The sequence below is a fragment of the Streptomyces sp. NPDC016309 genome, assembly GCF_043077235.1.
Lineage (GTDB): Bacteria > Actinomycetota > Actinomycetes > Streptomycetales > Streptomycetaceae > Streptomyces.
Map to the genome: position 1 here is coordinate 1 of NZ_JBIBSG010000001.1, position 115,343 is coordinate 115,343.

General features: G+C 72.3%; 96 protein-coding genes and 1 riboswitch (1 of these 97 running past the window's edge). Of the genes, 24 read left to right on the forward strand and 72 right to left on the reverse strand.

Features of this window, described 5'->3' with window-relative positions; genetic code table 11:
* Positions 1–196: carboxyl transferase domain-containing protein (locus ACF068_RS00005; RefSeq protein ID WP_392271838.1), on the reverse strand; the 196-nt coding region annotated here is incomplete at its 3' end.
* 153 nt (positions 197–349) lie between these two features.
* The gene (locus ACF068_RS00010; RefSeq protein ID WP_392271839.1) at positions 350–2,731 is read right to left on the reverse strand and encodes a polysaccharide lyase 8 family protein; all 2,382 of its coding nucleotides are present in this window, start codon (positions 2,729–2,731) and stop codon (positions 350–352) included.
* Between the two features lie 503 nt (positions 2,732–3,234).
* On the opposite strand from ACF068_RS00010, the gene ACF068_RS00015 reads away from it, so the two are divergent.
* A complete protein-coding gene (locus tag ACF068_RS00015; RefSeq protein ID WP_392271840.1) occupies positions 3,235–4,473 on the forward strand; it encodes a glycoside hydrolase family 64 protein in 1,239 nt (412 codons plus the stop codon).
* Between the two features lie 162 nt (positions 4,474–4,635).
* Here ACF068_RS00015 and ACF068_RS00020 read toward each other — a convergent pair whose 3' ends face one another.
* From ACF068_RS00020 to ACF068_RS00040, 5 genes are all read right to left on the reverse strand, one after another.
* Positions 4,636–6,066 (reverse strand): hypothetical protein, encoded by a 1,431-nt coding sequence (locus ACF068_RS00020; protein ID WP_392271841.1) that lies wholly within the window; start codon positions 6,064–6,066, stop codon positions 4,636–4,638.
* A gap of 117 nt (positions 6,067–6,183) precedes the next feature.
* Positions 6,184–7,641 (reverse strand): VWA-like domain-containing protein, encoded by a 1,458-nt coding sequence (locus ACF068_RS00025; protein ID WP_392271842.1) that lies wholly within the window; start codon positions 7,639–7,641, stop codon positions 6,184–6,186.
* Entirely contained in the window at positions 7,638–8,933 is a 1,296-nt protein-coding gene (locus tag ACF068_RS00030; protein WP_392271843.1) for an AAA family ATPase, read from the reverse strand. The genes ACF068_RS00025 and ACF068_RS00030 overlap by 4 nt, the downstream gene beginning before the upstream one ends.
* A 157-nt stretch (positions 8,934–9,090) precedes the next feature.
* On the reverse strand, positions 9,091–10,440 hold the full coding sequence (locus ACF068_RS00035; RefSeq protein ID WP_392271844.1) for a hypothetical protein: 1,350 nt from the start codon (positions 10,438–10,440) through the stop codon (positions 9,091–9,093).
* Positions 10,441–10,547: 107 nt separating this feature from the next.
* A complete protein-coding gene (locus ACF068_RS00040; RefSeq protein WP_392271845.1) occupies positions 10,548–11,057 on the reverse strand; it encodes a hypothetical protein in 510 nt (169 codons plus the stop codon).
* A gap of 189 nt (positions 11,058–11,246) precedes the next feature.
* Between ACF068_RS00040 and ACF068_RS00045 the strand changes: the two genes are divergently transcribed.
* Positions 11,247–11,855 (forward strand): YceI family protein, encoded by a 609-nt coding sequence (locus ACF068_RS00045; RefSeq protein WP_392271846.1) that lies wholly within the window; start codon positions 11,247–11,249, stop codon positions 11,853–11,855.
* 4 nt (positions 11,856–11,859) lie between these two features.
* Here ACF068_RS00045 and ACF068_RS00050 read toward each other — a convergent pair whose 3' ends face one another.
* Complete coding sequence (locus ACF068_RS00050; RefSeq protein ID WP_392271847.1) at positions 11,860–12,621, reverse strand: class I SAM-dependent methyltransferase; 762 nt, start codon at positions 12,619–12,621, stop codon at positions 11,860–11,862.
* A 343-nt stretch (positions 12,622–12,964) separates the two neighbouring features.
* Here ACF068_RS00050 and ACF068_RS00055 point away from each other — a divergent pair, with 343 nt between their 5' ends.
* Together ACF068_RS00055 and ACF068_RS00060 are read left to right on the forward strand one after the other, a co-directional pair.
* Positions 12,965–14,728 carry a D-glucuronyl C5-epimerase family protein gene (locus ACF068_RS00055; protein WP_392271848.1) on the forward strand — a complete coding sequence of 588 codons (1,764 nt, stop codon included), beginning with the start codon at positions 12,965–12,967 and terminating at the stop codon, positions 14,726–14,728.
* 249 nt (positions 14,729–14,977) lie between these two features.
* Entirely contained in the window at positions 14,978–16,693 is a 1,716-nt protein-coding gene (locus tag ACF068_RS00060; protein WP_392271849.1) for a D-glucuronyl C5-epimerase family protein, read from the forward strand.
* Here the strand turns inward: ACF068_RS00060 and ACF068_RS00065 are convergent.
* A complete protein-coding gene (locus ACF068_RS00065; RefSeq protein WP_392271850.1) occupies positions 16,677–17,837 on the reverse strand; it encodes an acyltransferase family protein in 1,161 nt (386 codons plus the stop codon). The genes ACF068_RS00060 and ACF068_RS00065 overlap by 17 nt on opposite strands.
* A 32-nt stretch (positions 17,838–17,869) precedes the next feature.
* On the opposite strand from ACF068_RS00065, the gene ACF068_RS00070 reads away from it, so the two are divergent.
* Positions 17,870–18,622 carry a transglutaminase domain-containing protein gene (locus ACF068_RS00070; protein ID WP_392271851.1) on the forward strand — a complete coding sequence of 251 codons (753 nt, stop codon included), beginning with the start codon at positions 17,870–17,872 and terminating at the stop codon, positions 18,620–18,622.
* Positions 18,623–18,643: 21 nt separating this feature from the next.
* Here ACF068_RS00070 and ACF068_RS00075 read toward each other — a convergent pair whose 3' ends face one another.
* On the reverse strand, positions 18,644–19,981 hold the full coding sequence (locus ACF068_RS00075; protein ID WP_392271852.1) for a hypothetical protein: 1,338 nt from the start codon (positions 19,979–19,981) through the stop codon (positions 18,644–18,646).
* Between the two features lie 84 nt (positions 19,982–20,065).
* On the opposite strand from ACF068_RS00075, the gene ACF068_RS00080 reads away from it, so the two are divergent.
* The 3 genes from ACF068_RS00080 to ACF068_RS00090 are packed head-to-tail and all read left to right on the forward strand — an operon-like array spanning position 20,066 to position 22,553.
* Positions 20,066–20,872 carry an alpha/beta fold hydrolase gene (locus tag ACF068_RS00080; protein WP_392271853.1) on the forward strand — a complete coding sequence of 269 codons (807 nt, stop codon included), beginning with the start codon at positions 20,066–20,068 and terminating at the stop codon, positions 20,870–20,872.
* Entirely contained in the window at positions 20,869–22,155 is a 1,287-nt protein-coding gene (locus ACF068_RS00085) for a PP2C family protein-serine/threonine phosphatase (protein WP_392271854.1), read from the forward strand. Before ACF068_RS00080 ends, ACF068_RS00085 begins: the two co-directional genes overlap by 4 nt.
* The gene (locus ACF068_RS00090) at positions 22,149–22,553 is read left to right on the forward strand and encodes an STAS domain-containing protein (protein WP_392271855.1); all 405 of its coding nucleotides are present in this window, start codon (positions 22,149–22,151) and stop codon (positions 22,551–22,553) included. Before ACF068_RS00085 ends, ACF068_RS00090 begins: the two co-directional genes overlap by 7 nt.
* 102 nt (positions 22,554–22,655) lie before the next feature.
* Here ACF068_RS00090 and cimA read toward each other — a convergent pair whose 3' ends face one another.
* The 6 genes from cimA to ureA all read right to left on the reverse strand — a co-directional run bounded on the left by cimA (position 22,656) and on the right by ureA (position 29,238).
* Positions 22,656–24,290 carry a citramalate synthase gene (cimA, locus tag ACF068_RS00095; RefSeq protein ID WP_392271856.1) on the reverse strand — a complete coding sequence of 545 codons (1,635 nt, stop codon included), beginning with the start codon at positions 24,288–24,290 and terminating at the stop codon, positions 22,656–22,658.
* A 280-nt stretch (positions 24,291–24,570) separates the two neighbouring features.
* Complete coding sequence (locus ACF068_RS00100; RefSeq protein ID WP_392271857.1) at positions 24,571–25,218, reverse strand: TetR/AcrR family transcriptional regulator; 648 nt, start codon at positions 25,216–25,218, stop codon at positions 24,571–24,573.
* Positions 25,215–25,742, reverse strand: a complete 528-nt coding sequence (locus ACF068_RS00105; protein WP_392271858.1) for a hypothetical protein — start codon at positions 25,740–25,742, stop codon at positions 25,215–25,217. Before ACF068_RS00105 ends, ACF068_RS00100 begins: the two co-directional genes overlap by 4 nt.
* A 40-nt stretch (positions 25,743–25,782) precedes the next feature.
* On the reverse strand, positions 25,783–26,802 hold the full coding sequence (locus ACF068_RS00110; RefSeq protein WP_392271859.1) for an agmatine/peptidylarginine deiminase: 1,020 nt from the start codon (positions 26,800–26,802) through the stop codon (positions 25,783–25,785).
* A gap of 13 nt (positions 26,803–26,815) precedes the next feature.
* Positions 26,816–28,537, reverse strand: a complete 1,722-nt coding sequence (locus tag ACF068_RS00115; RefSeq protein WP_392271860.1) for an urease subunit alpha — start codon at positions 28,535–28,537, stop codon at positions 26,816–26,818.
* Positions 28,534–29,238: an urease subunit gamma gene (gene ureA / locus ACF068_RS00120; RefSeq protein ID WP_392271861.1), complete on the reverse strand. Its 705-nt coding sequence runs from the start codon at positions 29,236–29,238 to the stop codon at positions 28,534–28,536. Before ureA ends, ACF068_RS00115 begins: the two co-directional genes overlap by 4 nt.
* Before the next feature lie 131 nt (positions 29,239–29,369).
* On the opposite strand from ureA, the gene ACF068_RS00125 reads away from it, so the two are divergent.
* The gene (locus ACF068_RS00125; protein WP_392271862.1) at positions 29,370–30,800 is read left to right on the forward strand and encodes a cytosine permease; all 1,431 of its coding nucleotides are present in this window, start codon (positions 29,370–29,372) and stop codon (positions 30,798–30,800) included.
* A gap of 68 nt (positions 30,801–30,868) precedes the next feature.
* On the opposite strand, the gene ACF068_RS00130 is transcribed toward ACF068_RS00125, so the two are convergent.
* The 7 genes from ACF068_RS00130 to ACF068_RS00160 all read right to left on the reverse strand — a co-directional run bounded on the left by ACF068_RS00130 (position 30,869) and on the right by ACF068_RS00160 (position 37,468).
* Positions 30,869–31,960 carry a branched-chain amino acid aminotransferase gene (locus ACF068_RS00130; protein WP_392271863.1) on the reverse strand — a complete coding sequence of 364 codons (1,092 nt, stop codon included), beginning with the start codon at positions 31,958–31,960 and terminating at the stop codon, positions 30,869–30,871.
* Between the two features lie 240 nt (positions 31,961–32,200).
* Complete coding sequence (locus ACF068_RS00135) at positions 32,201–33,244, reverse strand: 3-isopropylmalate dehydrogenase (protein WP_392271864.1); 1,044 nt, start codon at positions 33,242–33,244, stop codon at positions 32,201–32,203.
* A 63-nt stretch (positions 33,245–33,307) separates the two neighbouring features.
* Positions 33,308–33,448 carry a hypothetical protein gene (locus ACF068_RS00140; RefSeq protein ID WP_392271865.1) on the reverse strand — a complete coding sequence of 47 codons (141 nt, stop codon included), beginning with the start codon at positions 33,446–33,448 and terminating at the stop codon, positions 33,308–33,310.
* Between the two features lie 235 nt (positions 33,449–33,683).
* Positions 33,684–34,229 carry a GNAT family N-acetyltransferase gene (locus ACF068_RS00145; RefSeq protein ID WP_392271866.1) on the reverse strand — a complete coding sequence of 182 codons (546 nt, stop codon included), beginning with the start codon at positions 34,227–34,229 and terminating at the stop codon, positions 33,684–33,686.
* Positions 34,230–34,368: 139 nt separating this feature from the next.
* A complete protein-coding gene (locus ACF068_RS00150) occupies positions 34,369–34,758 on the reverse strand; it encodes a hypothetical protein (protein WP_392271867.1) in 390 nt (129 codons plus the stop codon).
* A gap of 135 nt (positions 34,759–34,893) precedes the next feature.
* Positions 34,894–36,525 carry an L-glutamate gamma-semialdehyde dehydrogenase gene (gene pruA / locus ACF068_RS00155; protein ID WP_392271868.1) on the reverse strand — a complete coding sequence of 544 codons (1,632 nt, stop codon included), beginning with the start codon at positions 36,523–36,525 and terminating at the stop codon, positions 34,894–34,896.
* Between the two features lie 16 nt (positions 36,526–36,541).
* Positions 36,542–37,468 carry a proline dehydrogenase family protein gene (locus tag ACF068_RS00160; RefSeq protein WP_392271869.1) on the reverse strand — a complete coding sequence of 309 codons (927 nt, stop codon included), beginning with the start codon at positions 37,466–37,468 and terminating at the stop codon, positions 36,542–36,544.
* A gap of 172 nt (positions 37,469–37,640) precedes the next feature.
* On the opposite strand from ACF068_RS00160, the gene ACF068_RS00165 reads away from it, so the two are divergent.
* Positions 37,641–38,999: a PucR family transcriptional regulator gene (locus tag ACF068_RS00165; protein WP_392271870.1), complete on the forward strand. Its 1,359-nt coding sequence runs from the start codon at positions 37,641–37,643 to the stop codon at positions 38,997–38,999.
* Positions 39,000–39,134: 135 nt separating this feature from the next.
* Here ACF068_RS00165 and serA read toward each other — a convergent pair whose 3' ends face one another.
* From serA to ACF068_RS00195, 6 genes are all read right to left on the reverse strand, one after another.
* Positions 39,135–40,736 (reverse strand): phosphoglycerate dehydrogenase, encoded by a 1,602-nt coding sequence (serA, locus tag ACF068_RS00170; RefSeq protein ID WP_392271871.1) that lies wholly within the window; start codon positions 40,734–40,736, stop codon positions 39,135–39,137.
* A 238-nt stretch (positions 40,737–40,974) separates the two neighbouring features.
* Positions 40,975–41,976: a ketol-acid reductoisomerase gene (gene ilvC / locus ACF068_RS00175; protein ID WP_392271872.1), complete on the reverse strand. Its 1,002-nt coding sequence runs from the start codon at positions 41,974–41,976 to the stop codon at positions 40,975–40,977.
* A 74-nt stretch (positions 41,977–42,050) separates the two neighbouring features.
* Complete coding sequence (ilvN, locus tag ACF068_RS00180) at positions 42,051–42,575, reverse strand: acetolactate synthase small subunit (RefSeq protein ID WP_019889675.1); 525 nt, start codon at positions 42,573–42,575, stop codon at positions 42,051–42,053.
* Positions 42,576–42,596: 21 nt separating this feature from the next.
* Positions 42,597–44,456 (reverse strand): acetolactate synthase large subunit, encoded by a 1,860-nt coding sequence (locus tag ACF068_RS00185; RefSeq protein WP_392271873.1) that lies wholly within the window; start codon positions 44,454–44,456, stop codon positions 42,597–42,599.
* A 213-nt stretch (positions 44,457–44,669) separates the two neighbouring features.
* Positions 44,670–47,933: a putative bifunctional diguanylate cyclase/phosphodiesterase gene (locus tag ACF068_RS00190; protein WP_392271874.1), complete on the reverse strand. Its 3,264-nt coding sequence runs from the start codon at positions 47,931–47,933 to the stop codon at positions 44,670–44,672.
* Between the two features lie 327 nt (positions 47,934–48,260).
* Positions 48,261–49,211 carry a 2-hydroxyacid dehydrogenase gene (locus ACF068_RS00195; RefSeq protein ID WP_392271875.1) on the reverse strand — a complete coding sequence of 317 codons (951 nt, stop codon included), beginning with the start codon at positions 49,209–49,211 and terminating at the stop codon, positions 48,261–48,263.
* 47 nt (positions 49,212–49,258) lie between these two features.
* On the opposite strand from ACF068_RS00195, the gene ACF068_RS00200 reads away from it, so the two are divergent.
* From ACF068_RS00200 to ACF068_RS00210, 3 genes are all read left to right on the forward strand, one after another.
* The gene (locus tag ACF068_RS00200) at positions 49,259–50,281 is read left to right on the forward strand and encodes an aldo/keto reductase (protein ID WP_392271876.1); all 1,023 of its coding nucleotides are present in this window, start codon (positions 49,259–49,261) and stop codon (positions 50,279–50,281) included.
* Positions 50,282–50,385: 104 nt separating this feature from the next.
* Complete coding sequence (locus ACF068_RS00205; protein WP_392271877.1) at positions 50,386–51,552, forward strand: PQQ-dependent sugar dehydrogenase; 1,167 nt, start codon at positions 50,386–50,388, stop codon at positions 51,550–51,552.
* Positions 51,553–51,574: 22 nt separating this feature from the next.
* Positions 51,575–51,739, forward strand: coding sequence for a DUF6191 domain-containing protein (locus ACF068_RS00210; protein ID WP_392271878.1), 165 nt, complete (start codon positions 51,575–51,577; stop codon positions 51,737–51,739).
* Between the two features lie 72 nt (positions 51,740–51,811).
* Here ACF068_RS00210 and ACF068_RS00215 read toward each other — a convergent pair whose 3' ends face one another.
* The 14 genes from ACF068_RS00215 to ACF068_RS00280 all read right to left on the reverse strand — a co-directional run bounded on the left by ACF068_RS00215 (position 51,812) and on the right by ACF068_RS00280 (position 70,216).
* Positions 51,812–54,859, reverse strand: coding sequence for an AAA family ATPase (locus ACF068_RS00215; protein ID WP_392271879.1), 3,048 nt, complete (start codon positions 54,857–54,859; stop codon positions 51,812–51,814).
* Positions 54,860–54,928: 69 nt separating this feature from the next.
* A complete protein-coding gene (locus ACF068_RS00220) occupies positions 54,929–55,114 on the reverse strand; it encodes a hypothetical protein (protein ID WP_392271880.1) in 186 nt (61 codons plus the stop codon).
* Between the two features lie 205 nt (positions 55,115–55,319).
* A complete protein-coding gene (locus ACF068_RS00225) occupies positions 55,320–55,982 on the reverse strand; it encodes a hypothetical protein (protein WP_392271881.1) in 663 nt (220 codons plus the stop codon).
* Positions 55,983–56,017: 35 nt separating this feature from the next.
* A complete protein-coding gene (locus ACF068_RS00230; RefSeq protein WP_392271882.1) occupies positions 56,018–56,593 on the reverse strand; it encodes a GNAT family N-acetyltransferase in 576 nt (191 codons plus the stop codon).
* 18 nt (positions 56,594–56,611) lie between these two features.
* Entirely contained in the window at positions 56,612–58,894 is a 2,283-nt protein-coding gene (locus ACF068_RS00235; protein WP_392271883.1) for an MMPL family transporter, read from the reverse strand.
* Between the two features lie 501 nt (positions 58,895–59,395).
* On the reverse strand, positions 59,396–60,907 hold the full coding sequence (gene gatB, locus ACF068_RS00240; protein WP_392271884.1) for an Asp-tRNA(Asn)/Glu-tRNA(Gln) amidotransferase subunit GatB: 1,512 nt from the start codon (positions 60,905–60,907) through the stop codon (positions 59,396–59,398).
* Positions 60,908–60,923: 16 nt separating this feature from the next.
* Complete coding sequence (locus tag ACF068_RS00245; protein WP_392271885.1) at positions 60,924–61,163, reverse strand: hypothetical protein; 240 nt, start codon at positions 61,161–61,163, stop codon at positions 60,924–60,926.
* An 88-nt stretch (positions 61,164–61,251) separates the two neighbouring features.
* Entirely contained in the window at positions 61,252–62,745 is a 1,494-nt protein-coding gene (gatA, locus tag ACF068_RS00250; protein ID WP_392271886.1) for an Asp-tRNA(Asn)/Glu-tRNA(Gln) amidotransferase subunit GatA, read from the reverse strand.
* A gap of 2 nt (positions 62,746–62,747) precedes the next feature.
* Entirely contained in the window at positions 62,748–63,044 is a 297-nt protein-coding gene (gene gatC / locus ACF068_RS00255) for an Asp-tRNA(Asn)/Glu-tRNA(Gln) amidotransferase subunit GatC (RefSeq protein ID WP_016642027.1), read from the reverse strand.
* Positions 63,045–63,416: 372 nt separating this feature from the next.
* On the reverse strand, positions 63,417–65,525 hold the full coding sequence (locus ACF068_RS00260; protein WP_392271887.1) for a putative bifunctional diguanylate cyclase/phosphodiesterase: 2,109 nt from the start codon (positions 65,523–65,525) through the stop codon (positions 63,417–63,419).
* Positions 65,526–65,751: 226 nt separating this feature from the next.
* Positions 65,752–67,935 (reverse strand): NAD-dependent DNA ligase LigA, encoded by a 2,184-nt coding sequence (gene ligA, locus ACF068_RS00265; protein WP_392271888.1) that lies wholly within the window; start codon positions 67,933–67,935, stop codon positions 65,752–65,754.
* Between the two features lie 23 nt (positions 67,936–67,958).
* Positions 67,959–68,963 carry a methionine synthase gene (locus ACF068_RS00270; RefSeq protein WP_392271889.1) on the reverse strand — a complete coding sequence of 335 codons (1,005 nt, stop codon included), beginning with the start codon at positions 68,961–68,963 and terminating at the stop codon, positions 67,959–67,961.
* Positions 68,960–69,649: an SDR family oxidoreductase gene (locus tag ACF068_RS00275; RefSeq protein ID WP_392271890.1), complete on the reverse strand. Its 690-nt coding sequence runs from the start codon at positions 69,647–69,649 to the stop codon at positions 68,960–68,962. The genes ACF068_RS00270 and ACF068_RS00275 overlap by 4 nt, the downstream gene beginning before the upstream one ends.
* A 27-nt stretch (positions 69,650–69,676) precedes the next feature.
* Positions 69,677–70,216, reverse strand: a complete 540-nt coding sequence (locus ACF068_RS00280; RefSeq protein WP_392271891.1) for a TIGR00730 family Rossman fold protein — start codon at positions 70,214–70,216, stop codon at positions 69,677–69,679.
* A gap of 50 nt (positions 70,217–70,266) precedes the next feature.
* Here ACF068_RS00280 and ACF068_RS00285 point away from each other — a divergent pair, with 50 nt between their 5' ends.
* On the forward strand, positions 70,267–70,590 hold the full coding sequence (locus ACF068_RS00285; protein WP_392271892.1) for a DUF427 domain-containing protein: 324 nt from the start codon (positions 70,267–70,269) through the stop codon (positions 70,588–70,590).
* Positions 70,591–70,599: 9 nt separating this feature from the next.
* Here the strand turns inward: ACF068_RS00285 and ACF068_RS00290 are convergent, their stop codons facing one another.
* The 4 genes from ACF068_RS00290 to mnmA all read right to left on the reverse strand — a co-directional run bounded on the left by ACF068_RS00290 (position 70,600) and on the right by mnmA (position 74,573).
* Positions 70,600–71,178 (reverse strand): hypothetical protein, encoded by a 579-nt coding sequence (locus tag ACF068_RS00290; RefSeq protein WP_392272660.1) that lies wholly within the window; start codon positions 71,176–71,178, stop codon positions 70,600–70,602.
* A gap of 5 nt (positions 71,179–71,183) precedes the next feature.
* Positions 71,184–72,965: an alpha/beta hydrolase gene (locus ACF068_RS00295; protein WP_392271893.1), complete on the reverse strand. Its 1,782-nt coding sequence runs from the start codon at positions 72,963–72,965 to the stop codon at positions 71,184–71,186.
* Positions 72,962–73,327: a hypothetical protein gene (locus ACF068_RS00300; protein ID WP_392271894.1), complete on the reverse strand. Its 366-nt coding sequence runs from the start codon at positions 73,325–73,327 to the stop codon at positions 72,962–72,964. Before ACF068_RS00300 ends, ACF068_RS00295 begins: the two co-directional genes overlap by 4 nt.
* A 121-nt stretch (positions 73,328–73,448) precedes the next feature.
* On the reverse strand, positions 73,449–74,573 hold the full coding sequence (gene mnmA / locus ACF068_RS00305) for a tRNA 2-thiouridine(34) synthase MnmA (RefSeq protein ID WP_392271895.1): 1,125 nt from the start codon (positions 74,571–74,573) through the stop codon (positions 73,449–73,451).
* 60 nt (positions 74,574–74,633) lie between these two features.
* On the opposite strand from mnmA, the gene ACF068_RS00310 reads away from it, so the two are divergent.
* Positions 74,634–75,317 (forward strand): N-acetylmuramoyl-L-alanine amidase, encoded by a 684-nt coding sequence (locus ACF068_RS00310; protein ID WP_392271896.1) that lies wholly within the window; start codon positions 74,634–74,636, stop codon positions 75,315–75,317.
* 1 nt (position 75,318) lies between these two features.
* On the opposite strand, the gene ACF068_RS00315 is transcribed toward ACF068_RS00310, so the two are convergent.
* The 3 genes from ACF068_RS00315 to ACF068_RS00325 form a co-directional block, all read right to left on the reverse strand.
* Entirely contained in the window at positions 75,319–76,488 is a 1,170-nt protein-coding gene (locus tag ACF068_RS00315) for a cysteine desulfurase family protein (RefSeq protein ID WP_392271897.1), read from the reverse strand.
* A gap of 95 nt (positions 76,489–76,583) precedes the next feature.
* On the reverse strand, positions 76,584–76,877 hold the full coding sequence (locus ACF068_RS00320) for a DUF4190 domain-containing protein (protein ID WP_392271898.1): 294 nt from the start codon (positions 76,875–76,877) through the stop codon (positions 76,584–76,586).
* A 10-nt stretch (positions 76,878–76,887) separates the two neighbouring features.
* Positions 76,888–77,034 carry a hypothetical protein gene (locus ACF068_RS00325; RefSeq protein WP_392271899.1) on the reverse strand — a complete coding sequence of 49 codons (147 nt, stop codon included), beginning with the start codon at positions 77,032–77,034 and terminating at the stop codon, positions 76,888–76,890.
* A 117-nt stretch (positions 77,035–77,151) separates the two neighbouring features.
* Here ACF068_RS00325 and ACF068_RS00330 point away from each other — a divergent pair, with 117 nt between their 5' ends.
* The gene (locus ACF068_RS00330) at positions 77,152–77,769 is read left to right on the forward strand and encodes a TetR family transcriptional regulator (RefSeq protein WP_392271900.1); all 618 of its coding nucleotides are present in this window, start codon (positions 77,152–77,154) and stop codon (positions 77,767–77,769) included.
* Between the two features lie 93 nt (positions 77,770–77,862).
* Here ACF068_RS00330 and ACF068_RS00335 read toward each other — a convergent pair whose 3' ends face one another.
* The 10 genes from ACF068_RS00335 to ACF068_RS00380 all read right to left on the reverse strand — a co-directional run bounded on the left by ACF068_RS00335 (position 77,863) and on the right by ACF068_RS00380 (position 88,485).
* Positions 77,863–78,681, reverse strand: coding sequence for a thioesterase family protein (locus ACF068_RS00335; RefSeq protein ID WP_392271901.1), 819 nt, complete (start codon positions 78,679–78,681; stop codon positions 77,863–77,865).
* A 26-nt stretch (positions 78,682–78,707) separates the two neighbouring features.
* Positions 78,708–79,388 (reverse strand): trimeric intracellular cation channel family protein, encoded by a 681-nt coding sequence (locus ACF068_RS00340; protein ID WP_392271902.1) that lies wholly within the window; start codon positions 79,386–79,388, stop codon positions 78,708–78,710.
* A 202-nt stretch (positions 79,389–79,590) separates the two neighbouring features.
* On the reverse strand, positions 79,591–80,826 hold the full coding sequence (locus tag ACF068_RS00345; RefSeq protein ID WP_392271903.1) for an ABC transporter ATP-binding protein: 1,236 nt from the start codon (positions 80,824–80,826) through the stop codon (positions 79,591–79,593).
* The gene (locus ACF068_RS00350) at positions 80,823–81,914 is read right to left on the reverse strand and encodes an ABC transporter ATP-binding protein (RefSeq protein ID WP_392271904.1); all 1,092 of its coding nucleotides are present in this window, start codon (positions 81,912–81,914) and stop codon (positions 80,823–80,825) included. The genes ACF068_RS00345 and ACF068_RS00350 overlap by 4 nt, the downstream gene beginning before the upstream one ends.
* Positions 81,911–82,918 (reverse strand): ABC transporter permease, encoded by a 1,008-nt coding sequence (locus ACF068_RS00355; protein WP_392271905.1) that lies wholly within the window; start codon positions 82,916–82,918, stop codon positions 81,911–81,913. The genes ACF068_RS00350 and ACF068_RS00355 overlap by 4 nt, the downstream gene beginning before the upstream one ends.
* Before the next feature lie 81 nt (positions 82,919–82,999).
* A complete protein-coding gene (locus ACF068_RS00360) occupies positions 83,000–84,754 on the reverse strand; it encodes an ABC transporter substrate-binding protein (protein WP_392271906.1) in 1,755 nt (584 codons plus the stop codon).
* An 85-nt stretch (positions 84,755–84,839) separates the two neighbouring features.
* Positions 84,840–85,838 (reverse strand): ABC transporter permease, encoded by a 999-nt coding sequence (locus ACF068_RS00365; protein ID WP_392271907.1) that lies wholly within the window; start codon positions 85,836–85,838, stop codon positions 84,840–84,842.
* 297 nt (positions 85,839–86,135) lie between these two features.
* The gene (locus ACF068_RS00370) at positions 86,136–86,927 is read right to left on the reverse strand and encodes an enhanced serine sensitivity protein SseB C-terminal domain-containing protein (RefSeq protein ID WP_392271908.1); all 792 of its coding nucleotides are present in this window, start codon (positions 86,925–86,927) and stop codon (positions 86,136–86,138) included.
* Positions 86,928–86,968: 41 nt separating this feature from the next.
* Positions 86,969–87,718 (reverse strand): enhanced serine sensitivity protein SseB, encoded by a 750-nt coding sequence (locus ACF068_RS00375; RefSeq protein WP_392271909.1) that lies wholly within the window; start codon positions 87,716–87,718, stop codon positions 86,969–86,971.
* A 104-nt stretch (positions 87,719–87,822) separates the two neighbouring features.
* Positions 87,823–88,485, reverse strand: coding sequence for an AAA family ATPase (locus ACF068_RS00380; RefSeq protein WP_392271910.1), 663 nt, complete (start codon positions 88,483–88,485; stop codon positions 87,823–87,825).
* A gap of 153 nt (positions 88,486–88,638) precedes the next feature.
* Positions 88,639–88,731: riboswitch (glycine riboswitch) on the forward strand.
* Positions 88,732–88,886: 155 nt separating this feature from the next.
* On the opposite strand from ACF068_RS00380, the gene gcvT reads away from it, so the two are divergent.
* The 4 genes from gcvT to ACF068_RS00400 all read left to right on the forward strand — a co-directional run bounded on the left by gcvT (position 88,887) and on the right by ACF068_RS00400 (position 93,241).
* Positions 88,887–90,002 carry a glycine cleavage system aminomethyltransferase GcvT gene (gene gcvT, locus ACF068_RS00385; RefSeq protein ID WP_392271911.1) on the forward strand — a complete coding sequence of 372 codons (1,116 nt, stop codon included), beginning with the start codon at positions 88,887–88,889 and terminating at the stop codon, positions 90,000–90,002.
* Positions 90,003–90,060: 58 nt separating this feature from the next.
* Positions 90,061–90,438, forward strand: a complete 378-nt coding sequence (gene gcvH / locus ACF068_RS00390; protein ID WP_392271912.1) for a glycine cleavage system protein GcvH — start codon at positions 90,061–90,063, stop codon at positions 90,436–90,438.
* 12 nt (positions 90,439–90,450) lie between these two features.
* Entirely contained in the window at positions 90,451–91,710 is a 1,260-nt protein-coding gene (glyA, locus tag ACF068_RS00395) for a serine hydroxymethyltransferase (RefSeq protein WP_392271913.1), read from the forward strand.
* Between the two features lie 160 nt (positions 91,711–91,870).
* Complete coding sequence (locus ACF068_RS00400) at positions 91,871–93,241, forward strand: L-serine ammonia-lyase (protein WP_392271914.1); 1,371 nt, start codon at positions 91,871–91,873, stop codon at positions 93,239–93,241.
* Here ACF068_RS00400 and ACF068_RS00405 read toward each other — a convergent pair.
* The 8 genes from ACF068_RS00405 to ACF068_RS00440 form a co-directional block, all read right to left on the reverse strand.
* Positions 93,228–94,169 carry a CopD family protein gene (locus ACF068_RS00405; protein ID WP_392271915.1) on the reverse strand — a complete coding sequence of 314 codons (942 nt, stop codon included), beginning with the start codon at positions 94,167–94,169 and terminating at the stop codon, positions 93,228–93,230. The two genes, ACF068_RS00400 and ACF068_RS00405, sit on opposite strands and share 14 nt — an antisense overlap.
* On the reverse strand, positions 94,166–94,381 hold the full coding sequence (locus ACF068_RS00410; protein WP_392271916.1) for an EF-hand domain-containing protein: 216 nt from the start codon (positions 94,379–94,381) through the stop codon (positions 94,166–94,168). Before ACF068_RS00410 ends, ACF068_RS00405 begins: the two co-directional genes overlap by 4 nt.
* Positions 94,382–94,476: 95 nt before the next feature.
* Positions 94,477–95,118 carry an ADP-ribosyltransferase gene (locus ACF068_RS00415; protein ID WP_392271917.1) on the reverse strand — a complete coding sequence of 214 codons (642 nt, stop codon included), beginning with the start codon at positions 95,116–95,118 and terminating at the stop codon, positions 94,477–94,479.
* 61 nt (positions 95,119–95,179) lie between these two features.
* Positions 95,180–96,385 (reverse strand): YncE family protein, encoded by a 1,206-nt coding sequence (locus ACF068_RS00420; protein ID WP_392271918.1) that lies wholly within the window; start codon positions 96,383–96,385, stop codon positions 95,180–95,182.
* Between the two features lie 345 nt (positions 96,386–96,730).
* Entirely contained in the window at positions 96,731–97,246 is a 516-nt protein-coding gene (locus ACF068_RS00425) for an ATP-binding protein (RefSeq protein ID WP_392272661.1), read from the reverse strand.
* Between the two features lie 231 nt (positions 97,247–97,477).
* Positions 97,478–98,245, reverse strand: a complete 768-nt coding sequence (locus ACF068_RS00430; protein ID WP_392271919.1) for an enoyl-CoA hydratase/isomerase family protein — start codon at positions 98,243–98,245, stop codon at positions 97,478–97,480.
* 115 nt (positions 98,246–98,360) lie between these two features.
* Entirely contained in the window at positions 98,361–99,620 is a 1,260-nt protein-coding gene (locus tag ACF068_RS00435) for an Ig-like domain-containing protein (protein ID WP_392271920.1), read from the reverse strand.
* 197 nt (positions 99,621–99,817) lie between these two features.
* Positions 99,818–101,050, reverse strand: coding sequence for an Ig-like domain-containing protein (locus ACF068_RS00440; RefSeq protein WP_392271921.1), 1,233 nt, complete (start codon positions 101,048–101,050; stop codon positions 99,818–99,820).
* A 279-nt stretch (positions 101,051–101,329) separates the two neighbouring features.
* Here ACF068_RS00440 and glgX point away from each other — a divergent pair, with 279 nt between their 5' ends.
* From glgX to ACF068_RS00455, 3 genes are all read left to right on the forward strand, one after another.
* Complete coding sequence (gene glgX, locus ACF068_RS00445) at positions 101,330–103,606, forward strand: glycogen debranching protein GlgX (RefSeq protein WP_392271922.1); 2,277 nt, start codon at positions 101,330–101,332, stop codon at positions 103,604–103,606.
* Between the two features lie 96 nt (positions 103,607–103,702).
* Positions 103,703–105,484 (forward strand): ABC transporter ATP-binding protein, encoded by a 1,782-nt coding sequence (locus tag ACF068_RS00450; protein WP_392271923.1) that lies wholly within the window; start codon positions 103,703–103,705, stop codon positions 105,482–105,484.
* Complete coding sequence (locus tag ACF068_RS00455) at positions 105,481–107,412, forward strand: ABC transporter ATP-binding protein (protein ID WP_392271924.1); 1,932 nt, start codon at positions 105,481–105,483, stop codon at positions 107,410–107,412. The genes ACF068_RS00450 and ACF068_RS00455 overlap by 4 nt, the downstream gene beginning before the upstream one ends.
* An 80-nt stretch (positions 107,413–107,492) precedes the next feature.
* Here the strand turns inward: ACF068_RS00455 and ACF068_RS00460 are convergent, their stop codons facing one another.
* The 4 genes from ACF068_RS00460 to ACF068_RS00475 form a co-directional block, all read right to left on the reverse strand.
* A complete protein-coding gene (locus tag ACF068_RS00460) occupies positions 107,493–107,729 on the reverse strand; it encodes a hypothetical protein (RefSeq protein ID WP_392271925.1) in 237 nt (78 codons plus the stop codon).
* A gap of 64 nt (positions 107,730–107,793) precedes the next feature.
* Positions 107,794–112,539 carry a putative T7SS-secreted protein gene (locus tag ACF068_RS00465; RefSeq protein ID WP_392271926.1) on the reverse strand — a complete coding sequence of 1,582 codons (4,746 nt, stop codon included), beginning with the start codon at positions 112,537–112,539 and terminating at the stop codon, positions 107,794–107,796.
* Positions 112,539–113,186 (reverse strand): hypothetical protein, encoded by a 648-nt coding sequence (locus ACF068_RS00470; RefSeq protein ID WP_392271927.1) that lies wholly within the window; start codon positions 113,184–113,186, stop codon positions 112,539–112,541. The genes ACF068_RS00465 and ACF068_RS00470 overlap by 1 nt, the downstream gene beginning before the upstream one ends.
* Positions 113,183–113,686, reverse strand: coding sequence for an SseB family protein (locus tag ACF068_RS00475; RefSeq protein ID WP_392271928.1), 504 nt, complete (start codon positions 113,684–113,686; stop codon positions 113,183–113,185). The genes ACF068_RS00470 and ACF068_RS00475 overlap by 4 nt, the downstream gene beginning before the upstream one ends.
* A 396-nt stretch (positions 113,687–114,082) precedes the next feature.
* Here ACF068_RS00475 and ACF068_RS00480 point away from each other — a divergent pair, with 396 nt between their 5' ends.
* Positions 114,083–115,343, forward strand: the 5' portion of a protein-coding gene (locus ACF068_RS00480; RefSeq protein WP_392271929.1) for a M4 family metallopeptidase. It continues 773 nt past the right edge of the window; only the first 1,261 of its 2,034 coding nucleotides appear in the window; its start codon is at positions 114,083–114,085; the stop codon falls past the right edge of the window.

Consider the following 115,343-nt stretch of genomic DNA (forward strand, 5'->3'; position numbering starts at 1 on the left):
GCTCGACCTCCTGGAACGAGCCCGCGTCCAGCAACAGCTCGATCCGCTCACGAGCGGTCAGCTTGCCCTTGGCGTGCTGCGCCTCCGTCGCCCGGTCACTCGGGCCACGCAGGGCTTCCTCGCGCAGGGCGTGCAGCTCGGCCACACGCCCACGGGCATCGGTCGGCTCGCCCTGGGTTTCGTCCACAACGGTCATGCATCGACCCTACGAAGTCGACCAAGGAAAACCCGCCGTCGACTCTGTACAGTCTCCCGACCCATCTGCTGTGAGCCCTGGACAGAACCGTTCCCCGGTGCAGTCGAACTGCCAGCCGAACAGCCCGCGCGTTGTGGACATTCTACAAACGGATCAGATGATCACCGTGCAGCCGTGTCCGGCGCACGCGGTGCCGGGGGTGATACGCAGCCGGAGCGCGCGGCCCGTCGCGAGCACCTCGACGGAGGGGTCATGGGCGGTGACGCGACGGACCGGGTGGTGCCAGGTGAGGTCCAGGGGGAGTCCGGTGCGCGGCGGCTCGCTCACTCGGACCGTCACCTCGCGGCCCCGCCGGCGGACGAGGACGCTCGCCGGGGCGGTCGCGGTGAGCGGCCCCACCGTACCGGGCTGCCAGAAGTTCGCGGCGGTCAGCCCGAGCGAGGGCACGGTGACGGCCTGGCGGGCGGCGGTGTTGTCGAGGACCTCCAGCCAGTGGGGGTCGTACGCCCGGGCCGCGACGGTCCGCCGCGCGGCGCCCGGCATCAGGAGGTACGCGTACGAGGCGTCCACCGGGTCGGTGCCGTGGTCGAGCCAGAGCGTCCGGTACCGGCGGGTGCGGCGCTCGGTGGTGGACGTGGCGTTGATGTCGCGCCAGGCCCCGGTGCGGTCCTCCTCCAGGGTGCGCAGCCGGTCCGTACCGCCCGGGAAGACCCAGCCCCCGTGCCCCTCCAGGTGCGCCCAGCGCCCGCCCGTCCCGGTGGTGAACGGCTCGTCGCCCGCCTCCCCCAGGTTCCGGTTGTCGACGACCGTCTCGACCGGGACGCCGTCCGCGCAGCGGATCCCGGCGCCGAGGCAGATGACCGTGTCGGCGGCGCAGAACCAGGACTTGCGGGCCTCCAGGGTGGAGCCGAGGCCCTTCAGGTGCTGGCCCACGGCGGCGAACTCGCCGTCCGTCACTCCCCCGACCCACCGCACGGCGGGTTTCGGCTCGCCCCATTCGCCGCCCGCCCGGTCCGGGAGCCGCGTGGTGGACACGGTCGTGCCGGGCAGCCGGTAGGGGTCGACGGTGGGCCAGAACCAGTCGGTGTACTGGGCGTCGCCCCGGGGTCCCGGCCCCCACCAGTAGAGCATCCCGGCGCCCGTGTGCCAGCCCCGCGGGTTCTCGCCGTTGCCGCACTCGTAGTGGGCGATGCGGTCCGACGCCATGGCGATGTTCGCCGCCCAGCCGGGGCGGCGGTGCACGGCCCGGTCCATGGCGGCGAAGAGGGTGTGGCCGACCGGTTCGGGCGCGGCGGGGACGGGCGAGGCGGCGACCGCGTGCAGCCGGGCGAGGTCGGCGACGCCGTACTGGGAGGCGGTGAGGACCGGGCTGACGGTGTCCCGCTCGATCCAGCCCTTCACGCGCGCGTGCCACCGGTCGCGCTCGGCGGGCGGGGCGCCGCCCGCGAGGAGGGCGATGGCGGCGATGATCCCCTGGCCGTGGAAGTGGTCGCCGCGCAGGGTCCCGAGCGGGTCGTTGCGGAGGATGCCCCGGCTGATGGCACGGCCGCTGACGCTGTCCATCATCAGGCCGTTGCGGACGAGGGGCGCGAAGGCCCGCTCGACGCTGTCGAGGACGATCCTCCGGTTGGGGTCGGTGACCTCCCAGGGCGAGCCCGCGAGGAGGGCGAACAGGCGGCCGAGCCCGTCCAGCAGGACCTGTCCGTACGTACCGGAGTAGGCGACCCAGGTGTGCTGGACGAACGACCCGTCGGCGTGGAGCCCGTCGCCCCGGGTGACGTACGGGAAGACCGGCGAGAGGGCGTCGCGGGCGAGCGCGAGCTTGGCCGGTGCCCTGCCGAGGACGCCGCGCAGCGCGACCGACCGGCACAGGTCGACGCGGTTGGCTCCGGTGGAGGTGCCGCTGTAGTCGCCGAGCACCGTGTCGGGGACGAAGTGGTCCACGGCGGCGCAGGCGGCCTGGACGCGTGCCGGGCCGACGGCGTCGTGGAGGGTGGCGACGATGTCCATGAGGAGGCGGGGGCTGCCGATCTGCCATTCCCACCAGTTGCCGTAGCGGATGGTTCCGGGGTGGTAGATCCGCTCGGAGAGGTGGTCGAGGCCGCGCAGCACGTCGGCGAGGAGGCCGGGGTCGCCGGTGTGGCCGGTGCCCGGCTGGGCGTACGCCTGGGTCATGGTCCACAGGCGGTGGTAGCTCTGGGTGATCCCGGAGGGCGGGTCGAAGGAGTACCCGGGCCACAGGGAGGTGGCGGTGGGGGCCATGGTGGCGCGGTACCGGGCGGCGAGGTCGCCGGTCCCGGCGAGGCGGGAGGCGTACGGTTCGGCGGCCGGGTCGTAGCCGGTGCCGAGCTGGAGGGCGGCCCAGCGGAGCCGCAGCGTGTCGAAGTCGTCCGCGGCCGGCGAGGCGTGGGCGGGCACGGCGGTTCCCAGGGCTGCGGTGGAGGCCGCGGCGATCGCCAGGGCCGCGGTGGAGGTGGAGGCGAGGAAGGCGCGGCGGGACCGGTGGGGCGGGGGCGGGGTGGGCGGGGTGGGCACGGGGGCCTCCTGGAGGCTCGGCGACGGAACCTTGCGGTGAGCACGACCCGGACGGCCGGATGACCGGCCGCCCGCCCGCCTGGACGCCCGGGCGGCCGCTCCGGCGTCCTGGGGGCCGCGCCGCCGCCCGGGTGGGCCGCACCGCCCGGCGGCCCGCGCCGCCGCCCGGTGGACCGCCCCCAGCGTGCCCGGCGCCGCCCGCGACCGCGGTACCGACCCGGTCGCCGTCACCTGTACGGAGGCGTCCGGGGCCGCGGGCGGGGAAGCGGCTCGATGTCACCCCACCTGACGTACCGGTCGGCCGGCGATGTCGTCAACGGCACGGGCCGAGCACGGCGATTCCGGTCCAACAACACCGCCGCGGTTGTCCAAGTGGCCCTGCACACCGTCACGTTCTGAAGGAACACACAAACTGAGAGCGCTCTCACTCCTATGTCTTGACGTCACTTTCGGGCAGCGCCAGAGTGAGCGGCACCCCACCCCCCACTCCCCAGGAGTGCACCATGGCGTCACACGCCTCCCCCCGCACGCTCTCCCGGCGCGCCCTCCTCACCGGTGCGGCGGCCGCCGCCACGGCCACCGCCCTCGGGCCGCGCGGCGCGACGACCGCCTCCGCCGCACCCGCGACCTGCGAACTCGCCCTGGAGAACCGGTCTCTGCCCGGCACCGTCCGCGCCTACGTCACCGGACACGAGCAGGGCACCGGGCGCTGGGTGCTGCTGCGCCCGGGCGGCGGCGTCTACCGCCCGGACTCCCCCGGCGCCCCGATGACCCCCCTGCCCGTCGACTGCGCGATACCGCTGCGCCCGGCGGGCGCCGGCCCGGTCGTCCTGACGCTTCCCCAGATGTACGGCGCCCGGGTCTACTTCGTCCGGGACAACACGCTCGACTTCTTCCTCAACCCCGGCCCCGCCCTGGTCGAACCCGCCTTCGCCACCTCCGCCGATCCCAACTACGGCCGGATCTGGTCGTTCGCCGAATTCACCTTCAACCCGCAGCAGTTGTACGCCAACATCAGCTACGTCGACCTGGTGACCGCCCTGCCCATCGGCCTCACGCTCACCGGCGACGCCACCCACACCGTCGCCCCGCTGCCGGCCGGCGCCCTCCAGCGGATCGCGGACGGGCTCGTCGCCCAGGCCGCGCGGGACGGCCAGCCGTGGGACAAGCTGGTCGTCCGCGCCCCGAACGGTTCGGTGCTGCGGGTGATCTCCCCGCAGAACCTCATGGCGCCGTACTTCGACCGCCCCGACCGGATGCCCTTCCGTACGGCGTTCACCGGCTACATCGACCGTGTCTGGCAGAAGTACCGCACCACCGACCTGCGCATCGACCTCCAGGGCGGGCGCGGGGTCCGGGTGGGCCGGGTCGACGGCGACGTCCTCACCTTCACCGGCGGCCACAGCTTCACCCGCCCCACCTCCAAGGACGTCTTCACCTGCAACCACGGGCCCTTCGCCAACAACCCCCACGACTCCGACGACCGCAAGGCGCTGCTCGCCCGCCTCGCCGCCGGCTTCAACCGGACGACCCTCCTCACCCACCCCGACCAGCCGAACGGCCCGGCGCCCTCCGACTACTACCGCGACCCGTCCACCAACCACTTCTCCCGGGTGGTCCACGCCAACACGCCGATCGGGTACGCCTTCCCGTACGACGACGTCCGTCCGGACGGCCGGCCGGACGTCTCCGGCGCCGCCCACGACGGCAACCCGCGCCGGTTCACCCTGACGGTGGGCTGACGCCCTCCCCCGCACGGCCGGAGGAGGCATGGCGGCGCGTGCGGTCCACAACGGCCGGAGGGGCCCGCATCCCGGGCGGGCCTCTCCGGCTTCTCCATGTCGCGGGCGGTACGGGGGCGGTGGGGGTGGGAGTGGCCGCGGTGGTACGGGTGCTTCGGGTGCTCAGCCCTGGGAGGGGAACACGAAGAAGCCCTTCTCGGTGCTGAGGTAGCCGTACCCGGTCTTCTCCGTGAACAGCGGGACGTTCTCCTCCGGCAGGCTCTTCGCCAGCACCTTCTTGGTGCGGCCGTCCACCGCCAGGAATTCGGTCTCGCTGAAGCCGTCCTCCTTGGTGCTGCCGTACAGCACCCCGGTCGGGGAGAAGCGCAGCGGCTGCATCGCCTTCTCGCCCCCCTTCTGCGCCCACACCTCCTTGCCGTCGGCGGGCTGCCAGACGGCGGTTCCGCTCTTCGTGTGGGCGGCGGCGAGGGCGTGGTCGGGGGTGAAGACGGAGGAGCCCTCGGTGTTGACGGTGTCGTTCGGGCTGTCCTCGTAGGAGTACGTCGAGGACCCGCCGATCTGCTTGCCGCTCGCCACGTCGTACGTCGCGGTCACCCACGTGTCCGGCGAGAGGGCGCCCGCGCCCCAGGCGGTGAGGACCTTGCCGTCGCGCACGTCGAGGACCCGGAGGGCGCCGCTGGTGCGCTTGCCGTCCTTCACCTCAACACCGGCCGGCGGGGTGACGTCCGCCGAACTCCACACCTTCTTGCCGGTGGCGAGCTCCGTCATGACGAGCTGCTCGGGCTCGCTCTCGTAGGTGGACGCGTTCTCCACGTGGAAGGCGTACGTCCCGGTGATCAGGGGGGCGTGGGCCTGGCCGCCGTCGATCTCGCCGCTGCGCGGGTCGTAGCCGCAGCTCGCCAGCAGCCCCGTGCAGGTGACCGTGCGGGTCGCCCCGCCCTCGACGGGTGTGAGCTTCAGGCTCTCGTCCTGGTCCTCCTCCTGCTCGATGATGTGGCCCTCGCCGACGTGGAACGTGTCGCCCTCCCGCTGCGCCTTGCCGAGCTCGGTGCCGTCGCTCCCGTAGACCGTGACCGTGGTGGTGGTCTTCTCGGCGCTCAGGCCGTCCGACTCCTTGGTGGCGCCCGCGAACACCGCGACCGCCGGGACCCCGCCGTGCCAGGTGGTGGCGGCCACCCGGTCGGTCGTCACCTTGAGGGACGTGCGCACCGCGCCGGTCCTCACGTCCCGGAACTCCAGGGTGGCCGGCTCCGGATCGTTGCTGAAGTGCAGGGTGCCGACCGAGCCGTCGACCGGCTCCGTGTTGTACCCCTCGCCCGTGGCGTACGCGCCCTGGGCGTCCTTGACGAACAGCAGCGTCTCGCCGAGGTCGATGGCGTGGGCGGCCGGCAGGCTCCACGCGGGCCGGGCGGCGAGCCCGGGTATCGCGGGACCGGCGTAGACCGGACCCTTGGGTGCCGCGCCGCCGTCCCCGGGCTTGGCCACGGTCCGCCCGTCGCCGTCGCCGGCGCCGGCGCCGTCGCCGGAGGAGCAGCCCGTGACGAGCCCGAGCGACAGGACGAGACCGGCGGCCATCACTGTGTACTTGTTCATGTCCCCGTTGGTTTCCGCTGGTGTTCTTGAAATGCTCACGGCAGCATAGGGCCCCGCGCTCACGGCCGTTGACGGGTCCCCGGCGCTCTTCACGGTCCCGCCACACGCCCCGGGGCCTCAGCCGATGGTGACCACCCGCGCCCAGGACGGCGGGGTGTCCGGCACGTACGCGGGGTTCGTCTCGTCCACCGCGCCCGCCGGACGGGGGAAGAGCCCGACGACGGTACGGCACGGCGGCGGCGCCGAGGGCCAGGGCGTCTGGCCGTCCGTCAGGGCGACGACGACGTCCGGGCGCGGACGGGAGCGGAGGGCCCGGGCGAACCCGGAGCGCAGGTCCGTGCCCCCGCCGCCGACCAGCTCGATGTTCTCGGCGCGGCAGAGGGGGACGGCCACCCCGGCCGCCGCGTCGCAGGAGATCACCGAGACCAGGTCGCGCCGGCCGCCCACCGCCCGCGAGATCGCCGCCACCTCCAGCAGCGCGCTGCCCAGCTCGGCGTCGCTCACCGACCCGGACGTGTCGATCACGACGCAGACCCGGGGCGGTGTACGGCGCAGGCTCGGCAGCAGCACCCCAGGCACGCTCGCCGAGCGGCGGGACGGCCGCCGGTAGCTGTGGTCCTCGCCCACCCCCGGCGCGCCGGCCGCCGAGCGGACCGCCGCGCCGAGCAACCGCCGCCACGGCTGGGGCGGGTGGAACGCCTCGTCCGCCCACCGGCGCCACCCCTCGGGCGCCTCGCCCGGCCGGCCCCTGATGCCCTCCGCGACCCGGAAGCGGACCGCGTCCCGCTGCTGCCGGGTCAGCCCGTGCGCCCCATCGGCGCCCAGCTCCCAGGGCCGGGCCCCGCCGTCCGCTCCGCTGCCGCAGTCCAGCCAGGCCAGCTCCGGGGCGAGCCCCGACATCGACGAGCGGCGCAGGTACTCCTCCATCAACAGGCCGTCGGGCAGTCCGAGCAGCGAGGGGCGCACGACCCCGGTCGGCACGGGCAGGCCGTCCCCGTAGATGTCGTCGTTGATCTCGAAGTCGGCGGCGATGTTCCGCCGCAGCCGCTCGCCCGGTCCGTACTCCTCGTGCTCGCGGGCGTACCGCTCGCCCCGCCCGTGGTGGTCCCGCAGCAGGTGGGAGACCTCGTGCACCCAGACGCCCGCCAGCTCCTCCAGCGGCATCCGGCCCACGAAGGCGGGTGAGACGTAGCAGCGCCAGTACGGGTCGACCGCCATCGTCCCCACCGACCGGTCCTCGACGACGTGCAGCGCGAAGAGCGCGGCCGCCAGGTAGGGGCGGACCTTCACCGCGTGCAGCCGGGCGGCCAGCAGCTTCTCGGTGTCGAGTGACGGTACGGGGTGGTCGTGGGGACGGACGCGGGGGTGGTCGCCGGGGTGGCCAGGGGTGGTGGGGGTGGTGGGGGTGGCAGGTCCGCGGGCGGGGACGGGGGCGGTCGTGGGGATGGCGGGGGTGGTGCTGCCGGGCGGCGGGCCGGGGATCGTGGGCCGCACCGGGCGCGGCGGCGGGGGCGGGGGCATGGGGCGGGGCAGCGGGCGGGGGCCCGGGCGCGGGTGCCGCGCGGGCGCCGTCATCGGCGTGCTCCCGCCGTACGCCCGGCGCCGGCGCCGGCCGGCGCGGTGGCCCGGCCCACCGACCGGTCCGCGCGCTCGGCCAGGCCGACCACCCCGGCGAGCCGCTCCACCGCCTCCGGCACCTCCCAGTCGTCGCGCCGCAGCCCGGCGAGCGCCGTCGCCGGGGCGACCAGCAGGTCGGGGGCGCCGGTTTCCAGCGCCCGTACCAGCACCGCCCAGCCCGCCTCCCAGCGCTCGCGCTCCAGCCGCGCCCCGACGGCGGCCACGACCGCCTCCAGCGCGGCCTGCCGCAGGTCCCCGCGCTCGGGCAGTTCGGCGGCGGCCGGGTCGGCCAGCAGCGACTCCGGGTCCGGCAGGTCCATCCGGTCCAGATGGGCGAGCAGTTCGAGCCCGGGCCCGTCCCCCACGGCGCCCCTCACCAGCAGGGCCAGCACCTCCCGGGAGACGGAGGCAGCCGTGCCGAAGGCCAGCAGGGTCAGCGCGGCCTCCCAGCTCCGGGGCGAGGGCCAGGCACCGCCGCGCCGCGTCTCGCTGCTCGGGAGCCGGTGGATCAGCGTGGGCCGGGCCTTCAGGAAGCCGCAGACCGCCCGGCGGGCGAGGGCGACCGCCTCCGGGAGCCGTTCCGGGTCGAGCCGGGGCAGCTCCGCCCGGGGCCAGACACCGCCGAGCCCGCGCACCACCACCTCCCGGTCGTGCACCCAGTACAGGTGCACGAACCGGTTGGCCAGCGGCGGGCTCAGCTCCCACCCGTCCGCCGCCGACGCGCGCGGATTGGCCGCCGCCACGATCCGTACGCCCGGGGGAAGCCGGAGCGCGCCGACCCTCCGCTCCAGGACGACCCGGAGCAGCGCGGCCTGGACGGCCGGGGTGGCGGTGGACAGTTCGTCCAGGAACAGCAGGCCCCGCCCGGCCCGCACGAGTTCGACGGCCCACTGCGGTGGTGCCATGGGCACGCCCTGGACGGCCGGGTCGTCGCCCACGATGGGCAGTCCGGAGAAGTCGGACGGCTCGTGGACGCTGGCGATGACGGTCGTCAGGGGCAGGTCGAGGGAGGTGGCGAGCTGGGTGAGGGCCGCGGTCTTGCCGATCCCCGGCTCGCCCCAGAGGAGGACGGGCAGGTCGGCCGCGACGGCCACGGTGAGCGCTTCGAGCTGCTCGTCGGGGCGCGGCTCGGTGGTGGTCGTGCGGAGGAGGGTCAGGAGGTCGTCGGCGAGGGAGAGTTGGGCGGAGGACGTCATGTGGGCATCACCTGGTGTGTGAGAGGGAGCGGGACGGCTCGTCCCGGAGGTCATGGGGCCGTGCGGCGCGGGACGCGGCCGGCCGGCCGCGGATCGTGGGGCGTGCGGGCACCCGCCCCGGCCGTCAGGCGTCCGCGGACACCGTCAGGCGGTCAGGGCGGATCGTCAGGCGGTCAGGCGGTCAGGACGGACCGCCGGCCAGGACGGACCGTCAGTCGGTCAGGGCGGTACGGGGCCGGGACCGGGTGCCGCGCTTGCGGCGTACGGCGGGGGGTGTACGGCGGTCGAGCCGGAGCCGGTGGCCCTGTGGCGCGGCGGCCGGTCCCGAGCGGAAGAGCCCGTGCTCGACGCGGCGGAGGGCAGCCGACTCCAGTTCGTCCCTCAGCGGGCCGTCACGCAGGACGGCGCGGGGGCCGAGCAGCCCCTCGACGACGGCCAGCGCCCCGCCGACGTCCCCGTGCCGGAGCCGTTCGCGGACGGCGGGCAGCGCCTCGGGGTCGCGGTGCACCGCGTCGATGGCCCGCAGGCAGGGCAGCGGCGGTCCGCCGAGCGCCACCAGCAGGTCCTCCCGCCGCAACTGGTCCGGGGCGTGGTCGACCGCGGTCAGGACGCCGTCGCGCAGGGCGATCCGGTGGACCTCGCCCCGGCACTCCACCCGGTGCGGGTCATCGTGCTCGGGAACGGGGCCGCCCGCCGGTGCCGGTCCGGACCTCCCCAGCGCGGTGGCGACCAGGGGGTGCAGCCGCCCGGGCGTGACCAGCCCGGCCCGTAGCAGCTCCAGGTCCGGCAGGACGCGGGCCGCCGCCTCCGGCAGTACGGGGAGCGCCGCCACCACCTGCGGGGGCAGCGCCCCGGGCAGCGGCCGGAACGTCGGGGCGTGGGTCTCGTCGGGGGCGACGAGGTGGAACACGGCCCGGCTCCGCGCGCCGAGCCGCACGGTGAAGGCCCCGCGCGGGCGCCCCTCCGCCCGGAGCAGCAACTCGGCCTCGGTGGCCCAGCGCGTCACCGCCCAGGGGCCGTCGGCAGGATCGCCGCACCGCCGGGCCAGCTCGCCGCTGCGCGTGGCGTCCCAGAGGTGCCGGTGGAGGTCCAGCCGGAAGCGCCGGTCGGGACGCGGATGGGGGTGCGGGATGCACGGGGCTGTGCCGTCCCAGAGGGCCAGGGACATCCGTTGCCCCGCCTCCGCGCGGGCGGGCGGTGTCCGCACCACCAGGTGCGCCGTGCCGCCGGCCCGCGCGGGGTAGCGGGCCAGCGGGACGGTGAGGCCGGGCCGGAGCCGCCCGTCGGGGGCGATCCGGGGCATGTGCCAGCGCAGCAGGTCCGGGGCCAGCCGGCGCAGGTCGGCACGGAGACGGGTGACGAGGTCGGTGCCGTGGCGGTCGCGCACGGCGCGCAGATCGAGGTCGACGTCGATCCGGGCGGCGGCGCAGGCCCCCGCCCAGTCGCCGGCCGCACGTCGGGCGGTCGCGGTCTCGATCATGGACGGTGGCACGGCGTACTCGCGTACGCGCTGCCACATCAGCAGGTGGGGAGGAAGTCCGTTCGCGGTGTGATGTGCCATCAGCACTCACCCTGAGCGAACGAAGCCCCCAATCCGTACGAGGAGGTAGTCATCGCGGGCATCATAACCACGCCGGTGATGACCTGTCAGTGCCGTTTCGGCGGCGGTCAGCAGCCGCCGCAGTTGTAGTACGTCACGTCCCAGTGGTTGCCCTCGTCGGCGTAGACGTTGCCGGAGCCGGACTTCCACTGGGGGGCGCCATCGCCCCGGAGGCCGATGTAGGTGAAGGTGTTCTTGATGTAGCCGCCGATGCACGTGTACTTGCTGTAGTCGAGCTTGTAGCCGTTCCAGTGCGAGTACGTGCCGCCGGCGTGGCCGGTCTCGGTGCCGCCGGTGATGTTGAGCGCGCAGCCGCTGGCGCTCCGGAGGGTCTGGGCGCCCTGGGCGGTGGCGAGGTTGAGCTGCTCGAAGGACGTACAGGTGGGGTTGTTGCGGTCCGAGCAGCCGCCCGAGGACGACCAGGTGATCCCGGACGAGCGGAACATCGAGGTCGCGGTGGCGTGGCTGATCTTGGTGACGGCGTGGGCGTCGGTCGCGCCGCTGACGACGCCGAAGCCCGGGGCGAAGAGCGCTCCCAGGAGCAGGACCAGGGCGGTCAGGACGGGGCGGAGCTTCATCGTTTCCTCCTGCGGATACCGGGGCTGACGGTGCGCGTGCAGGTGGAGCAGACAGATGGTGCCGGAGCGGGCCGGGCGTACGCCAGGGGTCCGGCGAGGACGACCCGAGAGAGTGGTTGAAAGTTGAACGGAATGGGTCTACAGTCGAACTTGTTGAAGGTTAAACCAACCACGAAGGAGAACGTCATCATGGGTCTCTTCAGCCGCACCAGCACCGCCACCCTCCCCACCGCCTCCGCCGCCGTGGACCCGGCCCTGGCCGCCCTGACCGGTACGTACACCATCGACCCCTCGCACAGCGGCATCGGCTTCACCGCCCGCCACGCCATGGTCACCAACGTGCGCGGCGCCTTCACCGAGTACGAGGGCACCCTGGACCTGGACGGCTCGGACCCCGCGGCCTCCAGCGCCTCCATCGACGTCACGATCGCCTCCATCGACACCGGCAGCGCCGACCGCGACGGCCACCTGCGCAGCGCCGACTTCTTCGACGCCGAGCGGTTCCCGCTGATGACGTTCCGCTCCACGAGCGCCGAGGCGCTGGGCGGCACGGACTACCGCATCACCGGCGACCTGACGATCAAGGGCGTCACCAAGCCGATCACCATCGACCTGGAGTTCAACGGCGCCGCCAAGGACCCCTTCGGCAACGAGCGCGTCGGCTTCGAGGGCAAGGCGGAGCTGCTGCGTTCCGAGTGGGGCCTGACCTGGAACGCCGCGCTGGAGACCGGTGGCGTCCTGGTCAGCGACAAGATCAAGCTGACGTTCGAGATCTCCGCGATCAAGACCGCCGAGTGACGGCTCACCGCGGCTTACGGGCCTCGATGAGGGTCCGGCACGAATGAGCGACGAAGGGACCTTCGGCCTCCATGAGGTCGTGCAGGTCCCTCAGTCGTTCCCGGTACTCCCCCACGGTGAACCCCGGCACGGTCCAGATCACCTTCCGCAGGAAGTGGACGACCGCGCCGATGTCGAAGAACTCCATCCGCAGCCGCTCCATGCGGACGTCCACGACCTCCAGCCCCGCCGCGCGCGCCTCCGCCGTCTCCTCGTCCGGGTGCCGCAGCCTGCGTACCTCGGCGGAGAGCGGCCCCAGGAAGAACTCGATCAGCTCGAAGACCGTCTCCGGCCCGACGTGCTGCGCGAAGTACGTCCCGCCCGGCCGCAGCACCCGGGCGATCTCGCCCCACCACACCGTGGCCGGATGACGGCTGGTGACCAGGTCGAACGCCCCGTCCGCGAACGGCAGCGGCGGCTCGTCCGGATCCGCGACCACGACCACCCCGCGCGGGTGCAGCAGCCCGGTGGCCTTGGCGACGTTCGGCGGCCACGACTCGGTCGCCACCATGACCGGCGGGTACGTCCCCGCACCCGCCAGCACCTCGCCGCAGCCCGTCTGGACGTCCAGACCGGCCGACGCCCGGGCCAGCCGCTCCCCCATCAGGCGCTGGTACCCCCACGAGGGACGCTCCTCCGTCGCCCGGCCCTCCAGCCAGAAGAAGTCCCACCCGGAGACGTCGACCGCCTCGGCCTCGGCGATGAGCTCTTCGAACGTTCGTGACATACCGTCACTCTACGAAGCCTCGACACGACCTCGCCAAGGCTCCGCTCCCCCGCCCCCGATGCGGGCGCTGGCTACAAATCGCTCAAGTGCGCGACGTGCGCCCCTAGGCTGTCGGGGCTGATGACCGCCACCGTCCATGGAGAGCAGCCGGACGGCATGCAAGAGGGGTGCCCTTCCCGTGAGACCGAGTTCGTCACGCGCGAGCGTGCACCACGCCGGCGCCCGGTCGTTCGGCGCCACCGAGGTCCTCAGCTCCTCCAACTGACAGTCGAGGCAGGGCCCGCCCATCGGCGGGCCCTGCCTCGTCGTGTACCCACTCCGAAGAAGCGAGGGCGACATCGTCATGTCCGAGTACCGCTCCATGGACCGCCGAGGTCTCATACGTCTGGCCGCCAAGGGGGCCATAGCGGGTGCGGCCGTCGCCGCCGGGGGGACGTTCGTCGGGAGCGCGGCGACCGCGGTCGCCGCGCCGCTCCCCGGACCTGATCCGCTGCGCGGCATGCCGCGTTCCCTGGCGCTGAGCGTGCCGCGCCGGGTGAACGGTGACGCCCCGCTCCCGCCGCTGCCCGACCAGATGGACGGGGCCCGGATCTCGCGGCCGAGCCGCCGTATCCCGTACGCACAGGGCAAGCCCTCGGCTCGGGTGGCGGGCGAGGACGTACCCACCACGCTGCCGTTCGTGTTCAACCGGGCGGGGTACCGGATCGTCACGGACCTCCCGGAGGCCCTGCGGCCGTGGCGTGACCGGCCGAAGCGTTGGGAGGACATCACTCCCGACACCGAGAAGCAGTTCCTCGACGCCGAGGGTGTCGTGCAGGTGCGCGAGGGGTTCGGCCGGCCCGGATACGACCAGCCCGTGACGCAGATCCAGTTCGCGCTCGGCTGCCTCACCAGCTACCGCACCGAGACCGACGCCGACCGCAAGGCGCTGTTCCTCACCCGGGCGAAGGCCCAGGCCAAGCGGCTGATCGACCGGCGGGTCGAGGCCCGCGGGGCGTGGTACTTCCCGTACCCGTTCGACTACACGCACGAGACCCACACCGGCGTCAGTTACCAGGCACCCTGGTACTCGGGCATGGCGCAGGGCGAGGCCATCAGCCTGTTCATCCAGCTCTCACAGTTCGACACCGGCACCGTCACCGAGGAGGAGCGGGGCCTGTACCGGCAGGCGGCCGACGCCGCCTTCGCGTCACTGCTGCGCGGGGACGACGGGTACCCGTGGGCGGTGCACAAGGACCCCTCCGGGTACCTGTGGATCCAGGAGTACCCCGGCGCACAGCCCGGGACGGGTGACTTCACGTACAACGGCATGGTCTTCGCCATGTTCGGCCTGTGGGACTACTACGCGGCCACCGGCAACGACCTGGCCTTGGCGCTGTACGACGGCTCGGCGACCACCATCGCGCGGTACTTCCCGCTGCTGCGCAACGTGCGCTGGCACTCCTACTACTGCCAGACGCACCGGATACCGGCGCCGACGTACCACCAGCACCACATCAACCTGTTCCGTCAGCTGCACTGGCAGACCGGCAGCCCCGATTTCGCCCACCACACCGACGTGCTCACCGACGACTTCCCCTCGCCCTTCCTGCGTGAGGGGTCCACGGTCGCCTTCGCGGCCGGCACCCACACCCTGTACCGGCTGGACACGAAGGCGGACGGGGGCTGGGACAAAGCGAAAGAAGACGCACAGCTGGAGGTGAAGAAGGTCACCTTCGACCGGGCGACGCAGGCGGCCGCGTCCATGCGGCGCCGCATCCAGGGGCGTGGCATCTACTACCGCATCAGCGCCGGCGCCTACACCGGATGGTGGGTCGGCGAGGTGTGGCCGACCTCGTTCCTCCGGGGCGAGTACCTGGCGACCGCGTACCGGCCGCAGCGCACGCTCACCTTCCCCGGCGGTGGCCAGGACGTCGATGTCTACCGCTTCACGGAGGACGGCACGGCGGCGAGCATCAAGACGGTTTCCTTCGCGACCCCGTCCAACGCCCCGGCCGACCGCCGCGCCATCGTCAACGGACGCCCGATGTACCGGATCGCCGCGGGCGCTCTGACCGGTTACTGGGTGGCCGCAACGAGCGTCACCGCCGATGGAACCGGCTCCTGACACACCCGGGGACGGCCCGGACGGGCCGTCAGATCGGCTTTCGGCCAGCTTGTTTGTGTGAGGCCGAACCGACTATGGGATCTTTCCACCTTTCACATACGATCCACATTCACCATCGTTCATGCCCTTGGGGGGTACTCAGTCATGTCAGGGAAGAGGCGCGCCGCCGTCGGCCGCAGACGGTTCATACGTCTGGCCGGTGGTACGGCCGCCGGTGTGGCCGCCGTGGGGGGCGGTACCTTCACCGCGATGGCCACGGGGGTCTTCGACAACCCGACGCCGGACCCGTTCGCCAACATGCCCCGCTCGCTCGCACTGAGCCTGCCCGGCGGAAGCGGCGGCGCCTACGAGATACCGCTGCCGCCGCTGCCGGACCCCCTCGACGACGGCACCGCCTCCATACCGAGCTCGCCGCGCCGCATCCCGTACGCGGACGGCAAGCCGGACCCCCGGGCGGTCGAGAAGGACATACCGACCACCCTGCCGTTCGAGTTCAAGAGGAACGGCTACACGATCGTCAAGGACCTCCCGGAGTCCCTGCGCCCGTGGCGCAACCGTCCGACGGCCTGGGCGAACGTGACTCCGCCCGCGTCGTCGGTGTACCACCTGAACTCCCAGGGTGTGTACATGTACTACAAGCCCGCTCCCGGCAGCACCAAGCCGGGCGGAGTGGGCTACGACCACCCGGTGGGCCAGATCCAGTTCGGTCTCGGCTGCATAGCCAGCTACCGCACCGAGCAGGACCCCACCCGCAAGGCCCTGTTCCTCAAGCGCGCCAAGGACCAGGCGAACCGCCTGATCACCAAGCGCGTCGAGACGCGCGGGGCCTGGTACTTCCCCTATCCGTGGGACTACACCCACGCCGAGCACAGCGGGGTCGCCTACAAGGCCCCCTGGTATTCCGGCATGGCTCAGGGCGAGGCGATCAGCCTCTTCGCCCAGCTCGCGCAGCTCGACGGCGTCACCGAGCAGGAGCGCACGCTCTACACGACGGCCGCGGGCGGAGCCTTCGCCTCGCTGCTGCGGGCCGACAACGCCTACCCGTGGGTCGTGAACAAGGACCGGGCCGGCTACCTGTGGATCCAGGAGTACCCGTTCAAGACGCCGGGCACGGGTGACTACACCTACAACGGCATGATCTTCGCGATGTTCGGCCTGTGGGACTACTTCCAGCTCACCGGCAACGAGCTGGCGGCCCAGCTCTACGACGGCGCCTGCTCGACCATCGCCCGGTACTTCCCGCTGCTGCGCAACGAGAAGAAGTTCTCGTACTACTGCCAGACGCACCGCATCCCGGCCCCCACGTACCACCACCACCACATCACGCTGTGGATGCAGCTCCACTGGCACACCAACAGCGTGGTCTTCGCCAACCAGCTCGACCAGCTGACGGACGACGTCCCGCCGTCCGGCGTGAAGCCCGGCTCGTCGATCGCCATCGGCAAGGGCACGCACACCCTCTACCGGGTGGACACGAAGGTCGTGACGCTCGCCAACGGCACCAAGGAAGACACCGGCGAGTACTACGAGAACGAGAAGGCCGGCACCGGGTTCGACAAGATCCTCGGCACCAAGAAGGTCACGTTCGCCAAGGCCACCCAGGCCCCGGTGGACAAGCGTCGCCGCATCATCGGCGCGGGCATCTGGTACCGGATCAGCGCCGGTGCGTACAAGGGCATGTGGATCGGCGAGTCCTGGCCCAACGTCTTCCTGCGCGGGGAGCACCAGCCCTTCACCTACCGCGTCCAGCGCACGCTGACGATCCCGGCGGGCCGTGAGGTCACCGCCTATGACTTCGGGACCAACGCGGCGGGGACCACCCGGACGCTCAAGTCGGCGGAGCAGCAGAGCTTCACGTTCGACCGCCGCGCGATCGTCAACGGCCGGGCGATGTGCCGTATCGCGGCCGGCGAACTGACCGGCCACTGGCTGCCGGCCAACCAGGTCGTCACCGACGGCCGCTGATCCGGGGCCGTGCGGCGGGGCCGGGTGTGGGGGATCCCGCACCCGGCCCCAGTGCGCGCAGCCGCCGTTCCAGAGGGTGTTCCACCCAGTGGTAGGCGCAGGCCGACGCCGTGAGGCTGACGGCCAGGACGAGCGACCAGACCGCTGCCGTGGCGGTCGGGCCGTCGGGCTTCCCGGCGTACCCCAGCCAGAGGCGGATGGCGATCTCGTGGATCAGGTACCAGGCGTACGACCAGTGGCCGAGCCGTAGCGACCAGGTGCCGCCGAGGCCGGTGCGGCGGCCGTCGAGGTCGGCGCGGGCGGCGGCGGCGACCAGGAGGGCGAAGAGCGGGGTGGCCAGCAACTGGGAGGCGGAGTACGGGCTGTACCAGAGGGCATCCGGCACGGCGGCCGACCAGGGCACCAGCGCCAGGTGCCAGCCGAGCACCAGTGCCACCGCCGGCCACAGCCCGACCGGGGGCCGCCACCCGCGGGCCACCGCGAGCCCGGTCACCACGCCCAGAAGGAACTGGAAGGTCCGGGTCGGGGGCAGGTAGTCCAGCGCCCAGGTGCGGGTGGCGGCGTCGGCGATCAGCGCGCCGGCCGGCCACAGCAGGACCGCGCCCGCGCACGCCGCGGCAGCGGTCCGGCGACGGCCGCGCCCGGAGCGCACGGCGGGGAGGGTCATCAGCAGCGGGAAGAGCAGGTAGAACCACGCCTCGTCGCTGAGCGACCAGGCCGCCGGATTGCCGCCGCGGAGGACGACCGGGTCGGGCGCCCAGGCCTGGACCAGCAGCAGGGACGCGGCCACCGCCTTCGCCGGCACGTCCTGGCCGAGGGTGAGCCAGGCGCCCACCGACAGCGCGGTCGTGGCGGCGAGCAGCGGCCAGATCCGGGCGAAGCGGCGCCACAGGAAGACCGGCGCGGGGACGCGCTTGCCGTCGTACGTCCAGGCCAGGACGAAGCCGGACAGCACGAAGAAGAACGTCACCCCGCTGCGCCCGTACCACGCCGCCTCGCTGATGCCGGGCAGCTCACCGGCCTGCCGGGACAGGTGGTAGAGCACCACCAGCAGGGCGGCCCAGAACCGGAGGCCGGTGAGGGAGGGGAGCCGGTCCCTGCCCAGGGGACCGGTGGGGGCGGGCGGGCGGGTGGGCGGGCGCATCCCGCGATTATGCGGTGCCTTAGCATCCGCTCATGACGAGCGCCGTGCTGACTCCGTGGTGGAAGCGCCGGTCGCCGGCGCCCGGGGACGGGGCCGGGGCCCGCGGGTCGGTGGCGGCGACGCGCATCCTGGACTGGCGGCACGCCGGGATCCGGCGGCTGCTGGAGGACGCGCGGGGCGCCGCGGCCGGTAGTGGGCAACGCCCCGTGCTGCTCGCCGCGCACCGGCTGATCGGCGAGCGGGTCCGGCCCGTGTACGCGATGGACGACACCCGGCCCGCTTCCCGCACCCTGGCCAGGGGCCGGGGGTCGTGCAGTCAGCGGCTGGCCGTCCTGGAGGCGGTGGCCCGGGCGGCCGGTGTGCCCACCCGGGTGCGCGGGCTGCTGGTGGACGGCACGTTCTGGTACCCGCGCTTCCCGCGGCTGCGCCCGCTCGTGCCGGACGCGGTCGTCCTGGCGTGGCCGGAGTTCCGCCTCGACGGGGCCTGGGTGAACGTGTCGGAGCTGTACGGGCCGCTCGACGAGCTGGGGGCCCGCGATCCGCGGGGATTCACCAACAGCGGGCCGCAGACCCTGTTCGAGGCCCTGTCGTCCACCGCCGTGGACTGGGACGGCTCCGTGTGCGGCGCCGACGGCTGCGCCTCGTACGACCTGTCGGCGATGCTCCGGCGGGACCTGGGCCGGTTCTCCTCCCGTGACGAGCTGTTCGCCGTGCACGGCCAGACCCTGTGCCTGCCCGCCCGGATCGCCGGTGGCGCGCTGCTCGGACGGGTGAGGCCCGCGTGACCTGACGGAGCGCGCGGCGCGTCAGAACCCGCCGCCGCCGAAGTCGCCGCCGCCACCGAAGTCGCCGCCGCCGAAGCCTCCGCCGCCGCCGAAGTCCGAGGCGTTGAAGTCGCCGCCGGAGAAGTCGCCGCCCTCGTACCCGCCGCCGTACTCCCCCGCGTACGCGGGGGAGGAGAGCATCGAGCCGAGCATGGTGCCCATCAGCAGGCCGGGCAGGAGGCCACCGCCGTAGTACCCGCCGGCCCACGGGCCGTACGCGGGTCCCGCCTCCCAGTAGGGGCGGCGGCCGTCCACGGTGTCGACCGTGCGGGCCATCGGGTCCTCACCCTCCGCCAGGCGTGCCGCGTCGGCCGCGCAGACCGGCACCTCGCGCACCGCGCCGCCGGCCGGCGCCCACTCCGCCTCGGTGGCGGCCGGGCCGTGGCGCGGGTCGAAGAAGCAGGGTGCCCGCCGCTCGGGAAGCGGGCGGCCCTCGCGGCGGGCGGTGAGGACGGCCAGGGCGTAGCGGCCGTCCTCGAGGGCCTCGGTCACGCCCCGTACGTCGTGGGGGTGCCGGGCCTGGCCCATCAGTGACTTCGCCCTGTCGTACGAGTCGAGGGCGCGTTCGTAGTCGGCGCGCATGGCGTCGTCGGCGCCCTTCTCGGCCGGGTGGAAGTCCAGCCGGTCGAGTTCCTCGCCGTAGGCGGTGATGTCCTCGTCGACGACGACCCGGAGCTTGTCCAGGGCTTCCCGCTCCTGCCGCTCCGCCTGCCGGCGCCGCCGGCGGGTGACGGTGAGGGCAGTGGCGCCGCCGGCCGCGGCCAGTGCGCCGATCGCGATCAGTCCGGCGACGGGGGCGCGCTCACCGGGGACGCCGGACCAGCTCGACGGGGCGTCGCCGCGGACCTGCGGGAGGGCCTGGTCGACGAAGTTGTTCAGCTCGGTGACGGTGTCCACGCCGGGCTGGCGGACGGACTGGACGACGTTCTGGACGGCCTGGTCCGACATCACCGCCCGGTCCGCGCCGGCGGCGAACCGGTCGCCGAGGCGTACGCCGTACAGGCCGGTGATGCCGGTCTGGGTGCGCAGGTTCTGGAGGAGGCCCTGTTGCGGGAACTCCGCCGTGGCGGGCAGGACGGCCACGAACACCGGTTTGTCCGCGTCGCGGATCTTGTCCGCCAGGGCGTCGGCCTCGGCGGCGGACATCTGGCCCCTGGCGTCGGGATGGACGTACACCGGGCCCTGCTTCAGGGCGGCGGCCGCGTCCTGGAGCCCCGTGGCCTTGGCCCCGGCGCCGGGCGCCAGGGCGAGGAGCAGCGCCACTGCCAGCCCCGCGAGCGCCGACAGGACCGACAGGAGGGTGAGCGGCCTTGTCCTCATACCATCGACGCTACCCCAAATGGCGGTAAAGCAGACATAATCGCGCAGGACAAGGGAAATCCAGCCGAGTGGGAGGATGCTCGGATGGACATCCGTCGCAGGAACAACGTTTCGGTCATCGGCCGCGAAGACGGGCCCGTCCTGCTGCTCGCCCACGGCTTCGGCTGCGACCAGAACCTGTGGCGCCTGGTGGCGCCCGTACTGGCCGAGGACCACCGGGTGGTGCTGTTCGACTACGTGGGCGCCGGGGAATCGGACCCGTCCGCCTGGAGCGCCGAGCGCTACTCGACCCTCGACGGCTACGCCGAGGACGTCCTGGACGTGTGCCGGGAGCTCGATCTGCGGGACGCCGTCTTCGTCGGCCACTCGGTGAGCGCCATGGCCGGGGTGATGGCCGCCGAGCGGGAGCCCGGGCGGTTCGGGAAACTGGTCCTGCTGACGCCGTCCCCCCGCTACATCGACGACGAGGGGTACCGGGGCGGGTTCAGCAGGGACGACATCGACGAGCTGCTGGAGTCCCTGGACGCGAACTACCTCGGCTGGTCCGGCGTGATGGCGCCGGTGATCATGGGGAACCCGGACCGCCCGGAGCTGGGCGAGGAGCTCACCAACAGCTTCTGCCGCACCGACCCGGCCATCGCCCGGGTGTTCGCCCGCACCACGTTCCTGAGCGACAGCAGGGACGACCTGGCCCGGGTGAGCCTGCCGACGCTGGTGGTGGAGTGCGCCTCCGACGTGATCGCACCGCGCGAGGTGGGCGCGTACGTCCACGCCGCCATCCCCGGCAGCCGGCTGGTCACCCTGGACGCCACCGGGCACTGTCCCCAGCTCAGCGCGCCCGGGGCGACCGCGGAGGCGATCATCGCCTTCCTCCGGGACGAGGACCGATGAGCCCGCGGGAGCCGGGCCGCCGCCGCCCGGACGCCGGGGACGTCCCCGCGGAACAGGCCGCCGCGGTCGCCCCGCTGCTGGAGGACTCCGCCGAGGACCTGTACGAGAACGCACCGTGCGGCTACGTCTCCACCCTGATGAACGGCACCCTCACCAAGGTCAACGGCACCCTGCTCGGATGGCTGGGGTACCGCCGCGAGGACCTGGTCGGCCGCAGGCGCTTCGCCGACCTGCTGACCGTCGGCGGCAGGCTCTACCACGAGACCCACTTCGCGCCGCTGCTCCAGATGCAGGGCGAGGTGCACGGCATCGCCATGGAGCTGAAGGCGGCGGACGGCGCCCGGCTGCCCGTGATGGTCACCTCCGCGGTCAAGACCGACGCGGCGGGCGAACCGCTGCTGATCCGTACGACGGTGATCCAGGCCCGCGACCGCCGCAGCTACGAGCAGGAACTGCTCCGCGCCCGACGGGCCGCGGAGGCCGCCCACCAGGAGACCGAGCGCAGCCGGGAGCACCTCCACCAGGTGGTCGCCGTCCTCCAGCGGAGCCTGCTGCCGCCGTCGCTCCCGCCGGTGCCCGGCCTGGAGACGGCGGCCCACTACCACACCGCGTCCCCCGACCGCCTGGGCGGCGACTTCTACGACCTGTTCTCCCTGGGCGGCGGGCGCTGGGCGTTCTTCCTCGGCGACGTGTGCGGCAAGGGGCCCGAGGCGGCCGCCGTCACCTCGCTGGCCCGCTACACCCTGCGCGCCGCCGCCATGAACGACCCCGACCCCGTGGCGGTGCTCCAGACCCTGAACGCGGTCCTGGTCGAGGGGTACGCGGGGGACGACCCCCGCTACTGCACGGTCGTCTTCGGGCTCCTGGAACCGTCGGCCGCGGGCGGGGGCGGCTTCGACATCACCCTCGCCGGCGGCGGGCACCCCCCGGCGCTGCTGCTGCGCGACGACGGCACCGCCGCCCACCTGCACACCCCGGGCGGGGTCCTCATCGGCGTCCTGTCCTCCCCGCACGTGGCCGTCACCCGGACCCGGCTGGGGCCCGGGGACACCGTGGTGCTGTACACCGACGGACTCACCGAGGCCCGCACCGCGTCCGGACGGTACGGTGACGAAGAACTGCTCGCCTTCGTCTCCGGCCTGGCCCCCTCGGGTGCCGAGCCGACGGTCAAGGCGCTCATCGACCTGCTGGAGGGCTTCGGCAGCGGTCTCGACGACGACACCGCCCTCCTCGCCCTGGGCGTCCCCGCCCGCGCTCACGAGAACCCGACACCACCATGCTGAACACCACCACACGGACCACCCCCGCCGGGCCGGTCCTGGACGTCCACGGCGACCTGGACTTCCACACCGTCCCCTCCTTCCGGCGGACGCTGGAGGGCGTGGTCCTGCTGCCCGGGCAGCGGCTCGTGCTGAACCTGGCCGGCCTCCGGTTCTGCGACTCCAGCGGCATCACCGCGCTGCTGGTCGCCCGCAACCTGGCGGCGTCGGCCAGGGCTGACGTCTCCCTGGCGGCGGTCCCGGAGAGCACGCTCCGGGTGCTGCGCATCGTCGGGCTGGACCAGGTCTTCCCCATCGAGCCGGCCGCACCCGCCGGATACACCGAACACACCGCACACACCGGGCTGGACGGGGCCGGCCGGACCGGCCGGCCCCACCGCGCCGGGGCGGACAGCGCCTGACGGGCGGGCCGGGCGGGCCGCCCCGCACCGGCCGCCCCGCACCGGCCGCCCCGCGCGCTGACGCGCGGGGCCGCGGCGCCGCGGGAGCCGTGCCCGCGCGGGCTACTCGGACGGGTCGACGCCCGCCCGGAGCAGGCCGTAGGTGTACGCGTCCTCCAGCGCCTGCCACGAGGCGGCGATGACGTTCTCGCCGACACCGACGGTGGCCCACTCGCCCTCGCCGTCGGACGTGGTGATCAGGACCCGGGTCGTGGACTGGGTGCCGTGCTTGCCCTCCAGGATGCGGACCTTGTAGTCCACCAGCTCCAGCTTGGCGAGCTGCGGGTGGATCCGCTCCAGGCCGGCGCGCAGCGCGAGGTCGAGGGCGTTGACCGGGCCGTTGCCCTCGGCGGTGGCGACGATCCGCTCGCCCTTGGCCCACAGCTTGACCGTGGCCTCGTTGGCGTGGGTGCCGTCGGGGCGGTCCTCGACGATCGCGCGCCACGACTCGGTACGGAAGTAGCGGCGGGCGCGGCCCTCGACCTCGGCGCGCAGCAGCAGCTCGAAGGAGGCGTCGGCGGCCTCGTACGTGTAGCCCTTGAGCTCCCGCTCCTTGACCCGCTCGACGACCCGCGCGACCAGGGCGCGGTCGCCGCCGAGGTCGACGCCGAGTTCCTTGCCCTTGAGCTCGATGGAGGCGCGTCCGGCCATGTCGGAGACCAGCATCCGCATGGTGTTGCCGACCCGCTCGGGGTCGATGTGCTGGTAGAGGTCGGGGTCGACCTTGATGGCCGAGGCGTGCAGGCCCGCCTTGTGGGCGAAGGCCGAGACACCGACGTACGGCTGGTGGGTGGAGGGGGTCAGGTTGACGACCTCGGCGATGGCGTGCGAGATGCGCGTCATCTCCTTCAGGGCGCCCTCGGGGAGGACCTTCTTGCCGTACTTCAGCTCCAGCGCGGCGACGACGGGGAAGAGGTTGGCGTTGCCGACGCGCTCGCCGTAGCCGTTGGCGGTGCACTGGACGTGGGTCGCGCCCGCGTCGACGGCGGCGAGGGTGTTGGCGACGGCGCAGCCGGTGTCGTCCTGGGCGTGGATGCCGAGGCGGGCGCCGGTGTCGGCGAGGACGGTGGAGACCACGGCCTGGACCTGGGCGGGGAGCATGCCGCCGTTGGTGTCGCACAGGATGACCACGTCGGCGCCGGCCTCGGCGGCGGCGCGGACGACGGCCTTGGCGTACTCGGGATTGGCCCGGTAGCCGTCGAAGAAGTGCTCGCAGTCGACGAAGACGCGCCGGCCCTGCTCGCGCAGGTGGGCGACGGTGTCGCGGACCATGGCGACGTTCTCGTCGAGGGTGGTGCGCAGGGCCAGTTCGACGTGCCGGTCGTGCGACTTGGCGACGAGCGTGATGACAGGGGCGCCGGAGTCGAGGAGGGCCTTGACCTGCGGGTCCTCCGCGGCGGTGGCCCCGGCCCGGCGGGTGGCGCCGAACGCGACGAGCTGGGCGTGCCGGAAGCGGATCTCCTGCTTGGCGCGGGCGAAGAACTCGGTGTCGCGCGGGTTGGCCCCGGGCCAGCCGCCCTCGATGAAGCCGACGCCGAAGTCGTCCAGGTGCCGGGCGATGGTCAGCTTGTCGGCGACGGTGAGGTTGATGCCCTCCCGCTGGGCGCCGTCGCGCAGCGTCGTGTCGAAGACGTGGAAGCTGTCGTCGACGGCGGCGGCACCGGCGACGGTATGAAGACTGTCGGTCTCCGTGGTCATGACTGTGTTGGCTCCTGTCGGATCTGGCTCCGGAAGGCTGGCTCCACCTGCCCCCATTCTCGCGCGCCGCCGTCCCCGGCCGAGGTGGGGCCGGAAAACGAAAAGACCCCTCGCGGGTGCGAGAGGTCTGCGCGCGGGTCTGAGACACGGTGTCCACTGCCGCGGGGGTTCTGCCGCGATTCAGTGGTCACTGCGGACCGGCGCGCTGCTGCCCATAATCATGGCGGTAGCAAGCACGCCCGCAGTCTGCCACAGATGTGAAGGCCGGTGGACCCGGATCTCACGATGCGGTCGGCCCCGCGTCCGGGGCCGTGGGTGCCAGGGTGTCCTCGATGAATTCCCGTACGTGGGTGAGGACGGCGTCGCGGCCCGTGCCCGGTATGCCGACGGCCACGTGGACGCTGAAGCCGTCGAGCAGGGCGCGCAGCCGGGCCGCGAAGCGGTCGGCGTCCACGGGGCGCAGTTCGCCGCGCGAGATGCCCTCGGCGAGGAGGGCCACCAGGTCGCGGTGCCAGGCGCCCTCGATGGCGGCCTGGCGGGCACGGGCGTCGTCGTCGGCGTTCTGCGAGCGGTTCCAGACCTCCAGCCAGAGGGTCCAGTGCGGGTCGCGCGGGCCGTCGGGCACGTACAGGTCGACGTAGGCGCCGAGCCGCTCGCGTACGGGGGCGGGGCGGGACAGCAGTGCGCCGCGCTCGGCGCCGAGGCGGCCCTCGCTCCACTCCAGGGTCTGGAGCAGCAGCTCGTCCTTGGTGCGGAAGTAGTAGAGGAGGTGGCCGCTGCTCATGCCGACCTCGCGGCCGAGCCCCGCCATGGTGAGCCCGTCGAGCCCGCGCTCGGCGATGGTCGCCATGGCGGCGGCGAGAAGCTGCTCCCGGGGCGGCGCGCTGTTGCGCCGCCGTGCGGCCGGTGTCGTACGCGGTTCGTTCACTCGTACGTTGTACCTGATCCTTCCGGGCCCCCGGGGAGCGTCCAGCCCTCCTCGGCCAGCCGCTCGCGCAGGGCCGCCACGCGGGCGGCCGGGGGTGCGGGCGGGTGCGGGTCGAGTCCCGCGCCGAAGGCGCCCTCCAGCACCTGGGCGAGCTCCTCCTCGCCGACGAGCTCCCGCAGCACCACCAGCAGGGCCGGGTACTCCTCCTCGTGAACGACGCCGCCGAACACCGCGTACAACTGCCGGATGATCTCCACCAGTCCGGGGCGCAGCTTCATCCACCACCGGTTGGTGCGGATCTCCTCGGCGACCTGCTCCATGAACCGGCGCATGACCTCGTACGGCACCTCGTGGTGCCCGGCCCGCTCGTTCCAGCAGACCGTCGGCTCCCGCTCGGGGTCCTCGTCCGGGACGATCGCCGTCACCAGGATCCTTCCGGAGTGGCACAGCTCCAGGTACCAGGCGTCGTCGGGGTTGGAGTACAGGGTCGTGACGGAGTAGCCGTCGCGGGCGGTGGCGGTCATGGCCGCAGCGTGCCACGGCCGCCCCGCGCGTGCCGAGCGGTTATGCGGTCTTCGGCTGCTGCTGGGTGATGCAGTGGATGCCGCCGCCGCCGGCGAAGATCGTGCGGGCGTCCACGAGGGTGACCGTGCGGTCGGGGAAGAGCCGGCGGAAGATCCCCGCGGCGATCTCGTCGCGCGGGTCGTCGAAGGCGCAGAGCACCACGCCGCCGTTGCAGAGGTAGTGGTTGATGTAGGAGTAGTCGACCCATTCGCCGTCCTCCTGGAGGACGGTGGGGGCCGGGACCTCGACGACCTCCAGCCGGCGGCCCCTGGCGTCGGTCTGCTTGCGCAGCAGGTCGACGTTGGCCTTGCACAGTTCGTGGTCCGGGTGGGACGGGTCGGGCTGGGTGTGGGCGACGACGACGCCCGGGCGGGCGAAGGCGGCGACGATGTCGACGTGGCCGCGGGTGCCGTACATGCCGTAGTCGCCGGTCAGGCCGCGGGGCAGCCAGATCGCCTTGGTGGTGCCGAGCTTGGCGTGGATCTCCGCCTCGACCTGCTCGCGGGTCCACTCCGGGTTGCGCTCGGGGCCGAGCTGGACGGTGTCGGTGAGCAGGACGGTGCCCTCGCCGTCGACGTGGATGGCGCCGCCCTCGTTGACAAGTGCGCTGCTCACCACCGGCACTCCGGCGAGGTCCGCGACATGGCGGGCGATCTTGGCGTCGTGCTCCCAGCGGGCCCAGTCGGCCGCGCCCCAGCCGTTGAACACCCAGTCGACGGCGGCCAGTCGGGTCCCGTCGGTGACGAAGGTGGGACCGATGTCGCGCATCCAGGCGTCGTCCAGATCGCGTTCGACCAGCTCGATGTCCGGGCCGAGGAGCGCGCGGGCCGACGCCTCGTCGCCGGGGGCGTGGACCACGGTCACCGGTTCGAAGCGGCGTACGGCGCGGGCGACCGACGCCCATGCCTCGCGGGCCTCGCGCAGCTCCTCGTCGTTGGTGAAGGTCGGGTTCGGGCCCGGCCAGGCCATCCAGGTGCGCTCGTGCGGTGCCCACTCGGCGGGCATGCGGAAGGTGCTCATGGGGTGGGTGTCCTCAGAGGAAGTAGAGGCGGTTGAGGGAGACGGAGTCGGCCGGGTCCGAGCGGACCGGATCGCCGTCGAGGGTGACGAGTCCGGTGCGGCCGTCGACCGCGACCTCGCCGATGCGGGAGTTGAGGAGCAGGTTCCCGGGGCCGATGCCGCGGGTGCCGCGCACGGCGACCCGGCGGCGGCGGGTGGGCATCAGGTCGTTGCCGGCCTGGGCGGCGGCACCGGAGACGAAGGCCACCGAGATGTCGGCGGCGGTGGCGCCGAACGCCCCGAACTGCGGTCCGAGGACCAGCGGTTCACAGGTGTCGGTGGCGGCGTTCGGGTCGCCCACGACCCCGTACGCGGGGAAGCCCGACTTGAGGACGAGCTGCGGTTTGGCGCCGAAGAACTCGGGCCGCCACAGCACGATGTCGGCGAGCTTGCCGACCTCGATCGAGCCGACCTCGTGCGCGAGGCCGTGGGCGATCGCCGGGTTGATGGTGAGCTTGGCCATGTAGCGGAGGACGCGGGCGTTGTCGTCGCCGTCCCCGTCGCCCTCCAGCGGGCCGAGCTCGGCCTTCATCTTCCCGGCCATGGCGAAGGTCCGGCGTACGGTCTCGCCGGCCCTTCCCATGCCCTGCGCGTCCGACGACGTGATCCCGATCGCGCCGAGGTCGTGCAGGACGTCCTCCGCGCCCATCGTCCCGGCCCTGATCCGGTCGCGGGCCATGGCCGCGTCGCCGGGCAGGTCGGTCTTCAGGTCGTGTACGGAGACGATCATTCCGTAGTGCTCGGCGACCGCGTCCCGCCCGAAGGGGAGGGTGGGGTTGGTCGACGAGCCGATGACGTTGGGGACGCCCGCCATCTTCAGGACGTTGGGGACGTGGCCGCCGCCGCAGCCCTCGATGTGGAAGGCGTGGATGGTGCGGCCTTCGAGGACCTTGAGGGTGTCCTCGACCGAGAGGCATTCGTTCAGGCCGTCGCTGTGCAGGGCGACCTGGACGTCGTACTCCTCGGCGACGCGCAGCGCGGTGTCGAGCGCGCGGGTGTGGGCGCCCATGTCCTCGTGGACCTTGAAGCCGGAGGCGCCGCCCTCGGCGAGCGCCTCGACCAGCGGGGCGTCGGAGGAGGAGGACCCGCGGCCGAGGAAGCCGATGTTGACGGGCCAGGCGTCGAAGGCGTTGAAGGCGTGGCGCAGCGCCCAGGGCGAGTTGACGCCGACGCCCCAGACGGGGCCGAACTCCTGGCCGATGATCGTGGTGACGCCGGAGGCGAGGGAGGCCTCCATGATGCGCGGTGACAGCAGGTGGACGTGGGTGTCGACCGCTCCGGCGGTGGCGATGAGGCCCTCGCCGGAGACGATGGACGTGCCGGTGCCGACGACGACGTCCACGCCGTCGAGGGTGTCGGGGTTGCCGGCGCGGCCGATGGCGTGGATACGGCCCTCGCGGATGCCGATGGACACCTTGCGGATGCCCTGGACGGCGTCGATGACAATTACGTTGCTCACCACGACGTCGCAGGTGTCGCGGACGGCGGCGGCCTTGAGGTGCAGTCCGTCGCGGGCGGTCTTGCCGAAGCCGGCGAGGAACTCGTCGCCGGGCTTCTGGGCGTCGGACTCGACCCGGACGGTGAGGCCCGAGTCGCCGAGCCGGACGCGGTCGCCCGCGCGGGGGCCGTGGGTGGCGGCGTACTCGTAGGGCGTGAGGCGGCGCGCTTCGGCGGGGTGGCCTCCGGGGCGGCTCATCGGTCGGCCTCCTGCTCGGTGGTGTGCGGTACGCCGAGGTAGCCGCAGGCGGCGGCGCGGCGCAGTGCCTCCTCGCGGGCGCCCGGGGCGTCCAGCGGCCCGTCGACCAGCCCGGCGAAGCCGATGGCGATCCGGTCGCCGCCGATCGGCACCAGGCCGACCTCGTCGCTCTCGCCGGGTCCGAAGCGCACGGACGATCCGGCGGGGACGCAGAGCCGCATGCCGTAGGCCCGGGGGCGGTCGAAGTCGAGCCGCGGGTTGGCCTCGAAGAAGTGGAAGTGCGAGGTCACGGAGACCGGGACGCCCGCGGTGTTGGTGACCCGCAGTCGTACCACGGGCTCCGGGGCCGCGTGCTCCGGTCCGGGCAGCAGCGCGCCGGGGCCCTGGTCGCCCAGGCCGCCGCCGAGGGGGTCGGCGACCACGGCGAGCCGGGAGCCGTCGTCGAAGACGGCCTCCACGTGGACCTCGGTCACGACGTCCGCGACGCCCGGCAGGACGTCGTCGGGGCCGAGCACCGAGCGGGCCAGTTCGACGGCCTCGGCGAGCCGGCGCCCGTCGCGGGCCGCCTCGCAGACGGTGTCCGCGATCAGGGCGGTCGCCTCGGGGACATTCAGCCGCAGACCGCGGGCCCGGCGGGCCCGGGCGAGCTCGGCGGCACCGAAGATCAGCAGCCGGTCGCGTTCCGTGGGGGTCAGTCGCACGTCACCACACCTCCTGTTTGAGCATCACTCTAACCATAGGAATCCAGTAGTGAAACCATTGACGCGGGCAGAAGGCATGAGCCACATTGAGCGTCACTCTAAAAGTCGACGAGCACAGTGAGGGAGCGCCCATGCCGATTGAACAGCGCGGAGTCGACACCATCCCGGAAGCGGAGCGCACCAGCGGGCCGCGAGACCTCGTCTCGATCCTGCTGGGCTCGAACCTGTGCCTCGGAGTGATCGTCTTCGGCTGGCTGCCGGTGTCCTTCGGGCTCGGCCTGTGGCCGGCGGTCACCTCGGTGGTCGCCGGCACGGTCGCCGGCGTCGCCGTCACCGCCCCGCTCGCGCTGGTCTCGCTGCGGACGGCGACCAACCTGTCGACCTCCAGCGGTGCCTTCTTCGGCGTGCGCGGCCGGCTCGTCGGCTCGGTGGTGGGGCTGCTGCTGTCGCTCGGCTACACGGCGCTGACCCTGTGGATCGGCGGGGACGTGATGCTGGGCACCCTTGCACGGCTGTTCGACGTGCCGACCGGTCCCGTGCCGCACGCCCTCGTGTACGTGCTGCTCGCCGGCGGCACGGTCGTCGCCGCCGTGTTCGGCTACCGGCTGCTGCTGCGGCTCAGCCGGTACCTCGCCGTCGGCATGACCCTGCTGCTCCTGCTCGGCGTCCTCGCCTACGCGGGCGACTTCACGACCGCGCCCCCGCCGGACACCCCGTACCTGCTGGGCTCCTTCTGGCCGACGTGGCTGCTGTCCGCCGTGGCCGCGGGCCTGAGCGGGCCGGTCGCCTTCATCACCCTGCTCGGCGACTACACGCGGTACGTCTCGCCCGAGCGGCACCGGCCGCGCTCGGTGTGGCGGGCGACCTGCCTGGGCCTGTTCGCCGGGCTGCTGGTGCCGCAGCTTTTCGGTACGTTCACGGCGCTGGCCGCGCGGGCCGGCGCGGACTACGCGGGGCCGCTGGTCGCGACGGCCGCGCCCTGGTACCTGCTGCCGCTGCTCGTCGCGGCGAGCGCGGGGTCGGTCGGGAACGCGGGTCTGATGCTCTACTCGATGGGCCTCGACCTGGACGCCGTCGTGCCGCGCGCCGGGCGGGCCACCGCCACGCTGGTGGTGGCCGCCGTGGCGACGGCGTTCGTGTTCGCGGGCCACTTCGTGTGGGACGCGCGGTCGGCGATGACCTCGTTCGTGCTGCTGCTCACCGCGATCGGCACGCCCTGGGCGGTGATCACCCTCATGGGCCACGTGCGGTGCGGCGGCCGCTACGACCCGGACGCCCTCCAGGTCTTCAACCGGCGGGCGAGGGGCGGGGCCTACTGGTTCCGGGCCGGCTGGCACCCGCGCGCCACGGCGTCCTGGGCCCTGGGCGCGGCCGTGGGCCTGGCGGCCGTCTCGACACCGCTCTACGAGGGGCCGCTGCTGGCGCTCACCGGCGGCGTCGACGTGAGCTTCGTCCTGTCCGGCCTGGTGGGCGGCGGGGCGTACGCGGTGCTGACCGCCGGCTCCGTATCTCCGGCTCCGGACGCCCTCGCGGCGCCCGGAGCGGGGACCGCCGCGTCCTGAGGCGCGGCGACGCGGGAGCGCCCGCGCCCTCGAGCGGGGGGCGCGGGCGCTTCCGTACGTCCTGGGGGTCAGCCGACCTTGTGGGTCCAGCCGTGCGGGTCGTCCGCGGCACCGGTCTGGATGTCCAGCAGCGCCTTGCGGAGCTTCAGCGTGACCTCGCCCGGTTCGCCGCCGGACTGGGTCCACTCACCGCTCGCCGACTTGACCCGGCCGACCGGGGTGATCACCGCGGCCGTGCCGCAGGCGAAGACCTCCTTGAGCGTGCCGTTCTCGGTGTCGGCCCGCCACTGGTCGATGGAGACGCGCCCCTCCTCCGCCCCGTACCCGAGGTCGGCGGCGAGCCGGAGGAGCGAGTCGCGGGTGATGCCCGCGAGGAGGGAGCCGGTGAGCTCCGGGGTGACGATCCTGTCCTCGTACACGAAGTACAGGTTCATGCCGCCGAGCTCCTCGACCCACTTGTGCTCGACGGCGTCGAGGTAGGCCACCTGATCGCAGCCCTTGGCGGCGGCCTCGGCCTGGGCGAGCAGGGACGCGGCGTAGTTGCCGCCGGTCTTGGCGAAGCCGATGCCGCCCGGGACGGCGCGGACGCGGTCCTCCGAGAGCCAGATGGACACCGGCTTCACCCCGCCGGGGAAGTACGCGCCGGCGGGCGAGGCGATGACGATGAAGAGGTACTCGTTGGCGGGGCGGACGCCCAGGCCGACCTCGTTGGCGATCATGAACGGCCGCAGGTAGAGCGACTCCTCGCCACCGTGTGGCGGCACCCAGGCCTGGTCCTGCTGGACCAGCGCGTCACAGGCGGCGACGAACGTCTCGACCGGCAGCTCGGGCATGGCCAGGCGCTTGGCCGAGACCTGGAACCGCTCGGCGTTGGCCTCGGGGCGGAACATCGAGATCGAGCCGTCGGGGCGGCGGTAGGCCTTCAGCCCCTCGAAGATCTCCTGCGCGTAGTGCAGGGTCATGTTCGCGGGGTCGATCGACAGCGGTGCGTACGGCGTCAGCTCGGCGTCGTGCCAGCCACGCCCCTCCGTCCACTTGATCGTCACCATGTGGTCGGTGAAGTGGCGGCCGAAACCGGGGTTGGCCAGGATCGCCTCGCGCTCCGCGTCGGACAGCGGGTTCGAGGAGGGCTTGAGCTCGATCGTGGGCGTCGTCGTCATGAGTGCTGTGTCCTTCACCGTGTGTGTGTGACGGACCGCGCTCACGCCGCTACATCTGCTAGGACGTCCGAGCTTTCCCGCATGCCGCGGCCCCGCGTTCGATTATCGCGCGCGTGGCCGGTGCAATGAAACGGCTGGAGTGCGGTCCAGGGTTGATGGTGGCACCCGGGGCCGCACAGGAGAAGCCGCCGGGTGCGTGTGCGACCCGGCGGCTGTGTCTGGTGGTCCTCAGTCGGCGGGTCAGCTCGCTACGCGTACCGCGAGCGCGTCGCCGATCTCGTCCGTCGTCCGCGGCGCCGAGGCGTCCCGTTCCGCCAGGTCGGCGGCGACCGCCCGCTCGATGCGGACGGCCTCGGCCTCGTACCCGAGGTGGCGCAGGAGCAGCGCGACGGACAGGACGGTCGCGGTGGGGTCGGCCTTGCCCTGGCCCGCGATGTCGGGCGCGGAGCCGTGGACGGGCTCGAACATCGACGGGAACTCGCCCGTCGGGTTGATGTTGCCGGACGCGGCCAGGCCGATGCCGCCGGTCACGGCCGCGGCGAGGTCGGTCAGGATGTCGCCGAAGAGGTTGTCGGTGACGATGACGTCGAAGCGCTCGGGCTGGGTGACGAAGAAGATCGTCGCGGCGTCGACGTGCAGGTAGTCGGTGGTGACCTCGGGATACTCCTGGCCGACCCGGTCGAAGATGTTCTTCCACATGTGGCCGGCGTAGACGAGGACGTTGTTCTTGTGGACCAGCGTCAGCTTCTTGCGCGGCCGCGCCTTGGCACGCTCGTAGGCGTCCCGGACGACTCGCTCCACGCCGTACGCCGTGTTGACGCTGACCTCGGTGGCGACCTCGGCGGGGGTGCCGGTGCGCAGCGAGCCGCCGTTGCCGGTGTACGGGCCCTCGGTGCCCTCGCGGACGACGACGAAGTCGATGTCGGGACGGCCGGCCAGCGGGGTGGCGGTGTTCGGGAAGAGCTTCGACGGACGCAGATTGACGTAGTGGTCGAAGGCGAAGCGCAGCTTGAGCAGCAGCCCCCGCTCGAGCACGCCGGAGGGGACGGAGGGATCGCCGATGGCGCCGAGCAGGATGGCGTCGTGGCCCTTGAGGGCCTCCAGCTCCGCGTCGGGGAGGGTCTCCCCGGTGCGGTGCCAGCGCCGGGCGCCCAGGTCGTACTCCTTGGTCTCCAGCTTCACGTCCTCACGGAGGACGGAGCGAAGGACCTTCAAGCCCTGGGCCACGACCTCCTGGCCGATGCCGTCACCGGGAACCACTGCGAGATTGATGCTGCGAGACATGTCCGCACCCTACTCCTGCGTCCCAGAGCCTGACATGAGCGTTCCGGAATGTGGACGCCCGGTTCAGCCGGCGGGGTGACCCGTGGCCCCGCCGTTGTCCCGGCGGTCCAGGGCGCGCTGGAGGGCGGCGGCGGCGTTGCGGCGCTCGGTGTCGGAGGGGCGGGCGGTGTGACGGACACGGCGGACGACGGTCTCAGCGGCCATGACGATCGACTCCTTGAGATCAGAACGATTCGAGGCGCCGGAAAGGGCGGGGAGCGCGGCCGCAGGGGTTGCCTGCCGGGGGCACGGACTCGGGTCCGCCGTTCGCTGGATGGAGCGAGACGTTCGGCTCCTACAAAGCTAAGCCGTCATGGAGCGTCTGTCTCCACAATTACTCGGACTTCCTACTATCTGAGACGGGCGCCGGTGGAGAGCCGCTGGAACGGGGGCCGGAGCCTCACAGCACGTCACCGTCACGCCAGTCGAAGAGCAGCGCGCCCGCGTCCGCCGCGGGCAGCGGGCGCCCGGCCGCCGGCCGGAGGTACGTCGAGTCCTCCTCGTCCGGCAGGTGCACCACCCCGTCCGGGCCGTACGCCTCGACGCGGCCGTTCCAGAGCTGCCAGCCGCGCGCCCGGTACAGCTCGGCGCCCTCGTCGGACGCGGACAGCGCGCCGAACGCGTACGCCCCGTCGACGACCTCCTCCAGCGCGGCCATCACGCGCCCGCCCAGCCCCTGGCGGCGGCGGTCGGCACGGACGGCGACCCCCTCCACGTACCCGACGCGGTACGAGCGGCCGGCGTGCGCCACCCGGCGCATGATCACGCTGCCGTGGGCGGCGATGCCCTGCGCGTCCTCGGCGTACGCGTGGACGCCGCCGAGCCCGTGGTCCCAGTCCCGGTCGTCGAAGTCCCCGTCGAAGGCGGCGTCCAGCATCGCCCGTATCCCGGCCAGGACGGCGGGGGCCAGCTCGTAGGTGTGAGCCGTGCGGAAGGAGTCGGTCATGGGCCCACTGTGGCAGCGCCGACGGGGCGCGGGGTGCCTAACCGGCCACCGTCCGCGCCCCGTCGCCGTACCACCGGAGCCGCCGTACCGCCTCGTCGCCGGCGCGCTCATCCGTGGTGCGCGCCGACGGCCGGGGCGGTCAGAGGCGACCGCCGGTCAGCCGGGACAGCGGACCGCGCTGACGCAGTCCGGCCCGGCGTCCGAGGGCGTACGAGGACGCCACCACCGTCACCACGCCCGCGCTCGCACCGGCGGCAATGGCCTTCCTGGCCTTCACCAGCGTCCAGGCCACACCCGCCTTGCCGACGGTCTGCCCGGCGGCCGTACTGACGGCCGACTGGACGGTCCGGGCGGCCGACCTGGCCTTCTCCGTGGTCGCCCCGCCGATCCCGGCGAGCGCCTCCTTGCCGCTGCGCGCCGACTGCGACGCCCCGCGCGAGGCATCCTTGGCGCCCTGCGCCGTGCTCTTGGCCGCGCTCTGCGCACGGTCCTTCGTTGCCGTCGTCGTCTTGTTCGTCGTCTCAGCCATGGGGAGCGTGTAACCGCCCGCGCGACCCTCAAACTGACGGCGGTTCACCGTGCGGCGGTACGGGAAGCGCGGGTACGGAACCGCCCCCGCACCGGCGTGGGGGCCGGGACGGGGGCGGTGTTCGCGGGACGGACGTCAGCCCATGTGCGGGTACGTGTAGTCCGTCGGCGGGACCAGCGTCTCCTTGATGGCGCGGGTCAGCGTCCAGCGCATCAGGTTCTGCGGGGCGCCCGCCTTGTCGTTCGTACCGGAGGCGCGGCCGCCGCCGAAGGGCTGCTGGCCGACGACGGCACCGGTCGACTTGTCGTTGATGTAGAAGTTGCCCGCGGCGTACCGCAGCTTCTCCATCGTGTACGCGGCCGCCGCGCGGTCGTTTGCGATGACCGAACCGGTCAGCGCGTACGCCGACACCGACTCCATCTGCTCCAGCATGGCGTCGTACTGGTCGTCCTCGTAGACGTACACCGCGAGGATCGGGCCGAAGTACTCGGTCGTGAAGACCTCGTTGGCCGGGTCGGTGCACTCGATGACGGTCGGGCGGACGAAGTAGCCCACCGAGTCGTCGTAGCTGCCGCCGGCGACGATCGTGCAGGCCGGGTCGGCCTTGGCGCGGTCGATGGCGGCCTTGTTCTTGGCGAAGGACCGCTCGTCGATGACGGCGCCGATGAAGTTCGTCAGGTCGGTGACGTCACCCATCCGGATGCCGTCGACCTCGGCCGCGAACTCCTCCTTGAAGCCGGAGTTCCAGATCGAGGCCGGGATGTACGCGCGGGAGGACGCCGAGCACTTCTGGCCCTGGTACTCGAAGGAGCCGCGGGTCAGCGCGGTCTTCAGCACGGCGCGGTCGGCGCTCGGGTGCGCGACGACGAAGTCCTTGCCGCCGGTCTCGCCGACGATGCGCGGGTAGCCGCGGTACTTCTCGATGTTGGCGCCGACCGTCTTCCACAGGTGCTGGAAGGTCTTGGTGGAACCGGTGAAGTGGATGCCCGCGAGCTCCGGGTGCGCCAGGGCCACGTCGGAGACGGCGATGCCGTCGCCGGTCACCAGGTTGATGACGCCCTTGGGCAGGCCGGCCTCCTCCAGCAGCTCCATGAGCAGCACGGCGGCGTGGGTCTGCGTCGGGGACGGCTTCCAGACCACCACGTTGCCCATGAGGGCCGGGGCGGTGGGCAGGTTGCCCGCGATGGCGGTGAAGTTGAAGGGCGTGATCGCGTAGACGAAGCCCTCCAGCGGACGGTGGTCGAGACGGTTCCACACGCCCGGGGCGTTGGCCGGCGGCTGCTCGGCGAGCAGGTCGCGGGCGTACTTGACGTTGAAGCGCCAGAAGTCGACGAGCTCGCAGGGGGTGTCGATCTCGGCCTGCTGGACGGTCTTCGACTGGCCCAGCATGGTCGAGGCGGCCATGGTCTCGCGCCACGGGCCGGCCAGCAGCTCGGCGGCGCGGAGGATGATCGCGGCGCGGTCGTCGAAGGACATCGCCCGCCACGCCGGGGCGGCGGCGAGGGCCGCGTCGATGGCGTCCTGCGCGTCCTGGTGGGTGGCGCCGGCGAAGGTGCCGAGGACCTTGGCGTGGTTGTGCGGCTGCACGACGTCCACCCGCTCACCGCCGCCCATCCGCTTGACGCCGCCGATGGTCATCGGCAGGTCGATGGGGTTCTCGGCCAGCTCCTTGAGCTTGGCCTCCAGGCGGACGCGCTCGGCCGAACCGGGGGCGTAGGTGTGGACCGGCTCGTTGACCGGAGCGGGGACCTGGGTCACAGCGTCCATGAGTTCCGTAACTCCTTCAGTTCTTGGTGATCATCGAGCGGACGAAGAACAGCAGGTTGGCCGGCTTCTCCGCGAGGCGGCGCATGAAGTACCCGTACCAGTCGGTTCCGTACGCGGTGTAGACGCGCATCCGGTGACCCTCGGCGGCGAGCCTCACGTGCTCGTCGCTGCGGATCCCGTACAGCATCTGGAACTCGTACTCGTCCAGTTTGCGCCCGGCACGGCGCGCGAGCTCCTGGGTGACGGCGATCAGACGCGGGTCGTGGGACCCGATCATCGGGTAGCCGTCGCCCTCCATCAGGATCTTGAGGATCCGGACGTACGCCTTGTCGATCTCCGCCTTGTCCTGGTACGCGACGGTGGCGGGCTCCTTGTAGGCACCCTTGACGATCCGCACGCGGCTGCCGCTCGCGGCGAGGCGGCGGGCGTCCTCCTCGGTGCGGAAGAGGTACGCCTGGATGACGCAGCCGGTCTGCGGGAAGTCCTTCCGCAGCTCCTCGTGGATGGCGAACATCGAGTCCAGGGTGGTGTGGTCCTCGGCGTCGAGCGTGACCGTGGTGCCGATCGCGGCGGCGGCCTCGACGACCGGCCGGACGTTGGCGAGGGCCAGCTCGTGGCCGCCGTCCAGCGCCTGGCCGAACATCGACAGCTTGACGGACATCTCGGCCCTGGTGCCGAGGTCCAGCCCCTTCAGGTGCTCGATGAGCTCCAGGTACGCGTCCCGCGCGGCGGCGGCCTGCTCCGGGGTGGTGATGTCCTCGCCCACCACGTCCAGGGTGACCTCCAGGCCCCGGCCCGTCGCCTCGCGGACGATCGGGACGACCTGCTCGACCGTCTCACCGGCGATGAACCGGCTGACGACCTGCTTGGTGCCCGGAGCGGCAGAGACGAAGCGGCGCATCTTGTCACTGCGCGACGCGGCGAGGATCACGGGACCCAGCACGGGGCACCTCCACGGAACACGGGTTGAAGGGGGCCATAGCGGAAGGATCCGGAACGGCACGGAGAACCACCGTGAAACCTAAGGATCGCTCCGATGCTCGGCCATCGACACCTGTCACGCATCCTCGGCCGTCCTCTCATACAGATGTCTGAAGGGGTGGCAGAATGTCCGGGTGAAGGCCGATTACCAAGAGCTGGTCGACGAGGTCTCGGCGCTGCTGGGCGCCCCGGCGACGCTGGAGAACCGCGATTTCGGGCTGATCGCCTTCGGGGCCCACGACAGCGACGACGACTCCGCCATGGACCCGGTGCGCACCCGGTCGATCCTGACCAGGAAGTCCACCCCCGCGGTGCGGGCCTGGTTCGAGGGCTTCGGCATCACCCGGGCGACCGGCCCGGTCCGTATCCCCGCCGCCCCGGACGCGGGCGTCCTCCGGGGCCGGATCTGCCTCCCGGTACGCCACCGGGGCGTCGTCCTCGGATACGTGTGGCTCCTCGACGCCGATCCGGGGCCTTCGCCCGGCCGGCTGACGGCGGCCATGGGGGTGGCCGAGCGGATCGGCGCGCTGCTGGCCGACGAGGAACGGGCGGACGCCGACCTCTCGCGCGAGCTGCGCGCGGTGCTGACGGCCGAGCGGGGCTGGCAGTACGACATGGCGCTCGCGGCCCTCCGCACGGCACTCGGCCGGGACGCGGACGGCCTGCACGCCCTGGTGTGCGTCGCCCCCTGGCCGGTCGCCGGCACCCCGTCGATCCGCACCGCGCCCGGCGTGGCCGCCCTGTGCACGGTGCCCTGGCCGGGCCGGGCGCCGCGGGACCCGCACGCCGACGGGCCGGGCACGCCGGGCACGGGCGCCCCGGGAACGGCGGACGGCCCCGGGGGCGGCGGGCACGGTGGGGTCGTCACGCACGGTGGGGCCATCGGGGCCGGGCACGGTCTCGCCGCCCTGGTCCGGCTGCGCTCGGCCGACGCGCCCGCCCCGGCGCTCTCGGCGGCCGCGCGCCTGCGGGACGCGGCGGGCGGCACCGCGCCCGGCGGCCCGGGGGGTACCCCGCCCGGCGCCCCGCCCACGGCGGCCTGGGCGGCGCGCGGCGGCGGCCCGGGGGGCGACCCCGCCGGGGTGGCCGTCGCCGGGGTGGCCGATCCGCGGCGGAGGGTGGGCGACCTCGGGGAGGCCTGGCGGGAGGCAGCCTCCGCCGCCCGGGCGGCCCTGGCCCAGCCACGGCTCGGCCCGGTCGCCCGGTGGTCGGCGATCGGCCCGTACCGGCTGCTCACCGCGCTCCCCCCGGTCCCGCCGCACGACCGGGCGGCCGCGGCCCTGCTCGCCCCCGCGCACACGGAACTGGCCCGCACCGCCGAGGTGTTCCTCGACAGCGCGGGCCAGGCGGGCCGCACGGCGGCGGCCCTCGGCATCCACCGCCAGACGCTCTACTACCGCCTTTCGCGCGTCGAAAACCTCACCGGCCTCGACCTCGACGACGGCGAGGACCGGCTCCTGCTGCACATGGCCCTGAAGGCGGCCCGCCTGTGAAGCACCGGGTCACCGTCCCAGCGGGGCGCACCACCTGGACCGAGGCGTCACGGAGCGGGACGCGCCCGCCTCATGAACGAGACCGGCCCGGTGCGCTGACGCACCGGGCCGGTCCCCTGACGGTCGTACGAACGGTCAGGTGAGGTTGACCGAGCGGGCGGACGTCGCGCCGATCTCCTCGGCGACCTCCGTCAGCACCTGCTGCGGGACCGTGTCGTCGACTGTGAGGACCGCGAGCGCCTCGCCGCCCTCCGCGGCGCGGGCGACCTGCATGCCCGCGATGTTCAGACCGGCCTCGCCGAGGACCCGGCCGACGGTGCCGACGACACCGGGACGGTCCTCGTACCGCAGGACGATCATGTGGTCGGCGAGCGCCAGGTCCACGTCGTAGTCACCGACGGCGACGATCTTCTGGAGGTGCTTGGGGCCGGCCAGCGTGCCGGACACCGCCACCTCCTCGCCGCCCGAGAGCGTGCCGCGCACGGTGACCACGTTGCGGTGGTCGGGGGACTCGCTCGACGTCGTCAGACGGACCTCGACACCGCGCTCCTGCGCGAACAGCGGCGCGTTGACGTAGCTCACCGTCTCGTCCACGACGTCCTCGAAGACACCCTTGAGCGCGGACAGTTCCAGCACCTTGACGTCGTGCTGGGTGATCTCGCCGTACACCTCGACGTCGAGGCGGACCGCGACCTCGCCCGCCAGCGCGGTGAAGATCCGGCCGAGCCGCTCGGCGAGCGGCAGACCCGGCTTGACGTCCTCGGCGATGACGCCGCCCTGGACGTTGACCGCGTCCGGGACCAGCTCACCCGCGAGGGCCAGGCGCACCGAGCGGGCGACCGCGATACCGGCCTTCTCCTGCGCCTCGTCCGTGGACGCGCCCAGGTGCGGGGTGCACACGACCTGGTCGAGCTCGAACAGCGGGGAGTCCGTGCAGGGCTCCTTGGCGTACACGTCCAGGCCCGCGCCGGCGACCCGGCCCTCCTTGAGCGCCGAGTACAGCGCCTCCTCGTCGACGATCCCGCCGCGCGCGGCGTTGACGACGCGGACGGTCGGCTTGACCTTGTGCAGCGCCTCGTCGCCGATCAGGCCGAGCGTCTCGGGGGTCTTCGGCAGGTGGACGGTGATGAAGTCGGAGACCTCCAGCAGCTCGTCCAGCGTCAGCAGCTTGACGCCCATCTGCGCGGCCCGCGCCGGCTGCACGTAGGGGTCGTACGCGACGATCTTCATACCGAAGGCCGACATGCGCTGCGCGACCAGGACGCCGATGCGGCCGAGGCCGACGACGCCGAGGGTCTTCTCGCTGAGCTCGACGCCCGTGTACTTGCTGCGCTTCCACTCGCCGTTCTTGAGGGCGGTGTTGGCCTGCGGGATGTTCCGCGCCGTGGCGACCAGCAGACCGCAGGCCAGCTCGGCGGCGGTGACGATGTTGGACGTCGGGGCGTTGACGACCATCACGCCGGCCTTGGTGGCGGCGGAGACGTCGACGTTGTCCAGGCCCACACCCGCGCGGGCGACGACCTTCAGCCGGGTCGCGGCGGCGATGGCCTCGGCGTCGACCTTGGTGGCGGAGCGCACCAGGACGGCGTCCACGTCCGCGATGGCGGGCAGCAGCTCCGCTCGGTCGGCGCCGTTGCAGTGCCGGATCTCGAAGTCGGGGCCGAGCGCGTCGACGGTGGCCGGCGACAGCTCCTCGGCGATCAGTACGACCGGCTTTTTGGGGGGATGCGAGCTCACGTGGGTCCTCACAAGTCCAGTGCGGACGGCCGTCCCGACGGCCGCAGGCGGTGGAGGGGGCTTGCCGCGTGGAAGACGCACGACGCTGTGGGCCTGACGCGTATGTGTTCAGAAGTGTAGTGGGGGTGGATGACATCTTTTCCGCCTCGGCGGAAGGATCACCCGTCCGTGGTTGGACACTCGGTCCAAGGAGGACGGGCGGGTCCGGACAGCGCGTCCGGACCCGCCCCCGTGAGGCCTACGCCTCCTCGTTGTCCACCCAGCTCATGAGCTTGCGCAGCTCCTTGCCGGTGGTCTCCAGCAGGTGCTCGGAGTCCTGCGTCTTGTACTCGTCGTACTTCTTCAGCCCGCCGTGGTACTCGTCCATCCAGTTCTTGGCGAACGTGCCGTCCTGGATCTCGGAGAGGACCTTCTTCATCTCGGCCTTGGTGGCGTCGGTGATGATCCGCGGGCCGGTGACGTAGTCGCCCCACTCGGCGGTCTCGGAGACCGACCAGCGCATCTTCTCCAGGCCGCCCTCGTACATGAGGTCCACGATCAGCTTCAGCTCGTGGAGGCACTCGAAGTACGCGATCTCCGGCTGGTAACCGGCCTCGACCAGGGTCTCGAAGCCGGCCTTGACGAGGGCGGACGCGCCGCCGCACAGCACGGCCTGCTCGCCGAACAGGTCGGTCTCGGTCTCCTCGGTGAAGGTCGTCTTGATGACGCCCGCACGGGTGCCGCCGATGGCCTTGGCGTACGACAGGGCGAGCTGGAACGCGTTGCCCGTGGCGTCCTGCTCGACGGCGGCGATCGCCGGGACGCCGCGGCCCTCCTCGTACTGACGGCGGACCAGGTGGCCGGGGCCCTTGGGGGCGACGAGGGCGACGTCGACGCCGGCCGGGGGCTTGATGAAGCCGAAGCGGACGTTGAAGCCGTGGGCGAAGAACAGCGCGTCGCCGTCCTTCAGGTTGTCCTTGATGGACTCCTCGTAGACCTGGGCCTGGATCGGGTCCGGGATCAGGATCATGATGACGTCGGCCTCGGCGGCTGCCTCGGTCGGCGTGACGACGCGCAGGCCCTGCTCCTCGGCCTTCGCCTTGGACTTGGAGCCCTCGTGCAGACCGACGCGGACGTCGACACCCGAGTCACGGAGCGACAGCGCGTGGGCGTGGCCCTGGCTGCCGTATCCGATCACCGCGACCTTGCGGCCCTGGATGATGGACAGGTCGGCGTCGTCGTCGTAGAACAGCTCGGCCACTGGGTTTCTCCTTGGTGTGCTGATGTTGCGTCCCACCGTACGGCGGGCGGGGGCGGGGAGGTCGGGGGGTCTCGCTACGCGGAACGGTCCAGGGCCCGCAGCGAGCGGTCCGTGATGGACCGGGCGCCACGCCCTATGGCGATGGTGCCGGACTGGACGAGCTCCTTGATGCCGAACTGCTCCAGCATCTTGAGCATCGCGTCGAGCTTGTCACTCGAACCTGTTGCCTCGATCGTGACCGCCTCGGGCGAGACGTCGACGGTCTTGGCGCGGAAGAGCTGGACGATCTCGACGATCTGGGACCGGGTCTCGTTGTCGGCGCGGACCTTCACCAGGACGAGCTCGCGCTGGATGGCGGCGCTGGGCTCCAGTTCGACGATCTTCAGGACGTTGACCAGCTTGTTGAGCTGCTTGGTCACCTGTTCCAGCGGCAGGTCCTCGACATTGACCACGATGGTGATGCGGGAGATGTCGGGGTGCTCGGTGACACCGACGGCGAGCGAGTCGATGTTGAAGCCGCGCCGGGAGAACAGGGCGGCGATCCGGGCGAGGATGCCGGGCGTGTTCTCCACCAGGACGGAGAGCGTGTGCTTGGACATGATGGTTGACTCGGCTCTCTCTCAGTCGTCTTCGTTGTCGCCGAAGTCGGGACGGACGCCCCGGGCGGCCATGACCTCGTCGTTGGACGTCCCGGCGGCGACCATCGGCCAGACCTGGGCGTCCTCGTGGACGATGAAGTCGACGACGACCGGGCGGTCGTTGATCGCGTTGGCCTCGGCGATGACCTTGTCCAGGTCCTCGGGGCGCTCACAGCGCAGCGCGACGCAGCCCATGGCCTCCGACAGCTTCACGAAGTCCGGGATCCGGGTGCCGGCGCTGGGCTGCTTGCCGTCCGCGTCGGGGCCGGAGTGCAGGACGGTGTTGGAGTAGCGCTGGTTGTAGAAGAGCGTCTGCCACTGGCGGACCATCCCGAGCGCGCCGTTGTTGATGATGGCGACCTTGATCGGGATGTTGTTCAGCGCGCAGGTGACCAGTTCCTGGTTGGTCATCTGGAAGCAGCCGTCGCCGTCGATGGCCCAGACCGTGCGGTCGGGCATGCCGGCCTTGGCGCCCATGGCGGCCGGGACGGCGTAGCCCATCGTTCCGGCGCCGCCGGAGTTCAGCCAGGTGGCGGGCTTCTCGTAGTCGATGAAGTGGGCGGCCCACATCTGGTGCTGGCCGACGCCGGCCGCGAAGATGGTGCCCTCGGGGGCGAGCCGGCCGATGCGCTGGATGACCTGCTGCGGGGCGAGGGACCCGTCCTCGGGCTGCTCGTAGCCCAGGGGGTAGGTGTCGCGCCACCGGCTGAGGTCCTTCCACCAGGCGGTGTAGTCGCCGGCGTTGCCCTCGTTGTGCTCGGCCTGGACGGCCTGGACCAGGTCGGCGATGACCTCGCGGGCGTCACCGACGATCGGCACGTCGGCGGCGCGGTTCTTGCCGATCTCGGCGGGGTCGATGTCCGCGTGGACGATCTTGGCGAAGGGGGCGAAGCTGTCCAGCTTGCCGGTGACGCGGTCGTCGAACCGGGCGCCGAGGGCGACGATCAGGTCGGCCTTCTGGAGCGCGGTGACGGCGGTGACGGCGCCGTGCATGCCGGGCATGCCGACGTGCAGCGGGTGGCTGTCGGGGAACGCGCCGAGGGCCATCAGCGTGGTGGTGACCGGGGCCTGGGTCAGCTCGGCGAGGACCTTCAGCTCGGCGGTGGCACCGGCCTTGAGGACGCCGCCGCCGACGTACAGGACGGGGCGCTTGGCCTGGGTGATGAGCTTGGCGGCCTCGCGGATCTGCTTGGCGTGCGGCTTGGTCACCGGGCGGTAGCCGGGCAGGTCGAGCTGCGGCGGCCAGCTGAAGGTCGTCCGGGCCTGGAGGGCGTCCTTGGCGATGTCGACCAGGACCGGGCCGGGGCGGCCGGTGGAGGCGATGTGGAACGCCTCGGCGATCGTCTTGGGGATGTCCTCGGCCTTGGTGACCAGGAAGTTGTGCTTGGTGATCGGCATCGTGATGCCGCAGATGTCCGCCTCCTGGAAGGCGTCCGTGCCGATCGCCTTGGAGGCGACCTGACCGGTGATCGCGACCAGCGGGACGGAGTCCATGTGCGCGTCGGCGATCGGGGTGACCAGGTTGGTGGCACCGGGGCCGGAGGTGGCCATGCAGACGCCGACCTTGCCGGTCGCCTGGGCGTAGCCGGTCGCGGCGTGGCCGGCGCCCTGCTCGTGGCGGACGAGGACGTGGCGGACCCGGGTGGAGTCCATCATCGGGTCGTACGCGGGGAGGATGGCGCCGCCGGGGATGCCGAAGACCGTCTCGGCGCCCACTTCCTCGAGAGAACGGATGAGGGACTGCGCACCCGTGACGTGCTCAACGGTGGTGGAGGGCTGTCCGCCGCTACGGGCCCGCGGCTGCGGATGGTGGGCCCCGGAGGCCTGCTCGGTCATCGGCATTCTCTTCTCGAAGCTGAGGGTTTTCGCGAGGTTTAGCTGGTTTGGCTCGGTGCCAGTGCAACAAAAAACCCCTCGTGCCGTGAGGCAAGCGAGGGGAGCGCGCCGGTGTGGGTCTGCAGGGCCGTCATCGGGCCGTGCTCAGCCGACGCGCTTTCCAAGTACGAGAATTCGGGTGCGCATGGCAACGACCCTCCCTCCGGCGCACCGTCAGTGTCAAGTGGGTGGGACGCGAGTCTCACTATGTGAGCGGGACGGATGGGGGGAACGCATGCCCGGGAGGACACCCGGCAGGGTGGTCGGGAGGCTGCCGGGAAGGGCGACCGGGAGGGGCGCCGGGAGGACGTGGGGCACGGTGCCGGCGAGGGCGCCCGGCAGGGCACCGGGGCGGGCACCGGACCCGGCCCCGGGCACGCCGCCGGGGGTACCGCCGGGCGGGGTGCCGGCGGCCGGGGTGCCGGCGGCCGGGGTGCCGGCGGCCGGGGTGCCGCCCGGCGGGCCGTCGCCGGACACGGCGCCGGGTGACGCGGGGCCGGGCGGGGGGCCGCCGGGCGCGGCGCTCGGGACGGCGCTGGGGACGGCGCTCGGGCGGGCGCCCGCGACGAGGGTGCCGCGGAAGGTGGCGGGCAGGACGCCCGGGAGGGTGCCCTGACGGGTGCCCCCGGTGACCGCGGGCAGGACGGTCCCGCCGGGCACCGGGAACGCGTCCCGCACCAGGGCACGGCGGAGCCGGTACTCGTCCAGGGGGCCCGAGAAGGCCGTTCCCTGCCCATGCGTGCACCCCATCGCGCGTAGCGCCAGGACCTGCTCCGGCATGTCGACCCCGTCGGCCACGCACTGCATGCCGAGGTCACGGGCGATGCGGAGCAGCCCACTCGTGATCTTGTGCAGCCGGGCCGATTCGACGACGCCCTCGACCAGGCCCCTGTCCAGTTTCAGTATGTCCACCGGGAGCCGCCGGAGCGCGTTGATCGCGGCATATCCGCTGCCGAATCCGTCGAGCGCGATGCGCACCCCGAGCCTGCGCAGGCCGGCCAGGCGCTGTTCCAGTTCGTCGAAGGAGATCCGGGGGTCGCTGTCGGCCAGCTCGATGATCAGCGACCCGGAGGGGAGTTCGTACTTGGTGAGCAGGGCTTCGACGGTGCCGAGCGGCATGGAGCGGTCCACCAGCCGGCGCGCCGGGAAGCGGACCGTGACGGGCACCCGGTGGCCGAGCCGGCCGCGCTCCGCGGCCTGCTCGACGGCCTCCTCCAGGAGCCGGCCGCTCACCTCGGCGGTGCGCTCGGCGTCCTCGGCGACCCGGTGGTACTCCCCCGGGGTGAACAGGATGCCCTGGGCGGACCGCCAGCGGGCCTGGGCGGCGACGGCGGTGATCCGGCCGGTGGCGAGGTCCACCACGGGCTGGTGGAGCAGCACGAACTCGCCGTCCGGTGACGGGGGGCGGCTGCGGCGGGCCAGGTCCGTGCGGCGCACGACGTCGGACTGCATCTGGGGCGCGTACAGCTCGACGCGGTTCTTGCCGCCCGCCTTGGCGCGGTACATGGCGAGGTCCGCGTTGCGGAGGAGGTCCCCGGCGCTGATGCCCGCCTCGGCGAAGGCCACGCCGATGGACGCGGCGACCCGGACCTCCTGGCCCTCGATCCGGTACGGCTGCGAGAGCGTGAGCCGCAGCCGGTCGGCGATCTCCTGGACCTGCGGCTCGCGGGCCGACGGGTCGCGGCTGCCGTCCCCGAGGATCAGGGCGGCGAACTCGTCACCGCCGAGGCGGGCCGCGGTGTCCCCGGCCCGCACCGAGTCCTGGAGCCGGCGGGCGGCCTGGATGAGCAGCTCGTCGCCGGCCTGGTGGCCGAGCCGGTCGTTGACGCCCTTGAAGCCGTCCAGGTCGATGAAGAGCACGGCCGTGCCCGCGTCGCCCGCGCGGCGGCCGCTGAGGGCCTGGCGCACGCGCCGGGTGAACAGCGCGCGGTTGGGCAGGTCGGTGAGCGGGTCGTGTTCCGCGTTGTGCTGGAGCTGCGCCTGGAGGCGGACCCGCTCGGTGACGTCCCGGCTGTTGAAGATCAGCCCGCCCTGGTGGCGGTTGACGGTCGACTCGACGTTGAGCCACTCCCCCCTGCCGGACCTGAAGCGGCACTCGATGCGGGTCGTGGGCTCCTCGGAGGGGGGCGCCGTCAGGAAGCGCCGGACCTCGTGGACCACGCCGCCGAGGTCTTCGGGGTGGATGAGGGCCGCGAGTTCCGAGCCGATGAGCTCGTCGGCGTCCCGCCCGTAGACGCCGGAGGCCGCCGGGCTGACGTACCGCAGCACCCCGTCGGGGGCGGCGATCATGATCACGTCGCTGGAGCCCTGCACCAGGGACCGGAAGTGGTTCTCCTTCTGGGCCAGTTCGTGGGTCAGGGCGATGTTGTCGAGGAGCATGATCCCCTGGCGCACGACCAGGGCGAGCACGACCGTGCATCCGGTGAAGACGACGACGCGGTCCACCGTGCGGTCCTCGATGACGTTGTAGAGGATGCCGAGCGTGCAGACCGCCGCCGCCAGGTACGGCGTGAGGGCTGCCAGCGACCCGGCGATGGGACGACTGGCCTGACGGGGCCCGCGCGCCGGGGCCTGGCTCTCGGCCAGGCGGTTGGCGCCCCAGGGGGCGTAGGCCAGGAGCAGCGAGCCGGCGAACCAGCCCGCGTCGAGGAGCTGGCCCGAGCGGTAGTGCTCGCGCAGCAGCGGTGAGGTGAACAGGGCGTCGCACAGCACGGTCAGCGCCAGGGCGGCGATCGCGGTGTGGACGGCGGAGCGGTTGGTCTGGGAGCGCCGGAAGTGCAGCGCCAGCACCATGCTCACCAGCACGATGTCCAGGAGCGGGTACGCGAGCGACAGCGCGGCCCGCGCGACGCTCTCGCCCTCGAAGCGGGCGGTGTGGGCGAGGGCGAGGCTCCAGGACAGCGTGAGCAGCGACCCGCCGATCAGCCAGGAGTCCAGCGCGAGGCAGGTCCATCCGGCGCGGGTGACCGGCCGCTTGGCGAGGACGAGCAGCCCGACGATGGCGGGCGGTGCGAAGAGCAGGAAGAACAGGTCGGCGAAGGACGGCTGCGGCACCTCGCGCTCGAGCACGACCTCGTACCAGCCCCAGACGGTGTTGCCGCCGGCCGCCATCGCGGAGGAGAAGGCGAACAGCAGCCAGGCGGGCCGGAACCGGCTGCCACGCGTGCGTGCGTACACGAAGCAGGAGACGGCGGCGAGCAGGGCGGCGGCGCTGAGGCCGAAGTCGCCCATGATCAGCGCCAGTTCCTCGGAGCCCCAGCCGACGGCGGCACCGGCCGCGTAGCTCGCGCACAGCGCGGCGAGGAGGAGCTGGCACGCCAGGCCGCCGGAGCCGCCCGCGCCGCGGCCGGCCGCGCCACCGCCCGCCGCACTGCCGCTCGTGGTGCCGCCGGTGCTCGCACCGGTGACGGGCGGCCGCTCGATGAGCACGCCCGGGGCGCTCACGGGGACACCTCGGTGTGCGGCTCGAAGTGGTGCGGCGACGGCTGCCGCCGCGTCCGCGTCGGCTCCGGTGGCCGGGAGGCGGTCACGCCTCGCAGTCGGCCGCCCCGTCGCGCCGGTTCGTTCATCCATCGACCGTGCATCGCCCGTCGCCCCCCTCGGATTCTGATCGGCCATCACGTCGCTCCCCAGCGCCGATTGATGCTCGACGCGGCCCCCAGATCGGGACGATACACCAGGATCGTCACTCAGGGACAGGGGTGCTCTACGCTCCGTGACGATCATCAGGCTAATGGGCACGGAGGGCGCCCATTTCGCTTCAGAGCGTGGTCAGGGGGTGGTGAGGACGATGTTCCGCATCTCCGCGCGCTCGGCGAACCGGGTGACCTGACCCACGACGAGACGCTTCGCGCGGGGCATGAACGCCGATGTCGAACCGCCGACGTGAGGACTGATCAGCACGCCCGGCGCGTGCCACAGCGGGTGACCGGGGGGCAGCGGCTCGGGGTCGGTGACGTCGAGCGCGGCGGTGATCCGGCCGGTCCGTGTCTCGGCCAGCAGCGCCTCCGTGTCGACGACGGGGCCGCGGGCGACGTTCACCAGCAGGGCGCCGTCCTTCATCCGGGCCAGGAATGCGGCGTCCACGAGGTGGTGGGTGTCGGGGGTGAGGGGCGTGGACAGGATGACGACGTCCGCCCGGGGCAGGAGGGCGGGCAGATCGGTGAGCGGCTGCACTGGACCGCGCGCAGTGGTGCGCTCGGAGCGCGCGACGCGCGCCACCCGCGCGCACTCGAAGGGCGCGAGCCGGTCCTCTATGGCCGCGCCGATCGATCCGTAGCCCACGATGAGCACGGACCTGTCGGCCAGCGCCGGGTAGAAGCCGGCCCGCCACTCCTCCGCGTCCTGGCCGCGCACGAAGCCGGGGATGCCCCGGAGGGAGGCCAGGGTCAGCGCGATCGTCAGCTCGGCCGTGCTGGCCTCGTGGACGCCCTTGGCGTTGCACAGCGTCACCCCGGACGGCAGGACGCCGAGCCCCGGCGTCACATGGTCGATCCCGGCCGAGAGCGTCTGGACGACGCGTACGGAGGTCATGGCGGCCATCGGGCGCACCGCGATCTCGCTGCCCTTCATGTACGGCACCACGTAGAACACGCAGTCGGCCGGATCGGCCGGGAAGTCCGGGCCGCCGTCCCAGAAGCGGTAGGTCAGGCCCGACTCGGCAGGGGCGGGGAGCCCGTCCATCTCGTCGGCCGGAATGGGGAGCCACACGTCAGCAGTCATGGTCAGGAGGTTAGTTTGGGGAGCGGCACGAGGAGGGGTACGGGGAGTTGGAGCGCAGGACGATCGGGGCGACGGCGCTCGAAGTAGGTGCGGTCGGCCTCGGCTGCATGCCGATGAGCTGGGCCTACAGCGCTTCGCGACAGCGTGGTGACCGCTCCTTGCGCACCGTGCACGCCGCGCTCGACGCCGGGGTGTCCCTGCTTGACACCGCCGACATGTACGGGCCGTTCACCAACGAGCTGCTGCTGGGCCGGGTGCTCAAGGAGCGGCGGGCGGAGGCGTTCGTGTCCACCAAGTGCGGGCTGCTCGTCGGGGAGCAGCACATCGTGGCCAACGGGCGGCCCGGGTACGTGCGCCGGGCGTGCGACGCCTCGCTGCGGCGGCTCCAGACGGACGTGATCGACCTCTACCAGCTCCACCGCGCCGACCCCGAGGTGCCCGTGGAGGAGACCTGGGGCGCGATGGCGGAGCTGGTGACGGCGGGCAAGGTACGGGCCCTGGGGCTGTGCGCGATGGCCGTCAGGGCGCCGCGCCGGGGCGCGGCGGGGGCGTCCCGGGCGGACCTGTACGACGGAACGATTCAGCAGCTCGAGCGGGTGCAGCAGGTGTTCCCGGTGAGCGCCGTGCAGGCCGAGCTGTCGGTGTGGTCGCCCGAGGCGCTGCGCCGGCTGCTGCCGTGGTGCGCGTCGCGGGGCGTGGGGTTCCTGGCGGCGATGCCGCTCGGCAACGGCTTCCTCACCGGGACGCTGACCCCGGGCAGCGGGTTCGAGCCCGAGGACCTGCGGGCCCGGCACCCCCGCTTCACGGCCGAGATGATGGCCGCGAACCAGCCGCTCGTGGTGGGCCTGCGCCGGGTGGCGGAGCGGCACGGCGGTGCGGCGGCGGGGGTCACGCCGGCACAGGTGGCGCTGGCCTGGGTACTGGGACGGGGTCGGCACGTCGTACCGGTGCCGGGGACGAAGCACGAGCGGTGGGCGGTGGAGAACGCGCGGGCGGCGGAGCTGTCGCTGACCGCCGAGGACCTCGCGGAGATCGCCGCGCTGCCGCCGGCCCGCGGATCGTGGGACTGACTCCCCCGCCGGACCCTCGGCGGTGACCGGCCCGGGCGGTGTATCAAGGGTGGGCACGCAGCTCACACGCCGTTGAAGGGATCGGAACTGTGCAACGTCCTGCTGTGACGGCCGTGTTGGCCGCCGGCGCCCTGCTCCTCGCGACCGGGTGCTCGGCGGACGGGGGCGGGCACCCCGCGGGCGCGAGGAGCCCGGGGTCGCCGCCCGCCGCCTCCGCCCCGCCGTCGGGATCGCCGTCGGGGTCGCCGTCCCCCTCCGGGCCCTCCGGTCCGCCCGCGAAGGGCACGGTGAAGGTCGTGTCCACGCTCACCGGGGGACTGAAGTCGCCGTGGGGCCTGGCCGCCCTGCCGGAGGGCGACCTGCTGGTCTCCTCGCGCGACGAGGGGACGATCACCCGGGTCGACGGGGAGAGCGGCGCCAAAACCGTGATCGGCTCGGTGCCGGGGGTGGCCCCCGCGGGCGAGGGCGGGCTGCTGGGGCTGGCGCTGTCGCCGTCGTACGCCTCGGACCACCTGGTGTACGCGTACTTCACCACCGAGTCCGACAACCGCATCGCCCGCATGCTGTACGACGAGAAGAGACCGCCCGGCCAGCAGCTCGGGGCGCCCGACACGGTCCTGCGGGGCATCCCCAAGGGGTCGATCCACAACGGCGGGCGGATCGCCTTCGGCCCGGACGGGATGCTGTACGCGGGCACGGGCGAGACCGGTGACACCGGCTTGGCCCAGGACAAGGCCTCCCTGGGCGGGAAGATCCTGCGGATGACCCCGGACGGCCGGCCGGTGCACGGCAACCCCTCCGCCGACTCGGTCGTCTACTCGTACGGCCACCGCAATGTGCAGGGGCTGGCCTGGGACTCCGAGAAGCGGCTGTGGGCGGCCGAGTTCGGGCAGAACACCTGGGACGAGCTCAACCTCATCCGGCCGGGCGGCAACTACGGCTGGCCCGAGGTGGAGGGCGAGGAGGGCCGGCCCGGCTTCGCCGACCCGGTGGCCCAGTGGAAGACCGCCGACGCCTCCCCGAGCGGCATCGCCGTCGTGGAGGGCTCGGTCTGGGTGGCCGGACTGCGGGGCGAGCGGCTGTGGCGGGTCCCGCTGGCGGGGGCGGAACCTTCGGCGGCCCCCCAGCCGTTCCTCCAGGAGCGGTACGGCCGGCTGCGCACGGTCCTGGCGGCGGGCGGCGGCGCGGTGTGGCTGGTCACCAGCGAGACGGACGGCCGGGGCACACCGGAGGCGGGAGACGACCGGATCCTCCGCCTGGAGGTGACCTGAGAGGTGGCAGCCAGTGTTCAACATGATGGAGCAACTCTTCGCGCCGGGCCGCAAGCACACGGACGACGAGCAACGGCGGCTGGAGCTGACGCGGGAGGACCAGAATGACGGCGACCCCGCCCGCGGCCCCATAGACCTCGCGTCCGGCACGGTCACCATCCGCGCGCCCCGCCCCTCCGGCTCCTGAGCCCCTCGGGGGCGCCGGGCCGGTGGGCCGGGTGCGGGTGCACGCCGGGCGCGTGCGGCGGGGCCGGCGGTGTCAGACGGGAACCTCGGGGAGCAGGCGGAGGCGGTGGGCGAGGGCGGCGGCCTCGCCGCGGCCCGAGACGCGGAGCTTGGCCAGGATGTTGGAGACGTGCACGCTCGCCGTCTTCGGTGAGATGAACAGCTCCTCGGCTATCTGCCGGTTGGTGCGGCCCACCGCGACCAGCCGGAGCACGTCCTGCTCGCGGGGTGTGAGCCCGAAGCCCTCGCCGTCCGGCTCCGGTGCCGGGACGGCCGCCGGGGCCGTGAGGGACAGGCGGGCCCGGGCCGCCAGCAGTTCCAGCTCCTCGCGCAGGGGACGGGCACCCAGGTGCACGGCGACCTGGTGCGCCTCGCGGGCCAGCTCCGCGGCCCGGTCCCGGTTGCCGCCCCGGGCGAGCAGGGCGTCCGCCCGGCGGTGCCGGGCGCGGGCCAGCTCGTAGGGGCGCTCCAGGGGGCCGAAGGCGTCCACCACCTCCGCCCACCGGTCGGCGTCGTCCCGGCCCTCGGCGCGGGCCAGCTCGGCGGCCGTGAACAGCGCGTGGGCCCGCCACACCGGGACCGGGGTGGCGAGCTGCCGCGCGTACGAGCGGATCAGCGCCACCGCCTCGGCGCGGCCCTCCGCCGCCGCGGGCAGCCCGCGGGCCTCCGCCTCGGCCGTGGCGGCGGTGAGCAGCAGCGGCCAGGCGTACCGCTGACTGCCGATCGGGAAGCCGCGTCCCGCCGCCTCGACCAGGCCCGTCCGCACGTCGGCGAGACGGCCCTGCGCGGCGGCGATCCCCAGCTCCGTCTGCGCCAGGGGCAGCAGGTACTGGTGCATCGGATCGTGCGTGCCGTACGTCTCCCGGGCCCGGGCCGCGTACTCGGCGCAGACCTCCAGCTCGCCCCGGAGCCCGGCGAGCTGGGCCCGCCGCAACTGCGCCCCGGCGCGCGGCCTGGAGCTGTAGGCGACGCGCTGGAGCCGCTGGGCGCCCTCGGCCGCCTCGTCCCAGTGGCCCAGCGAGATCTGGGACTCGACGAGGTTGCCGAGGACCCAGGCCTTGTTGTCCAGGAGCCCCCGCTTCCGGGAGAACTCCACGCCCTCGGTGGCGATCCGGACCGCCTCCCGGGAGCGGCCGACGCCCTCCAGGCAGGAGGAGATGTTGACGTAGGCGCGTCCGGACTCGGTGCGCAGGCACAGGTCGAGGGTCCGCTCCAGCACCGCGTACATCTCGGCGAAGCCCGCTTCGACGTCGCCCGAGTCGACCATGAGGCCGCCGAGGGTGAGCCGGGCGTTCAGCTCGATGGGCTCGGCCTTGACCAGCCGGGCGTACTCGACGGCCCGTTCGGCGGCGGCCAGGCTCTCCAGGCCGGGCGCGTGCAGCATGCCCCAGCCGGCGGCCACCGCCAGGACCTGCGCGTGGACGGCGGACGGCGGGAGACCGCGCACCAGCTCCTGGGCGGTGGCGATCTCGGTCCAGCCGTCGCCGCGCCCGAGGTTGGACATCAGCCGGGAGCGCTCGGTCCAGAACCAGGCCGCGCGCTGCGGGTCCTTGTCGGCGGAGCCGGCGGCCGGGTCGCCCTCCTCGTCCAGCAGCCGCAGCGCCCGCTTGACGATCTTCAGGGCCCGTTCGCGTTCGCCGCACAGCCGCGCGGCCACCGCCGCCTCGGCCAGCAGGTCCAGGTAGCGCAGCGGGGTGGTCTCGGGGCAGCCGCACGCCGGGTACGCCTCGGCGTAGTCGATGGGCCGCAGGGAGGCGCGGACGTCCTCGGGCACGTCGTCCCAGAGCTCCATGGCCCGCTCCAGCAGGCGCATCTGCTCGGCGTGGGCGTGCCGCTTGCGGGCCTCGACGGCGGCCCGCAGGACGACGGGCAGGGCCTTGGCGGCGTCGTGCGCGTGGTACCAGTAGCTGGCGAGCCGGGTGGTGCGTTCGTCGGCCCGCACGAGACCGGGGTCGGCCTCCAGCGCCTCGGCGTAGCGCCGGTTGAGGCGGGAGCGCTCGCCGGGCAGCAGGTCGTCGCTGACGGCCTCGCGCACCAGGGAGTGGCGGAAGCGGTAACCCTCGCCGTCGGGCACGGCGAGCAGGATGTTGGCGTTGACGGCGGCGCGCAGCGCCTCGATGAGGTCGTCCTCGGGCAGCCGGGCGACGGCGGCGAGCAGGCCGTACTCGACGGTGGAGCCGCCCTCCGCAACGGTCCTGACGACCCGTTGGGCGTCCTCGGAGAGCCGTTCCACGCGCACGAGGAGCAGGTCGCGGAGGGACTCGCTCAGCCCGCCCGGCTCGCCGCCGCCCTCCTGGCAGACGACGAGCTCCTCGACGAAGAAGGCGTTGCCGTCGGAGCGGCGGAAGACGTCGTCGACGAGCGCGGCGGTGGGTTCGGCGGCCAGGATGCCGGTCAACTGGCGGTGCACCTCGGTGCGGTTGAACCGGGGCAGCTCGATGCGGCGGACCGTGCGCAGCCGGTCCAGCTCGGCGAGCAGCGGACGCAGCGGGTGGCGGCGGTGGATGTCGTCGGCGCGGTAGGTGGCGACGACCACGAGCCGGCCGCGGTGCAGGGTGCGGAAGAGGTACGCGAGCAGGTGGCGGGTGGAGGTGTCGGCCCAGTGCAGGTCCTCCAGGGCGAGGACGACCGTGCGGTCGGCGGCGATGCGCTCCAGGAGGCGGACGGTCAGCTCGAACAGCCGGGCGGTGCTGTCCTCGTTGTACGGCTCGGGCCCGGCCGCGTCGCCCAGTTCGGGCAGCAGCCGGGCCAGTTCGCCCTCCTGGCCCTCCGCGGCGGCGGCGAGCTCGTCGGGGAGGGTGCGGCGCAGGGCGCGCAGCGCGGTGGAGAACGGCGCGAACGGCAGTCCGTCGGCGCCGATCTCGACACATCCTCCGACCGCGACCACGGCCCCCTGGGCGCACGCCTCGCCGAGGAACTCCTCCAGCAGGCGGGTCTTGCCGACCCCCGCCTCGCCTCCGACGAGCAACGCCTGTGGCTCTCCCGCGGTGGCGCGGGAGAGCGCTTCGGTGAGGGTGGTCAGTTCACCGGCTCTGCCGACGAACACGGGGCTGACGGACCTGTTCTCCACGTGGCCGAGCATCGCACAGCCTTCCGACAGCGGGGCACCGGATTTCGGCACGACGGCCATGGCGTGGGTGCCGGCCGGCCGTCAGGCCGCCGTGGTGAAGCGGCCGGGGTCGGTGTTCACCTGCCCTTCGGCGGCGTGGCGCCCGGACCGGCGGCCGAGGAGCCGGCCGGCCTTGTGGGCGGCCCGGGCGCGGTTGGCGAGCCGCTGGGCGTCGGCCCGGCGGATGAGCTCGGCGTGACGGGCCTGCTGGAGTTCGTACGCGAACATCGTTCTCTCCCTGGTGTGTTCGGGGCGTTCCCTTGATGCCTCGAGTCTCGTTCCCCAGGGGGTCCGGCCACATCGGGAGAGTGCCGCATTGTGGGTGGCGGGGGCTCCTTAGGCGCGTCCTGAGGTACCTCAGGAGGGCCCGGGGAGTGCCCTAGGGAGTGACTTGCCGGGCGCCGTGAGCCCGGCACGATCGGCGAGACACCCCCTAGGCGCCGGTGCCGGGCAGCGGGAGGAAGAGGTCGGCGTACATGCCGGCGGACAGCAGCAGGCCGAGGCCGCCGAGCACGGCACCGGCCAGGGCCACGGCGCCGACCCACTGGGGGCGCCGGGGGCGGGTGAGGACGACGAGACCGGTGAGCAGCGCGAGGAGGGCGAACAGGCCGTTGACGAAGGCGGTGGTGTGCCAGGCGTCCCCGTAGATCTCGGAGATCTGCTGGGTGGCGGAGCCGGTCCGGGAGGTGGCGATCTGTCCGACGAGGGTCTCGCGCTCGGCGGCGACGCGGCCCGGCCAGGTGCCGGTCAGCGAGGCGAGGCCGAGCGCGGTGGCGACGACGGCCGCCGCCGCGGCGGCGAGGCCGCCCGTGACGCCTCCCGGCCCGGACGCCGGCCGGGAGGCGTCCCCGGTGGCGTCGTCGTCCGGGGCGGCGCGGGTGGCGTCGTCGTCGTCCGGGGCGTCCGGGGCGTCTTCGCCGGACCCGGAGCCGGCGGGCCCGTGGGTGCGGGTGGCGTCGTCGTCCGGGGCGTGCTCGCGCGGGCCGTCGGTGGTGGCCGTCGCCGCCGCGGGAGCCTTCGCCGTCGGGGCCCTGGTGTCGTCGGGCTCCGCGGGGGCGGAGCCGGTGGTGCCGGGGTTCGTCCTGGTGGGGTTCATGCCCGGCACGCTAGGTACCGTTTCTGAGAGGCCCCTTAACGCGACGCGTCCCGCGCCCCGCCGCGTGCCGCACGCCACTCGGGCGCGAGGACGGACCAGACCTCCATGTCGTGGCGTACGCCCCGGTACGGGTAGCTCTCGCGGAGCACGCCCTCCTTGGTCATGCCGAGGCGCTTGGCGACGTTGATGCTGGCGGTGTTCGCCGACGAGACCTGCCACTCGACACGGTGCATCCCGCGCTCGGTCACCGCCCAGTCGATCAGCACGCGGACCGCCCGGGTGACCAGGCCCCGGCCGGACACCGAGGGCTCCAGCCAGCAGCCCGCCTCGCAGGTGCCGGCGGCGGTGTCCATGACCCGCAGCAGGACCCCGCCGACGAGGGTGCCGTCGAGCCAGATGCCGAGGATCCGGCCCGTGTCGGAGGCCGCCTTGTCGGCGTACGCCTGGAGGAAGGCCCTGGTGGAGGGGAGGTCGGTGCAGACGGTCGGGAGGGCGACGTACTGCCCGATGTAGTCCCTGCCCCGGTCCATGTGGGCCAGGTACTCCTCGGCCTGCCACGGCTCCAGCGGCCGCAGCTCGGCTCCGTCGTCACCCAGGGATATCGCGAACACCGTCGTGGTCCTCCACCGCTATGGCACGAGCTGCCCGTCGTCGCTCGCGCGCTGCCACGGGATCTTCGCACGCTCGGAATCGTGGCACTCGGGGTTTTCGACGCTGATGCGGGGCAGGACGCGGTCGAGCCAGCCCGGCAGCCACCAGTTGGCGCCGCCGAGCATGTGCATGAGGGCGGGCACCAGGAGCGTACGGAGGACGAAGGCGTCCAGGGCGACGGCGGCCGCCAGTCCGATGCCGAACATCGCGATGACCCGGTCCCCGGAGAGGACGAACGCCAGGAACACGGCGATCATGATCACGGCGGCGGAGTTGATGACCCGGCTCGTCTCGGCGAGACCGACGCGTACGGCCCGCCGGTTGTCACCGGTCTCCAGCCACTCCTCGTACATCCGGCTCACCAGGAACACCTGGTAGTCCATGGAGAGCCCGAAGAGCACCGACACCATGATCACCGGCAGGAAGGGTTCGATGGGGCCGGCCCGGCCGAGGCCGAGCAGCTCGCTGCCCATGCCCCACTGGAAGATCGCCACGACGACACCGAAGGCCGAGGCCACGGCGGTGACGTTCATCAGGGCCGCCTTCAGCGGGATCCCGATCGAGCGGAAGGCGAGCAGGAGCAGCAGACAGCCCAGGGCGATGACCACGCCCACGAACAGCGGCAGCTTGCCGATGATGACCTGGGCGAAGTCGTCGTACCCGGCGGTGACGCCACCGACGTACACGTCGAGGGAGGTGCCCTCCTCGGCGGTCGGCAGGACGTCGTCGCGCAGCCGGTCGACGAGGTCGCTGGTCGCCTCCGACTGCGGCGCGGAGTCCGGTACGACGGTGAGGACGGCCGTGTTGCCGCTGCCGCTGTAGGTGACCGGGCCGACCGTCTCCACGCCGCCGGTGGCCCGGAGGGCGTCGGGGAGGGCGGCGAGGGCGAGCCGGTCGTCGGCGCCGTCGAGCTCGGCGACCAGGGTGAGGGGGCCGTTGACACCGGGGCCGAAGCCGTCGGCGAGCAGGTCGTAGGCCTTGCGCGTGGTCGAGGCGGCCGGGTTGTTGCCCTGGTCGGAGGTGCCCAGGTGCAGGCCCAGGGTGGGCAGCGCGAGAACCAGCATCACGACGGCGGCGACGGCGCCCAGCAGCTTGGGGTGGCGCTCGACGAACGCCGACCAGCGGGCGGCGAAGCCGGTCGGCAGCTCGGGCTCGGGGCCGTGCTCGACGAGCCGGGCCCGCTCGCGGCGGGACAGGGCGCGCATGCCGATGAAGGACAGCAGCGCGGGCAGCAGCGTCACGGACGCGGCAACGGTGAGGACGACGGTGAGCGAGGCCGCGATGGCGACGCCGTTGAGGAAGCCCAGGCGCAGGATCAGCATGCCCAGCAGCGCGATGCAGACCGTCGCGCCGGCGAAGACGACGGCCCGGCCGGTGGTGGCGACGGCGTTCCGGGCGGCCTCGGCGACCGGGAGGCCGCGCTTGAGGCCCTTGCGGTGGCGGGTGACGATGAACAGGGCGTAGTCGATCCCGACGCCGAGGCCGATGAGCATGCCCAGCATGGGCGCGAAGTCGGCGACCGTCATGACGTGGCCCAGCAGGCTGATGCCCGCGTAGGCGGTGCCGACGCTGACCAGGGCGGTGGCGATGGGCAGGACGCTGGCGGCGAGCGAGCCGAAGGCGAGGAAGAGGACCACGGCGGCGACGGCCACGCCGACGATCTCGGCGGTGTGGGAGGCCGGCGCCTCGGTGACGGCGACGGCGCTGCCGCCGAGCTCCACCTGGACGCCGTCGGTCGCGGCCGCGCGGGCCGTGTCGACCACGGCCTCGATGCGGTCGGGCGCGATCTCGCCGGCGGGCCGGTCGAAGGCGACCGTGGCGTAGGCGGTGCGTCCGTCGTCGCTGATCCGGCCGGGTTCGTAGGACGGCCCGGCGGGCTCGTGGGCCGCGTCCGCGGCACGGGCGGCGCCGGAGGTCGCGCCGGGGCCGGGGGCGCGGTCGTACGGGCTGGTGACGGAGGCGACTCCGGGGAGCCGGGCGACGTCGTCGAGCATGGCCGCCATCCGGTCCTCGACGGGCTCGGCGCGGACGCTGCCCCGGGTGGTGTGCCAGACGATGGTGTCGCCGTCGCCGCTCCGGCCGGGGAAGCCCTCGTCGAGGAGCACGGTGGCGCGGCCCGACTCGGTGCCGGGGACGTCGTAGTCGTTGGAGTACGCGGAACCGGCGAGGCCGGCGGCCGCCGTGACACCGACCAGGGCAGCGGCCCAGAGCAGGACGGTGGCGAGGCGGTGCGTGATGCACCATCGGGCGATGGCTGCCAACGGGGCACTCCCTGGGGTGGTTCGTGGTCTCTATCGGGAATTGCCCGTAAAGAACGCATGACCTACGTACCGCCACTCTGGCAGGCTAAAAAGATCCATTGTCCGTTTCGTGGCGATCCTCACAGCCGCCGTGTCACGGTGCGCAGAAGCTCGGGCCAAGGATCATGGGGCTCCGCGTACCCGTCCGCCCGGGCCGGGACCGGGGTCGGCCGGAGGCGCCGGCGCGCCCGTTCTCGATGTGGCCCATCACCCCCCGGAAGCCGTCAGGGCCTGCCACCGACGCGACGGTGAATGTCCGAGAATCGACGTACCGGACCCGGCCAGGATGACCACAACTCGCCAACCCGGCATGAGCCGTGGGACCGGGGGCAGAAGTCACCTCGGCTCCCCCCACGGGACGGCCAGGTCCCCGCCACACCCCCTCCCCCCGGTGGCGGGGCCCCCGGCGGCCATGACTCGGCCCCCGCACCCATCGGGTGCGGGGGCCGAGCGGTGCCGGTGTCAGCCCTCGACGCCGAGCCTCTCCAGGATCAGTTCGCGCACGCGGGCCGCGTCCGCCTGGCCCCGGGTGGCCTTCATGACCGCGCCCACCAGGGCGCCGGCAGCGGCCACCTTGCCGCCGCGGATCTTGTCCGCGATGGCCGCGTTGGCGGCGATCGCCTCGTCCACGGCCGTACCCAGCGCACCCTCGTCGGAGACGACCTTCAGGCCGCGCTTCTCGACGACCGTGTCCGGGTCGCCCTCGCCGCCCAGCACGCCCTCGATGACCTGGCGGGCCAGCTTGTCGTTGAGGTCGCCGGACGCCACCAGCTCGGTCACCCGGGCCACCTGGGCCGGGGTGATGGCCAGCGCCTCGAGCGGCGTACCCGACTCGTTGGCGTGCCGGGCCAGCTCACCCATCCACCACTTGCGGGCCTGGTCGGCCGGGGCGCCCGCCTCGGTGGTGGCGACGATCAGGTCGACCGCGCCCGCGTTGAGGATGGACTGCATGTCGTGCTCGGACACGCCCCACTCCTCGCGCAGCCGGTTGCGGCGCACGCGCGGCAGCTCGGGCAGCCCCCCGCGCAGCTCCTCGACCCACTCGCGGGACGGGGCCACCGGGACGAGGTCGGGCTCCGGGAAGTACCGGTAGTCCTCGGCCTCCTCCTTCACCCGGCCGGACGTCGTGGAGCCGTCCTCCTCGTGGAAGTGGCGGGTCTCCTGAATGATCGTGCCGCCCGCGTTCAGCACGCCCGCGTGGCGGCTGATCTCGAACCGTACGGCCCGCTCGACGCTCCGCAGCGAGTTGACGTTCTTGGTCTCCGAGCGCGTACCGAACTTCTCGGTGCCGTGCGGGCGCAGCGACAGGTTCACGTCGCAGCGCATCTGGCCCATCTCCATACGGGCCTCGGAGACGCCGAGCGCCTTGATGACCTCGCGCAGCTCGGCCACGTACGCCTTGGCGACCTCGGGAGCGCGCTCACCGGCGCCGGTGATCGGCTTGGTGACGATCTCGATCAGCGGGATGCCGGCGCGGTTGTAGTCCAGCAGCGAGTGCGAGGCGCCGTGGATCCGGCCGGTCGCACCGCCCACGTGGGTGGACTTGCCGGTGTCCTCCTCCATGTGGGCGCGCTCGATCTCCACGCGGAAGACCTCGCCGTCCTCGAGCTGGACGTCCAGGTAGCCGTTGAAGGCGATCGGCTCGTCGTACTGCGAGGTCTGGAAGTTCTTCGGCATGTCCGGATAGAAGTAGTTCTTCCGGGCGAAACGGCACCATTCGGCGATCTCGCAGTTCAGCGCGAGACCGATCTTGATGGCCGACTCGACGCCGACGGCGTTGACGACCGGGAGCGACCCGGGCATGCCGAGGCAGGTGGGGCAGGTCTGCGAGTTGGGCTCGGCGCCCAGCTCGGTCGAACAGCCGCAGAACATCTTGGTCCTGGTGCCGAGTTCGACGTGCACCTCGAGCCCCATGACGGGGTCGTAGGCGGCGAGGGCGTCCTCGTACGGCACCAGCTCGGTGATGACGGTCACGGTGAAACTTTCCCTCTCAGCCGAACAGGACGTCGTCGTCGCCGACGCGCTTCAGCTCGCGCACCAGGATGGCGAGGCCGGTCGCGATCGCGGCGGCCGACACGATGGCGTCGAGCAGCAGCAGCGTGTCGCTCTCGCCACGCGCCTTGCGGGCCTGCTTGATGACGCTGAGCGCGCCGAAGGCGGTGGTGCCGATGGACAGATACGTTCCGGCCCGGGACTTCCTGAAGCCCTTGGCCTTGGTCAGTGCGCTCACTGTGTCTCTCCGTTCGCTTCTCCGCCCGCGCGGCGCAGAGGTGCGGATTTCGTCGTCATCTGCGGCCCGGCGGCCGCGCGTGCGTCGCTCACAGCGAGGGAGCCTCCTCCAGCAGCGGGTGGCCCCAGCGTGCCACGAAGGCGGCCTCGACGGCCGCACCGACCTTGTAGAGGCGGTCGTCCTTCATGGCGGGGGCGATGATCTGGAGACCCACCGGCAGGTTGTCCTCCGGCGCCAGCCCGCAGGGCAGCGACATGGCGGCGTTGCCGGCCAGGTTGGTCGGGATGGTGCACAGGTCGGCGAGGTACATCGCCATCGGGTCGTCGGCGCGCTCGCCGATCGGGAAGGCGGTGGTCGGCGTCGTCGGCGAGACGATCACGTCGACCTGCTCGAAGGCCTTCTCGAAGTCCCGGGTGATCAGCGTCCGTACCTTCTGCGCGCTGCCGTAGTACGCGTCGTAGTAGCCGGAGCTGAGCGCGTACGTACCGAGCATGACGCGGCGCTTGACCTCGTCGCCGAAGCCGGCCTCGCGGGTCAGCGCCGTGACGTCCTCGGCGGAGCGGGTGCCGTCGTCGCCGACCCGCAGGCCGTAGCGCAGGCCGTCGAACCGGGCGAGGTTGGAGGAGCACTCCGACGGGGCGATCAGGTAGTACGCCGACAGCGCCAGGTCAAAGGACGGGCAGTCCAGCTCGACGATCTCGGCGCCCAGCTCCTTGAGCAGCTCGACCGACTCGTCGAACCGCTGGACGACGCCGGCCTGGTAGCCCTCGCCGCGGAACTGCTTGACGACGCCCACGCGCATGCCCCGCACCGAGCCGTTCCGCGCGGCCTCGACGACCGGCGGCACGGGCGCGTCGACGGACGTGGAGTCCAGCGGGTCGTGCCCGGCGATGACCTCGTGCAGCAGCGCCGCGTCCAGGACCGTACGGGCGCAGGGCCCGCCCTGGTCGAGGGAGGAGGAGAAGGCGACCATGCCGTAGCGGGAGACCCCGCCGTACGTCGGCTTGACGCCGACCGTGCCGGTGACGGCCGCGGGCTGGCGGATGGAACCGCCGGTGTCCGTGCCGATCGCCAGCGGCGCCTCGTACGACGCCAGCGCGGCGGACGAGCCGCCGCCGGAGCCGCCGGGGATCCTCGTCAGGTCCCACGGGTTGCCGGTCGGGCCGTACGCGCTGTTCTCCGTCGACGACCCCATGGCGAACTCGTCCATGTTGGTCTTGCCGAGGATCACCACGTCGGCGGCCTTCAGCTTCTTCGTCAGCGTCGCGTCGTAGGGCGGGATCCAGCCCTCCAGGATCTTGGAACCGACGGTGGTCGGCATGTCCCGGGTGGTGAAGATGTCCTTGAGCGCGAGCGGTACGCCGGCCAGCGGGCCCAGCTTCTCGCCGTTGGCCCGCTTCTCGTCCACGGCCCGGGCCTGGGCGAGGGCGCCCTCCCGGTCGACGTGCAGGAAGGCGTGGACCTTCTCGTCGACGGCCTCGATCCGGGCCAGGTGGGCCTCGGTGACCTCGACCGCGGTGAGCTCGCCGGAGGCGATCTTCTCCGCGATCTCGGCGGCGGTGAGCTTGATGATGTCCGTCATGGTCAGTCCTCCCCCAGGATCTGCGGCACCTTGAAACGCTGCTGCTCCTGGGCGGGCGCGCCGGAGAGCGCCTGCTCGGGGGTGAGCGACGGACGGACCTCGTCCGCGCGCATGACGTTGGTCAGCGGCAGCGGGTGGGAGGTCGGGGGTACGTCTTGGTCGGCGACCTCGGAGACGCGGGCGACCGCGCCGATGATGTCGTCGAGCTGTCCGGCGAAGTGGTCGAGCTCTTCGTCCTTCAGCTCAAGACGTGCCAGCCGGGCGAGGTGGGCGACCTCCTCGCGCGTGATGCCAGGCATGCAGCGATCCTCAGGGGTGAGTGTGATGGTTTTGGCCCAATCCTATGGGGCGGCGCCCTCTACCCGTTAAACGGTTTCCCCCGCCCCGCGTTAAACGGTTTCCCCCGCCCCGCCCCGCGGCCCCTCGCGGGCCGTCGCTCCGCCGGGGCCCGCGCCCCCCGTGGCGCCCGCCGAGGGTGGCGTCCGTTCCGCCGGGGCCCGCCCTCCGCTCGTTGTGGGCAGTCGTTCCGCCGGGGCGGCACGGGTGGGCACGACGGCACCGGGGCGGTGCCCTTCCCGCTCCCCCGGGATGGTGCGCCTCACCGGCGCGCCCAGGCGCGGGTGGGGCGGTCACGGCCGGTGGGTGGAGGTGCGGGGGCCCGAGGGGGCCGGCTACTGGACGACCTGGTCGGCGTCCTGGGGGGCCGGCGGCAGCGCCCGCGGCGGCCGGTGCCAGCCCGCCTCGCCCCGCGCCCGCAGCCACGCCGTCGTCTCCGCCGGCGGCATCGCCGCGGCGACCAGCCAGCCCTGGACCGCGTCACAGCCCAGGTCCCGCAGCCGCTCCCAGGTCTCGTCGTCCTCGACGCCCTCGGCCACCACCAGCAGGCCCAGCGAGTGGGCCAGGTCCACCGTGCAGCGGACGATCTCGGCGTCCTCGTTGTCGATCGCCAGCCGCGCCACGAACGAGCGGTCGATCTTGAGCTCGCTCACCGGGAGGCGCCGGAGGTGGACCAGCGACGAGTAGCCGGTGCCGAAGTCGTCGAGGGACATCTTCACGCCGTGGCCTGTGAGCCCCGCCAGGGTGTCGGCGGCGCGCTCCGGGTCCTCCAGCAGGACGTGCTCGGTTATCTCGAGCTGGAGCGCCCCCGCCGGCACCCCGTGGCGGGCCAGCCGCGCCGCGACCGCGCCCGCGAAGCCGGGGGTGTGGACGTCCCGCGGGGAGACGTTCACCGCGACCGGGACGTACAGGCCCTGGGCCCGCCACTTGGCGACCTGCCCCAGCGCCGTTTCCAGGACGTACTCGGTGAGGTGCGGCATCAGCCCGGAGGACTCGGCGATCGCGATGAACTCGTCCGGCGGCACCTTGCCCCGCTCCGGGTGCACCCAGCGCACCAGCGCCTCCAGCCCGGCCACGTGTCCGTCGAAGCGGACCTTGGGCTGGTAGTGCAGCTCGACGTCCCCGGCGTCCAGCGCGCGCCGCAGGTCGCCGAGGAGGCCGAGCCGGTCCGGGGTGTTCGAGTCGCGCTTGGACTCGTACACCTCGACGCCGGTGCGGTCCCGCTTGGCCTGGTACATGGCGACGTCCGCGCGCTGGAGCAGCCCTTCCGCGTCGAGGGCGTGGTCGGGGAAGACGGCGACGCCGGCGCTGGCCTCCAGGACGAGGGTCAGTCCGTCGAGGTCGAGCGGCGAGGACAGTTCGGCGGCGAGTTGCCGGGCCACCCGCTGGGCGCTCGTGGTGGAGTCGGCGGTCGGCAGCAGGACGGCGAACTCGTCGCCGCCCAGCCGGGCGGCCTCCGCGCCGCGCGGCAGCGCCAGCCGCAGCCGGTCGGCGATCTGGAGCAGCAGCCGGTCGCCGGCCAGGTGGCCGAGCGTGTCGTTGACCGACCGGAAGCGGTCCAGGTCGATCAGGACCAGGGCCGCCCTGGCCCCCTCGCCCTCCGCCTCCTCCAGCGCGGACCAGGTCCGCTCCAGCAGCCACTGCCGGTTGGGCAGCCCGGTCAGCGGGTCGCGCAACTGCTCCTCCGCCCGGGCGCGGGCGATCCAGAGCGTGGAGTCCAAGGCGATCAGCGGTACGGCGAACAGGGGCAGCACCACCGGCAGGGAGACGGCGACGACGCAGATGAGGGGGGCGATGCCGAGCAGCGCGACCGCCACGAGCCCCTGGCGGAGCAGCGCCGTGCGGGCGGCGGTCGGCAGGCCGCCGCTCTGCGGGGCGAGCGTGTACCACAGCAGGAGCCGGGTCACCACCAGGTACGCGGCGGCGGCCAGGGCCACTTCCGGCACGGTCCCGATACCCCATTCGAGGGGCCGCCACGGCTGTTCGACGGTCGGTACGTCGCCGAAGGCGGCGAGGACCAGGGCCGCCGCCCCGATGCCGAGGATGTCGGCCGCGCCGTGCAGCAGCCCCTGGCGCCAGCGGTGCCGGCGTGCCGCGCCGACCAGGACGACGACGGCGAGGCTGACCAGTCCGGCCGGGACCCAGCCGTACAGCAGGAGGACGGCCAGGGTGAGCGCGGCGCCGGAGCCGGTGCCGCCCCACCACCGGTCGCGGCCGAGCGCGACCAGGTGGCCGACGATGATGCCGGTGAGCACGGCGAGCGACCAGCCCGCGGTGGACCCGGGGAAGAGGGCGTGACCGCCGCTCAGGCCGCCGTAGAGTCCTGCCAGGAGGACGAGGGCGGCGGCGGCCAGGACGACGTTCGGGAGCCTGGATGCGATGCCCGCGCGGGCCGCGTACGCACGCGGCCGTGAGACCGGGGCGGCACTCTCGGTCGGTTTCATTCCGTCCCTCTCACAGCCGGCGGTGCCGTTGCCACGCGTTCGCCCGTTGTCATGCCGACACGGCCGGAATCGACCTCGCGGCCGTGCACGACAGGCGCCGTCTCAACAGTAGGCCGCGGAAGGCTTCGACGGGCAGCGCTCTACTGGTCTTGCCCGAATGCGACCCGGCCACCCTTATCCATCTGGTATGCGCTGAACGGGTGACCTTTTTCGGGCGTTCCCCGGCCTACTGTTCGAGTGGAACCGCCACCTCGCGCGCCGCGTCCGGCCCTTGTTCGAGCAGGACTTGGAACCCGCCCTCGTCCAGGACCGGAACCTTCAGTTGCATCGCCTTGTCGTACTTGGAGCCGGGGTTGTCACCCACCACCACGAAAGCGGTCTTCTTCGAAACGGAACCGGTCACTTTCGCTCCGCGGCTCTGGAGGGCCTCTTTTGCGCCATCCCTGGTGTACTTCTCCAGGGTGCCGGTGACGACGACGGTCAGCCCCTCCAGCGGGCGCGGCCCCTCGTCCTCGCCCGTGCTCTCCTCCTCCATCCGCACCCCGGCGGCCCGCCACTTGCGCAGGATCTCCCGGTGCCAGTCCTCCTCGAACCACTGCTTGAGGGAGGCCGCGATGGTCGGGCCCACGCCCTCGACGGCCGCCAGCTCCTCCTCGCTCGCCCGCTCGATGCGGTCGATGGAGCGGAACTCGCGGGCGAGCGCCTCCGCCGCCACCGGCCCGACGTGACGGATCGACAGACCGGTGATGATCCGGGCCAGCGGCCGCTGCTTGGCCGCCGCGATGTTCTCCAGCATGGCCAGGGCGTTCTTGCGCGGCTCCCCCTGCTGGTTGGCGAAGACCGTGACGATCTTCTCCTCGCCCGTCCTGGGGTCCCGCTTGGGCAGACCGCTGTCCTGGTCCAGGACGTACGCCTTGATGGGCAGCAGCCGCTCGATGGTGAGGTCGAACAGGTCGCCCTCGTCCCTCAGCGGCGGCTCGCCCGGCTCCAGTGGCTTGGTCAGCGCCGCCGCCGCCACGTAACCGAAGTTCTCGATGTCGAGGGCCTTGCGGCTGCCCAGGTAGAAGAGCCGCTCCCGCAACTGCGCCGGGCACGTACGGCCGTTCGGGCAGCGCAGGTCGACGTCGCCCTCCTTCATCGGCCGCAGCGGCGTCCCGCACTCCGGGCACTCGGCGGGCATCACGAACTCCCGCTCCGTGCCGTCCCGCAGGTCGGCGACCGGCCCGAGGATCTCCGGGATCACGTCACCGGCCTTGCGCAGCACCACCGTGTCCCCGATGAGCACGCCCTTGGCCTTCACCACGTCCTGGTTGTGCAGGGTGGCGAACTCGACCTCCGAACCGGCGACCGTGACCGGCTCCACCTGCGCGTACGGCGTCACCCGGCCCGTCCGGCCCACGCCGACCCGGATGTTGACCAGCTTGGTGTTGACCTCCTCCGGCGCGTACTTCCAGGCGATCGCCCAGCGCGGCGCGCGCGAGGTGGACCCGAGCCGGCCCTGGAGCGGGATCTCGTCGAGCTTGACGACCACGCCGTCGATCTCGTGCTCCACCGAGTGCCGGTTCTCACCGAAGTACGCGATGAACTCCCGCACGCCCTCGATGCCGTCGACCACCTTGTTGTGCCGGGCCGTCGGCAGACCCCACTCGCGCAGCAGCCCGTACGCCTCCGACAGCCGGGCGATCTCCAGGCCGTCCCGCGCGCCGATGCCGTGCACCACCATGTGCAGCGGGCGGGTGGCGGTCACCTTGGGGTCCTTCTGGCGCAGCGAACCGGCCGCCGCGTTGCGCGGGTTGGCGAACGGCTTGTCACCGGCCTCCACCAGCCGGGCGTTGAGCTCCTCGAACTTCTCCATCGGGAAGTAGACCTCGCCACGGACCTCCACCAGGTCCGGGATCCGGTCGCCCCTCAGCCGGTCGGGCACGTCCGCGATGGTGCGGATGTTCGGCGTGATGTCCTCGCCCGTGCGGCCGTCCCCGCGCGTGGCCGCGCGGGTCAGTCGCCCCTTCTCGTACGTCAGGTTCACGGCGAGACCGTCGACCTTGAGCTCGCACAGGAAGTGGTACGCCGAGGTGCCGACCTCCTTGGCGAGGCGGTCCGCCCAGGAGGCCAGCTCCTCGTCGTCGAACGCGTTGTCCAGCGACAGCATGCGCTCGCGGTGCTGGACGGCCGTGAACTCCGTCTCGTACGACCCGGCGACCTTCTGGGTCGGCGAGTCGGGGGTGCGGAGCTCCGGGTACTCCTCCTCCAGGGCCTCCAGGGAGCGCAGCAGCCTGTCGAAGTCGGCGTCGCTGATGACCGGCTGGTCCTTCACGTAGTACCGGAAGCGGTGCTCCTCGACCTGCTCGGCCAGCTGTGCGTGCTTGTCCCGCGCCTCCGCCGGCACGACGTCCTGCTGTTCGACAGCCACCGTCTTTCCTCCCGTTACTGACGTCACTCAGGGTTGTCCGCGAGTGATCTCGCCGCCGTGACGCAGTGCGCGAGCGCGGCCCGGGCGTACGCCGGTGAAGCGCCCGCCAGCCCGCACGACGGGGTGACCACCAGAGACTCGGCCAGAGTCCCCGGATCCAGCCCCAGCCTGCGCCACAGCGTCCTGACACCCATGACGCTACCGGCAGGGTCCGACAATGGAACGTCGGTCGACTCGACGACGCCCACCAACAGCCTCGTGCCGCCCTCGACCGCCTCGCCGATCTGTTCCTCGTCACGCTCGGTGAGCAGCCCGAAATCGAACGAGATGCCCGCGGCACCCGCCCGCCGCAGCAGCGCGAACGGCACGTCCGGGGCGCACGAGTGCACGATCACCGGGCCGTCGTGCACGGCCAGCACGTCCCTGAGCCCGCTCTCCACGACCTGCCGGTCCACCGCCCGGTGGGTGCGGTAGCCGCTGGCGGTCCGCACCTGCCCGCGCAGTACGGCGGTGAGGGACGGCTCGTCGAGCTGGAGCACCACCCGGGCGCCCGGCACCCGGCGCCGGAGCTCCGCGAGGTGGGCGCGCAGCCCCTCCGCCAGCGAGGCCGTCAGGTCCCGGACGGCACCCGGGTCGCCGAGGGCGGCCTCGCCACCGCGCAGCTCCAGCGCGGCGGCCAGCGTCCACGGCCCCACGGCCTGGACCTTCAGCGGTCCCTGGTACCCCTGGGTGAACTCCTCCAGGGCGTCGAGGTCCTCCCCCATCCACGACCTGGCCCGCCGGGTGTCGCGGCCCGGCCGGTCGCTGACCCGCCAGCCGCTCGGCTCGACGTGCGCGTACATCTCCACGAGCAGCCCGATGGTCCGCCCGATCATGTCGGCGCCCGGGCCGCGCGCGGGCAGCTCGGCGAGGTACGGGAAGTCCTCGAAGGTGCCGGTGACGGTCCTGGCGGCCTCCCGCGCGTCGCCGCCCGGCATGGACCCGATCCCGGTGGCCGGGCCCCAGCCGAAAGCCTCGTTCTCGGTCATCGTCCGGGCCGCACCGTCAGGTCGTTGATCTCGGCGTCGCGCGGCAGGTCGATGGCCGTGAGGATCGCCGTCGCGACCGATTCGGGGTCGATCCAGCGGGAGGCGTCGTACTCCTTGCCCTCCTGCTGGTGCACCTTGGCCTGCATGGGACTGGCCGTCCGGCCCGGGTAGACGGAGGTGACGCGGACCCCGCCGGCGTGCTCCTCCTGGCGCAGCGAGTCGGCCAGCGCCTTGAGGCCGTGCTTGGAGGCGGCGTACGCGGACCACTCGGCGTGCGCGTTCAGACCGGCGCCCGAGTTGACGAACACCACGTGACCCTGGGACACCCGCAGCTGCGGCAGCAGCAGCCGGGTCAGCTCGGCGGGTGCGATCAGGTTCACGTCGAGCTGGCTGCGCCACGCCTTGGTGGTGAGCTCGCCGACCGGCCCGAGGTCGACCACGCCAGCGATGTGCAGCAGCGAGTCGAGCCGGTCCGGGAGGGTCTGGTGCGAGAAGGCCCAGGACAGCCGGTCGGGGTTGGCGAGGTCGCCGACGAGCGTGCGGGCACCTGGGTAGGTGTCGGCCAGTTCCTTGGCGCGCCCGGCGTCACGGGCCAGCAGGACGAGGTCGTCGCCCCGCTCGTGCAGGCGGCGCGCGACGGCCGCGCCGATGCCGGAGCCCGCCCCGGTGATCATGTGTGTAGCCATACGGCCATGCTCGCATCCGTACGGCGGCTACCGGATCCCGGCGCACTCCTCCAGGTACGCGAGCGCCGCCGCGCCGTCCTCCGCGAAGAACACCAGCTCGGTGAGCGGGAGCGGCAGGAAGCCCTCGGTCTCCATGCGCCGGAACTGTTCCTTCAGGCCGTCGTAGAAGCCCGCCGCGTTGAGCAGCACCACCGGCTTGGTGTGCTTGCCGTGCTTCTTCAGCTCCAGGATCTCGGTGGCCTCGTCCAGGGTGCCGGTGCCGCCCACCATGATCACGACGGCGTCGGACCTGGCCAGCATCCACGCCTTGCGCTCGGCGAGGTCCTTGGCGAACAGCATCTCGTCCGCCCCCTGCCGCGCCTTGGCGGCCAGGAAGTCCACGGAGACGCCGACGAGCCGCCCGCCCGCCTCCTCGACCCCGTCCGCCACGACCTTCATCAGACCGGTGTCGCTGCCGCCCCACACCAGGGTGTGGCCGCCCTTGCCGAGCAGCCGGGCGAACTCCCGCGCGGGCACGGTGTACCGCTCGTCGAGGTCGGCGGCGGAGAGGAAGACGCAGATGTCCATGGGGCCACCGTACGGGGAACCCGGCGCCCGGCACGGCCGTTGTCACAACCATGACGCCAGGACACCGCATCACCGTCGAGCAGGGCACCGAGCACGTACGGGTCGTCCACGACGGACGGGTGGTCGCGGAGAGCCACCGGCCGCTGGTCCTCCGGGAGACGGGCTGCCCCGTGCGGTACTACCTGCCCGCCGAGGACGTCCGCACGGAGCTGCTGACGGTCTCCGACACGCACACGTACTGCCCGTTCAAGGGAACGGCGTCCTACTGGTCCCTGCCGGGCGCCCAGGACGCGGTCTGGGCGTACCCGGACCCCAAGCCGGACGTCGCCGCGATCCGGAACCACCTGTGCTTCTACGACACGGACGTCCTCTGACCGCCCCCGTCACCGCCCGCCTCCCCCCACCGGCTCCTCCACCGACCAGAACGCCGAGCGGACGTTGGGGGTGGGGATCTCCACTCCGTCGTAGGCAGGCCCGTTCGGCACGGATTTCGGCGGGGCTACCGTGGCCTCCCGCACACATGGGGTGGCCGCCGCGAAGAAGGCCTGCCCTTGGTACCCGAAGAGGACGCGGATGGCGAAGCCCTTTGATGTCCGGGCGTAGATTGCCGGCATCTCCTGGTCACGCCGCACCGCCGAGATTGTGTAGCCCTGCTTTCGCCAGAACCGTTCGACCACACCGAGAAAACTGCCCCGTCGCTGCTGTGAAATCACGGTCATGACGGTACGGCGACGAGTCACCTCGCATGTCCCGGTTGTCGTGTCCTCGTGCGCCCACCGAATCTCCGGCGTGATGGCGTCGATCGTGGCGTCAAGCAGGTCGTCCGCGTGCTCCGCAGCTTCCTGCATATCCATCCGTGCCTCCATCCCGTTCGCCCGGCTACCCTCTGTCCCGGTCCCACAAGCGGTGAGGCAGGCCCCTCCCAGCAACACCGAGAGGAAGACGCCGACAAACCGCAACATCTGATTCACCGGTACTCCTCTTGCACAATCTTCTCCGGACGCCCAGCCACGATCGCAGCGATGTTGTCCGCGGAGACCTGGTCAGCTCCTGGCTCGTTGCCCGGGGTGAAGTATTGAGAATGGGCGCCAAAGCCCCCTCCGTCCCTCAGCATGCGGGGCCCGTCGTCCACAAGAAATCGTCGCGCACCAAAGGCCTGACTGGCGGGATCCTTGCCGTAGTAGACATCGTCATTTCCTGCGTCGAAGAGATCGCGGGAAATAAGCGCTCCGGCAGGGCCGCCGAGAGCGACCTCCTCCTTCGCCGGCAGGTGTGTGACCGGGTCGTTGTCGGCCGCTCCGACGAACACATGCTCCTTGCCGACACCAAGGTCTTCCGCCTTCTGTACCCCCACGCCGGGACTGCCCAGAAGGACGATGTCATCGACGCCAGGGATGCCACCAGAAGACGTGGCCGCCTTTCCCACGGTGAGAGAGCCGTAGGAGTGGCCGATCGCCGTGAAGTGCGGATCACGGTTTTCGTTCGTGGCGTGCAGACCCGACATGAAGGAGTTGTAGGCGGGCGCTCCTCGCTCAGCATCCCCCGGGGACGCAACGTCCAGGGCCTGTGGGGCGTCGTAACCCAACCAGATGATGGACGCGCTTGACGGGTCGATCTGTCGCGCACCCATGGCTGTGTCCCTGGCGCGCTTGATGGCGTCCTGAAAGTCCTCGGCATCGAGTTTGGTACCCAGTCCCGGGACATAGGCCGACACATTCCGAGCGGTGTCCGGGTTTCCGTACGAGATGATGGCACGCCCATTGCCCTCGTCGCCGATGCCCAAGAGCAACATCGGAATGCGGCTTGGCTCATTCAATCGCGCCTGGATCATTCGCAGACCGTCCAGTTCCGTCTCGGAACCGCCCCGCCGTGCCAGTTCGTCGATGAGCAGGGGCAGGTATCTGCGGTTGGCCTCGTCGCGGGCGGCGGCGGGGATGCCGTCCAGGCCGCCGATGAGGTCCGGCGCCACGTCGAGGTACTCGCGGCGCTGCTCCTCGGGCAGGCCGTCCCACCAGGCTTTGAGCGCGGCGGGCGACCTGTCGGCGGGGATGCCGTCGCCGAGGTGGCGGCCCGCCGCGGTGCGGACGTGCGCGGTGTCGCGGGCGGCGTCCGCGAGGGTCGCGGTGGTGACGTCGAGGCCCTTCGCCGCCCGGAGCCGGTCCAGTGTCCGGGCGTACTCGCGGTCGATCTCGGCGGCCGCGCGGACGGCGCGGGCGATGCGGTCCGCGAGGGCCTGGGCCTTCTCGGCGTTCGGGTTGAGCGGTCGCACGGACGGGGGCGGGCCGGCCGGGCCGGGGGCGGCGTCCAGGGGGAGGCGGCCGTCGCCGTGGGCGCGGCCGCCCGGGGTGGGGGTCTCACCCGCAAGGGTGGCCGCGGTGGCGGGCGGGAAGCTGACGGAGCCGTCCTCGTGGACGGTGAACCGCAGCTCGGCCGCCTCGTCCAGCGCCTGCCGCAACTGCCGCTGCGGCTCGGCGAGATCGGCCGCCAGGGCGTTCAGAGCGGTACGGACGAGCCCGCACTCGGTGTGCAGGTACTGGTAGTTGCGGCTCAGCCGTCCGAGGCGTACGAGGGCCGCCGCGGCGGACCGGCTGTCCTGGGTCTCCCGCAGTTTCGCCGTCATCAGGCGGTCCACCCGGGCCCGGTCCGAGCCGGACCGGGCGGACACGTCGTGCCAGGCGTCGCCGGCGCCCTCCAGGGCGGCCGGCCGCAGGTCCCGCAGCAGCCGCCAGGTCAGGGTGGTGCCGGTCACCGCTCCCGGCCGCCCGTCCGGACGGCGCCCACGGCCTGGCCGACCCCGGTGTCGGTCTCGCCCAGCTCCTTGGCGACCGCGGACAGGGCCCCGGTCAGGTACGCGCACTCGTCCCGTACCAGGGCGAGGCGTTCCTCCCAGGAGGTCAGCACGGCCTGCAAGGAGGCGACCGACGCCAGCCCCGTCCCCGGGGACCGGACGGCGTGGTGCCCGGTGCCGAGCGAGCGGCGGCTGCCCTCGGTCCGTACGCGTAACTCACCGGCCGTACCGGACGCGGCGGTCCACGGGCCGCCGCTGTGCGTGAGCGTGCCGGGTCCCGGCGCGAGGTCGAGCAGTTCCTGCCAGCGCTGTGTGTACGTCACCCGCGCCGTCCCCCGTCCATCGAAGGTCACGCACAGCGACGTGCTGTGCGCGCCGGGACAGTAGCGCAGGCCGCGCGGGCTTCGTCCGCGCCGGGGCGGGCCGTGACCGCCGGGTTGACGCTCAGGCGGTGACCGGGGCCCGGCGGGTCGTCGTGGCGATGGTGGCCGAGCCGACCACGCGGGTGCCGTCGTAGAGGACGATCGCCTGGCCGGGGGCGACGCCGCGGACAGGTTCCTCGAAGGCCACGTGGAGCTCGCCGTCCGCGAGGGTCGCCGTGACCGGGGTCTCGTCGCCGTGGGCGCGGAGCTGGGCCGTGTAGGCGCCGGGGCCGGCGGGGGCGGTGCCGCACCAGCGGGGCTTGATGGCGGTCAGGGCGGTGACGTCGAGCGCCTCGGCGGGACCCACCGTGACCGTGTTGTTCACCGGCGAGATGTCCAGGACGTAGCGGGGCTTGCCGTCCGGGGCGGGGTGGCCGATGCGCAGGCCCTTGCGCTGGCCGATGGTGAAGCCGTACGCCCCCTCGTGGGTGCCGACCTTGGTGCCGGACTCGTCGACGATGTCGCCTTCCGCCTTGCCCAGGCGGGAGGCGAGGAAGCCCTGGGTGTCGCCGTCGGCGATGAAGCAGATGTCGTGGCTGTCGGGCTTCTTCGCCACGGCGAGCCCCCGGCGCTCCGCCTCCGCGCGGATCTCGTCCTTGGTGGTGAGGGTGTCGCCCAGCGGGAACATCGCGTGCGCGAGCTGCTTCTCGTCCAGCACCCCGAGGACGTACGACTGGTCCTTGGCCATGTCGGAGGCCCGGTGGAGCTCCCGGGTGCCGTCCTCGCGGGTGACGACCGTGGCGTAGTGGCCGGTGCAGACGGCGTCGAAGCCCAGGGCGAGCGCCTTGTCGAGCAGCGCCGCGAACTTGATCTTCTCGTTGCAGCGGAGGCAGGGGTTGGGGGTGCGGCCGGCCTCGTACTCGGCGATGAAGTCGTCGACGACATCCTCGCGGAACCGGTCGGCCAGGTCCCACACGTAGAACGGGATGCCGATGACGTCGGCCGCGCGGCGCGCGTCGCGCGAGTCCTCGATGGTGCAACAGCCCCGGGCGCCGGTACGGAAGGACTGCGGGTTCGCGGACAGGGCGAGGTGCACGCCGGTCACGTCGTGGCCGGCCTCGGCGGCGCGGGCGGCGGCGACGGCGGAGTCCACGCCGCCCGACATGGCGGCGAGCACACGGAGGGGGCGCTGGGGAGTCTGAGTCATAGCCCTACCAGGGTACGGGCCCCGGGAACCAAGCTCGCGTGAGTAGGCGTTCACGGTCACATGGGAGAGAAGAAGCCGGGTGCGGTGGGCCGTCGTGCCGTGCTGATCGGCGGCGGGGCGGCCGTCGTGGGCACGGCGGTGCTGGCGCGCGACGAGCTGCGCCGCGCCTGGTACCGGGTGCCGGGGGTGGAGAAGCCCCGTGTGGAGGGTGAGCTGGACCACGCGGGCGCGGAGTGGACGGCGGCGTCACGGGCGAACTGGCGGCGGGCGGACCGCCCGGACGACTTCACCATCGACCGGGTCGTGATCCATGTCGTGCAGGGCAGCTACCCGTCGGCGCTGAAGGTGTTCAAGGACCCGGGGCACGGCGCGGCGACGCACTACGTCGTCCGCAAGGACGGGCACGTGGCGCAGATGATCCGGGAGCTGGACGTGGCGTTCCACGCGGGCGACCGGGACATGAACGAGCGCAGCGTCGGCATCGAGCACGAGGGGTTCGTGGACCGGCCGCAGGACTTCACGGCCGCCATGTACGCCTCGTCGGCCCGGCTGACGGCCGGGGTATGCGCGCGGTACGGGATCCCGGTGGACCGCGAGCACATCATCGGCCATGTGGAGGTGCGGGGCACCGACCACACCGACCCGGGCCCGCACTGGGACTGGGACCGGTACATGCGGCTGGTCCGGGACGCCGCGCGGGCGCCCGGGACACGTTCCCGGCCGGGCGGGACTTCCGGCACATGACCTAGCTGAGGCCCGCGGTCCGGGCGCGCTCCACGGCGGGTCCGATGGCCTTGGCGACCGCCTCGACGTCGGCGCGCGTCGAGGTGTGGCCGAGGGTGAAGCGCAGGGTGCCGCGCGCCAGGTCGGGGTCCGTCCCGGTGGCCAGGAGGACGTGGCTGGGCTGGGCCACGCCGGCCGTGCAGGCCGAGCCGGTGGAGCACTCGATGCCCTGGGCGTCCAGGAGCAGCAGCAGCGAGTCGCCCTCGCAGCCGGGGAAGGTGAAGTGGGCGTTGGCGGGGAGGCGCCCCTCGGGGGCGGGGTCGCCGCCCAGGATCGCGTCGGGGACGGCGGCGCGGACGGCGGCGACCAGCTCGTCGCGCAGGGCGCCGGTCCGGGCGGCGTACTCCTCGCGCCGCTCGGCGGCCAGGCGGCCCGCGACGGCGAAGGCGGCCACGGCCGGGACGTCCAGCGTGCCGGAGCGGACGTGCCGTTCCTGGCCGCCGCCGTGCAGCACCGGGACCGGGCCGTACTCGCGGCCGAGGAGCAGCGCGCCGATGCCGTAGGGGCCGCCGATCTTGTGGCCGGAAACGGTCATGGCGGCGAGGCCGGAGTCACCGAAGCCGACCGGCACCTGACCGAAGGCCTGTACGGCGTCGGAGTGCAGGGGGACGTCGAACTCGCGGGCCACGGCGGCCAGTTCGCGGACCGGCATCAGGGTGCCGATCTCGTTGTTGGCCCACATCACGGTGGCGAGGGCGACGTCCGACGGGTCGCGCGCGATGGCCTCGCGCAGCGTCTCGGGGTGCACGCGCCCGTACCCGTCGACGGGCAGGTACTCCACGGTGGCGCCCTCGTGCTCGCCGAGCCAGTGCACGGCGTCGAGGACGGCGTGGTGTTCCACGGGGCTGGCGAGGACGCGGACGCGGCGCGGGTCCGCGTCCCGGCGGGCCCAGTACAGGCCCTTGACGGCGAGGTTGTCCGCCTCCGTGCCTCCGGAGGTGAGGACGACCTCGCTGGGGCGCGCCCCGAGCGCCTCGGCGAGGGTCTCGCGGGCCTCCTCGACGGTACGGCGGGCCCGGCGGCCGGCGGCGTGCAGCGAGGACGCGTTGCCCGTCACGGCGAGCTGGGCGGTCATCGCCTCGATCGCCTCCGGCAGCATCGGAGTGGTCGCGGCGTGGTCGAGGTAAGCCATGGTGCGACGATTCTACGAGCCTCCCGGCGGCGCCGGATCAGCGCCGTACCGGCCGTACCGCGCGCGGCCCCCGGACTCCGGCGGACGTGGCCGGATCAGGCGATGCCCCAGGAGACCGTCCCGTCCATGGTGACCAGCGCGGCCAGGACGGCGAGGTCGGCGATGCCGAGTCCCAGGCCGAGCGCGGCGCGCCCGCGCCGGGTGGTGCCGCGCCGGAGCGCGAGGACGGCGAGCCCGATGGCGACCGGGCCGAGCAGGATGTTCATCACCAGCAGGCCGAGGAGCCCGAGGACGAACGAGGCCACGGCCATCCCGTCGGCGTCGCGGGTCCGGTTGCGCGGGCGGCGGGTGCGGTGGGCGGTGCGGGAGCTGTGTGCGGTGAGTTCCATGGCGGCCTCCTCAGCGGTGCTGTCGTTCCCGGATGGCGAAGACCAGCAGCCACGCGCCGATGACGGCGGCGGCGACCAGAGTGACCGGGACCGGTACGTGTGCCACGGTCCCGAGGACGACACCCAGCATCAGCAGGGCGGCGACGATGAACAACATCGGTGGACCTCCCTCGTTCCTCGTCGTGTTGAATCGGAAAACACTTGTTCACTGACTACCCAGTCTAGCGAGCCTCAGCACTGGAAGGGTCCGGAGAACGGTTGTTTACTGAATGGCATGAGTCACACCTCCGGGATCCGGCAGGCCCAGAAACTGAAGACCCGTCAGGCGCTCCTGGACGCCGCCCTCCACCTGCTGGAGGAGCAGAGCCTGAGCAGCCTCGGCCTGCGCGAGGTGACCCGCGCGGTCGGTGTCGCCCCGGCGGCCTTCTACCGGCACTTCCGCGACACCGCGGACCTCGGCGTCGCCCTCGTCGACGAGGCCCTCGGCAGCCTGCACGGCACGATCCGTACGACCCTGGCGGCCACCGGCGACAGTGACGAACGGATCACCGCCACCGTCGAGTTGATCGCCGGGCTCGTACGCGGGTACCCCGCACACGTCCGGTTCATCGCCCGGGAACGGCACGGCGGCGTGGCGGCCGTCCGAGAGGCGATATCCGGCCAACTCGACCGGTTCGTCCGGGAGGTGGCCGACGAGCTGGCCAAGCACCCCGAGAGCGAGGGGTGGGAGCGGGACGACCTGCTCATGCTCGCCGGACTGTACGTCGACCACATGGTGATGACCGCCTCGGAGTTCCTGGCGGCGCCGGCCGGGGACCGGGACCGGGTGGCACGCACCGCCCGCCGCCAGCTCCGGCTGGTCAGCCTGGGCCGCCGGCACTGGCTGGACTGACCGGGCCACGACGCACGGACCGCGACGCACGGAGCGCCCCGGCGTCCCGCTGGTGGCGGGACGCCGGGGCGCTCGGCGGGTCGGCTCGCGGGGTCAGCGCCGGGGGGCGCGGGCCAACTGGCGGGACTGGGCCACCAGACGGTCGGCGCTGTCCCAGACCTCGGCGTCCTCCTCCAGGAAGCCGCCCGCGAGATTGCGCGTGGTGATGGACACCCGCAGCGGACCGGGCGCGGGACGGCAGCGTATGTGGGTGGTGAGCTCGACGGTCGGGGTCCAGCCGGTGAGCCCGAGCTCGAACGAGGTCGGGGGCAGGGCGTCGACGGTGAGCAGCAGGGACAGCGGGTCCGGGTCGCGGCCGTCGGCCAGCCCGAACCAGGCGCGCATCTCGCCCTTGCCGGACGGGGCGCCGACCGCCCACCCCAGGGTGGTGGGGTCGAGCTTGATGTCCAGGCGCTCGGTGATCGCGGAGGAACCGGGAATGGGCGCCGGGCCGTCGGACGGACCGAGACAGTGCTCGCGCGGCGGGATGGCGGGCGGCTTGGCCGTCGTCCGTACGTCGTCGGGCAGGGCGTCCAGGTCGCCGTAGGACGCGAGGACCCGGAGGCGCTCGACCTCGGTGCCGTCCTCCGCGTACTGGAAGAGCGAGGCCTGGCCGGTGGAGAGCGTCCGCCCGGTGCGGACCGTCTCGGTGCGGATCACCGCGGGGCCCGGCACGGACGCCGTCAGGTAGTGCGCCGTGATCGTGAACGGGTCGGGGTGCGGCAGGGTGTCACCGAGGGCACGGCCCAGCATGGCGAGCAGGTAACCGCCGTTGACGGCCTTGATGATCGTCCAGCCGGCGGAGAGCTCGGCGTCGTACACGCCGGGCTCGCGAAGGGTCACCGCGGTGTCGCGGTCGAACTCGCTGTCCATGTCCGGCACAGTACAACACGACATTACTAAGCGGTAGCTTTTTCGGGGAGCGGCTCCTCGCTCGCCGAGGAGCGGCGGTTCCACGCCCGCGGCGCCCGCCAGTGGAACCGCATGGCCAGCAGCCGCAGCAGGAACGTGGTCACGGCGGCCAGGGCGCTGGTGAAGGAGTTCAGCATCTCGAACCGGATGCACAGCGCGACCATGGTGGCCCCCACGATGGCCGGCACGGCGTACAGGTCCCGGTCCCAGCGGAGCAGCGACGGCACCTCGTTGGCCAGCACGTCCCGCAGCACACCGCCGCCCACCCCGGTGGCCAGCCCCAGCACGGCCGAGAACGTCAGGCCGAGACCGTGCTCGTACGCCTTGGTGGTGCCCGCGACGCAGAACAGCCCGAGCCCGGCGGCGTCGAACACGTTCACCGCCACCTGGGTGCGCTCGACCACCGGATGCAGGAAGAAGACGAGCACCGTGGCGACGAGAGGCATCACGAAGTACCCCAGATCGGTGAACGCGGCGGGCGGTACGGCACCGATCACCAGATCCCGGAAGAGCCCCCCGCCCAGGGCGGTGACCTCGGCGAGGACGGCGATGCCGAAGACGTCGAAGTTCTTGCGCACGGCCAGCAGGGCGCCGGAGATCGCGAACACGAAGATGCCGGCGAGGTCGAGCGCGTGTTGCACGGAGGGGGTGAAGAATTCCTGGAGCACCGCCCAATTGTGCCGGTTCCCTTCGGGGGCTCCGCCCCCGCCGGACGGCCACCCCCGTGCGCGCCGGTCCGGCACGCCGCCCTCGCGGGTCGTCCGCCCGCCTCGGCGCCGCTGGGACGTTGCTCCCGGGGGCGGGTGACGGAGCCTCCGGCGGGCCCGGGACGCCCGGCGGGGTGGCCCCGAAGGACCACCCCGGCAGGGATCAGGCCTTCTTCGGGCCCTCGGAGGTGTCCGCGGCCGGCCCGTCCTCCGGCGCGGCGTCCTTCGCGGCCGCCGGGGCCGGGACCTCCGGCGCGGCGCCCTTCGGGGACGGCTCGGCCGCCGGGGCCGGGATCACCGGCGCGGCCGGCTCCGCCGTCGCGGCCTTCGTCGCGGGGACGATCTCGATCGCCTCGCCCGCCGTGGCCAGCGCCGGGTCGCCCGGGAACTGGTCCGGGGCGTTCTCGGGGTGGTGGCAGGCCACCCGGCGGCCGGGGGCCACCTCCAGCAGCGCCGGCTCCTGGGTCTGGCAGACCTGGGTCGCCTTCCAGCACCGGGTGTGGAAGCGGCACCCGCTCGGCGGGGCGATCGGCGACGGCACGTCGCCCTTGAGCAGGATCCGCTCGCTCTTGGCGCCGCGCCGCCGGGGGTCCGGCACCGGGACGGCCGACATCAGGGCCTTGGTGTACGGGTGCATGGGCGCCTCGTACAGCGGTGTGCGGTCCGCCAGCTCGACGATCTTGCCGAGGTACATCACCGCGATCCGGTCCGAGACGTGCCGGATGACCGACAGGTCGTGCGCGATGATCACGTACGTCAGGCCCAGCTCGTCCTGGAGGTCGTCCAGCAGGTTCACCACCTGCGCCTGGATCGACACGTCCAGCGCCGAGACCGGCTCGTCGGCGACCACCAGCCGGGGCTTGAGGGCGAGCGCCCGGGCGATGCCGATGCGCTGGCGCTGGCCGCCGGAGAACTCGTGCGGGTAGCGGTTGTAGTGCTCGGGGCTGAGCCCGACCCGCTCCAGGAGGCCCTGGACCTCCTTCTTGACCCCGCCCTCGGGCTCGACGCCCTGGAGCCGGAACGGCGCGGAGACGATCGAGCCGATGGTGTGGCGCGGGTTCAGCGAGCCGTACGGGTCCTGGAAGATCATCTGGATGTCGCGCCGCAGCGGCCGCATCCCGGCGGTCTTCAGGTGCGTGATGTCGGTGCCGTCGAACTCGATCTTCCCGCCGCTGGGCTCCAGCAGCCGGGTGATCAGCCGGCCCATCGTCGACTTGCCGCAGCCGGACTCGCCGACCACGCCGAGGGTCTCGCCGCGGCGCACCTCGAAGTCGATGCCGTCGACGGCCTTCACGGCGCCGACCTGGCGCTGGAGCACGCCCTTCTTGATGGGGAAGTGTTTGACCAGGCCCTGGACCCTCAGCAGGGACTCGGATCCTGTCGTCGCGTTGTCGGTCACAGCTTCGGCGCAATCTCTTCGGTCCAGATCCGCGTGCGTTCCGCCTGGTCCATGTGGCAGGCGGTGAAGTGGCCGGAGGCCACCTCACGCAGTTCCGGGCGCTCGGTGCGGGTGATCCCGCCCTGGGGCACGTCCGCGTACGGGCAGCGCGGGTTGAAGGCGCAGCCGCTCGGCACGTTGATGAGGGACGGCGGCTGGCCCTTGACCGGGATGAGCCGGTCGGTCTGCTCCCGGTCGATGCGGGGCATCGAGCCCAGCAATCCCCAGGTGTAGGGGTGCTGCGGCTCGTAGAAGATCTTGTCGACCGGGCCGCGTTCCACGCACCGGCCGCCGTACATGACCAGGATGTCGTCGGCGATCTCGGCCACCACGCCGAGGTCGTGCGTGATGATGACGACCGCCGAGCCGAACTCCTTCTGGAGGTCGCGGATCAGGTCGAGGATCTGCGCCTGGACGGTGACGTCCAGCGCGGTCGTCGGCTCGTCGGCGATCAGCAGCTCGGGGTTGTTGACCAACGCCATCGCGATCATGGCGCGCTGGCGCATGCCACCGGAGAACTCGTGCGGGTAGGAGTCCACCCGCTTGCCGGGCTCGGGGATGCCGACGCGGTCCAGCAGCTCGATCGCCCGGGTGCGGGCGACCTTCTTCGACACCTTGTTGTGGATGCGGTACGCCTCCACGATCTGGTTGCCGACCGTGTAGTACGGGTGCATCGCCGACAGCGGGTCCTGGAAGATCATCGCCATCTCGCGGCCCCGCAGCCGCCGCACCTCGTCGGGGTCGGCGTTCACCAGCTCCTTGCCGTCGAGCCAGATCTCCCCGCTCATCCGCACGTTCTTGCCGCGCGCGCCGAGCCGGTGCAGGCCCATGATGGCGAGCGAGGTGACGGACTTGCCGGAGCCGGACTCGCCGACCACGCCGAGGGTCTTGCCCTTCTCCAACTGGAAGGAGAGCCCGTCGACGGACTTGACCAGGCCGTCGTCGGTGGGGAAGTGGACCTTGAGGTCGCGGACGTCGAGGAAGGCGCGCGGCTCGGAGGTGCCGGGGCGGTCCTCCACCACGGCGCCGGTCTTGGACAGTTCGGTCATGACACCCTCACGCGCGGGTCGACGACGGCGTACAGAAGGTCAACCACGAGGTTGAGGAAGACGACGAAGAACGCCGCGAGCAGGGTGACGCCGAGAATCGGCGGCAGGTCGTTGGCGACGATCGACTGCACCGCGTACTCGCCGATGCCGTGCAGCGAGTACACCGACTCGGTGATCACCGCGCCGCCGAGCAGCAGGCCGATGTCCATGCCGAAGACGGTGACGATCGGGGTGAGCGCGGCCCGCAGGCCGTGCTTGGCGACGACCCGGCGCTCCCGCATGCCCTTGGCGCGGGCGGTGCGGATGAAGTCCTCGCTCATCGCCTCCAGCATCCCGGAGCGGGTGAGGCGGGCGTAGATCGCCGCGTAGAGCAGGGCGAGGGAGCACCACGGCAGGAAGAGGGTGTTGGCCCACTGCGAGGGGTTCTCCGTGAACGGGACGTACGTCCGCCCGAAGATCTCCAGCTTGTAGCTGAAGAGCAGCAGGAAGAGCTGGGCGGTGAAGAAGATCGGAAGCGAGACGCCGGCGAGCGCGCCGCCCATGGCGGCCCGGTCGAAGAAGGAGCCGGGCTTGAGGGCCGAGATGACGCCGACGACGATGCCGGAGACGAGCCACAGCACCGCGGCGCCGATGGCCAGGGAGATGGTGACCGGGAGCCGGTCGACGAGCTCCGGCCAGACCTCCAGGTTGGTCTTGAAGGAGTAACCGAAGCAGGGCATGTCGCACCGGACGGTGGCGGGGCCCCGTTCGTAGGTGGCGCCGGAGACGATCCCCTTGATGAAGTCCCAGTACTGCACGTAGACCGGGTTGTCGAGGCCGAGGTTCTTCTTGACCGCCTCGATGTCCTGCGGTGTGGGGTTCTTGCCGATGTACTGCTGGGCCAGTTGATCGACGGTCTGTCCGGCCAGCTTCGGCAGGATGAAGAAGATGCCGAAGGTGACCGCCGTGACGACCAGCAGCAGGATCACTGCCGCGATCAGCCGGCGGATGATGTACGAGATCACGGGGACCGGCGCCGGTGCCCGCGGGCCGCGCGGTGTGCGCGGGGGCCCGCGGGCACCAATGCCTTCACCTGCCTTCCGGGGCTACTTCTTCGTGGTGCCGATGTTGAGGTAGTCGTACTGGCCGCTGAAGGCCGCCGTGGAGACCATGTTGGTGCCGTGGGGCGAGCGGTACAGCAGGACCTTGAAGTAGGTCAGCGGGACGATGACCGCCTGGTCCATGACCTTCTTGTCGATCTCGCCGTAGGCCGCGTTGCGGGCGTTCTCGTCGGTGTTGGCGATGGCGTCGTCCAGGAGCTTGTTGACCGCGGGGTCGTTCAGCTCCGAGAGGTTGGTGTTGCCGGACTGGCCGATGGCCTTGCCGTGGACGATCTGCTGGAGGTAGCCGTAGCCGGTCGGCCAGTCGGCGCCCCACTGCATCATGATCAGACCGATGTTCTGCTTCTTGGTGAAGGAGGGGACACCGGCGTAGTCGGAGAAGTACTTCGACGACGGGTACTGCTTGATCTTGGCGTCGATGCCGACCTTCTTCAGCGACTCGACGACCGCCGTGGCGGCGTCGACCTCGCTCTGGCGGTCGCTGCGGGCGGAGATGAAGGTGGAGATCTTCTCCTGGCCGCAGGCCTTCAGGTGCTGCTTGGCCTTGGCGACGTCACCCTTGTTGCCGGGCGTGGCGTACGTGTCGAACTTCTGGTAGCCCGGGATGTCGGTGGGCAGCACCGTGGAGGCGATGTCACCGCGGATGGGGCCGCCCATGACGGTCTGCACGGAGACCTTGTCGATGGCGTACTGCACGGCCTTGCGGCACTCGACGTTGTCGAACGGCTTCACCTTGGTGTTGATCGCCGTGTAGACGAGGCGGCCGCCGAGCGCGTTGTCGGTGTTGGCCTTCAGGTCGTCCTTGGCGAGCACCTGCGCCTGCGTCTGGGTGTCGACGCCGCGGCCGGCCAGGTCGGCGACGACGTCACCGGCGACCAGGTCCTTGTCGATGGTGGCCTGGGCGACCTTGAGGTTCAGGACGATCTTGTCCGGGTACTGCTTGCGCAGCGGGTCGGTGGCCGCGCTCCAGTTCTCGTTGCGGACCAGGGTGATCTGCTTGCCGTCCTGGTAGCTCGCGAACTTGTACGAGCCGGACGAGGCGATGGACTTGGTGTAGTCCACGCCCTTGTCCTTGGCCTTCGGCACCGGGGCGGTCTGCGGGGCGCTGACCAGGTAGTCGAAGTCCGCGAAGGGCTTGTTGAGCTTGAAGACGATGGTGTGGTCGTCCGGGGTCTGGATGGAGGCCAGACCCTTCTCGCTCTTGTCCTTGTACGGGCCCTTGTACTTGGCGGGGTCGTCGAGGAGCTGCTGGAAGTAGTTGGGGCCCAGCGACAGCACGTCACGGGCGAAGTTGGAGCGCTCGACCGCGTACTTGACGTCCTTGGCGGTGATCGGCGTGCCGTCGTCGTACTTGAGACCCTTGCGGATCTTGTACGTCCAGGTCTTGCCGCCGTCGCTGGGGACGCCCATGCTCTCGGCGAGGTCGGGGACCAGCTCGTTGCCCTTCTCCCCGGGGGCCGGCTTGAAGGTCGTCAGCGGACGCGCGTAAAGGCGGCTGAAGTTGTAGATGAAGGCGTAGTACGTGTTGCCCGGGTCGAACGACTCGGGGGCGTCGGCCATCGCGTAGGTGACCGTGCCGCCCTTCTTGTCCGAGGCGTTGACGACACCGGTCGTCGCGGCGTTCGCCTTGGCGTTGCCCTTGTTGCCGTCCGAGCCGCCGTCGTCCGCCTTGCTGCAGCCCGCGAGAAGCAGGCTGGCACTGCTGACGACCGCGAGAGCGGCCACTGCTGACCTTCGCATTTTCGTCGAACTCCCCTTTGTATTCGGAAAATTGCCGGTACGTTCCCGGCCGGTTGCGCGGCCGCCGCGGATGACGTGGCAGACGTCAGCGGCTGCGCGGGTCGAGAGCGTCCCGGAGGCCATCACCGAGCAGGTTGAAGGCCAGTACGGTGATGAAGATCGCGAGGCCGGGGACGAGCATGTACTGCGGATCGACTTCGAAGAAGTTGACCGCGTCCCTCAGCATGCCGCCCCACGAGGCCTGCGGTGGCTGGATCCCGACGCCGAGGAAGCTGAGCGACGCCTCGAAGATGATGTTGGTCGGAATGAGCAGGGTCGCGTAGACGGTGATCGGTCCCACGAGGTTCGGCAGCAGCTCGCGGAAGAGGATGTACGGGCCGCGGGCCCCCATCCCGCGCGAGGCGTCGATGAACTCGCGCTCGCGCAGGGCCAGGGTCTGGCCGCGCACGATACGCGCCATGTAGGGCCAGTTGAAGAACCCGATGACGAAGATCAGCACGCTGATGTGCAGCGGCAGGCCCTCCAGACCGAAGGCACCGCCCTGGAGCGTCGCCGAGATGGCGATGGCGAACAGCAGCAGCGGGAAGGCCAGGAAGGTGTCCATCAGCCGGCTGACGAAGGTGTCCACGCGGCCGCCGTAGTACCCGGCGATCAGGCCGAGCACCACGCCGATGACGTTGGACAGGATCGTCGCGCCGAAGGCGACGACCAGCGAGACCCAGGAGCCCTCCAGGATCCGGGCGAGGATGTCGCGGCCGAACTTCGGGTCGACGCCCAGCGGGTGGTCCACGCTCATCCCGCCGAGACCGCCCTTGGGGAGGGAGGTGTTGGGGTCGAGCAGGTCCTGCTGGAAGGCGTTCGGGTCCAGCCCCAGCACCGACTGGATCGGGCGGGAGAGGACGGCGATCAGGATGAGCAGGACGACGACGATCCCGCCGGTCACCGCCAGCTTGTCCCGCTTGAAGCGGGTCCAGGCGATCTGACCGAGTGAACGACCTTCGATCTGCTTGGACTTGACGCCTTCAAGTACGGCCTCAGGCGCTGCCTCGGCCTGCGATCCGGTGGTCTCCATGGGTGCGGTCATCGTCCCTCGTGCTCGCCCGTGCCGACGGTCGCCGACAGTGCTCGACGAACCGCCCGGGTCTGCGGCGCGGTCCGTTCAGGGGGTGCGGAAATGCGCTGCACGCATGTGCGACGTCCCCTGGTTGGGGGGAGTCTTCAATGGGTTCACGATCACCCGCCAGACCTCACCGGGAATGTTTGCGCAACCGTGATGCGGGTCGTCGGCTTCCGTTATGCGGACGGGAAGATCGCCTCAGCGGACCAACTCGGCCGCTACTCCACCGAAACGGACACCGGGTCGCGGCCCGCTCGGGACGTGTCAGGAGCGGGGCGGGTAGCCGTACCCCGTGCCCGGGACCATGGGGGCGGTGGCGTGCGCCTCCCGGTCGTAGAAGGGGCGGGCGTTGGCCCGCAGCCACATCGTCACCGGGTCGTACTCGTCGGACATGGCGACCGTGGAGACGGGCAGGCCGTCGGGGACGGCGGTCACGGACTGCTGCATCATCGCGCGCACCGCGTCGACGGACGCCTGGCCGGTGTCGTACAGGTCGAGGCCGATGGCGAGGTACGGGGTGCCGAGGGCCGGCTGGACCCAGGCGCGGCGCAGCGAGCGGACGGCGGGGGTGCGGTGGGCGTTCTGGGTGAGCAGGGCGTAGAACTGCGGGATCTGGATGCCGGGTTCGGACAGTTTGAGCGGTCCGGCGGGCATCCGGTCCAGGCCGGTGGCGATGCGGCGCAGGTCGGGCCACGGGATGCCGACGCCGCCGCCGGGCGCGTGCGGGTTGAGCCAGATGCCCCAGCGGTCGGGGTAGAGGGCGCGGGCGATGTCGCGGCCGCCGATGACCTCGTGGGCGCGGTTCCAGCCGGAGACGGCGAGCTCCTGCGCGGAGGTGACGCACGGGGCGTACCCGAGGCCGTCGACCTCCATGTTGCCGTACTGGGCGTCGGAGGAGCCCGCGTGGCCGTGCCAGAGCAGCATCCACAGCCGGCCCTCGGCCAGGGCGTGCAGCAGCGCCTCGTACGTGTCGTAGCGCCCGGGCGTGACCTCGCCCAGCAGGTGCTCGACCTGTCCGGCGGCCGCTCCGGCCGCCGCGGTGCCTGACGCGCTCACCCTGGGTCCCGCCCCTCTTCCGTCCACCCGACCAGACCAGCTTATGCGTGCCCGCGCCGGTAGAAGGGCCGCACCTTCTCCAGCATCCAGTCGCCGACCGGGTCCTGGGCGACGTCGAGCAGGACCATGTTGACCGGCCAGGGCACCGCCGTGGGGCCGACGCGGCCCAGTGCCCGGCCCAGGGCGTCCATCGGTACGGTGCGGTCGGCACCCTCCCAGGAGGAGAGCTGTACGCCGATGAACAGGGTCGGGCTGTCGCCCTCGATGCTGGCGAGGCAGCGGCGGGCGGTCAGGACGGTGGCGGTGGCGTCGAACTCGGCGGCCGCGGCGGACAGGAAGTCCACCGGGTCCTCCTGCCAGTCCGGCTCGAACAGCCGCACCCGGGCGCCGCTCGCGGGGCCGTCCAGCGGGGTGCGGCCGGTCCGGCAGAGCTCGGCGACGGCGGGCGGGGGCAGCGGGGCGCCGACGGCACCGCCCGGATTCACGGCGATGCCGAGCTGCGGGGGCAGGCCGCGCGCGAACTCGACGGCCGGGGCGACGGCGTACGGCATGTGGGCGCCGACGCAGTGGGTGAACTGTGCCAGGGAGCTGAAGACCGGGACGTAGGGGAGGCCGTCGATCTCCAGGGTGGGCAGGTCGAGGCTGGGGCTGTCGGGGGCGCCGCCGTTGGGCAGGGGCACCCATATGTCGCTGCGGCCCAGCACCTCGACGAGGCGGCCGCCGGCCGCGGGGTTGCCGAGCGAGGCGGCGAGCACCTCTTCGAGCTCGTTGCCCGGCCATGCAGTGTCCACTGGTGTTCCTGGTCCTTCCCGCGCGTGCCTGTCGCTGCCCGCAGCACCCTAACGCGGGGCCCGCCGGAGCGCGTCGGCCGCTGGGGGTGCCGGAGCGCGCGGGGTCAGGAGAAGGTGACGCGGGTGAGCGCGGACGCCGCCGGCCGGTCGAGCAGGACGGCCGAGGCGCAGCCGCGCGGCACGACGCCCCGCTCGGCGTCCCGGACCAGCCGGCCCACCGCCGCGCGGTGCCGCCGGAAGGCGTACCCGGACACCCCGCGGCCGCGCTCCCGCTGGCCCTGGCGGGCGGTGCCGGGCGGGACGTCCAGCAGGAGCAGGTGCAGGGCCCGGCCGCGCCGGGCCGCCTCGCGGGCCAGCCAGCGGCGCACCCAGGCCTGCGTGCCGCAGTCGTGGACGACGGCGGCGGCGCCGGAGCGCAGCACCCGCCACAGCCCCGCGTAGTGGGCGAACCGGACGAGGGGGCGGTAGACCGCGTACGGCAGGAAGCCGGGCACCCGGCGCTCCCAGCGCTCGCGGGTGTCCTGCGAGTCGATGCCGCAGCCCGGGGCCGTCCGGGCGATCAGCGTGGACTTCCCGCTGCCCGGCAGGCCGGAGACGACCACCAGGTCGCCGGGGGCGAAGGCCAGGGTCCGGGGGAGCCGGCCGTCGCGGTCCCGCAGGTCGCGCACCACCGGCGGGGCGGCGGCCGCCGCACGGCCCCGCGCGGGCAGGCCCGGCTGAGCGGGTACGCCCGTCGTCGCGTACCCACCGGTCCGCTGCAACGTCATCGCTTCTCCCCCTGCTGGGTCGGCTGACCCGACCCTTGCCCAAGAAGTGTAAAGAAGGGGTAATAAGGCACAAGCGATTTGCCGTCGCCGGACCGCGTGCAATGATGTGCGCGCCGACGCACACCGTTGCGCCACAACCGCATACCGGCCGCTTGAATCCGCGCGGGAGAGTTCCGGGTCCCGCCCGGGCGCCGAAGGAGCAAGTTCCTCCCTTGAATCTCTCAGGCCCCGTACCGCGTGGATGAGGCAGATCTGAAAAGCGGGCCGCCGCGGCGGCTCCACCCAAGGTGCAAGCCGAGGGCCGTCCCCGTACGGTCACGGTGAACCTCTCAGGTTCCGATGACAGATGGGGAGGATCGTCTTCGAGCCATGCCCGTCCTGGGACCTGGGAGCCACATCACATGAGCACTGCCCCCCGCCTGACCGCCCTCGATGCCGTGCATCGTGCGCTGGGCGCGACCATGACCGACTTCGCGGGCTGGGACATGCCGCTGCGGTACGGGAGCGAGCGCGACGAGCACAACGCCGTCCGCACCAAGGCCGGACTCTTCGACCTCTCCCACATGGGTGAGATCACCGTCACCGGGCCGCAGGCCGCGGACCTGCTGGACTTCGCGCTCGTCGGCAACATCGGCAGCGTCGGCACCGGCCGCGCCCGCTACACGATGATCTGCCAGGAGGACGGCGGGATCCTCGACGACCTGATCGTGTACCGGCTCGGCGAGACCGAGTACATGGTGGTCGCCAACGCCTCCAACGCGCAGGTCGTCCTCGACGCGCTCACCGCCCGTGCCGCCGGCTTCGACGCCGTGGTGCGCGACGACCGGGACGCCTACGCGCTGCTGGCCGTCCAGGGTCCGGAGTCCCCCGGCATCCTGAAGTCGCTCACCGACGCCGACCTGGACGGGCTGAAGTACTACGCGGGCCTGCCCGGCACCGTGGCGGGCGTGCCCGCGCTGATCGCCCGTACCGGCTACACGGGCGAGGACGGCTTCGAGCTGTTCGTGGAGCCGCGGTACGCGGAGGAGCTGTGGCAGGCGCTGACGGCGGCGGGGGCCGGGGTCGGCCTGATCCCGTGCGGGCTGTCCTGCCGCGACACGCTGCGCCTGGAGGCGGGCATGCCGCTGTACGGGCACGAGCTGACGACCTCCCTGACCCCGTTCGACGCGGGCCTGGGCCGGGTGGTCAAGTTCGAGAAGGAGGGCGACTTCGTGGGCCGCGAGGCCCTGACGGCCGCCGCCGAGCGGGCGCAGATCGCCCCGCCGCGCACACTGGTCGGCCTGGTCGCCCAGGGCCGCCGGGTGCCGCGCGCCGGGATGTCCGTGGTGGCGGACGGCACGGTGATCGGCGAGGTCACCTCGGGTGCCCCGTCGCCGACGCTGGGCAAGCCGATCGCCATGGCCTACGTGGACGCGGCGCACGCCGCGCCGGGCACCGAGGGCGTCGGTGTCGACATCCGCGGTACCCATGAGCCGTACGAGGTCGTGGCGCTGCCGTTCTACAAGCGCCAGAAGTGACCACCCGCACCACCACCCCGTTCACCAGCACTCCCCCGCGTACAGGAGAATCCCAGTCATGAGCAACCCCCAGCAGCTGCGCTACAGCAAGGAGCACGAGTGGCTGTCGGCCGCCGAGGACGGCGTGTCGGCGGTCGGCATCACGGAGCACGCGGCGAACGCCCTCGGCGACGTCGTGTACGTCCAGCTCCCGGCGGTCGGTGACACGGTGACCGCGGGCGAGACCTGTGGTGAGCTGGAGTCGACCAAGTCCGTCAGCGACCTGTACTCCCCGGTGACCGGCGAGGTCGTCGAGGCCAACCAGGACGTCGTCGACGACCCGTCGCTGGTGAACACCGCCCCGTTCGAGGGCGGCTGGCTGTTCAAGGTACGCGTCGCGGAGGAGCCGAAGGACCTGCTCACCGCCGACGAGTACACCGAGTTCTCCGGCAGCTAAGGACCTTCCCCGATGTCGCTTCTGAACACCCCTCTCCACGAGCTGGACCCGGACGTCGCCGCCGCCGTCGACGCCGAGCTCCACCGGCAGCAGTCCACCCTCGAGATGATCGCCTCGGAGAACTTCGCTCCGGTCGCGGTCATGGAGGCCCAGGGCTCCGTCCTGACCAACAAGTACGCCGAGGGCTACCCCGGCCGCCGCTACTACGGCGGCTGCGAGCACGTCGACGTGGTCGAGCAGATCGCCATCGACCGCATCAAGGCCCTCTTCGGCGCCGAGCACGCCAACGTCCAGCCGCACTCGGGCGCCCAGGCGAACGCCGCTGCGATGTTCGCCCTGCTCAAGCCGGGTGACACGATCATGGGCCTGAACCTCGCCCACGGCGGTCACCTGACCCACGGCATGAAGATCAACTTCTCCGGGAAGCTCTACAACGTGGTCGCGTACCACGTCGACGACGCTACCGGCCAGGTCGACATGGCCGAGGTCGAGAAGCTCGCCAAGGAGCACAAGCCGAAGCTGATCGTCGCCGGCTGGTCCGCCTACCCGCGCCAGCTCGACTTCGCCGCCTTCCGCCGGGTGGCGGACGAGGTCGGCGCGTACCTGATGGTCGACATGGCCCACTTCGCGGGTCTGGTCGCCGCCGGTCTGCACCCCAACCCGGTGCCGCACGCCCATGTGGTCACCACCACGACCCACAAGACGCTGGGCGGCCCGCGCGGTGGCGTGATCCTGTCCACGGCCGAGCTCGCCAAGAAGATCAACTCCGCGGTCTTCCCCGGTCAGCAGGGCGGTCCGCTGGAGCACGTGATCGCCGCCAAGGCGGTCTCGTTCAAGGTCGCGGCGAGCGAGGACTTCAAGGAGCGCCAGCAGCGCACCCTGGACGGCGCCCGCATCCTGGCCGAGCGCCTGATCAGGGACGACGTCAAGGAGCACGGCGTCTCCGTGCTGTCCGGCGGCACCGACGTCCACCTGGTGCTGGTCGACCTGCGCAACAGCGAGCTGGACGGCCAGCAGGCCGAGGACCGGCTCCACGAGGTCGGCATCACGGTCAACCGCAACGCGATCCCGAACGACCCGCGGCCCCCGATGGTCACCTCGGGCCTGCGGATCGGCACCCCGGCGCTGGCCACCCGCGGCTTCCAGGCCGAGGACTTCACCGAGGTCGCCGACATCATCGCCGAGGCGCTGAAGCCGGCCTACGACGCGGACGCGCTCAAGGCCCGGGTCTCGGCCCTCGCCGCGAAGCACCCGCTTTACCCTGGTCTGTAGCCCGTACGGCGTTACGTACGTAACAGACTGATCTGCGGGGCACCGCGCACACTGGACAGTGAGTGCGGTGCCCCGTCTCTTGCCCCGCTCTTCGCCCCACCCCCGTTGTCCCTGCACCACCCCGGCAGACAGCGACGTCTTCCCACCAAGGAGTACCCCCGTGGCCATCTCGGTCTTCGACCTGTTCTCGATCGGCATCGGCCCGTCCAGCTCCCACACGGTGGGCCCCATGCGGGCCGCCCGGATGTTCGCCCGCCGCCTGAAGAACGAGGGCCTGCTGGCCCCCACCGCCTCGATACGCGCCGAGCTGTACGGCTCGCTGGGCGCGACCGGCCACGGCCACGGCACCCCCAAGGCCGTCCTGCTCGGCCTGGAGGGCGACTCGCCCCGCACGGTCGACGTGGAGAGCGCCGACGACAAGGTCGAGCGGATCAAGGCCGACAAGCGCATCAACCTGCTGGGCGCCCACGAGATCGGCTTCGACTTCGACGAGGACCTGGTGCTGCACCGCCGCAAGGCGCTGCCGTACCACGCCAACGGCATGACCCTGTGGGCGTACGACGCCGACGGCGCCACGCTGCTGGAGAAGACGTACTACTCGGTCGGTGGCGGGTTCGTCGTGGACGAGGACGCGGTGGCGGGCGAGAACCCGATCGTCCCCGACGACACCGCGCTGAAGTACCCCTTCCGCACCGGTGACGAGCTGCTGCGCCTGACCAAGGAGACCGGCCTGTCGATCTCCGCGCTGATGCTGGAGAACGAGAAGGCCTGGCGCACGGAGGCCGAGATCCGCGAGGGCCTCCTGGAGATCTGGCGCGTGATGCGGGCGTGCGTGGACCGCGGCATGTCCCGCGAGGGCATCCTGCCGGGCGGCCTGAAGGTCCGCCGCCGCGCCGCGAACACCGCCCGCAAGCTGCGCTCCGAGGGCGACCCGCAGGCCCTCGCCATGGAGTGGATCACCCTCTACGCGATGGCGGTGAACGAGGAGAACGCCGCGGGCGGCCGGGTCGTCACCGCACCGACCAACGGGGCCGCCGGCATCATCCCCGCGGTCCTGCACTACTACATGAACTTCGTGCCCGGCGCCGACGAGGAGGGCGTGGTCCGCTTCCTGCTCGCCGCGGGCGCGATCGGCATGCTCTTCAAGGAGAACGCCTCCATCTCGGGCGCCGAGGTCGGCTGCCAGGGCGAGGTCGGATCGGCCTGCTCCATGGCGGCGGGCGCCCTCGCCGAGGTGCTGGGCGGCAGCCCGGAGCAGGTGGAGAACGCCGCCGAGATCGGCATGGAGCACAACCTCGGCCTGACCTGCGACCCGGTGGGCGGACTGGTCCAGATCCCGTGCATCGAGCGCAACGGCATGGCGGCGGTCAAGGCCGTCACGGCCGCCCGCATGGCGATGCGCGGCGACGGCAGCCACAAGGTCTCCCTGGACAAGGTCATCAAGACCATGAAGGAGACGGGCGCCGACATGAGCGTGAAGTACAAGGAGACCGCGCGCGGCGGCCTCGCGGTGAACATCATCGAATGCTGAGGCGCGTGCTCACCCAGTGAGGGTCGGGCACCACCGTCAGGAGCGCCGACACCACGACGACCCCCGCCAGCACCGCCAGCTCGGTGCGGGCGGGGGTCGTCGCGTCCCCGCCCCGGCGCAGGCGGCCCCGGGCGGTCAGCGCCAGCGCGCTGGCCACGGCGACCAGCGCCAGCTTGGCCAGCAGCAGCCTGCCGTACGCCGAGGTGACCACCACGTCGGCGGGCAGGCGGCGCAGCGCCGAGCAGGTGCCGGTGACGGCGAGCGCGGCGTACGGCCAGAGGGCGAGCCGGGCGTAGCGCCGCAGGATCTCCCTCGCCCCGCCGCGCAGCCGCACCACGCGCAGCGCGTACAGCAGCCCGCCCGCCCACAGGGAGGCGGCCGTCAGGTGCACCACCGTGAGGGCGGTGCCGAGCTCCGGGGTGTACGGCTCGGGGTGCGCGCGCAGCGCCTCCGCCCCGACGACCAGGGCGAGCGGGCCGGCCGCCCAGCCGGGCCGCCCCAGCGCGACGCACCCGGCGGCCAGGGCGAAGCCGTTGGCCATGGCCAGCAGCAGCCCGCCGTCCCTGGTGCCGTAGGTGGCGGTGAGGTCCAGGTCGCTGATCCGCGCCAGCAGGACGATCTGCCCGGCGGACGCGGCGGCCCCGCCGAGAGCGGCCCACAGGGCCCACGGGCGGGGCACGCGGCCGGGCCCGGCGAGCCGGGCGCCGGCGAGTTCGCCGAGGTGCAGGGCGAGGGCGGCGAACACGGCGGCGCGCAGCACCGTGGTGGTGCCGGGCGCGGGGATGTGCAGCTCCCCCGTTCCCCGGGCGGCGATCCCGGTGCCGCACAGGGCGAGGGCGAGCAGGGCCGCCAGGGTGGTGAGGAGCGGGGTACGCGTACGGCGCCGCCCGGTACGCCGGGCGGCGCCGTTTCCGGTGTCTACGGTCACGCCTTGCTGAGGTGCGCCCAGAACTCGTCGAAGGTGAGCATGCCGTCACCGTTGCCGTCCTGCGCGTTGATCACGGCCTGGGCCACGGTCTCCGTGACGTTGAAGTCGCCGAGCTGCGCCATGACGCTCTTGTACTCGGCGGCCGAGATGAGCCCGTCGCCGTTCACGTCGTACCGCTCGAACGCCTTGCGCGCCTCTTCGATGTCCGCCACTGGTCCACCCCTTCTTGGTGCATAACTGACGCCGGTCAGGTTATCGGCAGGGGCGGGGGGCCGGGTCCGGGGGCCTTGGTCCACCGTGGCGGGGCTCAGCGGCGCCAGGGCTCGTAGTACGGGTTGTCCTCGCACTCCGTCATGATCTCGATCTTCTTCACCAGGTCGACCGGGCAGACGCCGACGATGTGCTTGCGGGCGATGCCGCCGGGGAAGGCCACCTCCTCCTGGTCGGCGTACTTGTGGGTGTCGCCGATGGTGCCGTTGACGTCCACGCCCTTGGGGGCGTCCAGGTAGTAGTTGAAGCCGCTCTTCCACTTCTTGTAGAGGTCGTGGTCGTACGTCGTGGAGACGTACGGCGAGGGCTGGTTGACCAGCACGTACTTCTCGATGTCGTACTGGCCGTCCAGGGGTGCCTTCGGACGGAAGCCCTCCTCGAAGATCACCGCCGGGGGGCGGTTGTCGGCGCGGTAGAGCTGCTTGCAGTCCTTGCGCCAGGCGGGGGCGGGCGTGATCCGGTCGGGGTCGACGCGGCGGTCCGCCGCCGGGTAGAGCCGGTCCTCGACGACGGGACAGCTCGACGGGGCCTTCGCGGCGGCCGCCGCGGCGAGGGCGGGAGCCGCCGCGGCGGGGGCCCCGGCGGCCGGGGCGGCCTCGGTGGACGCGGCGGGTACGAGGAGGGCGGCGACGGACACGGCGAGCGCGGCGGCACGGTGCCGCGGACGAGAGGTGATCATGGCGCTCACGATGGCCGCCGTGCCGCCCCGGACCGGGGATCTTCACCCGGTCGGCGGCGTGTCAGCGGAAGACTCCGGTGTGGCCGAGCGAGTAGCGGCCGGGCTGGGGGTAGACGGCGAGGCCGTGCGGGCCGCCGCCGACCGGGATGCGGGCGAGCTGCCGGCCGGTGGTGGTGTCGATGGCGTACACCTCGGAGTCGTAACGGCCGGACAGCCACAGCACCTTGCCGTCGGCCGACACCCCGCCCATGTCGGGGGAGCCGCCGTCGGGGAGCCGCCACTTCTTGGTCAGCCGCTTGCGCGTGAAGTCGAAGACGGAGATGGAGCCCTCGCCCCGGTTGGGGATGTACATCTCCTTGGAGTCGCGCGAGACGTAGAGGCCGTGGGCGCCCTTGCCGGTGGGCAGGAGCCTGGGCGTGCCGAAGGAGTCGCCGTCCAGGATCCACACCCCGTGCGCCATCATGTCGGCGACGTAGAAGGTCCTGCCGTCCGGCGAGGCCTTCACGTCCTGCGGCATGGCGCCCCGGAAGGGCAGTTTCCGCTGGGCGACGACCTTCATCCGCTCGGTGTCGACCTTGAGCAGTTCGCCGGAGAACTCGCAGCTCACGATGAAGTAGCGGCCGTCGGCGGAGAAGTCGGCGTGGTTGACGCCGTAGGAGGTGACAGGTTCGGTGTGGCGGCGTTCCATGGTGTGCGGGTCGCGGAAGACCAGTTCGCGGTCGAGCGAGGCCATCACGATCGCGTACCTGCCGTTGGGCGTGAAGTACAGGTTGTACGGGTCGTGCACGTCCACGTCCTTGCCCCGGGTGCCGGTGGCGGGGTCGATGGGGGTGAGGGTGTGGCCGCGGTTGTTGTTGACCCAGAGCGTCTTGAGGTCCCAGGACGGCACGACGTGCTGGGGCTGGGCGCCGACCCGGAGGGTGTCGACGACCCGGTAGGTCCTGGGGTCGATGACGGAGACGGTGCCGGACAGGGTGTTGGGGACGTACACCCGGGACGGGAAGCCCTTGACCACCGGGGACAGCATGCCGGGGCGGTCGGCGGCGTAGATGTCCGTGGGGTCCAGGAGGGGCGGCATGCCCGGCAGGCCGGCCGGGGCCGTCTTCCTCGGTACGGGGGCGGCGGCGGCCCGGCTGCCGCGCGCCTCGGGCCGGCCTTCCGCGCCGCCACCGCACCCGGGGAGTGCCACGGCGGCGGCGAGCAGCGCGGTGGCCGCGAGGAGGCCCTTCGATCGCCTGGTCAGGCGCAGCGTCGTCACGCGCCCCATTAGGGCGCCGGGGGTGCCGGTCCGCTCCCCTGCCGCCGTTCCGGGCCTCCGTGACGCACATCGGCAGGTCGATGATTCACCCACCGGACCCCATATTTATTCATGCTTTATGAGGCTCGTGGCCCATCTCACCTGCGATTCATTTCCCCGCTGGACCGATTTGCTGATTTTGTCCGCGTTTGGTCTTTTGGTGGCAAGGCCCCCTGTCTGCCATAGTCGGAGACACACGACCCCCATTGACCCGGGCCAGGTCGTTCCCGCGACCGTGGACACACCCCCTTCGCCCACGTCGCTCCACAGGAAGCCCCCGCGGCGCCGCATCCGGCGCGAGGGGGCTTCCGTGCGTCAGCGGTCGGAGACGCGCATCTCGAACCAGGTGGTCTTGCCGCGCGGGAGCAGGTCCACTCCCCAGCGGTCGGAGAGCTTGTCCACGAGGAAGAGGCCCCGGCCGCTGGTGTCCAGTTCGTGCACCGGCATCAGGCAGGGCAGCCCGCGGGAGGGGTCGCGCACCTCGATCCGGATCCAGCCCCGGCGGCGCAGCATCCGCAGGCCGAAGACCCGCGCGCCGGTGTGCCGGACGGCGTTGCCGACGAGTTCGGAGACGAGCAGGACCGCGTGCTCGGCGGTCTGCGGGGCGAGCCCCCACTGGCGGAGCACGACGCACTGGGTCAGTCGGCGGGCGGTGGCGGCGGACTCGGGACGGGACGGCAACCGCACCTCCCCCTCCGTCGGATTGCCGAACAGTTCGAGCGCTTTCAGCGCCTGTTCGTCCTCCGCGGCGGGCACCCACCGCGCGGCGGTAGCGCTTCCGCGCTGCCCCGGTTGCTCCACACCTTCCAGCCCCGCCATGCCCACCATCATGGCCGTCCGGCAGCCCCGGCGTGGCCGTTCCGGTGGAATCGGCACCCCGGGAGGAAGGCCTCCCGGGGCGCCGTCCGGCATATGACGCCGGCAGGAAGAGCCCGAAAGAGCCACCCTGACCAGCGGAGACGGGGCCGGCGCCCCCGGGCCGCGCGGGCGGGGGGCCCGACGGGCTTAAGGTGTCCTTAAGGCTGCCCTAAACCACCCGCACGGCTGACAACTCGTGCGCCGCTACAGGAACTTGGCCTTGCCCGGCCCCTCCTCGACGAAGCTGCGCATCCCGCGCTCACGGTCCTCGGTGGCGAACAGCCCGGCGAACCAGTTGCGTTCGATGGTCAGGCCGGTGTCGATGTCGGTCTCCAGGCCCGCGTCGACGCACTCCTTGGCCGCGCGCAGCGCCAGCGCCGGCCCCTGGGCCAGCTTCGCGGCCCAGGCGTGCGCCTGCTCGTACACCTCGGCCGCCGGTACGACCCGGTCGACGAGCCCGATGGCGAGGGCCTCCTCCGCCTTCACATGGCGGCCCGTGAAGATCAGGTCCTTGGCCTTGGACGGACCGACGAGGCGGGCCAGGCGCTGGGTGCCGCCCGCGCCGGGGATGAGGCCGAGCAGGATCTCGGGCTGGCCCAGCCTGGCGTTGTCGCCGGCGATCCGGAAGTCGGCGCACAGCGCCAGCTCGCAGCCGCCGCCCAGCGCGTATCCGGTGACGGCCGCGACGACGGGCTTGGGGATGCGGGCGACGGCGGTGAACGAGTCCTGGAGGGCCTTGGAGCGCAGCACCATGGCCGCGTGGTCCATGGCCTGCATCTCCTTGATGTCCGCGCCGGCCGCGAACACCTTCTCGCCGCCGTAGATCACCACGGCGCGTACGTCGTCACGGCGGGCCGCCTCCTCGGCGAGCTCGCGCAGCCGGTCCTGGGTGGCGATGTCCAGCGCGTTCATCGGCGGGCGGTCCAGGCGGAGGGTGCCGACGCCTTCGGAGACTTCGAGAGTGACTGTCATGCAGGGCAGGTTAGCCGTGGGGTTTTCGGGGGTCTCCCCCGGGAGAGCACCGTACGACGACGGGCCCGGTGCCGTGCGGAACGGCACCGGGCCCGTACGACGGGGACCGCCGGGGCTACGCGATCCACTCCGCCCAGGACATGTTCCAGCCGTTGAGGCCGTTGTCCGGCTGGATCTGCTTGTCCTTGGAGTTCTTCACGACCACCACGTCACCGATGATCGAGTTGTCGTAGAACCAGGCCGCCGGGGTGGCGTCGTCGTAGGCGCCCCGCACGTCCCGCAGACCCACGCAGCCGTGGCTGACGTTGGCCGAGCCGAAGGTGTCCGCGGAGGCCCAGTAGTTGCCGTGGACGAAGGTGCCCGAGGTCGACAGGCGCATGGCGTGCGGCACGTCCTTGATGTCGTACTCGCCGCCGAAGCCGACGGTGGCGCCGTTCATCCGGGTCACCTTGTACTTCTCGCTGATGACCATCTGACCGTTGTACGTGGTCGTCGACGGCGCTCCGGCGGTGATCGGCAGCGTCTTGATCAGCTTTCCGTCCCGGACGACCTTCATGGTCTTGGCGCTCGCGTCGACCGTGGCGACCTGGCTGCGGCCGATGGTGAAGTTCACCGTCCTGGTCTGCTTGCCGTACACGCCCGGCCGGCCTTCGACGCCGTCCAGGTCGATCCGTACCGTCACCTTGGTGCCCGCGGCCCAGTACTTCTCGGGGCGGAAGTCCAGGCGGTCGTTGCCGAACCAGTGGCCCTCGACCGGGACGGACGGCACGGCGGTCACCTTGATCGCCTTCTCCACCGCCTCCGGGTTGGTGATGCCGCGGGAGAAGTTGATGGACACCGGCATGCCCGCGCCGACGGTCGAGCCGTCCTCCGGGGTGTAGTGGCCGATGAAGGTGTTCTTGGGCACCAGGGTGGTGAAGGTGGTGTCCTTCGCCGACTCCCGGCCCTCGCCGTCCTCGGCGACCGCGTGCACCTTGTACTTGGTGGCGGCGGCCAGGTGCCGCACCGGCTCCCAGGCGGCGCCGTCCGCGGTGAGCCGGCCCTCCACCTTGTTGCCCTTGGGGTCGGCGACCGTGACCGTGGTCAGCTTGCCCTTCTCGGCGGTGATCTTCAGTGCGCCGCTCGTGGCGACCGACGCCGCCCCGTCCTTGGGCGCGATGGTCACCACGGCCTGCGAGGCCGCGTTCCCGGCCTGCGTGGCGCCCTCCGCCTTCGCCCCGCCCCCGCTCTTGCCCCCGTCGGTGGAGTCCGGTCCACCGCAGGCCGTCACCAGCAGCAGCAACGCCCCCAGCGCCAGCGCCGGCAGTCGCCCGCCGACCCCCGCGCCACGCCTGCCCGCCCCGGCCGATGCCCCCGATATCGGCTGCACGTCCACTTCGCTGTTCTCCCCTCGCACGGCCCTGGCCCCGCCACGGCCCGCACCCCCGCACGCCACACGCGCGTGCACCGCGATAGATAATCACACCGGGAGTGGGGCCGAGCGTCCGCGTATGTCACCGTTCGGTCCCAACGTGCCCGGGTCCGGGGCGGGCCGTGCGGGATCGTGCCGGGGGCGGCGGGGGCCGGCCGGGGTCAGCGCAGGGCGGAGCCCTCCTTCCAGCGGTCCCAGTCCATGTTCCAGCCGCCCAGGCCGTTGTCCGGGGAGACCTTCCGGTCGGTGGAGTTGACCACCTCCACGACGTCCCCGACCAGCGTCCGGTCGAAGAACCAGCCCGCCGGGGAGTCCGTGCTGCCGCCCTTGTCGTCCCGCAGCCCCACGCAGCCGTGGCTGACGTTCACCGACCCGAAGGCGGACGCCGGCGCCCAGTAGTTGCCGTGCAGGAACGTCCCCGAGTCGGTCAGCCGCATGGCGTGCGGAACGTCCTTGATGTCGTACTCGCCCTTGCCGTCCTTGTCCTTGAAGCCGACCGTGGCACCGTTCATCCGCGTCACGTCGAACAGCTCCGTCACCACCATCTTCCCGTTGTACGTGGTGGTCTTCGGCGCGCCCGCCGTGATCGGCAGCGTCGTCAGCAGCCGGCCGTCCCGGCGCACCTCCATGGTGTGCTCCTCCGCGTCCACCCGGGAGACCTGCGAGCGGCCGACGGTGAAGCCGACGCTCTTGCGCTGGATCCCGTACACCCCCGGCGCCCCCTCCACGTCGCGCAGCCGGAGGTCGACGGTGACCTCCGTGCCCGGTTCCCAGTACGCGCGCGGGCGGAAGTCCAGGCGCTCCTTGCCGAACCAGTGGCCCACCACCTCCACCGCCGGGCGGGTGGTGACACGGATGGCGCGCTCGACGGCCGCCCGGTTCTCGATCGGCCGGTTGAAGGAGAAGGAGACGATCATGCCGGTGCCGACCGTGGAGCGGTTCTCCGGCTTGAAGTAGCCGATGAACCTGTGTTCGGGGACCGCGGTGGTGAAGGTGGAGTGGCGGGCGGAGCGCCGGCCGTGCGCGTCCAGCGCGACCGCGTCCACGCCGTACTTGGCGGCCAGCTCCAGCCGGGCCCCGGGCGCCGGGCGCCAGCGCAGCCCGTCCTCGGAGATCGCGCCCGGTACCTCCACCGGCTGGGCGTCCTCGACCTTCACCACCCTGACCCGCTCCAGCCGCCCGCTGGGCACGCTCACCTCCACCCTGCCGTCCGGGGCGACCCCCTTCGCCCCGTCCTCCGGCACCACCCGGATGGTGTCCTCGGGCGACCGCCCCTTGCCGCCCGTGCCGAGGACCGGCACACCGTCACCGGTGCACCCGGCCAGCCCCGCCACCAGGGCGCATGTCACGGCAGCGGCGACGCCGAGCCCTGCCCGCTTCAGTACGTGTCTCACGATGCGACCAACGAGTGCCACCCTCCGGGGGAAACGTCAGTGCGGGTCATGTTGGGAGGCAGGCAGGCCGGGAAGAACAGGTGGAGGACCAGTGCGGGCCGCGGCAGGGACGCCGCGGCCTTGCGGCGAGTGAACCGAAGGGGTGGGCGGGTGCCGGGAGGGAGAACGCGCGCGGGCTGTGCGGAGCGGGCAGCCGGGCGCGATCGACCGCCGGCCCGCGCGTGAGCACCCCGGAGGCGTACCGAGCCGCCACGAGTGGGAGCCGCGGGAGGCCGGCAGGTGTCGAGCGCAGCCGAGCAGCAGGCAGTGCAGCGTGCGGTGGGTGACGCACTGCTGGACGGGAGGCCCGCCCCCGCCGGGGGCCTCCTCGACGGGCGGCACGGGCTCCCCCAGGACCCGGGCACACCCGTCCCACCCGTGTGGCCGGGTGCGCCCACACCGCTGGGCGCCCGCTTCCGGGCCGGGCCGGGCGGGGCGACGGGCACGAACTTCGCGCTCTGGGCGGGCGGGGCGGAGGCGGTCGAGCTGTGCCTGTTCGACGGGGACGGCACCGAGACCCGGCTGCCCCTGACCGAACTGACGCACGAGATCTGGCACGGCTTCGTCCCCGGGGTGCGCCCCGGGCAGCGGTACGGGTACCGGGTGCACGGCCGCTGGGACCCGTGGACCGGCGCCCGCTGGAACCCGGCGAAGCTGCTCCTGGACCCGTACGCGCGGGCGGTCGACGGCGACTTCTCCCTGCCGCCCGAGGTGTACGGCCACGTACGGGACTGGCCCGAGCAGCACGTCGCCGACACCGTCCGCGACACCCGCGACTCCGCCCCGCACGTCCCCAAGGGGGTCGTCGTCCATGACGACGACGACTGGTCCGACGACCGGCGGCCCAAGACGCCCTGGGCGGACTCGGTGATCTACGAGGTCCACGTCCGGGGCTTCACCCGGCGCCACCCGGGCATCCCCGAGGAGCTGCGCGGCACCTACGCGGGCCTGGCCCACCCGGCGGCGATCGAGCACCTGACCGGCCTCGGCGTGACGGCCGTGGAGCTGCTGCCGGTGCACCAGTTCGCCCACGAGGACCACCTGCTGCGGCGCGGGCTGAAGAACTACTGGGGCTACAACTCCATCGGCTACTTCGCGCCGCACGCCGCGTACAGCGCCTCGGGAACGGCCGGACAGCAGGTCGGCGAGTTCAAGCGGATGGTCAAGGCGCTGCACGCGGCCGGCATCGAGGTCATCCTGGACGTGGTCTACAACCACACGGCCGAGGCGAGCGAGCTGGGTCCCATGCTGTCGCTGCGCGGCATCGACAACCGGGGCTACTACCGGCTGGCCGCCGACGCCCGGCGGTACGCGGACTACACGGGCTGCGGCAACACCCTGCACGTGGTCCAGCCGAACGTGCTGCGCCTGATCACCGACTCGCTGCGCTACTGGGTCACCGAGATGGGCGTGGACGGCTTCCGCTTCGACCTGGCGGCGGCGCTGGCCCGGTCGATGCACGACGTCGACATGCTGTCGCCGTTCCTCGCGGTCATCGCGCAGGACCCGGTGCTGCGGCGGGTGAAGCTGATCGCCGAGCCGTGGGACGTCGGCAACGGCGGCTACCAGGTGGGGGCCTTCCCGCCGCTGTGGACCGAGTGGAACGACCGCTACCGGGACGCCGTCCGGGACTTCTGGCGCGGTGCCCTGCCGGACGTCCGTGACCTCGGCTACCGGCTGTCGGGGTCGAGCGACCTGTACGCGTGGGGCGGCCGCCGCCCGTACGCCTCCGTCAACTTCATCACCGCGCACGACGGGTTCACGCTGCGCGACCTGGTGAGTTACGAGCACAAGCACAACGAGGCCAACGGGGAGGGCAACCGGGACGGCACGAACGACAACCGGGCCTGGAACTGCGGCGCCGAGGGCGAGACCGACGACCCGGCGGTCAACGCGCTGCGGCGGCGCCAGGTGCGCAACCTGCTGACCACCCTGCTGCTGTCCACCGGCGTGCCCATGCTGGTCGCCGGCGACGAGATGGGCCGCACCCAGGGCGGCAACAACAACGCGTACTGCCAGGACAACGAACTGGGCTGGGTCGACTGGTCCCTTCCGGAACGGCCGGGGCCCAAGGGGCTGCTGGAGCTGACGTCCCGGCTGCTGCGGCTGCGCCACGCCCATCCGGTGCTGCGCCGCCGGGCGTTCTTCTCGGGCCGCCCCCAGGGCGTGGACGGGCTGCGGGACCTGGCCTGGTTCACGGCGGCGGGCACGGAGATGACGGAGGGGGACTGGTACGCCCGGACGGCGACGATCGGGATGTACCTGTCGGGGCGGGACATCCCGGGCCGGGACGCGCGGGGGGAGCCCGTCACGGACGACAGCTTCCTGGCGGTCCTGCACGCGGGTGCGGAGCCGGTGGACTTCCGCCTCCCCGGTCCCCCGTGGGCGCAGGCGTACGAACTGGTGGTGGACACCTCCCGGGAGGACCAGTCGCGGGCACCGGGAACGGTGCACCCGGGCGGGGAGGTGCTGGAGGTGCCGGAGCGGTCGGTGCTGCTGCTGCGGGTGCGGGACTGACCGGGGACGTCCGGGAAAAGCCCCGGGACGGCCGGCGCCGGACGTCCGGAAAAAGCGCGTGAGCGATGACAGTGCCGAACCGTAGGCTCGGTCCTGATGCCGAAACAGGATGCACCGACCAAGGACCGCTCAGCCGTTCGCTCATTGCTGCGGCTGTGGCCGTACGTGCGACCCGTGCGCACCCGGGTGGGGACGGCGGCGCTCGTCGCGGTCCTGGCGTCCTGTCTGGGGCTGGTCATCCCGTTCGTCCTGAAGGGGATCGTGGACGGGCCGGTGGCCGGACGGGACCCCGGCGGGGTGTGGTTCGGGGCCCTGGTGGTGCTGGCGCTGGGCGTGGCGGAGGCGGCGCTGTTCGGGCTGCGCCGGTGGCTGGTGGCGCGGCCGCTGGCGGGCGTCGAGGCGGCGATGCGCGCGGACCTCTACCGGCATCTCCAGCGGCTGCCGATCGCCTTCCACGACCGGTGGGCTTCCGGCCAGCTGCTGTCACGGGCGACCACGGACCTGTCGTTGATACGGATGTTCCTGGCGTTCCCGATGACGTTCCTGTTCGTCAACGGGGTCACGGTGCTGGTCGGCTGCGGGGTGCTGCTGGTCCAGGACTGGTCGCTGGGGCTGGTGCTGCTGGTGCCGGTGGCGCCGCTGATCGTGGTCTGCTCGCTGTTCGAGTCGCGCTACTCGCTGGTGGCCCGGCGCGCCCAGGACCAGGTCGGTGATCTGACGACGGTCGTCGAGGAGAGCGTGCTCGGCATCCGGATCATCAAGGGCTTCGGTCGCCACCGGAGCCAGGCGGAGGCGTTCCGCGCCCTGGCGGACCGGCTGCGGGGCACGGAGCTGCTCAAGGCCCGGCTGCTGGCGGGCATCTGGGCGGTCATCACGGTGGTGCCCGAACTGGCCATCGGGACGGCCCTGGTGCTGGGCACGGTCCAGGTCGCGGACGGGGTGCTGTCGGCGGGCACGCTGGTGGCGTTCCTGTCGACGGCCCTGGCGCTGCGGTGGCCGGTGGAGTCGATCGGCTTCCTGCTGGCGATGAGCCAGGAGGCGGCGACGTCGGTGGAACGGTACTTCGAGGTGATGGACGAGGCGGCGGAGGACCCGGGCGGGAGCGGTTCGTCCGCGGAGCGGTCCGGCGGCCTCCGGTTCGAGAACGTGTCGTTCCGCTATCCGGACGCCCCGGAGGGGTCGCGTCCGGTCCTCGACGGGATCGGCCTGGTCGTCCGCCCCGGCGAGACGATGGCGCTGGTCGGCGCCACCGGCTCGGGCAAGACCACTCTGACGGCCCTTGTCCCACGGCTGCACGAGGCGACGGGCGGGCGCATCCTGCTGGACGGCGAGGACATCGCGGCGATGCCCCGGGAGCGGCTGCGGGAGCTGGTGTCGGTGGCGTTCGAGGAACCCACGCTGTTCTCGGCCAGCGTCGGGGAGAACGTCCTGATGGGCGCCGGCCCCGGCGGCGGGGGCGAGCCCGAGCTGCGGCGTGCCCTGGAGGTCGCCCAGGCCGGGTTCGTGGAGGGGCTGCCGCGGGGCACGGCGACCGAGGTGGGCGAGCAGGGTCTGAGCCTCTCGGGCGGTCAGCGGCAGCGGCTGGCCCTGGCGCGGGCGGTGGTGGGCCGGCCGCGGTTCCTGGTGCTGGACGACCCGCTGTCGGCGCTGGACGTCCACACCGAGGCGCTGGTCGAGGCGGCGCTGCGGGACGTGCTGCGGGACACCACCGCCCTGGTCGTGGCCCACCGCCCGTCCACGGTGATGCTGGCCGACCGCGTGGCGCTCCTCTCGGGGGGCCGTATCGCCGCGGTGGGCACACATCAGGAACTGCTGAGGGACAGCCCGGAATACGCCTGGCTCATGTCCGGAACCGAGACGACGGGTGGTGCGCGATGACGGACACGGTCGGCCAGACGGCCTCGACGCCCCCGGACGACCGGGCGCCGCGCGAGGACGCCACCCCGGTGGCAGGGGCGCCCACGGACGGAGCCCCGGGCGCGGGGCCCGGTGCCGAGGCGGGGCCCGGCGGGGCGGACGCGTTCGACCGGGACGCGCTGCCGGTGGCGGACGGGGCGACCCGGGCGCTGCTGAGGTCCCTGCTGGCGCCCCGGCGGGCCCGGGTGGCGCTGGCCGCGCTGCTGTTGCTGCTCCAGCAGGCCGCCGTGCAGGCGGGCCCGCTGGTCGTCGCGTACGCCATCGACCGGGCCGTGCCCGCGCTCCGGGACGGCGACCACGGCCCGCTGGTCGCCGTGGCCGTGGGGTACGCGCTGTGCGCGGTGGGCGCGGGGCTGTTCCAGTACGCGTTCATCCGCGCCTCGGCCCGCGTCAACCAGGACGTGCTGCTCGATCTGCGGGAGCGGATCTTCCGGCACGCGCAGGCCCTGAGCATCGACTTCCACGAGCGGTACACCTCCGGCCGGCTGATCTCGCGGTCCACCACCGACGTCGAGTCGTTGCGCGAACTGCTCGGCGAGGGGCTCCAGGAGCTGGTCGGGGTGCTCCTGTCCTTCGCCTTCATCTCGCTGCTGCTGCTCTGGCTGGACCTGGGCATCGGCGCCGTCGCCGTGGCCTCCTTCGTCCCGCTGTACCTGCTGGTGCGGGTGTACCGGCGGCGCGCGGCCGTGGCGTTCAGCGCCCGGTCGACCGCGATCGCCGCCGTGATCGTGAAGTTCGCGGAGACGATGAACGGCATCCGGCCGGTGCGGGCGTTCCGGCGGGAGGGGGCCAACGACGCGGCGTTCCGCACGCTCAACCACCGCCACGAGCGCCGCAACGGCGACGCGATACTGGAGATGGCCCGGTACGTCGTCGGCTCCCGGCTGGTGGCGAACACCGCGGTGGCCGGCATGGTCCTGTGGGGCGCCTACCGGGTCGCGTCCGGGTCGCTGGCGCTCGGGGTGCTGGCGGCGGCCGTGCTCTACGTGCGGCGGCTGTACGACCCGATCGACCGGCTGGCGATGTTCCTCAACTCGTACCAGTCGGCGGCCGCCTCGCTGGAGAAGATCGCGGGCCTGCTGGCGCAGACGCCGACGGTCCGGGAGCCCGTGACGCCCCGCCCCCTGCCGCCGTCCCGGGAGGGGGCGCCGGGGCGCGAGGTCGTCTTCGAGGACGTCCGTTTCGGGTACCGCACGGGCGGCGAGGTGCTGCCGCGCTTCGGGCTGACCATCCCGGCGGGGCAGACCGTGGCGGTGGTCGGCTCGACGGGCGCGGGCAAGTCGACGCTCGCCAAGCTGCTGGCCCGCTTCTACGACCCCACCGGGGGGCGCGTCCTGCTCGACGGCGTCGACCTCCGGGACCTGGACACGCCGGACCTGCGGCGCGGGGTGGTGATGGTGACGCAGGAGGCGTTCCTGTTCTCCGGGACGGTGGCCGAGAACATCGCGATCGGGCGGCCGGACGCCACCCGGGAGGAGATCGAGCGGGCCGCGAAGGCGATCGGCGCGCACGACTTCATCGCGGGCCTCCCGGACGGCTACGACACCGACGTGCGCAAGCGCGGCGGGCGCATCTCGGCCGGCCAGCGCCAGTTGGTGGCGTTCGCCCGGGCGCTGCTGGCCGATCCGGCGGTGCTGATCCTCGACGAGGCGACCAGCTCGCTGGACGTCCCGGGCGAGAGGGCGGTGCAGCGCGCGATGGACACGGTGCTGCACGGCCGCACGGCGGTGGTGATCGCGCACCGGCTGTCCACGGTGGAGATCGCGGACCGGGTGCTGGTGATGGAGGGCGGCCGGATCGTGGAGGACGGCACCCCGGCGGAGCTGATCCGCGGCGAGGGCCGGTTCGCGGGGCTGCACCGGGCCTGGCGGGAGAGCCTGGTGGGCTGATCGGCACGGGCGACCGGCCCGCGGCCGGCTCCGGAAATCCCGGAGCCGGCCGGGTGGCTCTCCGCACGATCCGGCCCTGGTCATTCCTCGGGGATGGAATCATCGCCATCACTGGAAGTGATGACGACCCCTCTCGACAGCGATGCAGGCGAGTCACCGGACACGTGGACTCGAGCCGCGTGGGGCGGGCCGAAGACATCCACGAAGACGTCGGGGTACCGTTCGATCCTGTCCAGAACGAAATGCGGCGCACCGGTGCCGGAGCCGGCCTCTTCCTCGAGCGTGTAGGTCTGGCCGACCCGTGCGACGCCGCCCACGCATCGCACGATCACAATCCCTCCGCGCTCACCCGCCTCCTCAACGCTGTGAACCTGCAACCGACTAGCCTCTTGCATATTTGTAAGCCTCCGCGACGAATTGCGATATCTGATCCGGCGTGAGCTTCGGAATGTCCCACTCCAGTGCGTCGCTGATGTTCTGATATGTGTGCAGTTTGGGAATCTTGATCCCCATCTGGTCCAGGATATCCTTCGCCACGCTGGAGGGAATCGTCACGCTGGCCCGCTTGGCGAGCTCTGATGCGTGGAGCCCCACGCCCACCTCCGCCTCGGCGCGAATGAAGCCCCGCTCCATCGGAACTCCCTCGAGGGCGCTGCGTGGAATGAGCTGAAGTACAGCGTCTCCGAATTGTTCCGAGTGCCGGGCGAAGGTGGCCGCGACTCCGGGGTCCGTGGATGTGGGCGTAAAGCCGGATTTCTCAATGTTGACACTGGCGTTGTACCCCTCCGTTGTACCCCGGAAGAGATGCTCCTCTTCCGGGCACCCGAAGAGTCCGAATGGATCTATCTGCGAGTGGGGATTGGGTACGTAGGTTACGGAGTTGGCGGCGGGGGCCAGACCGAGCGGATCCGATGTGAGGTAGCGGCCTGTCTCGGGGTCGTAGTAGCGGTGGAGGTTGTAGTGAAGCCCGGTTTCCGGGTCGAAGCGCTGACCTGGAAAACGCAATGAGGTATGGGCGGTGCTCGACGCTGCCCATGTCGTGGTACCCCACAGCGTGGTACGGGTGCTCCACGCCAGGTCGCCCGTTTCATCGACCAGCTCACGCGGAGTGCCGATCAGGTCGGTGACGATGGAGAAGAATCGTTCGTCGATGGTTTCCCGCGCCGCGGTGGGCGCGAGGATGCGTTCCGTCTGCGTGAGGGGGCGAAGGCCGTGGTAGTCCCACGTAACGGCGACGGGCTTGGGAAGGGCCTCGCTCTCGCTGGTCTCCTCGCAGAGTGTCACCCCGTCCCAGGTGAAGATGGTCTTCTCGACAACGGTCCGGCCGTCGGGAGCGAGGCGCTGCTTCGCGGTCCGACGGCCCAGCGCGTCGTACTCATAACGCCAGACCGTGCCGTCCGGTGTGGTCACCGACCGCATGCGGTTCTCGGCGTCCCATTCGTAGCGCCAGGTGTCGGGTTTGCGTGACAGGCGCGACTTCTGGCGGAGGGTGATCCGGCCGAGGGCGTCGTGTTCATAGCGCACGTTGCCGGCGCGCGTCATGACCGTGCCCGCATAGGCGCGGGGTCCGGTGGCCTCCTGCCCGGCGTGGGAGGCGGGCCAGGACGCGTGGGTCTGGTTGCCGGCCTCGTCGTACGCGTAGCGCTCCGTCCAGCCTGCCGCCTCAACAGCGGTGACGCGGCCGGATGCGTCGAGGTCGAAGGTGCGGGAGCCGGTGAGCTGGTCGTCGATGCCGATGAGGTTGCCGTCGGCACGGTAGGCGTAGTCGCGGCGTTGGATGCCGCGCCCGCCCGCGCCTGTGACCTGTTGGCTGGTGAGGCGCCCGAGAGAGTCGTACTGGGACGTATAGGTGATGGTGTCACCTATGTGGCGGGTGATCTCCTGGCCCGCGGCGTCGTGCTCGAAGAGGAGTGTGCGGCCGGAGGTGGTGAGGGAGGTGCGGCGGCCTGCCGCGTCGTAGACCCACGTGCTGACCGCGCCGGTGGGTGTGGTCCGGCCTGTACGACGGCCGAGCTTGTCGTAGGCGTAGGTGAGGGTGCGGCCGTTGACCGTCTCGGACTTCAGGCGCCCGTGACGATCGCGCAGGTACGTGATCGTCGCGTCCGCGTTGCGCGCTTCCGCGAGCTGGTCGAAGAGGTCGTAGGTGTAGGTGGTGACGGCTCCGGCGGCGTCCTTGCGGGTGACGCGGTCGAGTTCGTCGCGCTCGTAGTGGATCGTCTGGCCGAGGGCGTCGGTACGCGAGACGAGGCGGCCGGCGGCGTCGCGCGCGTACGTGATCGTACGGCCGTCGAAGTCGGTTTCGGATATGAGGTGACCCGCCGCGTCGTACTCGTAGTCCCACGTAAGACCCTGTGGGTTGAGGACCTGGGTGAGGCGCAGCTCGTGGTCGTGGGTGAACTCGTAGCGCACGCCGTCCGGGCCCGTACGGGCGCTTATGAGGTCGAAGTGGGTGTACTCGAAGCGTGACACCCTCCCCATGGGATCGGTGTGGGTCAGGCAGTTGCCCTCACCGTCGTACGTCCACGACTGCTCGGTGCCGTCGGCTTCCACGCGGCGGGCGAGCTTGCCCTCCGGGGTCCATTCGAGGCGAGTGGTGTGGCCGAGCGGATCGGTGACGACGACAGGGCGGCCGAAGGCGTCGTGGCGGAACCGGGTGACCGCGCCGAGCGGATCGGTCATCTCGACGGGCAGACCGGCGGCGTCGTTGCGGAGACGGGTGGTGTTCCCGAGCCCGTCGGTGACCGCCGTGGTGTGTCCTGCCTCGCTCAGCGTGAAGCGCGTGACGGCACCGGCCGGGTCCGTGACCGCGACCCGGTTTCCTCGCTCGTCGTATTCCTGGCGGACCGAGGTGTGGTTCGGGTTGGTCACGCGTACCGGCAGGCCGAGTTCGTTGTACTCGGCGGACAGCGCACGACCGTCCGGCCGGATCGCCGACGTCCTGCGGCCGGACGCGTCGTACTCGAAGCGGGTCGTGCGGCCGAGCGGGTCCGTCCGGGACAGCAGCCGGTTGTAGCGGTCGCGTTCGAAGTGGGTGACGGCGCCGAGCGGGTCGATTTCCTTGACGATCTGGTGCGCGTCGTTGACCACGTACTGATGAACCGCGCCAGTGCCTGTCGTGGCCCTCGTGACGCGCAGCCCCGTCTCGGGGTCGGTACCGTCGTAATCGAGCCGCAGCGCCATATGACCCTCGACGCCGCCCTCGGTGATGCAGCGGTCGCGATCGTCGTAGGTGTACTCGTAGCGCCTGCCGTTGGTGTCCGTCCAGGAGGTGAGCCGGCCGCGTTCGTCGTACGCGAACCGGAGGGGTATCCCGGAGGAATTGACGACCTCGGTGAGGTGTCCGTCGGTGTAGCCGTAACGCAGGATCTCCTGGTCCGAGCCGTCCGGCGCCCCGCCCGCGAGGTGCAGGGCGGTGATCCTGTCCTCACAGGTGGTGAGCTTCAGGTGGTAGCCGCCGCTGTGCACGATCGCCGTCGGAGCACCGGTCTCGTCGTCGTACTCGAAGGTGACCCAGTTGCCGTTGCGGTCATCGATCTGCGTCAGCAGAGCCAGCTCGTCGTGGTGGGTGACGAAGTGCCGAACGCGCCCGCTCTCCGGGTCGGTGACGGTGTATCCGCCGTCCACGTCCCGGTCCAGAGGCCAGCGTGGTCCGTGGCTCGGCAGGACCGGGACGCCCGGAGCCGGGTGCGGATACGCCAGAAGCAGGCCGTCCTCGGCGATGAGGACGACACCCTCGGAGTCGATCTCCAGGCGCTGATCCGCCGTGGAGGACCAGGAGGGGCCGAACCAGCGCCCGGCCCGGTAGTCCGATGCCAGACGGCGGCGGAACACGAGGGGCAGGGTGCCGGGCAGCGCGATGTCCGTCTGCGGCAGGTACATCACGCCGGTGGCCAGATCGATCGGGTCCGAGGGATCGTTCTCCGCCCCGCGCGCGGTCCGGGACGGGTCGGCAGGATCCTGCACACCGTTGCGCCCGGGTCCGTCGAGGCCGCCGTGGCGGGTGCCGCTGCGCATGCCGGCCCGTAGTCCGCCCCGGAGTACGCCCGCGCCCTTGGTACCGATCAGTTCCGGGATGAGACGACCGAGGAACTCGGCGGGGTCCCCCTTCGCCGCCTCCCAGGCGTTCTTGAGGGCGCGGTCGGGGTTGGCGACGGTGGAGACGAGCCCGGCGAGCGTCATGTTGACGCCCTTGTAGTACTCAGCGGGGTGGGTCAGGTTGTAGCCGTCCATCGGGTTGACGGAGCGGACGAAGTTGATCAGGCCCGCGGCGCCCTTGGTCACCCCGCCGAGGAGGTGCAGGCCCTCCGTACCGGAGGCCATGCTCCAGTCGGCGAGCTCCAGTTTGAGCTTCTCCCTGCCCTTGGGCTCCTTGGGGGCATGTGCCATCGCGCTCGTGACGGCCGTCTTCGCCTGCTCGGCCGCTTCGTTGCGGGCGCGGCGGGCGTCACTGAGGATCTCCTGGGCACGGGTGCACAGGGCCTTGCCGGGATCCGCGCCGGGCTTGGGCAGTGGTTTGTCGCTCTCGCGGGCCGACTCGTACGCGGTCACGTCCTTCTCGTGCGCCGCCGAGGCCTGCCGGCCCTGCTTGTACAGGACGATCGCCTCGCGGGCCATGGCCTGTGCGCTGGTGATGGCGTTGGAGTACCGCTCCAGGGCGCCGGCCGCGGCCTCGAAGGCGTCAGCGGCGTGCAGCCAGTCGGTGGGCAAGGTGGAGAACTTGGTGCGGAAGGTGTCGGCAGCCTCGCCCTTCCAGTTGCTGGAGTCGAGCTTCTTCATCCCCGCGCCGACGAGGTCGAACGCCAGCTGGAAGTCCCGCAGGTTCTTCACCGAGTCGGCGATCTTCGTCGGATTGCCGTGGATCAGCTCGTTCGGTTCCTCGGTCTGCCCGAGCTGCTGCTCGCCGACCTCCGCGCCCATCGACGAGGCGAACCCGTCACCCCAGTCGGTGACCAGGTCCGCCGCACGCTTGTGGCCGTGGGCCTCCAGGTACTGTCCGGCCTTGTCGGTCGCGTAGTCGGCGGCCTCGCCGACGAGCTTCTTGCCCTTGTCGATTCCCTCATCGATCCCGTCGACGACCTTGTCGGTCGCTTTGCCGGCGAGATCGCCGATGATTCCGAAGTCGGACATCAGCCGTTCTCCCCCCACCGCGGCTCTTCGGCCTGCGCAACCGTCGCCTCGTCCGGATCGAGCGTCTCGCGGAACTCCACGTCCATCCGCTCACGCAGCTTCGGATCAAGCAGACCCGAACGCTCCATCGAGTCCATCTGCGCGTCCATGACGTCGTAGCCGGTGTTCTTCCAGGTCTGCTTCACCTCCTCATGGGCCTTCGTCATCGACTCGGCGCTGTAGTCCGGGTTGTCGAAGACGCTCTGAGTACTGATGGTGTCCCAGCTCATCTGCTTGACCTGGTCCTCGCTCAAGTGCGGGTTGCCGTTCAGCGAGTTCACACCGATCTTGACCGAGTCCTTGACGTACTGCTCCTGCTCGTAGAACGAGCCGGCCGACAGCCCCACCCCCTGCGCGAAGAGGTTGCCCTTCAGCGTGAGGGCCCGCACGCCCCATTCCCAGCGTTCGCAGAACGTCCTGAACTGCTCCGTCAGCCCGGCGTGGCCCAGCTCCAGCCCGGACAGGGCCAGATCGGAGAAGCCCCGGCCGGCCGTCGCCTCACCGATCATGCCGAGCTCCTTCAGCTCGGCATGGGCCAGGTCGATGCCGATCGCGATGGCCGCCAGCGCCACCGGCGGCGCCTGGAGATCCGGCTCCTCGCCGCTCACGCGTTCCCCCCGAGATCGACCGCCACCGCGTCGGGCACGATGCCCACGACGGGCGGGAAGAGCATGCCCTCCTCGCTGCCCGCGTCCAGCGCCACCCCGGCCGGACCCGGCAGCATGGGCACCATCACATCGAGGAGCCGCGCGCCAAGAACCGTCCGGTACGTCCACTCCCTGTCCGCGTCCCCCCGCGCCCGCGCGAAGGCGGCCAGCGCCTCCTCGTCGGAAAAGGCGCAGATCCATCGCACCCCGTTCTGCTCCGCCGTCCACAGGCTTCCGTGGTCGTCGAACGGCACCAGCACCGCACTGCGCCGGAATTCACCCAGAAGCGCCGCGAACTCACGCCGCGCGGAGGTCAGTTGATCATCGGCCCGCGCCGCCGGAGGGGCGGGCGGAGCGGGTGCCGGCTTCTCCACAGGTGGTGGATCCGGCGGCGCGTCGGCCAAGCCGGCGAGTTTTGAGCGTGGTTCGGTCCTGGATACCGCGTCCCCGTATTCGGCCATGTCCGGAATGCTGTCATGATCAGGTTCACGTCAGCAACAGAGTGAATGCCGAGTACCGACGGTAAGCGGTGTGGTAACCGCCATAGCCGATCGCCGGAACCAAGGCGGTGCCGCGCACCCCTCGGTCCCGCGCCGGACACAGGACGCGGCGGCGGCACCTCGGCGAAACGTCCGGTTAACGAACACGGCTTTTCGGGCAACGGACGAATTCCGGCCAATCTGTTGACGCGCTCCTGACAGGGACCCGTCACCGGCGCCACTCTTACCCCGTTCTCCGCACCACATGTTCGGACCGCGTTCCTTCGTTCGACTCGCACGTGTTCCGCGCTCGTTCAGGCTGCTCCGCCCGGCCGGCCCCACCCAGCCGCCGGTACCCCCCTCGCAAAAGGAGTCTGCGTGAGATCCACGCCCAGCCGTCGCGCCACCGCGACCGGCGCCCTGATCGCCGCCGCCGCCATGCTCACCGTGAGTGTGCAGACCGGTGCCGCCACCGCCGCCGACGCACCCCGGACCGCGGCACCCAAGGCCCGGACGGCCGGCAAGGCCGACCCCGGTGCCCTGCCCGCCGACCTCTCCCCCGCCCAGCGCACCGCGCTGATACGCGCCGCCGACGCCGCCAAGGCCGAGACGGCCAAGGAGCTCGGCCTCGGCGCCCAGGAGAAGCTCGCCGTCCGCGACGTCGTCCAGGACCGCGACGGCACCACCCACACCCGCTACGAGCGCACCTACGCCGGCCTCCCGGTCCTCGGCGGCGACCTCGTCGTCAGCGAGACCCGCTCCGGCCGGACCGAGGCGGTCAGCAAGGCCTCCCGCGCCGTGCTCAAGGGCGTGGACACCACCGCGGACATCGCCCCGGCGGCCGCCGAGAAGCAGGCCCTGGGCGCGGCCCGGGCCGAGGGCTCCAAGGCGACCGACGCCGAGCGCGCCCCCCGCAAGGTCGTGTGGCTCGCGCAGGGCAAGCCGGTCCTCGCCTACGAGACGGTCGTCGGCGGCCTCCAGCACGACGGCACCCCGAACGAGCTGCACGTCGTCACCGACGCCACCACGGGCGCCAAGCTGTACGAGTGGCAGGCCGTGCACACCGGCACCGGCAACACCCAGTACAGCGGCCAGGTGACGCTCGGCACCGCGCCCTCGTACACGCTGACCGACACCGGCCGCGGCAACCACAAGACGTACAACCTCAACCGCGGCACCTCCGGCACCGGGACGCTGTTCTCCGGCTCCGACGACGTCTGGGGCGACGGCACGCCGCAGAACGCGGAGACGGCCGGTGCCGACGCCCACTTCGGCGCCGCGCTCACCTGGGACTACTACAAGAACGTGCACGGCCGTTCCGGCATCAAGGGCGACGGCGTCGGCGCGTACTCCCGCGTCCACTACGGCAACGCGTACGTCAACGCCTTCTGGACCGACAGCTGCTTCTGCATGACGTACGGCGACGGGGCGGGCAACACCAAGCCGCTGACGTCCATCGACGTCGCCGCCCACGAGATGACGCACGGCGTCACCTCCGCGACCGCCAAGCTGGTCTACAGCGGCGAGTCCGGCGGTCTCAACGAGGCGACCTCCGACATCTTCGCCGCCGCCGTCGAGTTCCACGCCAACAACGCCCAGGACAAGGGCGACTACCTGGTCGGCGAGAAGCTCGACATCC

Excerpts from the sequence above, each read along its gene's own strand:
- ACF068_RS00280 (WP_392271891.1), bottom strand. The coding sequence starts at position 70,216 with ATGGACATCTGCGTCTTCCTCTCCGCCGCCGACCTCGACGAGCGGTAC.
- ACF068_RS00020 (WP_392271841.1), bottom strand. The coding sequence starts at position 6,066 with ATGAACAAGTACACAGTGATGGCCGCCGGTCTCGTCCTGTCGCTCGGG.
- ACF068_RS00225 (WP_392271881.1), bottom strand. The coding sequence starts at position 55,982 with ATGAACCCCACCAGGACGAACCCCGGCACCACCGGCTCCGCCCCCGCG.
- ACF068_RS00330 (WP_392271900.1), top strand. The coding sequence starts at position 77,152 with ATGAGTCACACCTCCGGGATCCGGCAGGCCCAGAAACTGAAGACCCGT.
- ACF068_RS00085 (WP_392271854.1), top strand. The coding sequence starts at position 20,869 with ATGAGCCCGCGGGAGCCGGGCCGCCGCCGCCCGGACGCCGGGGACGTC.
- ACF068_RS00285 (WP_392271892.1), top strand. The coding sequence starts at position 70,267 with ATGACGCCAGGACACCGCATCACCGTCGAGCAGGGCACCGAGCACGTA.
- ACF068_RS00425 (WP_392272661.1), bottom strand. The coding sequence starts at position 97,246 with ATGATGGTGGGCATGGCGGGGCTGGAAGGTGTGGAGCAACCGGGGCAG.
- ACF068_RS00260 (WP_392271887.1), bottom strand. The coding sequence starts at position 65,525 with ATGAAACCGACCGAGAGTGCCGCCCCGGTCTCACGGCCGCGTGCGTAC.
- ACF068_RS00215 (WP_392271879.1), bottom strand. The coding sequence starts at position 54,859 with ATGCTCGGCCACGTGGAGAACAGGTCCGTCAGCCCCGTGTTCGTCGGC.
- ACF068_RS00450 (WP_392271923.1), top strand. The coding sequence starts at position 103,703 with ATGCCGAAACAGGATGCACCGACCAAGGACCGCTCAGCCGTTCGCTCA.
- ACF068_RS00040 (WP_392271845.1), bottom strand. The coding sequence starts at position 11,057 with ATGAAGCTCCGCCCCGTCCTGACCGCCCTGGTCCTGCTCCTGGGAGCG.
- ACF068_RS00140 (WP_392271865.1), bottom strand. The coding sequence starts at position 33,448 with ATGGCCGCTGAGACCGTCGTCCGCCGTGTCCGTCACACCGCCCGCCCC.
- ACF068_RS00115 (WP_392271860.1), bottom strand. The coding sequence starts at position 28,537 with ATGAGCCGCCCCGGAGGCCACCCCGCCGAAGCGCGCCGCCTCACGCCC.
- pruA (WP_392271868.1), bottom strand. The coding sequence starts at position 36,525 with ATGGACGCTGTGACCCAGGTCCCCGCTCCGGTCAACGAGCCGGTCCAC.
- ACF068_RS00185 (WP_392271873.1), bottom strand. The coding sequence starts at position 44,456 with ATGCCGATGACCGAGCAGGCCTCCGGGGCCCACCATCCGCAGCCGCGG.
- ACF068_RS00220 (WP_392271880.1), bottom strand. The coding sequence starts at position 55,114 with ATGTTCGCGTACGAACTCCAGCAGGCCCGTCACGCCGAGCTCATCCGC.
- ilvN (WP_019889675.1), bottom strand. The coding sequence starts at position 42,575 with ATGTCCAAGCACACGCTCTCCGTCCTGGTGGAGAACACGCCCGGCATC.
- ACF068_RS00365 (WP_392271907.1), bottom strand. The coding sequence starts at position 85,838 with ATGACCGCACCCATGGAGACCACCGGATCGCAGGCCGAGGCAGCGCCT.
- ACF068_RS00210 (WP_392271878.1), top strand. The coding sequence starts at position 51,575 with ATGATGGAGCAACTCTTCGCGCCGGGCCGCAAGCACACGGACGACGAG.
- mnmA (WP_392271895.1), bottom strand. The coding sequence starts at position 74,573 with ATGACTCAGACTCCCCAGCGCCCCCTCCGTGTGCTCGCCGCCATGTCG.
- ACF068_RS00060 (WP_392271849.1), top strand. The coding sequence starts at position 14,978 with ATGGCCACGGGGGTCTTCGACAACCCGACGCCGGACCCGTTCGCCAAC.
- ACF068_RS00475 (WP_392271928.1), bottom strand. The coding sequence starts at position 113,686 with ATGGCCGAATACGGGGACGCGGTATCCAGGACCGAACCACGCTCAAAA.
- ACF068_RS00105 (WP_392271858.1), bottom strand. The coding sequence starts at position 25,742 with ATGACCGCCACCGCCCGCGACGGCTACTCCGTCACGACCCTGTACTCC.
- ACF068_RS00420 (WP_392271918.1), bottom strand. The coding sequence starts at position 96,385 with ATGGGGCGCGTGACGACGCTGCGCCTGACCAGGCGATCGAAGGGCCTC.
- glyA (WP_392271913.1), top strand. The coding sequence starts at position 90,451 with ATGTCGCTTCTGAACACCCCTCTCCACGAGCTGGACCCGGACGTCGCC.
- ACF068_RS00055 (WP_392271848.1), top strand. The coding sequence starts at position 12,965 with ATGTCCGAGTACCGCTCCATGGACCGCCGAGGTCTCATACGTCTGGCC.
- ACF068_RS00465 (WP_392271926.1), bottom strand. The coding sequence starts at position 112,539 with ATGTCCGACTTCGGAATCATCGGCGATCTCGCCGGCAAAGCGACCGAC.
- ACF068_RS00145 (WP_392271866.1), bottom strand. The coding sequence starts at position 34,229 with ATGACCGACTCCTTCCGCACGGCTCACACCTACGAGCTGGCCCCCGCC.
- ACF068_RS00270 (WP_392271889.1), bottom strand. The coding sequence starts at position 68,963 with ATGACCGAGAACGAGGCTTTCGGCTGGGGCCCGGCCACCGGGATCGGG.
- ACF068_RS00455 (WP_392271924.1), top strand. The coding sequence starts at position 105,481 with ATGACGGACACGGTCGGCCAGACGGCCTCGACGCCCCCGGACGACCGG.
- ACF068_RS00325 (WP_392271899.1), bottom strand. The coding sequence starts at position 77,034 with ATGTTGTTCATCGTCGCCGCCCTGCTGATGCTGGGTGTCGTCCTCGGG.
- ACF068_RS00315 (WP_392271897.1), bottom strand. The coding sequence starts at position 76,488 with ATGGCTTACCTCGACCACGCCGCGACCACTCCGATGCTGCCGGAGGCG.
- ACF068_RS00030 (WP_392271843.1), bottom strand. The coding sequence starts at position 8,933 with ATGACCTCCGGGACGAGCCGTCCCGCTCCCTCTCACACACCAGGTGAT.
- gatA (WP_392271886.1), bottom strand. The coding sequence starts at position 62,745 with ATGACGGACATCATCAAGCTCACCGCCGCCGAGATCGCGGAGAAGATC.
- cimA (WP_392271856.1), bottom strand. The coding sequence starts at position 24,290 with ATGACCACGGAGACCGACAGTCTTCATACCGTCGCCGGTGCCGCCGCC.
- ACF068_RS00035 (WP_392271844.1), bottom strand. The coding sequence starts at position 10,440 with ATGGCACATCACACCGCGAACGGACTTCCTCCCCACCTGCTGATGTGG.
- ACF068_RS00380 (WP_392271910.1), bottom strand. The coding sequence starts at position 88,485 with ATGACGTTGCAGCGGACCGGTGGGTACGCGACGACGGGCGTACCCGCT.
- ACF068_RS00125 (WP_392271862.1), top strand. The coding sequence starts at position 29,370 with ATGCCGATTGAACAGCGCGGAGTCGACACCATCCCGGAAGCGGAGCGC.
- ACF068_RS00050 (WP_392271847.1), bottom strand. The coding sequence starts at position 12,621 with ATGTCACGAACGTTCGAAGAGCTCATCGCCGAGGCCGAGGCGGTCGAC.
- ACF068_RS00430 (WP_392271919.1), bottom strand. The coding sequence starts at position 98,245 with ATGACAGTCACTCTCGAAGTCTCCGAAGGCGTCGGCACCCTCCGCCTG.
- gcvH (WP_392271912.1), top strand. The coding sequence starts at position 90,061 with ATGAGCAACCCCCAGCAGCTGCGCTACAGCAAGGAGCACGAGTGGCTG.
- ACF068_RS00310 (WP_392271896.1), top strand. The coding sequence starts at position 74,634 with ATGGGAGAGAAGAAGCCGGGTGCGGTGGGCCGTCGTGCCGTGCTGATC.
- ACF068_RS00065 (WP_392271850.1), bottom strand. The coding sequence starts at position 17,837 with ATGCGCCCGCCCACCCGCCCGCCCGCCCCCACCGGTCCCCTGGGCAGG.
- ACF068_RS00150 (WP_392271867.1), bottom strand. The coding sequence starts at position 34,758 with ATGGCTGAGACGACGAACAAGACGACGACGGCAACGAAGGACCGTGCG.
- ACF068_RS00195 (WP_392271875.1), bottom strand. The coding sequence starts at position 49,211 with ATGACTGCTGACGTGTGGCTCCCCATTCCGGCCGACGAGATGGACGGG.
- ACF068_RS00080 (WP_392271853.1), top strand. The coding sequence starts at position 20,066 with ATGGACATCCGTCGCAGGAACAACGTTTCGGTCATCGGCCGCGAAGAC.
- gcvT (WP_392271911.1), top strand. The coding sequence starts at position 88,887 with ATGAGCACTGCCCCCCGCCTGACCGCCCTCGATGCCGTGCATCGTGCG.
- ACF068_RS00350 (WP_392271904.1), bottom strand. The coding sequence starts at position 81,914 with ATGACCGAACTGTCCAAGACCGGCGCCGTGGTGGAGGACCGCCCCGGC.
- ACF068_RS00045 (WP_392271846.1), top strand. The coding sequence starts at position 11,247 with ATGGGTCTCTTCAGCCGCACCAGCACCGCCACCCTCCCCACCGCCTCC.
- ACF068_RS00130 (WP_392271863.1), bottom strand. The coding sequence starts at position 31,960 with ATGACGACGACGCCCACGATCGAGCTCAAGCCCTCCTCGAACCCGCTG.
- ACF068_RS00290 (WP_392272660.1), bottom strand. The coding sequence starts at position 71,178 with ATGTTGCGGTTTGTCGGCGTCTTCCTCTCGGTGTTGCTGGGAGGGGCC.
- ACF068_RS00335 (WP_392271901.1), bottom strand. The coding sequence starts at position 78,681 with ATGGACAGCGAGTTCGACCGCGACACCGCGGTGACCCTTCGCGAGCCC.
- ACF068_RS00320 (WP_392271898.1), bottom strand. The coding sequence starts at position 76,877 with ATGGAACTCACCGCACACAGCTCCCGCACCGCCCACCGCACCCGCCGC.
- gatC (WP_016642027.1), bottom strand. The coding sequence starts at position 63,044 with ATGCCTGGCATCACGCGCGAGGAGGTCGCCCACCTCGCCCGGCTGGCA.
- ACF068_RS00025 (WP_392271842.1), bottom strand. The coding sequence starts at position 7,641 with ATGACGGCGCCCGCGCGGCACCCGCGCCCGGGCCCCCGCCCGCTGCCC.
- ACF068_RS00415 (WP_392271917.1), bottom strand. The coding sequence starts at position 95,118 with ATGATCACCTCTCGTCCGCGGCACCGTGCCGCCGCGCTCGCCGTGTCC.
- ACF068_RS00015 (WP_392271840.1), top strand. The coding sequence starts at position 3,235 with ATGGCGTCACACGCCTCCCCCCGCACGCTCTCCCGGCGCGCCCTCCTC.
- ACF068_RS00090 (WP_392271855.1), top strand. The coding sequence starts at position 22,149 with ATGCTGAACACCACCACACGGACCACCCCCGCCGGGCCGGTCCTGGAC.
- ACF068_RS00135 (WP_392271864.1), bottom strand. The coding sequence starts at position 33,244 with ATGTCTCGCAGCATCAATCTCGCAGTGGTTCCCGGTGACGGCATCGGC.
- ACF068_RS00275 (WP_392271890.1), bottom strand. The coding sequence starts at position 69,649 with ATGGCTACACACATGATCACCGGGGCGGGCTCCGGCATCGGCGCGGCC.
- ACF068_RS00110 (WP_392271859.1), bottom strand. The coding sequence starts at position 26,802 with ATGAGCACCTTCCGCATGCCCGCCGAGTGGGCACCGCACGAGCGCACC.
- ACF068_RS00070 (WP_392271851.1), top strand. The coding sequence starts at position 17,870 with ATGACGAGCGCCGTGCTGACTCCGTGGTGGAAGCGCCGGTCGCCGGCG.
- ACF068_RS00360 (WP_392271906.1), bottom strand. The coding sequence starts at position 84,754 with ATGCGAAGGTCAGCAGTGGCCGCTCTCGCGGTCGTCAGCAGTGCCAGC.
- ACF068_RS00075 (WP_392271852.1), bottom strand. The coding sequence starts at position 19,981 with ATGAGGACAAGGCCGCTCACCCTCCTGTCGGTCCTGTCGGCGCTCGCG.